This is a genomic window from Allobosea sp. 05T438 (assembly GCF_056396025.1).
The window spans coordinates 1-114,274 of the sequence record NZ_JBFTKQ010000015.1; the positions used below are offsets into that span (position 1 = coordinate 1).

Consider the following 114,274-nt stretch of genomic DNA (forward strand, 5'->3'; position numbering starts at 1 on the left):
GTGCGGAGTGCGGAAGGTGGCTCAATCCTTCCGCGCCGCATCCTGGCTCAATGGAAGCGGCCCGATACCCCGCGCCTCGCGGCGCTCCGCTGCCCCTCCTTGCGAACGCCCGCGTGAAAACGCGGGCGGGCGAAGGCATGCGCGTCAATGCGGGCCCCACGCCCGTCATTCTCGGGCGACCCGAAGGGGGCGAGAATCGCGGGCCGGACAAGGCTCCGGAGGCTCCTGTTCGAAGATGCCCGGGCCAAGCCCGGGCATGACGCGGGAGGCAAGCGTCATGGCGCGACATTGGGAAAAAGCCCCGGCGCGTTTGCCTCAGGGCGAGATCGCCTGCACCGCCCAGGCGCGCGCTTCCATCGGGATGGTGCCGTCGGCCGCGAACGACAGGCTTTCGCGCAGTCGCTGCCGCAGCCGCTCGCGCGCCGCCAAGGGCAGGCTCGCGCAATAGCCCGGTGCCGGGCCGGTGCCGAGGGTGAAGGGCTGCCAGAAATCGTCGAAGCTGCGGAACAGCGTCGGCACGGTGATCGGCTCGCAGGCGATATCGATGAGCCCGGCCGAGGCGGCGAGCTCCGTCAGGCCCTCGGCCGTGCAGAAGGGAAAGCGCCTGTCCGCGTTCAGCTCCGCCGCATTCGGGTCGAGCGCCGTCGCCGCGGTCCAGAAGGTGCGCACGAACTGGACGCCGCCGCCCGGATAGTCCCAGACATAGAAGCTGATGAGCCCGCCCGGCCGCACCGCGCGGCGCATCTCGGCCAGCGCCTTGTCCCGGTCCGGCACGAAGTTGAGCATCAGCGCCGAGCCGACGGCGTCGCAGCTCGCGGTCTCGACCGGCAGCGCCTCGGCGCTGCCCTGCCGGAAGCTGGCGCGCCAGTTGGTCACGCGCTCGCGCGCCACGGCCAGGAGGCCCTCCGAGGGGTCGATTCCGATGACGCTGACCGGCACCGCGCCGCCCAGCAACGCTTCGGTCAGCGCGCCGGTTCCGCAGCCGACATCGAGCCATTCGAAGCCGGGCAGGGGGTTCAGCCAATCGACGAAAAGGGGCGCGAGCTCGCGGCTCCAGCGCCCCATATAGCGATCGTAATTCTCGCCGGCCTGCCATGCATCATGGCGAGTCTGGTCGGGCATTCTCTGGCCCTTTGGTCCGGAAAGGATGACTTTACGTCATTTGGGCAGATTCTGCCAGTTGAAGATGTTTTGCAGTGCGCAAACTGCGGTGTCCGGGTGGAATCTACACCAATTCGTTATCGCTTTTTATTGGGTTCAACTTATCCGCGAACCTTGGCGTCAGGACGATATGCCATATGCGAGGCGGAAGCGGCTGCATTCATGCATCGACAGGCAGCCTCACGCCGCCAGGGCGGGCATGCGTTCCAGCTTGCGGATGGCCGTGCTGAGCTCGGGCTCGTCGACGATGTCGGCGGCGTCGGCCAGCTTGAACCAGTGCAGGTCGCGCTGATGCTGCTCGGAGAAGCTGTCGAGCTGCTGCTCGACCTCGAGCAGATAGAGATTGACCTCGCAGAGCACGAAATGGTCGCTCATGCGCTTCCAGTAATTGTAGCGCCCCGCCGGCTCGCGGCTGATGCGGCCGATGACGCCGGCCTCCTCGAAGGCCTCGCGGGCCGCGGCGTCATAGTCCTTGAGGCCCTTCATAGGCCAGCCCTTGGGCACGATCCACCGCCGCGTCGTGCGCGATGTGACGAGCAGAATCTCCGTCGAGCCRTCGGCAGCGTGGCGGATCGGCATGGCCGCGATCTGCGACCGCTTCTCCCCCGTTTTCCGCTTGGCCTTCTTCATCGGCTCTGGACGCTCCTGGCTGGTTGCAGACTCCCTCGCGGCTGCGAATCGGGAATGGCCGCTGAAGCGAATGAATATTGCATCGCTTCGCGAAAATGGAAGAGGCATTCTGCCGAAAAAGTGAACAGGTCAGCCTTGCTTCTTGCGCATAACCTCGCCCGGACAGAGCCTTAGCAGCAGCCAGCCGCCGATGCCGGAGAGCAGCGAGCCGGCAAGGACGCCGATCTTGGTCTGGTTCTGCAGCGCCTCGGAATCCGGGAAAGCGAGCAGGCCGATGAACAGGCTCATGGTGAAGCCGATGCCGCAGAGCAGGGCGATGCCGTAGAACTGCGGCCAGGAGGCGCGTGCCGGCAGATCGGCGAGGCCGGCGCGGATCGCCGCCCAGCCGAAGCCGAAGACGCCGATCTGCTTGCCGAGGAACAGGCCGAGCATGATGCCGAGCGGCACCGGCGCGGCGAGCGTCGAGGGGCCGAGGCCGCTGAAGGAGACGCCCGCATTGGCGAAGCCGAAGACCGGAATGACCAGGAAGGCGACATAAGGGTGCAGCCCGTGTTCGAGCTTGTGCAGCGGCGACTTGGCGTCGTCGGGCCGGGCCGGGGACGGCTTGAGCGGAACGGTCAGGGCCAGCGCGACGCCGGCGAGCGTCGCATGCACGCCGGACTTCAGGGTGAAGTACCAGAGCGCTGCGCCGAGCAGGAGGTAGGGCGCGAGCCGCATCACGCCGAGGCGGTTGAGCGCTGTCAGGATGACGAGCATCGCCGCGGCGAGGCCGAGATACAGGCCCGACAGCTCGGCGGTGTAGAACACCGCGATGATGATCACCGCGCCGAGGTCGTCGAGGATGGCGAGCGCAGTCAGGAAGACCTTGAGAGAAGCCGGCACGCGCGGCCCGAGCAGCGAGAGCACGCCGAGCGCGAAGGCGATGTCCGTGGCGGTCGGGATCGCCCAGCCGGGCAGGCTCTCGCCGGAGCCCAGGTTGAAGGCGACATAGATCAGCGCCGGCGCGATCATGCCGCCGAGCGCGGCGAAGCCGGGCAGCACCCGCCGCCCCCAGGTCGAGAGCTGGCCGTCCAGCATCTCGCGCTTGATCTCGAGCCCGACGAGGAGGAAGAACACCGCCATCAGCGCGTCGTTGATCCAGTGCAGGACGGAGAGGCCCAGCACGTAGCTCTTCAGCGCGCCGAAATAGAGCGGCGCCGCCGGCGAATTGGCGATGACGAGGGCGAGCGCCGCGACCACCATCAGGATGATGCCGCCGGCGGCCTCGCTGTGCAGGAAGTCCCGCAGCGCGGAAAGGGGTCTCACCCGGGTTACGGGGGCGGCCATCAGGCTCTCCTTTGTCGATCAGGCAGAAGGAGATACGACAGGCTGGCGCCGAGGACCAAATCCGGGGAGGCCGGGACGGGCGTCAGAGCTTCTTGCCGTCCTTGTCGAACTGCTTCAGGAAGGCGATCAGGTCCTTGATCTCCTTCTCGCTCTTGATGCCCGCAAAGATCATCTTGGTGCCGGGAATCTTGGCCTTCGGGTCCTTGATGTAGTCGGTGAAGGTCGTCTCGTCCCAGGTCAGGCCGGAACTCTTGTTGGCGGTCGAATAGCTGTAGGCCTCGACCGCGCCCGAATGCCGGCCGATCAGGCCGTTGAGCTCGGGGCCGACGAGATTGCGCGCGCCTTCGCCGATCTGATGGCAGGCGCGGCACTTGTTGAAGGATCGTTCGCCGGCGGCGGCGTCCTGCGCGGCGGCGGGTTGGGCAAGGAAGGGCAGGAGAAGGAGAAGGCTCGGGAGAATCGCGCGCATAGGCAGGTCTTTCGACTTGGAGGCGTTCTCATTTAACCCGAAGCCGCGCGGCGTCGCATGGGCCATTTCGCCGCGCCGCGCCTTGCTTCAGATCTCGGCCTCAGAGCTCGCCGATCCACTCCGCCACGGTCGCCGTGAAGGCGTCCGGCCGCGACACCGGGAAAAGATGCCCGCCCGTTTCCATGATCGCCCGCCGGCAGCCGGGCAGCGCTGCGGCCAGCGCTTCCTGATAGTGGACCGGGACGACCATGTCGTCGCGCGTGCCGAGAATCAGGATCGGCATCGGCAGCGAGCCGATATCGGCGGAGCCGTCGAAGGCGAGGAGCGCATTGAGCCGCTCGCGGGTCACGATCTTCGCGTGCTCGCTGACCGGGGCCGCTTCCATCGCATCGTCATAGATGTGCCAGTTCTGCTCGATCCAGCGGGGCTGATAGCCGCTGAGCACCGAAATGGCGGCATAGGCGTAGGGGTCGGCCTCGAGGATCGCGAGGCGCGCCCCGAACAGGGCGTTGAGGAAGCGGCTTGGCGCAAGCCAGCTCGCGCTGAGGATCAGCCCGTCCACGCGCTCCGGCGCGAGTTTGGCGATCGTCTGGGCGATGCAGCCGCCGGTCGAATGGCCGAGGACCACGGCGCGCCCGACGCCGGCTGCGTCGAGCACGGCGAGGCTGTCGCGGGCCAGGTGTTCCATGTCGCAGGGAGCCTCGCCGCGCGTGCTGGCACCGATGCCTCGCTGATCGAAGCGGATGACCTGAAACGAGCGCGACAGCGTCGCTGCGATGTTCTTCCAGAATGCGGCAGTGCCGCTCAGGCCGCTGACCAGAAGCAGCGGTTGGCCATGCCCTTCCTTGAAGGCGTGCAGCGTGGCGCCGTCGGACGTTTCGACCTTGAAGTCGGAGATCTCGGTCATGGCTGTCATGCGTCACCTCTCGGAAGGCGACATGCGTTGCTGCGCCTGGTGCGCATGATCCCGGACATGGCCCCATCCTCCCTGAAAGCTTAGGTCGCCCACCCGCCGATCGTTCGGCCTTGATCTGGCCGATGGGACCGGTTTGTGCGAGGATGGCGCATCAGGGCCGCACCTGCCATGGCTTGATCGCAGGGGGCGGAATGTTCCTGGCGCAGGTCGAGTAGACCAAAGACTAATTGGCCTGCGTCCGGTGCATGGCTTTGTGCCTGATCGTGGGAAGCCATTCTGCCAGGCGCAGAAAGGGATTGGCGCAGGTGTCAGCTGCGCCGGTTCGCCGCCGCCGGATCCGCGCGCCAGGTCGTGACCGACATGGTCGGGAGATCGAAATAATCGCGGGTCGTCGCATAGCCGTGCCCGCCCATGCGCCCGACGGCGTCGAGTGCGGCCGGGTCGACATAGAGCTTCTGCGGATCGACCGTGTCGGCGCGGAAATGGGCGTAGACGACCTCGCCGAGGATGATCTCGCGCGAATTGCCGATGCCGAGCGTCGTGTGGTGCCGGCATTCGAAGGCTGCCGGCGCCTGTCCGATCCAGGGGCAGGGCACCTTGACGCCGGGCATGGCGGTCAATCCGGCTTCGGCCAGTTCGTCGGCGCCGGGCTCGAAGGGCACAGCGCAGACATTCATGCCTTCCAGGAGCGCGTCCGAGACGATGTTGACGGTGAAGGCCAGGGTCTGCCTGACGTTGCGGCCCGTGTCCTTCTGCGCTCCGGTCGGCCGGTACTCGACGCCGAGCGCGAGGATGGCCGGATCGGCGGACAGGCAGTTGAAGAAGGAGAAGGGGGCGGCATTGACCGTGCCATTCTCGTCGATCGTTGTGACCAGCGCGATCGGGCGCGGCACGACGGCGCCGATCAGCAGCTTGTAGCGCTCGCGCGGGGTGAGCGACGCGAAGTCGAAGGTGACGATGCCGGAGGCGGTCTCGGCGCTCGGCTGTCCGGACGGGTGTGCGGTCACGATGGGGTCAATCCTTCGCTACGGGCATAGGGGGCGAGCACGTCGCGGATGTCCCGCTCGACGCGCGGCGTCAGCAAGGCGCGGGTCACGACCGCGCGCAGATGATGGTCCATGAGATCGGCGGCGCGGGCCGCATCGCCGGAGCGCAATGCCTCGATGAGCTGGCGGTGCTCGGAGACTGCGCATTCGCTCGAATGCGGGCGGCCGTAGATGGCCAGGATCAGCGAGCAGCGCGACGACGCTTCCTGGACATAGCGCAGCAGCAGCGCGTTGCCGGTCATCGTCGCGAGCTTGATGTGAAACTCGCCGGAGAGGCGGATCGATTCCGGCCCGTCCTGCTCGTGTGCTTTCTCTTCCTGCTCGACATGGGCTTCGAGCTCGGCCGCCTGGGAGGCCGTCAGGCGCCCGGCGAGGTTCTCAGCGACCAGTCGCTCCAGCCCGCGCCGGACCTCGAACACGTCGCGCGCCTCTTCCAGCGTCGGATAGGCGACGGAGGCGCCGCGATTGGGCTTGAGTTCCACCAGTCCTTCAACGGCGAGGCGCCCGAAGGCCTCACGCACCAAGGTGCGGCTGACGCCGAGCTGCTCCCCGATCGAATCCTCCGGCAGTTTCACGCCGGGCTTCAGTGCCTGCTCGATGATCGCGCGCCGGAGCGCTCTGTATACGGATTCTGCCCGCAGAACCGGCGTACGACGCTCGCCCATGTCGGCTTTCCCTCGTCCTGATCTGACCATTTGCGGGGGCGTCAATGTCACGATCGCAGGCTCCGATCCAGTTTCTGCTTGTGTTCAATAATCGCATACAATACGATCTTTTCATCGTATGCAAGTTTGTTCAATAATCGCACACGAGATGGCGATCAAAACGCCACGGTGCCTAAACAGGCGGCAACGACGATCCGGGCCCGCTGCGGCGGGGCCGAAACACAAAAGGGGAGAGTTGGATGAAAAAGGCCTGGTTGCTGGCGGCCGTTGCCGCCTTCGCCCTGGTGGGCACCGCCGAGGCGAAGACGCTGAAATGGGGGTCGGCGCGCGAAATCGCCTCGCTCGATCCCTACTCCTTCGGTGAGACCTTCACCCTGTCGGTGCTGAACCATGTTTATGAGGGGTTGGTGCGCTACACCGGCGACCTCAAAATCGAGCCGGCTCTGGCGGAGTCATGGGAGACCGTGTCGCCGACTGTCTGGCGCTTCAAGCTGCGCCAGGGCGTCAAGTTCCACAACGGCAATCCCTTCACGGCCGATGACGTCATCGCCTCGCTGGCGCGCGTCACCCATCCCGACTCTCCCCTCAAGGGCAACTTGCCGGCCTACAAATCCTCGAAGAAGATCGACGACTACACCGTCGAGATCGAGGTCAACGGACCCTATCCGCTGCTGCTCAACGACCTCACCAACATCTTCATCTTCGACAAGGAGTGGATGGAGGCCAACAACTCGCTGCTGCCGACCGATTCCGGCAAGGGCGTGAAGGGCTATGCCACCGACAACGCCAACGGCACCGGCCCGTTCTTCGTCGAAAGCCGCCGCGCCGACTCCAAGACCGTCTTCGCGAAGAACCCGAACTGGTGGGACAAGCCGAAGCACAACATCGACAAGATCGAGTTCACGCCGATCACCTCGTCCTCGACGCGCGTCGCGGCGCTGCTCTCCGGCGAGATCGACTTCACCAATGTCGCCCCGCTGCAGGACCTGCCGCGCCTGTCCGCCTCGCCGGACGTCAAGGTGCTGCAGACCAACGAGCTGCGCTCGGTCTTCTTCGCCTTCAACCTGACCGACAAGCTCTTCGAGAGCGACGTGAAGGACAAGAACCCCTTCAAGGACATCAAGGTGCGCGAGGCGCTCTATCGCGCCATCGACATCGACGCCGTCCAGAAGCGGGCGATGCGCGGCCTCTCGCGCAACACCGGCGCGCTCGTCGCCCCCGCGATCCCCGGCTACGAGCCGTCGCAGGACGAGCGGCTGCCCTTCGACCTGAACGGCGCCAAGAAGCTGCTCGGCGAGGCCGGCTATCCCAATGGCTTCTCCTTCCAGATGAACTGCCAGAGCGACTCCCTCGTCAACGAGGAGGAGTTCTGCCAGGCGGTCGCCTCGATGTGGTCGCGCGCGGGCCTCAAGCCCAATCTCAGCATGGCGCCGCGCAGCCAGCAGGCGCCGAAGCGCGTCAAGGGCGACTTCGACGTGATCTCCTTCGGCTGGGCGAACGAGCCGATGATCGACGCCTATTCGCTGCTGGTGCAGGTGATGCGCTCGAGGAGCGGCACGGGCGGCGTCTTCAACTGGGGCAACTGGGGTGATCCGCGCATCGACGTCCTGGTCGACAAGGCCGGCGTCGAGCTCGATACGCCCAAGCGCATCGAGCTGATGAAGGAAGCGCTCAAGATCGCCAAGGCCGAGCACCTCTTCATCCCGCTGCATCAGCAGCCGATGGCCTGGGCGATGCGTTCGACCGTGGCCTCGACCGTACAGGCCTCGGACAACAAGCCGCGCCTCTGGCTGACCATGATGAAGTGAGACAGGCGCGACGTCATGGCCGGGCTTGACCCGGCCATCTCGGAAACCAGCGCCCTCTCGTCCTGAGATTCCCGGGTCTTCGTTCTGCGAAGCCCGGGAATGACGCCGGAACGCAGGAGCTTTCCATGCCGGCTTTTCTCTTCAAGCGACTGCTCAACGCCGCCGGCGTCATGGTGGCGGTGGCCTTCCTCGCCTTCCTGATCTTCCGCTTCGTCGGCGACCCCGTCGAGCTGATGCTGAACGAGCAGGCGAGCCAGCAGCAGCGCGACGAGCTGCGCGTCCGGCTCGGCCTCGACAAGGGCTTCGCGATGCAGTTCGCGACCTTTGTCGGCAATGCCGCGCGCGGCGATTTCGGCATCTCCTACCGCAACCAGCAGGACGTCTTCACGCTGATCTCGGAGCGCTTCCCGGCGACCTTCGAGCTCGTTCTGGTCGCGACCTTCCTGTCGCTCGCCGTCGGCATTCCGCTCGGCGTCTATACCGCCATCCGACGAGAGAGTTTCCTGGCCAAGGCACTGGAGTTCGTCTCGGTGCTCGGCGTCTCGCTGCCGAGCTTCGCGCTCGGCATCCTCTTCATCCTGGTCTTCTCGGTCTCGCTGCAATGGCTCCCGGCCTTCGGCCGCGGCGAGGTCGTCCAGATCGGCTGGTGGAGCACCGGCTTCCTGACCTCTTCCGGGCGCAAGGCGCTGATCCTGCCCGGCATCACGCTCTCGCTCTTCCAGATCACGCTGGTGATGCGCCTTGTGCGCGCCGAGATGCTCGAGACCATGCGCACCGACTTCATCCGCTTCGCCCGGGCGCGCGGCCTGCCGTCCCGCGCCATCCATTTCGGCCATGCGCTACGCAACTGCCTGATGCCGGTCATCACCGTCACCGGCCTGCAGATCGGCAACCTCATCGCCTTCGCGCTGGTCACCGAGACGGTGTTCCAGTGGCCGGGCATGGGCATGCTCTTCGTCCAGGCCGTGACCTTCGTCGATATCCCCGTGATGGCGGCCTATCTGATCGTCGTCTCCTTCATCTTCGTCACGCTCAACACGCTGGTCGACCTGACCTATGCCTGGGTCGATCCGCGCCTGCGCGAGGACGCCCTCACGGGAGGCGCCAATGCTCGCTGAGAAGACCCGGCCCGCTGACACCATCAAGAAACCCGGCCGCCTGCGCCGCTTCCTCGACAGCGACATCGGCTGGAGCTTCTGCCACACCCCGGTCGCCTGGCTCTCGGCGCTGGTGCTGGCGCTGCTGGTGCTGAGCGCGCTCTTCGCCCCGCTGATCGCGCCGCAGAACCCTTATGACCTGACGCAGATCTTCATCGACAAGGCCGAGATCCCGCCGATCTGGCAGGAGGGCGGCGAATGGCCCTTCCTGCTCGGTACCGATCCGCAGGGCCGCGATGTGTTCTCCGCCATCCTCTACGGCTCGCGCATCTCGCTGATCATCGGCTTCTCCGCCGTCGTCGTCTCGATGCTGGTCGGCGTCTCGATCGGGCTTTGCGCCGGCTTCTATGGCGGGCGCGTCGACAACCTGCTGATGCGCCTCGGCGATACCGTGCTCTCGATCCCGACGCTGCTGATGGCGATCCTGGTCTCGGCGATCTTCCGAGAGATGCTGCCGCCGGGGCTGCGCGAGCCTTTCGCCGCGGTGGTGCTGGTGCTCTCGATCGCGCTGACGAGCTGGGTGCAATACGCCCGCACCGTGCGCGCGCTGACCATGGTCGAGCGCCGCAAGGAATATGTCCTCGCCGCCCGGATCATCCGCGTGCCGGCGACGCGGATCATGCGCCGCCACATCCTGCCCAACACGATGACGCCGGTGCTGGTCTCGGCCACGCTCAATCTCGGCCTCGCCATCCTTTCGGAGGCGACGCTGTCCTTCCTGGGGGTGGGCATGCCGATCACCCAGCCCTCGCTGGGCACGCTGATCCGCATCGGCAACCAGTACCTGTTCTCCGGTTCCTGGTGGCTCGTCGTCTTCCCCTCGCTGCAGCTCGGCCTGATCGTGCTCTCGGTCAACCTGCTCGGCGACTGGCTGCGCGATGCGCTCAACCCGAAGCTTCGCTGACAAGAAACCACGAGGATACGCCTGCGATGACTGCTTCCCTCCTGATCCGCAACGTCCGCCCGAACGCCGGGGCAGCCCTCGACATCCTGGTCGAGAACGGCCGCATCAGCCGCATGGCGAAGGACATCGCCGCGCCCGCCGGTGTGGCGGTCGAGGACGGCCGCGGCGAGATCGTGATTCCCGGCCTGGTCGAGGCGCATACCCATCTCGACAAGAGCCTCTGGGGCCTGCCCTGGTACGTCAACGAGGTCGGTCCGAAGCTCCTCGACAAGATCGACAACGAGCGGGAGAACAAGAAGCGGCTCGATATCGACCCCGCCCGCCAGTCGGCCCGGCAGTCGATCCAGTCCTCGCTGATGGGCACGACCCATATCCGCAGCCATGTCGACATCGATACCGAGCACGGGCTCTGGGGCGTCGAGGGCGTCATGAAGACCCGCGACGAATACCGCGACATCGTCGACATCGAGCTCGTCGCCTTCCCGCAATCGGGCCTGCTGCGCCGTCCCGGCACGCTGGAGCTGATGGATCGGGCGATGAAGGCCGGCTGCGAGGTCGTAGGCGGCCTCGATCCCTGCGGCATCGACCGCGACCCGAAGGGCCATCTCGATGCGGTCTTCGGCCTGTGCCAGACCTATAGCAAGCCGCTCGACATCCACCTGCACGAGCCCGGCGAGATGGGCGCCTTCTCGATGGACCTGATCATCGAGCGCACCCGCGCGCTCGGCATGAAGGGCAAGGTCACGGTCAGCCACGCCTTCTGCCTGGGATCGCCCGACATGGCGCTGGTCGATCCGCTGATCGAGCAGCTTGCCGAACTCGACATCGCGATCATGACGACGGCTCCGTCCCGCAGCGCTGCGCCGCCGGTCAGGAAGCTGCTCGAGGCCGGCGTGCGCGTCTGCTCCGGCTCCGACGGCATCCGCGACACCTGGGGCCCGTACGGCAACGCCGACATGGTGGAGCGCGCCATGTTCGTCGGCCTGCGCAACAACTTCCGCCGCGACGACGAGCTCAAGCTCGCCTTCGACGTCTGCACGACCGAAGGCGCCAAGGTGATGGAGATCGCCGACTACGGTCTGGTCGAGGGCAAGGCCGCCGATTTCGTCATCATGCCCGGCCAGACGCTGGCGGAGCTGATCGTCACCCGTTCTCCGAAGCGTCGCGTCGTCAAGCGCGGCCGCGTCGTTGCCCGCGACGGCGTCTCGGTGAGGGCCGCCCCGTGAGCCTGCAGGCAGCCAGGCGGCCGCAGGGCCGCATCCTGATGACCGCGCGCTGGGTCGTCGGCCACAAGGACGGGCGCCATCGCCTCTACGAGAACGGCGAAGTCGTGTTCGAGGACGGCGCGATCGTCTTCGTCGGCCACGGCTTCCCCGGCGAAGTCGCGCGTCGGGTCGACTACGGCAACGCCCTGATCGGGCCGGGCTTCGTCGATTGCGACGCCCTTTCCGACCTCGACACGACCATCCTCGCCTATGACAACCAGCCGGCCTGGAAGAAGGGCAGGGTCTGGCCGCGCAGCTATCTCGAGGCCGGTCCCTACGAGATGTATTCCCGCGAGGAACTGGCCTTCCAGAAGCGCTATGCATTCGCCTCGCTGATCCGCAACGGCATCACCACGGCGCTGCCGATCGCCTCGCTGTTCTACCGCGCCTGGGGCGAGACGGTGCAGGAGTTCGAGGATGCGGCGCAGGCCGCCGCCGATCTCGGCCTGCGCGTCTATCTCGGCCCGGCCTATCGCACCGGCAACCAGCTGGCCGAGACGGACGGGCGCATCGTCACCTACTACGACGAGGCGCGCGGCCTCACCGAGCTGGACGCGGCCATCGACTTCGCCGGGCGTCATGAAGGCGAGGCGGGGGGGCTGATCCGGGCGATGTTCGCGCCGGACCGCATCGAGACCTCCACGGCCGAGCTGCTGCGCCGCACGGCGGCAGCTTCGCGCGAGCTCGATGTGCCGGTGCGGCTGCATTGCTGCCAGTCTAAGATCGAGTACGACCTCGTCCTCGCCCAGCACGGCATGAGCCCGCCGGAATGGCTGGAGAGCCTCGGCTTCCTCAACGAGCGCTGCCTGCTGCCGCATGGCACGGTGGTTTCCGGCAGCCGGCTGATCGATAGGCCCGGCCGCGATCTCGAGATCATCCGCGATTCCGGTGCGAGCATCGTGCATTGCCCGCTGGTATCGGGCCGGCACGGCAATGCCATCGATCATTTCGGCCGCTACCGCGCCATGGGGCTCAACATCGCCATGGGCACGGATACCAGCCCGCCGGACATGGTGATGAACCTGCAGACCGGCATGATCCTCGCCCGCACCATGGCCGGCAATGTCGGCGCCGTGCGCTCGGAGGACTATTACGACGCCGCGACCATCGGTGGGGCCGATGCCCTGCAGCGGCCCGATCTCGGCAGGCTCCAGCCGGGCGCGCGCGCCGACATCACCGTCTTCGAACTCGACCGGCCGCATAGTGGCCAGGTCATCGACCCCATCCAGACGATGATGCTGACCGGCCATGGCCGGGATTTCTCGGCGGTGGTGATCGATGGGCGCTTCGTCATGGAGAACCGGGTCGTTCCGGGCCAGGACGAGGCCGCCGACAACGCCCGCGCCCAGAAGCAGTTCGAGGGCGTGATGGCGCGCTATCCCGAGCGCACCCTGGGCCATCCGCCGATGAGCGAGATCTTCTCGTCGAGCTATCCGGTCGAACGCAGCGAGGCCATCGCATGACCGCTTCCGCCGCCGCGCCTCTCCTGTCCGTACGTGACCTGCGCATCGTCTTCGACGGCCGCCACGGCCCGTTGACGGCACTCGACGGCGTCACCTTCGACATCGCGCCGGGGGAGATTCTGGGCATGGTCGGCGAGTCCGGGGCGGGCAAGTCGCTGACCGGCACGGCGGTGATCGGCCTGCTCGACCCGCCGGGGCGCATCGCCGGCGGCGAGATCCATCTGTCGGGCCAACGCATCGACAACCTGCCGGCCGAGGCGATGCGCAAGCTGCGCGGCCGGCGCATCGGCGCGATCTTCCAGGACCCGCTGACCTCGCTGCACCCGCTGCTCAAGGTCGGCGACCAGATCGTCGAGACGATCATGACCCATCTGCCGGTGAGCCGGGCGCAGGCGCGCAAGCGTGCGCTCGATTTGCTCAAGGAGGTCGGCATCCCCGCCGCCGAGACGCGCATCGACCATTTCCCGCACCAGTTCTCCGGCGGCATGCGCCAGCGTGTCGTCATCGCGCTCGCGCTTTGCGCCGAGCCCTCGCTGATCATCGCCGACGAGCCGACGACCGCGCTCGACGTCTCGATCCAGGCACAGATCACCACGCTGCTGAAGCGGCTCTGCCGGGAGCACGGAACGTCGATCATGCTGGTCACGCACGACATGGGCGTGATCGCCGAGACGGCCGACCGGGTCGCCGTGATGTATGCCGGCCGCATCGTCGAGATGGGGCCGGTCGAGGAGGTCGTGCGCCGTCCGCGCCACCCGTACACCGCCGGGCTGATGGCCTCGATCCCCAGCGTCCACGTCCGCCACGAGCATCTCAACCAGATCGACGGCGCGATGCCGCGCCTCAACGCCATCCCGCCCGGTTGCGCCTTCAACCCGCGCTGCGGCCGGGCCGAGGCCTTCTGCCGGGACCACAAGCCGGGCCTGCCGGTGATGGCCCATGCCGCAGCCTGCCATTTCCCGCTGAAGGAGGCGGCGCATGCGTGAGCATATGGAAGCTCCTACCGCGAGCCCTCATCCTGAGGAGCCGCGCAGCGGCGTCTCGAAGGATGTTTCAGCGCGCCCTGAAAAACCCTTCGAGACGCAAGGCTCACGCCTTGCTCCTCAGGATGAGCGCTCGCGCGGTGCAATCGGTGTAGGAGGGGAGGACATCATTCTCGAAGTCGCCTCTGCATCCTGCCGCTTCGACGTCTCGGCGCCGGCCCTGTCCCGGCTGTTCTCGAAGGAGCCGCGCCGCATCCTGCGCGCGGTCGAGAACATCTCCTTCACGGTGAGGCGCGGCACCACCTTCAGCATCGTCGGCGAGTCCGGTTGCGGAAAATCGACGCTGGCGCGCATGGTCGTCGGATTGCAGCGGCCGACCGAGGGCAAGCTCAACTTCCGCGATATCCGCCGCGGCGATGGCTCGTTCGGCCCGCCGCGCGTGCAGATGATCTTCCAGGACCCCTATGCCTCGCTCAATCCGCGCTGGCGGGTCGGTGACATCATCGCCGAGCCGATCCGCGAGCTGAAGCTCAGGCCCGACGACGCGGCGGTCCAGCAGCGCGTCGGCGATCTGCTCGAGGTGGTCGGGCTCTCGCGCACCGATGCGAGCCGCTATCCGCATGCCTTCTCCGGCGGCCAGCGCCAGCGTATCTCGATCGCACGCGCCCTCGCCACGGAGGCCGACTTCCTCGTCTGCGACGAACCGACTTCGGCGCTCGACGTCTCCGTGCAGGCCCAGATCCTCAATTTGATGGTCAGGCTGCAGAAGGAGTTCGGGCTGACCTATCTCTTCATCAGCCACAATCTTTCGGTCGTCCGGCACATGTCGGACGATCTCGCCATCATGTATCTCGGCCGCTTCGTCGAGGCGGGGCCGGCCGAGGAGGTCTTCACCCGGCCGCGCCATCCCTATACGCGGCTATTGCTCGACACGATCCCCGATGTCGAGAAACCGAACCGGGCGCGCAAGCCGATGTCCGGCGAGGTGCCGAGCCCGATCGCGCCGCCGGCGGGCTGCAGCTTCAATCCGCGCTGCGCGCAGGCCGCGGATCGCTGCCGTGCCGAGCGGCCGGAGCTGCGGCCGATCGGCGGTGTCGAGGTATCCTGCCACTTCGCCTGATGCCCGGCGTTTTCGTCATGGTCGGGCTTGTCCCGACCATCCACGTCTTCGTTTCGGGCCGCGCGGTGTTCAAGACGTGGATGCTCGCCACAAGGGCGAGCATGACGTTGCGAGATACACCAGTTAGCCGACCAGCGTCGCTTCCAGCGTGATCGGAGCCTTGAACAGCTTCGAGACCGGGCAGCCCGCCTTGGCCTTGTCGGCCAGCGACTGGAAGGTCGCCTGGTCGGCGCCGGGCACCTTGCCTTTCAGCGTCAGGTGGATCGCGGTGATGGCGTAGCCGTCGTCGAGCTTGTCGAGCGTCACGCGCGCGGTGGTGTCGAGCGCATCGGCCTTGAGATTGGCCTCGCCCAGGATCAGCGAGAGCGCCATGGTGAAGCAGGCAGCATGGGCCGCGCCGATGATCTCCTCGGGATTGCTGCCTGGCTTGCCTTCGAAGCGGCTGGAGAAGCCATAAGGATAAGAGCTGAGCGCTCCGCTCTCGGTCGAGATCGCGCCCTTGCCGTCCTTGATGCCGCCCTCCCAATGGGCCGAACCGGTCCTGTTGATCGCCATGATGCTGACTCCCGTTCTGGTTGGATGGATATGCGGCGGCTGGAAAGCTACCCTTCGATAACGGCTTCAGGGCGCCTCGGGTTCACTTGCTGGTGATCGGCGCTCGGAGGGAAGGGAAATTGTGCTCGAATGGACTGATCATAGAGAAATAGGCAGAATAGATAAGTAGCTCCCGACCCCACCCCGGCCACCGGTATGGGTCAAGTTCGCAAAGGGTGACTTCGCAGCGAGGCGTCTGAGCAGAGTCCGCAATGGGAGACGGGAAGATGAGAACGATCCAACGCGCGTGCCTGTTCGTCGCCATCGGAGTTTTGTCGTCGGGCTGTGCCGTGACGGAATACAGGAGCCCGGATCTCGCCTCCGTCTGCGCTGTGCCGGTCAATCGGACAATCCAATCGGCATACTGGCTGGACTGCCGGTCGTTCGATCCGTACTCCGACCCGTATTCACAGCACTATCGTTATTCGAAGCACTATTAGGAGCCGTTCGGGCGTTTGAGCTCGGGGAGCTTCGCGGGTGGGTCGTGTCGCGGCGGATGAGCCGGACCGGCGTGGCAGACGACCGCCGAAGGCCTGCTTCCCACCCGCTCGAGGCATTCCACTGAGCGCCTGACGCCTGCCGCCGAACAGAGAAGCCCGCACCGATCGCTCGATGCGGGCCTTCGCAAATGGCAGGCGGCTCAGCGGAACAGCGCCAGCGATTTCGACAGGGTGATCCAGACGCCCCATGCGATCGGCAGGCCGACCACGGCCCAGGCGAGCAGGGCGCCGCCGTCGACGCCACCCTTGCCGATGCCGTGGGAGCCGTAATGGACCGCCGCGTCAACGCTCGTCGACCGTTTCTGCAGGGCCGCGACCTCGGCATCCTTCATGAACCACTTCGCCGCGACCGGGCGGACCAGCAGGTTGCAGAGGAAGCCCAGCACCAGCATGCCGGCGAGGATGTACATGGTGCGGTCATAGACCTGCGCACGCGGCACGCCGGCATTGATCTGCGCCTCGCGGATGTAGTTCACCACCACCGGGCCGATGATGCCGGCGGTCGACCACGCCGTCAGCAGCCGGCCATGGATGGCGCCGACGAACTGCGTGCCGAACATGTCGGCGAGATAGGCCGGCACGGTCGCGAAGCCGCCGCCATACATCGACAGGATGATGCAGAAGAAGCCGACGAAGAGCGCCAGCGACCCGGCATGCGCCGCCCACGGCGACAGGCCGTAGAGCAGGATGCCCAGCCCGAAGAAGGTGGCATAGGTCAGCTTGCGGCCGAGCTTGTCAGAGAGCGAGGCCCAGAAGAAGCGCCCGGCGATGTTGAACAGCGAGAGCAGGCCGACGAAGGCCGCCGCGATGGTGGCGATCTGCGTCTTCTGCCCGGCGTCGAGCGCGGCGAAGCCGATCTCCGGCTTGCCGATCAGGGATCCCGCGAAGATCTCCTGCAACATGGGTGAGGCCATGCCGAGCACGCCGATGCCGGCGGAGACATTGAGGCAGAGCACGGCCCAGATCAGCCAGAACTGCGGCGTCTTGTGCGCGTCCTTCAGATGGACGTGGCCGGAGGTGATCATGGCGTTCTGCGTCACCGGCGGCGTCCAGCCCTCCGGGCGCCAGTTCGCCGGCGGCACGCGATAGCCGAAGGTGCCGGCCATCATGAAGACGAAATAGATCGCGGCCATCGCGACGAAGGTCTGCCAGACGCCGACCGAGGCCGGTGTCTTGAAATAGTTCATCAGCATGTCCGCCAGCGGGGAGCCGATCATCGCGCCGCCGCCGAAGCCCATGATCGCCATGCCCGTGGCCATGCCGCGCCGGTCCGGGAACCACTTCACCAGCGTCGAGACCGGCGAGATGTAGCCGAGGCCGAGCCCGATGCCGCCGATGACGCCGGAGCCCAGCCACATCAGCCAGAGCTGGTGCCAGTAGACGCCCAGCGCCGAGATCAGCAGGCCGCCGCACCAGCACAGCGTCGAGACGAAGGCCGCCTTGCGCGGTCCGACGCGCTCGAGCCAGCCGGCCCCAGATCGCCGCGGAGGAGCCGAGCAGCACGAAGAACAGCGTGTACATCCAGCCGAGATCGGCGACCTTCCAGTCGCACGCCGTGGTGAACAGCGAGGCGGCGAGGCCGACATCGGCGGCGCAGGCCACCGGCTTGGTGATGCCGATCGCCTGGCTCAGCGGCAGCCAGAACACCGAGAAGCCATAGGCCATGCCGATGCAAAGATGGATGCACAGGGCGGCCGGAGGCACGAGCCAGCGGTTGAAGCCCGGTTTGGCGATGGTTCGTTCGCGGTCGAGCAGGCCGATGCCGCCCCCGATCTGTCCGATATCTTGTGCGACGCTCATTCCCCGTTTCCTTTCCCCATGGCTTCGCCGTTCGGGCCGGGTAGTGTCCCGGCTCGTTGAACTTCTCGATGCACCGCGCTGGCGGCGCCTTGCTTGCTAACCTCCGCGCCCCGGCCTGATCCGCGGCAGGGCGTGCCGCAGCAGGGGCGGGAGGTCCTCCGGACGGGCGGCGAAGGCGGCGAGGAAGTCCCCGCGCATGCGCCCGGTCCAGAACTGGTTGATGTGATCGGCCACGGAGGCGGCGGCCTCCTCCTCCGGATAGGCCTTGAAGAAATCGGCGATCTGCCCCGCCATGCGCCGGAGCTTCGCGATGTTCTCGTCGTGGGGCTCGCCGGGGGTGTCTTCTGTGCTCAGGCCGGCCTCCATCATCGGGCGACAGCCTCGCGCTCGGGCGCGAGGGCGCCGGTGAAAACGATGCAGCCGTCGCGGCGTGCCACCGCTGCCAGCGTCAGGCCGAGATGCCGGGCACGCTCGATCGCGAGCGAGGTCGGCGCGGAGATCGCGACCAGCGTGCCGGCGCCGAAGATCGCGGCCTTCTCGACCATCTCGAAGGAGGCGCGGCTGGTGACGAGCAGGAAGCCGTCGCTGGCATCGGCCCCGGCGCGCAGGCGAGCGCCGATCAGCTTGTCGAGCGCGTTGTGGCGGCCGACATCCTCGCGCACCGCGATGACGGTGCCGGAGGCATCGCACCAGGCGGCGGCATGGACGGCGCGGGTGAGTTGATTGAGCGGCTGGTGCTGGTCGAGCGCAGCGAGCGCGGCCTCGATCGCCGAGCCGGGCACGGCGCGCGCCGCCCGCCTCGCCGCATCGGCCATCGGGATCTCCTCGATGGTCTCGACGCCGCAGAGCCCGCAGGACGTCCGCCCCGAAAGGTTGCGTCGCCGCGCCAGATGCTCGCGGAAGCGGCCGGGCGCCAGCTCGACGGTGACGATCACGCCCTCGTCCTTCGGCTCGACGGCGATGCCGCGGATCTCGTCCGCGCCGCGCACGATGCCCTCGGTCAGGCTGAAGCCGGTGACGAAATCCTCGAGGTCCGACGGGCTCGCCATCATCACCGCATAGGGCATGTTGCCGTAGACGATGTTGATGGGCGTCTCGACCGCGACCTCGATCTCGCGCGCGCCTTCGCGCGCCGCGCCGAAGCGCAGCGGCTCGGCCTTGACGGCGGCCGAGGCCGGCGGCTGGGCGGGCGGGTTATTCCGCGGCATCGGGCAGGCGCTCCGCGATCCGGCGCAGGGTCACGTCTTCCTCGAAATTCTTCTCCTGCCAGGCCGACCAGGCATTGGTGCGTCGCACCTCGACGGCGGTGACCTTGTATTCCGGGCAGTTCGTCGCCCAGTCCGAGAAGTCGGTGGTGATGACGTTGGCGCCGGTCTTGGCGTGGTGGAAGGTGGTGTAGACCACGCCGGGCTGCATGCGCTCCGAGATTTCCGCCCTGAGCGCGATGTCGCCCGAGCGGCTGGCGAGCGCGACGAGATCGCCGTCGCGGATGCCGCGGCTCTCGGCGTCGAAGGGGTGGATCTCCAGCACGTCCTCGTCGTGCCAGGCGCCGTTCTCGGTGCGCCGCGTCTGCGCGCCGACATTGTATTGCGAGAGGATGCGCCCGGTGGTGAGCAGCAGCGGGAAGCGTGGGCCGGTCCGCTCCTCGGTCGGCACGAACTCGGTGATCATGAACTTGCCCTTGCCGCGCACGAAGCGGTCGACATGCATCAAGGGCGTGCCGGTCGGCGCCTTGTCGTTGCAGGGCCACTGCACGGAGCCGAGCTTCTCCAGCTTGTCGTAGGAGACGCCCGCGAAGCTCGGGGTCAGCCGCGCGATCTCATCCATGATCTCGCCGGGATGGCCATAGGACATCTCGTAGCCGAGCGCCCGGGCCAGCTCGATCGTGACCTGCCATTCGTCCTTGCCGGCGAGGGGTGCCATCACCTGCCGCACGCGGTTGATGCGCCGCTCGGCATTGGTGAAGGTGCCGTCCTTCTCGAGGAAGGAGGCGCCCGGCAGGAAGACATGGGCGTATTTCGCCGTCTCGTTCAGGAAGATGTCCTGGATGACGACGCATTCCATCGCGGCCAGGCCTGCCGTGACATGCTTGGTGTTCGGGTCGGACTGGGCGATGTCCTCGCCCTGCACATAGAGGCCCTTGAAGGTGCCCTCGACCGCTTCGTCGAGCATGTTGGGGATGCGCAGGCCCTGCTCGGCGTCGAGCGGCACGCCCCACATCATTTCGAAGACCTGCCGGGTGGCGTCGTCCGAGACGTGGCGATAGCCGGAGAACTCATGCGGGAACGAGCCCATGTCGCAGGATCCCTGCACATTGTTCTGCCCGCGCAGCGGATTGATGCCGACGCCGTCGCGGCCGATATTGCCGGTCGCCATGGCCAAGTTCGCCATCGCCATCACCGTGGTCGAGCCCTGGCTGTGTTCGGTGACGCCGAGGCCGTAATAGATCGCGCCGTTGCCGCCCGTCGCATAGAGCCGCGCCGCGGCGCGGACGTCGGCCGCCGGCACGCCAGTATACTGCTCGCTGGCTTCCGGCGAATTCTCCTCGCGGGCGACGAAGCGGGCCCAGTGCTCGAAATCGCCGAGATCGCAGCGCTCGCGCACATAATCCTCGTCGATTAGCCCTTCGGTGACGACGACATGGCCGAGCGCATTGAGCAGCGCGACGTTCGTGCCGGGCTTGAGCGGCAGGTGGTAGTCCGCCTTGATATGCGGCGACTGCACCATGTCGATCCGGCGCGGATCGGCCACGATCAGCCGCGCACCCTGGCGAATGCGCTTCTTCATCCGCGAGGCGAAGACCGGATGGCCGTCGGTCGGGTTGGCGCCGATGACGAGGATGACGTCGGACTTGGCGACCGACTTGAAGTCCTGCGTGCCGGCCGAGGTGCCGAGCGTCGTCCGCAGGCCATAGCCGGTCGGCGAATGGCAGACGCGGGCGCAGGTATCGACATTGTTGTTTCGGAAGGCGGCGCGCACCAGCTTCTGGACGAGGAAGACCTCCTCGTTGGTGCAGCGCGACGAGGTGATGGCACCGACCGACTCGCGGCCGAACTTCGCCTGGATCCGCTTGAATTCGGAGGCCGCGTAGTTGATCGCCTCTTCCCACGACACTTCGCGCCAGGGATCCGTGATCTTCGTCCGGATCATCGGCTTGGTCATGCGGTCGGTATGGGTGGCATAGCCCCAGGCGAAACGGCCCTTGACGCAGCTATGGCCCTCGTTGGCCTTGCCGTCCTTGTACGGCACCATGCGGATGACGCGGTCACCCTGCATCTCGGCCTTGAACGAGCAGCCGACGCCGCAATAGGCGCAGGTCGTGACCACGGAATGCTCGGGCTGGCCGTGCTCGATGACCTTGTTCTCGATCAGCGTCGCCGTCGGGCAGGCCTGCACGCAGGCGCCGCAGGAGACGCATTCCGAGCCGAGGAAGTCGGTCGGTCCCGCCGCAACGCGGGACTCGAAGCCCCGGCCCGTGATCGTCAGCGCGAAGGTGCCCTGCACCTCCTCGCAGGCGCGCACGCAGCGATTACAGACGATGCATTTCGACGGATCGTAGGTGAAGTAGGGGTTCGAGGTGTCCTTCGCGAGCCAGTTCTCGTTGACCGCGCCGTCCTTACCCTCTGCGAAGACGTGGTTCTCGCCCTCATAGCCGTAGCGCACCTCGCGCAGGCCCACGGCGCCCGCCATGTCCTGCAATTCGCAGTCGCCATTGGCGGAGCAGGTCAGGCAGTCCAGCGGATGGTCGGAGATGTAGAGCTCCATCACCCCCTTGCGCAGGCCGGACAGGTTCTCCGACTGGGTGCGCACGACCATACCGTCTTCTGCCGGAGTCGTGCACGACGCGGGCGTGCCGCGCCGTCCCTCGATCTCGACGAGGCAGAGCCGGCAGGAGCCGAAGGGTTCGAGCGAGTCGGTTGCGCAGAGCTTCGGGATTGCGGTGCCCATGCTCATCGCCGCCGCCATCACGGAGGTCCCGGCCGGGACAGTGACGCTCTGGCCGTCGATAGTCAGCGTCACCGTTTGCTCGGAGAGCCGGATCGGCGTGCCGTAGTCGATTTCCTTGATCAGGCTCATCGCTGCCTCCTCACTCGGCCGCCAGCGCAAGTTTTTGCAACGGACTGGGAGGACGGTCGAAATCCTCGGGGAAATGGTTGAGCGCGCTCAGGACCGGCATGGGGGTGAGCCCGCCCATGGCGCAGAGCGAGGCGTCGGTCATCAGCTTCGAGAGGTCGCGCAGCACGGCGATGTTCTTCGGAACCTCCGCGCCGGCGATGATGCGGTCCATCACCTCGACGCCGCGTGTCGCCCCGATCCGGCAGGGCGTGCACTTGCCGCAGCTTTCCTTGGCGCAGAAGGCGAAGGCGAAGCGCGCCTGCCGGGCCATGTCGACGCTGTCGTCGAACACCACGATGCCGCCATGGCCGAGCATGGCGCGCATGCTCGCCAGCGCCTCGTAATCCATCTGCACGTCGAGCTGTTCGGCCGTGAGATAGGCGCCGAGCGGGCCGCCGACCTGCACGGCGCGGATCGGCCGCCGCGAGAGCGTGCCGCCGCCCATCTCCTCGATGATCTCGCGCAGGCTGATGCCGAAGGCGAGCTCGATCAGCCCGCCGCGTTTGACGTTGCCGCCAAGCTGCACCGGCAGCGTCCCGCGCGAGCGGCCCATGCCGTAATCGGCATAGGCCTGCGCGCCATGCGCCAGAATCCAGGGCACCGCGGCGAAGGAGAGCACGTTGTTGACGACGGTCGGCTTGCCGAAGAGACCTTGCAAAGCCGGTAGCGGCGGCTTGGCGCGGACGATGGCGCGCTTGCCTTCCAGGCTTTCCAGCAGCGAGGTCTCTTCGCCGCAGATATAGGCGCCGGCACCGAGCCGGACCTCGAGATGGAAAGCGCGGCCCGAGCCCATCACCGAGGCGCCGATCAGTCCGGCCGCCTCCGCCTTGAGGATCGCGCGCTGCAGCGTGCGATGGGCATGCGGGTATTCCGAGCGCAGATAGAGGTAGCCGCGCGTCGCACCGACCGCGACCGCCGCGATCGCCATGCCCTCGATGGTGAGATAGGGATCGCCCTCGAACAGCATGCGGTCGGCGAAGGTGCCGCTGTCGCCCTCGTCGGCGTTGCAGACGATGTATTTCTGCTCCGCCTTGGCATCGTGGACGGTCTTCCACTTGATCCCGGTCGGAAAGCCTGCGCCGCCGCGGCCGCGCAGGCCGGAAGCCTTCACCGCCTCGACGATCTCGCCGCCGGTCAGGCCGAGCGCCTTCTCCAGCCCCTTGAACCCGCCATGGGCGCGGTACTCGGCGATCGACAGCGGGTCGATGACGCCGACGCGCTCGAAGGTGAGGCGCTGCTGGCGCTTCATCCAGTCCAGTTCCTCGGTCTTGCCGAGGCTCAAGCGGTGCGCGCCACCCGAGATGAAGCCGGCATCGAAGAGCGAAGGCACATCCTGAGCCGCGACCGGCCCATAGGAGACGCGTCCGTCTGGCGTCTCGACCTCGACCAGCGGCTCCAGCCAGAGCATGCCGCGCGAGCCGTTGCGGATGATCTCGACGGCGAGGCCGCGTGCTGCCGCTTCGCCCGCGACAGCCTGTGCGACGGCCTCCGCGCCGACCGACAGGGCGGCCGCGTCGACGGGGATGAAGATGCGAACCGGGGCGGCGCTCATGACCGCGCCTTTCCGTGCTGGCAGAGCCCGGCCACGCGGGCTGCGTCGACGCGCCCGATCAGTTCGCCATCGACCAGGGCGGAGGGGCCGAGCGCGCAATTGCCCAGACAGTACACCGTTTCGACCAGCGCGTCGCCGGAAGGTCCACTGTCGACGACGATGCCGTGCTCGGCGGCAAGCTCGGCGACGACCTTTTCGCAGCCGAGCGACTGGCAGGCTTCCGCCCGGCAGAGCTTGATCACGCGGGCAGGCTGCGGCGCGGTCTTGAAGTCGTGATAGAAGGAGATCGCGCCATGGACCTCGGCGCGCGACAGGTTCAGCGCCTCCGCGATCAGCGGCACGGCCTGCGGGTCGACATAGCCGAACTCGTCCTGCAGGGCATGCAGCATCGGAAGCGTGGCGCCTTCCAGATGCGCCAGGCTGGCAATGAGCGTGCGCGCGTTGTCCTGATCCCAGGCCGGATAACCCGCCATCTTTCCTCCATCGGCCCGGTTCGCCGGGCGCCTCTTGTCGGAAAAGGTGGGGTATCCTGGAATGATTTCAAATCGTTTGTTTCAACTGCATGATAGTTTGTGACTATCAAACTCGCGCGGTTACCGGGCTCGGCGGCCAGGTGAGCCAAGTCGGCGGTCCGAAAATTTCGCAATCAGGCCATTTTGCGCCGCACAATGCTGCGCCGCTTCTACGACGATAGGCGAAGGCTATCGCACAATGGGTCGGCGCGGCAGCCGCGCATCGGTCACCGGTTTCGTCATCATCAGCAGGTTGCGCGCGAGCGGGGCGACGGGCTGCCGGTCGGCGACGATCAGGCCGATGGTGCGTTGCGCCTCGGGCTCGACCAGCGACAGCGCCCTGGTGCCGAGCGGGATGCCGAAGAACTCGAGAAGCTGCAGCGAGACGATGCTGGCGACGCCCTGGATGCCGGCATGGGAGCACAGGTTGAAGATCGAGTTGGTCTCGATCATCGGCCGCGGCGCGGTGCCGACCGAACGGAAGATGCCGTCGATGATGCGCCGGTTCTGCATGTCGCCGGTGAGCAGGCAGAGCTTGTGCTCGGCGGCTTCCGCCCAGCTGATGGTGTTGCGCGCGCCCAGGGGGCCGTCCTCGCGCGTCAGCAGCACATAGGATTCCTGATAGATCGGCTTCGAGATCACCCGGTCGAGCGGCTCGTTGTCGAGATAGGTCAGCCCGACATCGAGCTCGAAATTGTCGATGCCCTCCTGGATCTCCTGCGAGGTCAGCGACAGCACGGTAAGAGACACCGCCGGATAGCGGTCCGAGAACGGCGCGGTGATATGGGCGATCATCGGCAATGCGGTCGGGATCGCGCCGAGTCTGATCCTGCCGGAGACACCTTCGCGCAGCTCCGCGATCGAATCCTTCATGACCTCGGCTTCGGCCAGGATGCGCCGGGCGTGGGCGAGCACGACCTCGCCCTCCTTGGTGAAGCCCTGGAAGCGCCGCCCGCGCTCGACGATCATCACGCCGAGTTCCTCTTCCAGCTGCACGATCGCGGCGGAGAGCGTCGGCTGCGAGACATGGCAGGCCTCGGCCGCACGGCGGAAATGCTTCTCGCGGGCGAGCGCATCGAGATAGACCAGCTGGCGAATGATCATGGCGTCGCTTCAGGAACGGCTGATGTCGCCGCGGCCGCCGAGCATCGGCATAGCGCGCAGCCGTTGCAAGCGCTGCGGTTGCAACTGGGCAAACAGGTTGTTGCTGCCGGGGCAACGCTGGGAGAATTGCGTCGAGGCAATCTCGATCCTAACTCCCTCAGGCCGGGATGGCCGGCAAGCAAAGGGTCGCGTCGCGGCCTCGGGATGATCATGGCACAGGAACTGGAATTCGGGCTCGACACCTTCGGCGACGTCACCAACGGGGCGGACGGCAAGCCGCTGCCGCATGCTCAGGTGATCCGCAATCTCGTCGAGGAAGCCGTCCTGGCTGATAGCGTCGGCATTGATTTCATCGGCGTCGGCGAGCATCACCGTGCCGATTTCGCCGTGTCGTCGCCGGAAACGGTGCTGGCCGGCATGGCCACGCGCACCAGCCGGATCAAGCTGGGTTCGGCGGTTACCGTGCTGAGCTCGGACGACCCGATCCGCGTCTTCCAGCGCTTTTCGACGGTGGATGCGCTCTCGAACGGGCGCGCCGAGGTCATTCTGGGTCGCGGCTCCTTCACCGAATCCTTCCCGCTCTTCGGCTTCGACCTGCGCGACTATGAAAAGCTCTTCGAGGAGAAGCTCGATCTCTTCGCCGCGCTGCTGCCGCAGGAGCCGGTGAGCTGGCAGGGCTCGATCCGCCCGCCGCTCAAGGACCAGCTCGTCTACCCGCCGGTCGAGAATGGACCGCTCAAGACCTGGATCGGCGTCGGCGGCAGCCCCGAATCGGTGGTGCGCGCGGCGCGCTACGATCTGCCGATGATGCTCGCCATCATCGGCGGCGATCCGCTGCGCTTCAAACCCTATGTCGATCTCTACCACCGCGCCTATGCCCAGATCGGCAAGCCGGTGAAGCCGATCGGCGTGCATTCTCCGGGTTATGTCGCGGCGACCGACGAGCAGGCCAAGGAGGAGTTCTTCCCGGCGTTCAAGGCGAACCGTGACCGCATCGGCGCCGAGCGCGGCTGGCCGCCGATGACCCGCGAGGACTTCGAGCAGGAGGTTGCGCACGGCTCGCTCTATCTCGGCTCGCCCGAGACGGTGGCGCGCAAGATCGCCGCGACCGCCAAGGGGCTGGGCATCGCCCGGTTCCAGCTGAAGTACAGCGCCGGCCCGCTGGCGCATGAGAAGGCGATGGAGTGCATCCGGCTCTACGGCGAGAAGGTCGTGCCGCTGGTCCGGGAGATGCTGGGATAGGGTCAACCTCGACCGCGTCGTCATGGTCGGGCTTGTCCCGACCATCCACGTCTTCGCTGGTCGAAGGATGTGTTCGAGACGCGGATGCTCGCCACAAGGGCGAGCATGACGGGGAAGGCCGTCATTCTCGGGCGAAGCGAAGCGCAGACCCGAGAATCGCAGGCAGGATGAGGCTGAAAGAGCTCGTTCCGGCAAGAGATGCTCGGGTCAGGCCCGAGCATGACGGCGCATCACCCCGCCACCTTCAGCGGATCGACCGACAGCGTCCGCTTCAGCGCCCTCAAGCCGAAGGTCGTCCGCGTCTGGCGCACGCCCGGAATGCGATAGATCGTTCCGCGCAGGAAGCGCTCGTAATGGTCGGTACCGCTGACCACGACCTTGGCGAGGTAGTCGTACTCGCCCGTCACGAGATGCGCCTCGACCACCTCCGGCGCCCGGCTCAGCGCCTCGCCGCACTGGTCGAGCACCTGATCGTCATGCTTGTCGAGCGTGATCTCGACGAAGACGATGTTGTTGTAGCCGAGCGCCTTGTGGTCGAGCAGGGCGACATATCTCTCGATCGCGCCCGACTCCTCCAGCCGCTTCACCCGCGTCCAGCAGGGGGAGGGTGACAGTCCCACCTTTTCGGCGAGCGCCTGCGTGGTCAGCCGCCCGTCATCCCGCAGTGCAGCGAGAATCTTGCGATCGATGAGATCGAGAGCAGGACCGTTCTGGCTCTTTTTGTTCATCGGGAGATCATTCCGAGGTTTATCGATTAGGCAGAAGTATCTTCTGTCTGATTTCGCGCGCGCCGGCAAATTCGGAATGAACCTCCGCGGCTGCAACGCTAGCGTTGGTTGCAAGGGGAACGATCGCCGGCCGGCTGTGCGTCCCGCCGCATCTCCGACGAGCGCCACAGGCGCTTGCGGGATGCGCGCGAAGGCGGAATGCTGGCGACGTCAGGGATGGAGGCGCTCATGAGCAGCGACAAGGCAGGCCAGGCGCCGGCAGCAACCCAGCCACTGCAGTTCCATGTCCCCAAACCGGCAAGCCGTCCGGGCGAGAAGCCGGACTTCTCCCATGTCGTGATCCCGAAGGCGGGCTCCGTGGCGCGCCCGCCGGTCGATGTCGATCCCAAGGACATCCGCGACCTCGCCTATTCGATCATCCGCGTGCTCGATCGCAAGGGCGAGGCGGTCGGCCCCTGGGTGCCCGATCTCTCGCATGAGGACCTGATCCGCGGCCTGCGCCACATGATGACGCTGCGCACCTTCGACGGCCGCATGCAGATGGCGCAGCGCCAGGGCAAGACCTCCTTCTACATGCAGCACACCGGCGAGGAGGCGGTGAGCTGCGCCTTCCGCATCGCCCTCCAGCCCGGCGACATGAACTTCCCGACCTATCGCCAGGCCGGCCTGCTGATCGCGAACGATTATCCGCTCGTCGACATGATGAACCAGATCTACTCGAACGAGCGCGATCCGATGAAGGGCCGGCAATTGCCGGTGATGTACTCCTCCAAGGAGCACGGCTTCTTCTCGATCTCGGGCAATCTCGCGACGCAATACGTCCAGGCCGTCGGCTGGGCGATGGCCTCGGCGATCAAGAACGACACCCGCATCGCCGCCGCCTGGATCGGCGACGGTTCGACGGCGGAATCGGATTTCCACGCTGCTCTCGTCTTCGCCTCGACCTACAAGGCCCCGGTCGTCCTCAACGTCGTCAACAACCAGTGGGCGATCTCGACCTTTCAGGGCATCGCCCGTGGCGGCTCCGGGACCTTCGCGGCGAGGGGCCTCGGCTTCGGCATTCCGGCGCTGCGCGTCGACGGCAACGATTACCTCGCAGTCTACGCCGTCGCGCAATGGGCGGTCGAGCGTGCCCGTCGCAATCTGGGTCCGACGCTGATCGAATACGTCACCTACCGCGCCGGCGCCCATTCCACCTCGGACGACCCCTCCGCCTATCGCCCCAAGCACGAATCCGACGACTGGCCCTTGGGCGACCCGCTGATCCGCTTGAAGCAGCATCTGATCGCGGTCGGCGCCTGGTCGGAGGAGCGCCACAAGCAGGCGGAGGCGGAAATCCTCGCCACCGTCATCGCGGCGCAGAAGGAGGCCGAGAGCTTCGGCACGCTGCATTCCGGCGGCAAGCCCTCGGCGCGCGACATCTTCGAGGATGTCTATGCGGAGCTGCCGCCGCATCTGCGCCGCCAGCGCCAGCAGATCGGGGTGTGACGAGCATGGTTTCGCGCATGAACCTCTGCCGTCATGCTCGCCCTTGTGGCGAGCATCCACGTCTTGAACACGGCCTTCGCCCAGCGAAGACGTGGATGGTCGGGACGAGCCCGACCATGACGAAGTGGTCCTTACGCCTCTTCATCGGAGCCCGCTGACCATGCCCCGCATGACGATGATCGAGGCGATCCGCTCCGCCATGGACGTCTCCATGGGCCGCGACGACAATGTCGTGGTCTTCGGCGAGGATGTCGGCTTCTTCGGCGGCGTCTTCCGCTGCACCCACGGGCTGCAGCAGAAATACGGCGTCTCGCGCTGCTTCGACGCGCCGATCAGCGAGGCCGGCATCGTCGGCACCGCGATCGGCATGGCGGCCTATGGCCTTCGCCCTTGCGTCGAAATCCAGTTCGCCGACTACATGTATCCGGCCTACGATCAGATCGTCTCGGAAGCCGCGCGCCTGCGCTACCGTTCCGCCGGCGATTTCACCTGCCCGATGGTGATCCGCATGCCGACCGGCGGAGGCATCTTCGGCGGCCAGACCCATAGCCAGAGCCCGGAAGCGCTCTTCACCCATGTCTCCGGCCTGAAGACGATCGTCCCGTCCAACCCCTATGACGCCAAGGGCCTGCTGATCGCGGCGATCGAGGACCCGGACCCGGTGATCTTCCTGGAGCCGAAGCGGCTCTATAACGGCCCCTTCGACGGCCACCACGACCGCCCGGTCACGGCCTGGTCGAAGCATGAGCTCTCCGAGGTGCCGGAAGGCCATTACACCGTGCCGCTCGGCAAGGCGGTGACACGGCGCGAGGGCAGCGCCGTCACGATTATCGCCTACGGGACGATGGTGCATGTTGCGCTGGCGGCAGCCGAGGAGACCGGCATCGATGCGGAGGTCATCGACCTGCGCACGCTGGTCCCGCTCGATCTGGAGGCGATCGTTGCCTCGGTCGGGAAGACCGGCCGCTGCATCGTGCTGCACGAGGCGACGCTGACCTCGGGCTTCGGCGGCGAACTCGTCGCGCTGGTGCAGGAGCATTGCTTCTACCATCTGGAGGCGCCGGTGATGCGCGTTACCGGCTGGGACACGCCCTATCCGCATGCGCAGGAATGGGACTACTTCCCCGGCCCCGCCCGCCTCGGACAGGCGCTGCGCGACATCATGGAGGCACGCTGATGGGCGAGCGCATCATCAAGCTGCCGGATGTCGGCGAAGGCATCGCCGAGGCGGAACTCGTCGAGTGGCACGTCAAGGTCGGCGACATCGTTCGCGAGGACGACCTGCTCGCCGCCGTGATGACCGACAAGGCGACGGTCGAGATTCCCTCGCCGGTCGAGGGCGAGGTGACCTGGGTCGGCGCCGAGGTCGGCGACACCGTCGCGATCGGCTCCGCCATCGTGAAGCTGAAGGTTGCGGGCGAAGGTGCGGTGGCTGAAGAGCCTGCCGAAAACGCGCCTGCCGAGAAGCCGGCCGCCGCGCCGCCGCCCAAGGCCGAAAAGCCTGCGGCGCCTGCCGCTCCCGCCAAGCTGGCTGTGCCGCCCCCGCCGCCACCGAAGCTCGCACATGCCAGCGCCGTCCCCGCCCAGCGCCGCGCGCCGGGTGAGAAGCCGCTGGCTTCGCCGGCGGTGCGCCTCAAGGCGCGCGAGGCCGGGGTTGATCTGCGCCAGGTCCAGGGCACCGGCCCGGCCGGCCGCGTCACCCATGAGGACATCGACGCCTTCCTGCTGCGTGGGCCGGAACCGGTCCGTGGCGGCGGGCTCGTCGAGCAGAGCGCCGTCACCGAGGTGAAGGTCGTCGGTCTGCGCCGCCGCATCGCCGAGAAGATGGCGCTGTCGAAGTCGCGCATCCCGCACATCACCATCGTCGAGGAGGTCAACGTCTCGCCGCTGGAGGACCTGCGCGCGACGCTGAACAGGAAGCCGACGCCGGAGCGGCCGAAGCTGACGATGCTGCCCTTCCTGATGCGCGCCATGGTCAAGGCGCTGGCCGAGCAGCCCGCGCTGAACGCACTCTATGACGACGATGCCGGGATCGTGCGCCAGCATGCCGCGATCAATATCGGCATCGCGACGCAGACGCCTTCGGGGCTGACCGTGCCTGTGGTGAAACATGCCGAGGCGCGCGATCTCTGGGGCTGCGGCATCGAGCTTTCCCGCCTCGCCGAGCGCGCCCGCGACGGCACCGCGACGCGCGACGAGCTGACCGGCTCGACCATCACCATCACCTCGCTCGGCGCGCTCGGCGGCATCGCCACGACGCCGGTGATCAATTACCCGGAGGTCGCCATCGTCGGCGTCAACAAGATGGTCGTGCGCCCGGTCTGGGACGGCACCACCTTCGTGCCGCGCAAGATGATGAACCTCTCCTCCAGCTTCGACCACCGCGTGATCGACGGCTGGGACGCCGCCGTTTTCGTGCAGCGGCTGAAGGAGCTGCTGGAGAACCCGGCCACGCTCTTCGTGGATCTGTGACGTGATGAGGATCGCCATCGAGCGCGACGCGGTTACCCGTCATTGCGAGGAGCGAAGCGACGAAGCAATCCAGGGGGGCTTGGCGGAACGCTTCAGCCCAATCCCCCTGGATTGCTTCGCTTCGCTCGCAATGACGGGCGCTAGCTGGGACGACCGTGAAAGCCTGGGCCACGGAGGCCGCGCATGACCGAGATCACCTGCAAGCTCCTCGTCATCGGCGCCGGCCCCGGCGGCTATGTCTGCGCCATCCGCGCCGGCCAGCTCGGCATCGACACCGTCATCGTCGAGAGCACCAAGCTCGGCGGCAGCTGCCTCAATGTCGGCTGCATCCCCTCCAAGGCGATGATCCATGTCGCCGAGGAGTTCGAGAAGCTGGCGGAGGCCGCTGCCGGCAAGACGCCTTTCGGCCTGACCGCCGCGGAGCCGAGGCTCGACCTGAAGCAGGCGGTGGCCTGGAAGGACGGCATCGTCCAGCGCCTCAACAACGGCGTCGCCGCCCTGTTGCGCAAGGCGAAGGTCAAGATCGTCCATGGCAAGGCCCGCTTCCGCGACGGCAAGACGGTCGTGGTCGAGACCGAGACCGGCCCGAAGACGATCCAGGCCGAGGCGATCGTCATTGCCACGGGTTCCGCCCCGGTCGAACTGCCGTTTCTGTCCTTCGGCGGCAACGTCATCTCCTCGACCGGCGCGCTGGCGCTGACGGAGGTTCCCAAGCGCCTCGTCGTGGTCGGCGGCGGCTATATCGGGCTGGAGCTCGGCACCGCCTTCGCCCGGATGGGCAGCAGGGTCACTGTGGTGGAGGCTCAGGAGCGCATCCTGCCGCTCTACGACACCGACCTCACCGGCCCGGTCTCGAAGCGCCTGACCGCGCTCGGCGTCGAGGTGCTGACGGGTGCCAAGGCGCTCGGGCTCACGGCGCAAGGCGACGGCCTGCGTATCGAGACCGCCGATGGCACCGAGCGCAGCCTGCCGGCCGACAAGATCCTGGTCACGGTCGGCCGCAAGCCGGTCACCGACGATCTCGGCCTCGAAAACCTCGTCCTCGACATGGACGGCCGCTTCATCCGCATCGGCGAGCGCTGCGAGACGGCGATGCGAGGCATCTACGCCATCGGCGATGTCACCGGCGAACCGATGCTGGCGCATCGCGCGATGGCGCAGGGCGAGATGGTGGCGGAGATCGTCGCCGGCCTGCCGCGCGCCTGGGACAAGCGCTGCATCCCGGCGATCTGCTTCACCGACCCCGAAATCGTCTCGGTAGGCCTTTCGCCCGAGGAGGCGAAGCGCGCCGGCCATGAGCTGAAGATTGGGCAGTTTCCGTTCCAGGCGAACGGCCGGGCCATGACCCGCCATGGCGAGGCCGGCTTCGTGCGCGTCGTCGCACAGGCCGGCAGCGATCTCGTGCTCGGCATCCAGGCGGTGGGGCAGGGCGTCTCGGAGCTTTCGGCCGCCTTCGGGCTCGCCATAGAGATGGGCGCCACGCTGCAGGACATCGCCGGCACGATCCACGCCCATCCGACGCTTGGCGAGGCCTTCCCGGAGGCCGCGATGAAGGCGCTGGGCCACGCGCTGCATATTTGAGACTGGTTGGCGCAGCGCTCTCCCAATAGGCGCAAGTCATCACCGCCGGAGCGCCTCCGCCGTCATGCTCGGGCTTGACCCGAGCATCTCCTGCCGGAGGAGGCTCCTGTGTCTCATTTGCCAGAGATTCTCGGGTCAAGCCCGAGAATGACGCTCTTTATTGGCCTCGGCCTCCGGAACTCTTCATTGACGCGAAGAGCCGGGATGACCCGCATTTGGTTGGACAGGAGGCCCCACTGCTCCCGCGACTGATCCGCGCAGGCAGTCAGCTAAGACGCATACAATCTTGACATTGTCTTTGTCTGGAATGATCTGAGGGGCGATGCCGATCGAACGGCGCCGCCCCGAGGAGAACTTTCATGTCCGGCGAGCACTGGCCGCCACTCTCTCCGCTCCAGACCGGCCTGCGCGGCCGCTGCCCGCGCTGCGGGCAGGGCAAGATGTTCGAAAGCTTTCTGAAGCTGAAGCCGAAATGCGAGGTCTGCGGGCTGGATTACTCCTTCGCCGACCCGGCCGACGGCCCGGCCTTCTTCGTGATGATGTTCGTCTGCATCCCGGCCGCGGCTTTTCCGCTCTGGCTGGAGCTGACCTACAACCCGCCGACCTGGGTGCATCTCGTCACGACGCTGCCATTGATCCTGCTGACCTGCATTCCACCGCTTCAGCCATTGAAAGGCTGGCTCGTCGCCTCGCAGTTCTTCCACAAGGCCGAGGAAGGCCGGCTCGCCCGCCCGACGCCGCAGGACAAGCCCGCAGCTTCCAGCTGACAAGGCAGGCGTGTTCAGCGCCCCGCTTACGCGTCGCCGCGGATCAGCCCGGCGAGGAGATTGAGCGCCTCGGCCAGTCGCGCCCGCTCGGGGATCGCGCCGAGTGCGATCCGGATCGCATCCGGCGCCGTGCCGCCCGTGCTGAACGCATCGGCAGCCATCACGCCGAGCCCGGCGAGGCGGGCGCGCTCGATCAGGCTGTTGCGTTCCCAATGCGCGGGCAGGGGTTGCCAGACATGCAGCGCATGCGGATGGCCCTGCATCGTCTCCGGCAGGATCTCTCTCGCCAGCAGCTGCCGCTCGGCCGCCTCGCGCCGCACGCCATCCAGCAGATCCCTTGCCGCGCCGATCCTGATCCAATGGGCGGCGAGCGCCGTCATCAATGGCGCGGGCATCAGTGCCGTCGCGCGCAGGGCGGCGAGGAACGGCGCGCCGTCAGCTCCCTCCGGCATGATGATGAAGGCCGTGCGCAGGCCGGGCGTCAGCACCTTCGACAAGGTCGCGACATGCCAGGTCCGCTCCGGCGCCAGAGCCGCCAGCGGCGGCGGGGCATCTCCGGCGAGCGGGCTGTAGGGGTCGTCCTCGATCAGGATGAGGTCGCGCCGACGGGCGACGGCGACGAGATCAAGCCGGCGTTGCGCGGACAGGGTGATGCAGGTCGGATTCTGCAGCGTCGGCGTGAGGGCGAACAGCCGGGCCCCATGGCGGACAGCAGCCTCGTCGAGCGCGTCCGGCAGCGGGCCATCCGCGTCGCCAGCCACAGGCACCATGGAGAGAGCACGCTGCCGCGCCGCGCCAATCAGGCCGGGATAGGCGAGAGGTTCCGTCAGGATCGTGTCGCCGGGCCGGGCCAGCAGTGAGAGCAGCGCGTTGAGCCCGGTCTGGGCGCCCGGCACCACCGCGATGCGCTGCGGCGGAATTGCACCCATCAGCGGCGAGAGCCAGGCCGCTCCGGCAGCGCGCTCGGCCAGCGAGCCGGCCCCGCCATGATAGTTCATCAGCTGGTCGGCATCGCTGCGCGCCAGGATCTCGGCGATGCCGCGCTGCATCAACTCGCCCAGCCGCAAGCCTTTAGGCGCCGGCGGAATGGTCATGCTGAGGTCGAGCGCCGGCCCTTCCTTTTCCCGCCGCGCCGAGATGAAGGAGCCGCGCCCCGTCACGGCGTCGATCAGGCCGCGCTCGCGAGCCTCGCCGAAGGCGCGCGTCACCGTAGTGAGATCGACCGCGAGATGTTCTGCGAGGCGGCGCTGCGGCGGCAACCGGTCGCCCGGCCTGAGCAGCCCGTCGGCAACCGCCCGTTCGAGCTGCGCGACGATCTGGAGGTAGCGCGGCCCCGCCGCCGGGTCGAGCCGGCCGACCCAGTGGAGCGCTTCGTCGCTATCGGCCATCGCCAAGTTGGTTTCCATACATTCGGTGGATTGTAGGTATCGCATAGCGCGGTCGGGTCCTTCGCGCCAGTGGTATGCCGCTGGCGCCATCCGTCCTCGCCGAGATGCCAGTGGTGGCGGGTGGGCTCTCCTGTAAAAGGGCGATCTCAGCCGGGACCGGAGACAGGGAATGGCACGCCTGCGCCTCGATGCGCTCGACCGCAAGATCATTGCGGAACTGCAGATCAATTCGCGCCTTTCGGTGCAGGACCTCGCCCAGCGCATCGGGCTGTCGGCCTCGCCGTGCGCGCGCCGCATCCGCATGTTGGAGGAAGCCGGCGTTATCCAGGGCTACGCGGCGATCATCGACCAGACCAAGGTCGGGCTGCCGATCAGTGTCTTCGTCTCGATCAGGCTGGAGCGTCAGCGCGAGGATGAACTCGACCGCTTCTCGCAGGCCGTGGCGCGCTGGCCCGAGGTCGTCGACTGCTACCTGATGACCGGCCAGCGCGACTATCTCCTGCGCATCGTGGTGCGCGACCTGCCGGCCTATGAGCGCTTCCTCAAGGACAAGCTCACCCGCCTCGACGGCGTCGCCTCGATCGAGTCGAGCTTCGCGCTCGGGCAGGTGAAGCGCTCCAGCGCGCTGCCGATCGCGGCGGTGGCGGAGGAGGATTGAACCGTGCCGTCATTCTCGGGCGCCGCGCAGCGGCGACCCGAGAAGCTCAGGACGGGAGGGCTCTGGTTGCTGCGAGTGCCGTCTTCCCCGTCATTGCGAGCGCAGCGAAGCAATCCAGGGGACGGGGTGAGGCGTTCGGCCCTGCCGCCCCTGGATTGCTTCGTCGCTTTGCTTCTCGTAATGACGATGGAGGGCGATCTACCGCTCCGCCGAAGCCGCCCAGATGTTGATGCCGCCATCGACGGCGTGGCTGTCGATGGCCGCCAGTTCCTCGGGCGTGAATTCCGGGTTCTTCAGCGCTGCGACGCAGTCCGTCACCTGCTCGGGCCGGCTTGCGCCGATCAGCGCCGAGGTGACGCGCCCGCCGCGCAGCACCCAGGCGATCGCCATCTGCGCGAGGCTCTGGCCGCGCGCTTTGGCGATCTCGTTCAGCGCCGCGATATGCCTGATGTTGTCGTCGCTGAGGAAGCCGTCGCGGAAGGAGGGCGCCTTCTTGTCGGCGCGGCTGCCGGCCGGCACCCCCTTGAGGTACTTGTCGGTCAGCATGCCCTGTGCCAGCGGCGAGAACACGATCGAGCCGATGCCCTCCGCATCGAGCGTGTCGAGCAGCCCGTCCTGCTCGATCCAGCGGTTGAGCATCGAATAGCTGGGCTGATGGATCAGGCAGGGTGTGCCGAGCCGGCGCAGGATCGCGACCGCTTCCTGCGTGCGCTTCGAATTATAGGAGGAGAGGCCGACATAGAGCGCCTTGCCCTGGCGGACGATGGCGTCGAGCGCGCCCATCGTCTCCTCCAGCGGCGTGTTCGGGTCGAAGCGGTGCGAATAGAAGATATCGACATAGTCGAGCTTCATCCGCTTCAGGCTCTGGTCGAGGCTGGAGATCAGGTATTTGCGGCTGCCCCATTCGCCATAGGGACCGGGCCACATCCGGTAGCCGGCCTTGGTCGAGATCACCAACTCGTCGCGATAGCCCGCGAAGTCCTGGGCGAGGATCTCGCCGAAGGCGGTCTCGGCCGAGCCGGGCGGGGGGCCGTAATTATTGGCGAGGTCGAAATGGGTGATGCCGAGATCGAAGGCGGTGCGGCAGATCTCGCGCATGTTCGCGTGGCTGCCGGTCTCGCCGAAATTCTGCCAGAGACCGAGCGAGAGCGCCGGCAGCTGCAATCCACTGCGGCCGCAGCGGTTGTAGCGCATCGCGTCATAGCGGTTCGAATTGACCATGGCTGAGGCCTCTCAATCGATTGAAATGGAGCATAAAATGAAGGCCCGGTGGCTTTGCGTCCACCGGGCCTCGTTGATGAAAGACCCGCGCCGTCATGCTCGCCCTTGTGGCGAGCATCCACGTCTCGAACTCCGCATGCACGGAACGAAGACGTGGATGGTCGGGACAAGCCCGACCATGACGGGAATGGCGTACCGTCGCGATCAGGCCGCGGCGTAGCCGACCGTGCCCTTGATCTCGAGGAACTCCTCGAGGCCGAAATCAGCGTATTCGCGGCCGTTGCCGGACTGCTTGTAGCCGCCGAACGGAGCGCCTGCGTCCCAGGCCGGATAGTTGATGTAGACATTGCCCGCGCGCATCTGCGAGGCGACCTTGCGGGCGCGATCCTGCGAGCCCGACTGGACATAGGCCGCAAGGCCATAAGGCGTGTCGTTGGCGCGCTCGACCACCTCGTCGTCGCTCTTGTAGGGCAGGATCGAGAGCACGGGGCCGAAGATCTCCTCGCGGGCGATCGTCATCTCGTCGGTGACGCCGCCGAAGATCGTCGGGCGGACATAGTAGCCGCGGTTCAGCCCCTCGGGCCGGCCAGGGCCACCGGCGACGAGCGTCGCGCCTTCCTTGATGCCGGCCTCGATCAGGCGCTGCACCTTCTCGTACTGGACCTCGCTGACGACGGGGCCGAGGAAGACGCCGTCCGCCGAGGGAGCACCGACCTTGAGCGGCTCGGCGACCTGCTTGGCGATGGCGAGCGCCTCCTCATGCAGCTTCTCCGGCACGAACATCCGGGTCGGCGCATTGCAGGACTGGCCGGAGTTGCGCATCACGCTCTCGACGCCGAGCTTCACCGACTTCTTCAAATCGGCATCGTCGAGGATGATGTTGGCCGACTTGCCGCCGAGCTCCTGATGCACGCGCTTCACCGTATCCGCCGCCGCCTTGGCGACGAGGATGCCGGCGCGGGTCGAGCCGGTGAAGGAGACCATGTCGACGCCCGGATGGCGCGAGATGGCTTCGCCGACCGTCGGTCCGTCGCCGTTGACGAGGTTGAACACGCCCTTCGGCACGCCGGCCTCGTCCATGGCTTCCGCGAAGATCAGCGCGTTGAGCGGTGCGATCTCGGAAGGCTTCAGCACCATGGTGCAGCCGGCCGCGAGCGCAGGCGCGACCTTGCACATGATCTGGTTGAGCGGCCAGTTCCACGGCGTGATCATGCCGACGACGCCGATCGGCTCCTTGGCGATCAGGGTCGAGCCGCGCAGCTCCTCGAACTCGAAGTTCTCGAGCGTCTCGATCATCTTGGCGAGATGCGCGGTGCCCATCGCGGCCTGTGCCCGGTGCGCCAGCTCCTTCGGCGCGCCCATCTCGCGCGACAGGATGTCGGCGATGGCGTCATAGCGCTTCTTGTAGGCCTCGGCGAGGCGGCGCATCAGCGCGAGGCGCTCGGCCTTGGAGGTCTTCGCGAAGGCGGGGAAGGCGGCGCGGGCGGCGGCGACGGCCTTGTCGACATCGGCCTGCTCGCCGAGCGCGATAGTGGCGAAGACTTCCTCGTTCGACGGGTCGACCACGCCCAGCGTGCGGCTGCCGGACGGCTTCACCCACTGGCCGTCGATGTAGAATTCGAGCTCATGCGCCATGTCTGGTCTCCTGCCTCGTCTGGCTCAAAGCAAGGACAACCGGCCGAAAAGCGGCCGGCGGTCCATGCCCCGAGCGGGAACTGTCGATGTCCGACGCGAACGGGCGGCCTTGCGCGATCATGCATCGCCGGCCGCCCTCGACGCTGTATCTGACGGGGGATAACGTTAGGGGCGCGGCGCGCGCCTGTCACGGGGCTCCGTGTCGCGTTTGCGGATGGCCGCCATGCGGCGGTGATCCTTGTCGAGCGGAGTTTGGTCTAGCGCGCGCCAACGTCGTCATTGCGAGGAGCGAAGCGACGAAGCAATCCAGGGGGACTGGGCTGAACGTTTCACCCAGTCTCCTGGATTGCTTCGCTGCGCTCGCAATGACGGGTGAGGTGTATTGCTACAGCCGCGCCTTGACGCTGCGCGGCGTCGCCAGCAGCAGGCTGGTCTCGCTGTTGGTGACGCCGGGGATCAGGCGGATGCGTCTGAGAACTTGATCGAAAGCGATCAGGTCGGAGGTGCCGAGCTCGACCACGAGGTCCCAGTTGCCGTTGGTGGTGTGGATGCTGGAGACCTCGCTGAAGCCGCTCAGCGCGGCGATGACCGAATCCGCAGCCTGCCCGGCGATCTCGATCATCGTGATGCCGCGCACCGGCAGATCGATCGCATCCGAGCGCAGGATCACCGTGAAGCCGATGATCTCGCCCGACTGTTCCAGCTTCTCCAGCCGCGAGCGCACCGTCGCCCGCGTCAGCCCGAGATCGGCCGCGAGGTCCGAGATGCTGCGGCGCCCATCGTGGCGCAGCAGGGTGATGAGCTTGTGATCGATATTGTCCATCGTCCGAAGTGGATAATGGATCTATTCATTTCGATCAATCTTGGCGTCGATCGGGTCAATCTGGCTTCTATCGCCTGCCGGTGAAGCCGGGCACTATAGGGCTCTCGCGAGAGCAACAGGGGATCCTATGGTTCAGCAACTGAATGTCGTGCCTTTCGTCAGCGTCGACCACATGATGAAACTGGTCCATGCGATCGGCATCGAGCGGATGCTGTCCGACATCGCCGGCTATATCGAGGATGATTTCCGGCGCTGGGAGATCTTCGACAAGACGCCGCGCATCGCCTCGCACAGCCTCGAAGGCGTGATCGAGCTGATGCCGACCAGCGACGGCAAGCTCTACGGCTTCAAATACGTCAACGGCCACCCCAAGAACATGAAGGCCGGCCTGCAGACGGTCACCGCGTTCGGCCTGCTTTCCGATGTCGCGACCGGCTATCCCGTCCTGCTCTCGGAGATGACTTTCCTGACGGCGCTGCGCACGGCGGCGATGTCGGCGGTGGCGGCGAAGCACCTCGCGCCGAAGCATGCCGCGACCATGGCGCTGATCGGCAACGGCGCCCAGTCCGAGTTCCAGGCATTCGCCTTCCGCGCGCTGCTCGGCATCGAGAACCTGCGGCTTTACGACGTCGATCCGGCCGCAACCGAGAAATGCGCCCGCAATCTCGCGCGCCACGGCTTCAGGATCACGCGCTGCGCCACCGCGATGGAAGCGGTCGAGGGCGCCGAGATCGTCACCACCGTCACCGCCGACAAGCAGTACGCGACGATCCTGACCGACAACATGGTCGGCGCCGGCGTCCACATCAACGCGGTCGGTGGCGACTGCCCCGGCAAGACCGAGATCCACCGCGACGTGCTGTTGCGCTCCTCGATCTTCGTCGAGTATCCGCCGCAGACCCGCATCGAAGGAGATATCCAGCAGCTCGACCCCGACCACCCGGTCGAGGAACTCTGGAAGGTCATCGCCGGCACGGCGACGGGCCGCACCGATTCCAGTCAGATCACGCTGTTCGACTCGGTCGGCTTCGCGATCGAGGACTTCTCGGCGCTGCGCTATGTCCATGAGCGCATCCGCGAGGCCGGCACCTATGTCGATCTCGACCTGATCGCGGATCCCGACGATCCGCGCGATCTCTTCGGCATGCTGATGCGAGCAGCGCCGAGCGCCGTCGCGGCGGCCTGAGACGCGGGTCTCGGCTCTCGCCGGAAACACGACGTCATCCCGGGCTTGACCCGGGATTCATGCCAGAGCGCTTGCGGTAAAGGTTCAGGCATGGATCCCGGATCTCCGCTTCGCTCCGTCCGGGATGACGCGCGTTTCCCGGCCTGCGGCATTTGGCGATCAGGCCGCGTCGCGGTCCCAGCGCGGGAAGGGGTCTTCCAATCCCAGCAGCGCCTGCGTCAGCCCGGTGGTCACGCTGCCGGTGAGGCAGGCGTCGAGTTCCGCGCGGATCGCAGCTTCGTCCATCTCCGGCCCGCCGATGAACACCATCTCCTGACGTCGGTCGCCCCATGTCGGTGACCAGTGCTTGCGCATCAGCGACTGGAACTCCTCCGAGCCCGGCCAGCGCTCCTTGGGCACGGCCGCCCACCAGCGCCCCATGCCTTCGGTGCGGGTGACGCGTCCGGCCAGCGAATATTCGCCGACCCAGTGCGGCCGGGTCGCCAACCAGAAATGGCCCTTGGCCCGGACGACCCCGGGCAGGCGCTTGCCCATGAAGCCGTGCAGCTTCAGCGGATGGAAAGGGCGCCGCGCCCGATAGACGAAGGAGCGGATGCCGTATTCCTCGGTCTCCGGCACATGGTCGCGGAAGCCATAGAGCTCCTTGTGCCAGAGCGGATGTTCTTGCGCCTTCTCCTCGCTGTAGAGCTTGGTATCGAGCACCTCATCGAGCGGCACGCGGCCGAAATCGGCCTCGACGATGCGCGCATCGGCATTGAGCCCCCGCACCACCTGCCTGACCTTCTCCAGTTCCTGCGGCGCGACTTCGCCCGCCTTGTTGATTACCACGACGTCGGCGAACTCGATCTGCTCGACGAGCAGGTCGACCAGTCTGCGCTCGTCGCCTTCGCCCGCCGTCTCGCCGCGATCGCCGAGGAAGTCGCGGCTGCCGTAATCCCTCAGCAGGTTGAGCGCGTCGACCACCGTCGCCATCGTGTCGAGCCGGACGACATCGTCGAGCGAGCGGCCCTCCTCGTCGCGGAAGGAGAAGGTCGCGGCGATCGGCAGGGGCTCGGCGATGCCGGTGCCCTCGATCAGCAGGTAGTCGAACTTCCGCTCCTCGGCGAGGCGACGCACCTCGCTGAGCAGATCGTCGCGCAGCGTGCAGCATATGCAGCCATTGCTCATCTCGACCAGGCTCTCCTCGGTCTTGGAGAGATTGGCGCCGCCCTCGCGCACGAGATCGGCGTCGATGTTCACCTCGCTCATGTCGTTGACGATGACGGCGACGCGCCGGCCTTCGCGGTTGTTCAGGATGTGGTTGAGCAGCGTGGTCTTGCCGGCGCCGAGGAAGCCGGAGAGGACCGTGACCGGCAGGCGCCGGTCGACGAGAAGCGGTGATGGAGGCATCGGGAAAGGTCCGGTTCGTCGAAAGATGATTTGTTACATTATAACATACCATCAATGTCAACCGCCTGATGGGGCGGAGAACTAACCGTCATCAGCAGGGTTCAGGGCGTGCGGGTCTCTGCCAGCGCCAGAAACGCCGCTGCCGCCTTGGCGAGGTAGCGTTCCTTGTGGCGCAGTGCGAGGAAACGGCGCTTGGGCAGCGCTAGCGCGACCGTGACGAGGCGTCCGGCCGCGATAGCATTGGCGGCGACGAGCCGCGAGATCGCGGTCGTGCCGGCGCCGGCGGCGACTGCGGCGCAGATCGCTTCGTTCGACGGCAGTTCGAGCGCGACGGCCAGATCGGAGGGCGCAAGCCCGAGCCCCGGCAGCGCCGCCTCGAACATGGCCCGCGTCCCCGAGCCCGGCTCGCGCAGCACCCAGGCGCCCTGCTTCAACTCGGCGGAGGACGGAGGCCTCTGCGCCCAGGGATGGCCGGCTGGCGCGACGATGACGAGTTCGTCTTCTGCGACGGCGGTCATGGCGAGGGCGGGGTCGTCGATCTCACCCTCGATGAAGCCGAGATCGGCGTCGCCATTCTGGATGGCAGCGCTTACCGTCTCGGTGTTGCCGATGGCGAGCGTGACGGCGATGCCGGGGTGGTCGCGGCGAAAGCGCTGGATCAGCGGCGGCAGCCAGTAATTCGCCACCGTCTGGCTCGCCATCAGCACGAGCGAGCCGCGGGCAAGCCCCGAGAGATCGGAGAGCACGGCTTCCGCCGCCGCGGCGCGCGCCAGCACGGCGCGGGCCTCGGTCAGGAAGAGCCGGCCGGCCTCGGTCAGCGCGATGCGCCGGCCGATCCTGTCGAACAGTTTGGTGGCGTAGCGCGCCTCCAGCGTCGCGATCGCCGAACTCACCGCCGATTGGGTGAGATTGAGGGCACGTGCGCCCTGCGTCAGATGTTCCCGCTCCGCGACGGCGACGAAGATGCGGAGTTGTTCGAGCGTCATGCCCTGAGCTTACAGCCCGATCGTAAAAACTCAGCCCTCGGCATGCGCTTCCGCCAGGAAGGAGAGATAGGCCGGATTGTCGCTCTCGCTCCAATAGGGATAGCCGAGCGCATCGAGCCTCTTGGTCAGCTGGCTGCGCTGGGCCTGCGGAATCTGGATGCCGGCGAGGATGCGGCCGTAATCGGCACCGTGGTTGCGGTAGTGGAACAGCGAGATGTTCCAGTCCGCCGAGAGGCTGTTCAGGAACTTCAGCAGCGCGCCCGGCCGCTCCGGGAACTGGAAGCGGAAGATCAGCTCGTCGCCGAGGCCCGGCGCCTTGCCGCCGACCATGTAGCGGATATGCAGCTTCGCGAGTTCGTTGTCGCTCATGTCCAGCACGGGATAGCCGTGCTCTGACAGCATCGCGATGATCTGGCGCTTCTCGGCATCGCCCTCCGAGAGCTGCACGCCGACGAAGATGCGCGCAGCCTTGGGGTCGGAATAGCGATAATTGAACTCGGTGATCGCGCGCCGGCCGAGCAGCTCGATGAAGGCGCGGTAGGCGCCGGGTTTTTCGGGGATCGTCACCGCCAGCAGGGCCTCGCGGTGCTCGCCGATCTCGGCTCGCTCGGCGATATGGCGCAAACGGTCGAAATTCATGTTGGCGCCGGAGTTGATCGCGATCAGCGCGCCGGTGCGCTTGGCCTCGCGCGCCGCATAGGCCTTGAGGCCCGCGAGGCTGACGGCGCCGGAGGGCTCGGCGATGGCGCGGGTATCCTCGAAGATGTCCTTTACCGCCGCGCAGATCTCGTCGGTCGAGACGGTGATGACCTCGTCGAGCAACTCGCGGCAGAGCCGGAACGTCTCCTCGCCCGCCTGCCGCACCGCGACACCGTCGGCGAAGAGACCGACCTGGTCGAGCACTATCCGCTCGCCCACCGCGATGGCGCCGGCCATGGAGGCGGCATCCTCGGGCTCGACGCCGATCACCTTGATCTCCGGCCGCAGGAATTTCGCGTAGACCGCGACGCCGGCCGCGAGCCCGCCGCCGCCGATCGGCACGAAGATCGCCTCGATCGGATCGGAATGCTGGCGCAGGATCTCCATGCCGACGGTCCCTTGGCCGGCGATGACGTCCGGATCGTCATAGGGGTGGACGAAGGTCAGCCCCCTCTCGGCTTCGAGCTTGCGGGCATGGCCATAGGCTTCGTCGAAATTCTCGCCATGGAGCACGACGCGCCCGCCGAGGCTGCGCACCGCCTGCACCTTGATGTCCGGCGTGGTGCGCGGCATAACGATGGTCGCCTTGATGCCGAGCTTCTTCGCCGCCAGCGCCACGCCCTGCGCGTGATTGCCGGCCGAGGCGCAGATCACGCCGCGCTCGGCCTCCTCCGCGGAGAGCCCGGCGATCTTGTTGTAGGCGCCGCGCAGCTTGAACGAGAAGACCGGCTGCAGATCCTCGCGCTTGAGCAGGGCATTGCCGCCGAGGCGCGCCGAAAGCCGTGGCAGCGGGTCGAGCGGGCTTTCGATCGCGACGTCGTAGACGCGCGCCCCGATGATCTTGCGGATGTAGTCTTGCATGGCCGGCCCGTCCTTCGGACGCGGCGATAGTCCTCCATGCCGGGATGTCAACCGCCACAGTTGCGTGCGGCGAGGGACGGGCGATGTCGGCCATGCGCCGGGCGGGATTGCCAAGCCCCCGGCCGCCGCGCCAAAGCGGTGAGTGAAACAAGGTGCCGCGCAGCGATGGCGCCGCAGAGGTGGAGACGACGCATGAGCTGGGGCAATCGCGATTTCATGGTGCCGGGCCGTCCGGTTGCGGTCGGCGATCGCGGCATGGCGGCGACCTCGCATCCGGCCTCGACGCTGGCCGCGGTCGAGATCCTGCGGGCCGGCGGCAACGCCATCGATGCCGCCATCGCTGCCGTCGCCGTCCAGGCCGTGGTCGATCCGCACATGACCGGCATCGGCGGCGACTGCTTCGCGATCTATGCGCCGGCCGGCGGCAAGATGGTGGCGCTCAACGGTTCCGGCCGCGCGGCGGCCAAGGCCGAGCTTGGCTGGTTCCTCGGCCAGGGCATGACGGCGATCGCGGCGGATTCAGCCCATGCCGTCACCGTGCCCGGCGCCATCGACGCCTGGTGCCGCCTCGTCGCCGACTACGGCAGCAAGAGCCTGGATGAGATCTTCGCCCCGGCGATCCGCGCCGCCGAGGAAGGCTTCGTGGTGACGCCGCGCGTCGCGCTCGACTGGGCCAAGGCCCGCGGCCGCATCGAGAAGCACGGCCTCGGCAACGCCGTCTATCTGCCGGGCGGCAATCCCCCGGCGGTCGGCGACAAGATGGTCCATCCCGCGCTCGGCAAGACGCTGCGCCGCATCGCGCGCGAGGGCCGCTCGGCCTTCTACGAGGGCGAGGCCGCCGAGGACATGGTCGCGGTGCTCAAGGCCGCCGGCAGCCTGATCGAGCTTGAAGACTTCGCCGCCTCGAAGCCGGATTATATCGATCCGATCGGCGCCGATTACCGCGGCCATCGCCTCTGGGAATGCCCGCCGAACGGCCAGGGCATCGCCGCGCTGCTGATCGCGCGCATCCTCGAAGGCTTCGACCTCAGGGACGAAAAGCTCAGCGAGGCCGATCGCATTCATCTCCTCGCCGAAGCCAGCAAGGCCGCCTATCGCCAGCGCGACGCGCTGGTGGCCGATCCCACTGTGAGCCCCTTCGATACGGAAGCCTTCCTCTCCGACCAGTTCGTGGGCCGGATCCGCAAGGAGATCAGCCTGGAGAAGGCTGCGGCGCCCGAAGCCTTCGACATGCCCTTGCACAAGGACACGATCTATCTCTGCGTCGTCGACGGCGACGGCAACATGGTGTCCTTCATCAACTCGCTGTTCTCGGCCTTCGGCAGCGGCATCTACGCGCCGAAGGCCGGCGTGATGCTGCAGAACCGCGGTTCCGGCTTCCGGCTGATCGAGGGACATCCGAACGCCATCGCGCCGCGCAAGCGCCCGTTCCACACGATCATTCCGGGCATGCTGGCCAAGGACGGCAAGCCGATCATGCCGTTCGGCGTGATGGGCGGCCAGTATCAGTCGACCGGCCATGTCCATTTCCTCTCCGGCATCCTCGACCGCGGCCTCGATCCGCAGCAGGCCTCGGACGCGCCGCGGAGCTTCGCCTATGACGGCAAGCTCTCGCTGGAGACGACGATCCCGGCCGCTGTCGCCGCCGATCTGAAGGCGCGCGGCCATGATGTGGTCTGGGCCGAGGAGCCGCTCGGCGGCTGCCAGGCGATCTGGGTCGACCATGCGCGCGGCGTCATGTTCGGCGCCTCCGACCACCGCAAGGACGGCTTCGCGCTGGCCGTGTGAAGCCGGTTCCCCGACCGGCTCGTCATTGCGAGCGTAGCGAAGCAATCCAGCATCGTAGAGCTCTACGTCTCCTGGATTGCTTCGTCGCTGTCGCTCCTCGCAATGACGCGAGGGCGGCTGGCGGATCTTGAAGGATGCTCAGGCCGCGCCGATGGCGTTCGACGGGGTCTGCCGGTCGGTGATCTGCTGGCCGAACAGGCTGCCGGCGAGCTCGACGGCGAGGCGGGCCGTCTGGCCGCGATCGTCGAGGAAGGGGTTGAGCTCGACGATGTCCATCGAGCGCACCAGCCCGGAATCGTGCAGCAGCTCCATCACCAGATGCGCCTCGCGATAGGTCGCGCCGCCCGGCACGGTGGTGCCGACGCCCGGCGCCAGCGGCGGGTCGAGGAAATCGACGTCGAAGCTGACATGCAGCACGCCGTTGGCGGCGCGCACCTTCTCGATGACCTGGCGGATCAGCACGCCGACGCCGTGCTCGTCGATGGCGCGCATGTCGGCGATGTCGATGCCGCGCGCCTTCACTGCAGCCTTCTCGAGCGGGTCGATCGAGCGAATGCCAAACAGGCTGAGCTGCTCCGGGGAGATCGAGGCACGCGGCTCCGAGCCGAGCAGGTCGTCGAGGCCGCCCTCGCCGCAGAGGAAGGCCGAGGACATGCCGTGCATGTTCCCGGAGGGCGAGATCGCCGGCATGTTGAAATCGGCATGGGCGTCGAGCCAGAGCACGAAGAGCTTGCGGCCCTGCTCCTGCCAGTGGCGGGCGACGCCGTTGACCGAGCCCATCGACAGGCTGTGGTCGCCGCCGAGGAAGATCGGCGTGTCGCCGGTGCGGGCGAGCTCGTAGGCGCGGGCGCTCAGCGCGCGCATCCAGGCGGCGATCTCGCTGTAGAAGCGGGCATTGTCGGGCGCCGGGCCGTCGACCGGCTTCAGGTCACGCGCGAGGATGTCGCCATGGTCCGCAACGGCGTAGCCGAGATCTTCGAGCACCCGCACCAGGCCGGCGGTGCGCAGGCCGGCCGGCCCCATGAGCGCGCCGCGGCGCGAGGCGCCGACCTCGATCGGGCAGCCCAGCAGGGCGATGCGACCCTGTACGGCCGGGTTCTTGGCGGAAATGTCGGTCATGAGAGCAGGCTGTCCGTGTCTGCGAAGGGGCGTTCGTCGCCGATGCGCCGTCCATGGCGCATCGGCTTCCGCCTGTCGAGTGCCGCGCTCGCGTGACCGTTCTGTGTCAGGTCGGCTTCCCGAACTGCGGAAGCCGCTTCCCTTGAAGGCCCGATGCCGACTTAGCCGAGCCCGAGCACGCCGCGCAGCTTGGAAAGGTCTTCCGCCAGCGTGGTGATCATCGCGGCGAGCGCCTTGCGGTCGGCCTCGCTCAGCTTGTCATAGGTCTCGAAGCCGCCATCCCCGAGCTTGTACTTCGCCAGCGTCTTGTCGACGGTCTCGAAGTTCGCGTCGATCTTGGCCGCGAGCGCCTTGTCCTCCTTCGCGACCAGCGGCCGCAGCAGGTCGACGATCTTCTTGGCGCCGTCGACATTGGCCTGGAAATCCCAGAGGTCGGTGTGGCTGTAGCGGTCTTCCTCGCCGGAGATCTTGGTGGCCGCAACCTCCTCGATCAGCACCGCAGCACCGCCGACCATCTTGTCCGGCGGAACCGTCAGACCCTTGATACGGCCCTGCAACTCGGTGACGTCGGCAAGCAGCTTGTCGGCGAAGGGTGCGAGCCCTTCCGTGCTGTTCTTGGCGAAGAGCCCGTATTCGATGCGGTGGAAGCCGGTGAACTCCGGGTCCTCCTCCTTCTTCTCATGGTCGTCGGCGCGCGAGTCGATCTTGCCGTCGAGGTCGCTGAACAGCTCCGCGACCGGCTCGATCCTCTCGTAGGAAACGCGGGTCGGCGCATAGAGCGCCCTGGCCTTGGCGAGATCGCCGGCCTTGACCGCATCGGTGAAGGCCCTGGTGTCCTTCACCAGCTGGTCGACGCCCTGCGAGACGTAGAGCTTGTATTCGGAGACCGGCGCCACGAGGTCGAGCGGTGAGACGGCGAAGGCCGGCCCGGCCGTCACGGTGGCGAACAGGCCGGCCCCGGCCAGCCATGCGAAGCGCAAGCTCATATCAGTCTCCTGTCTTGCGGGGTGAAGTGTTGCTTAATGGGCTATTGGCCGCGGCGGGTGCGATGCCGCGCGCCGCCTTGATCAGCCCGGCGCCGAGATAGCTCCCGGCATCGGGCACGCCGGGCAGGGCGAAGAAATAGCCGCCGCCGACGGGCTTGATGTATTCCTCCAGCGGCTCGCCATCGAGGCGCTTCTGCACGGCGATGAAGCTGCGCTCGAGGTCCTGCTGGAAGCAGATGAAGAGCAGCCCCATGTCGAGCTGTCCGGCGCGGGTGACGCCGTTGGAATAGTTGAACGGCCGGCGCAGCATGCGGCTGCCTTCCGTCTCCGGCCGGCGCGGATTGGCGAGCCGGATATGGGCGTCGAGCCTGGTGCGCTTGCCCTCGGGATCGTCGGCATAGACCGGCTCGTCATATTCGCGCCGGCCGCCGATCGGCGCGCCGCTCGCCTTCTCGCGGCCCATGATCGCCTCCTGCTCGCCGAGCGGCGTGCGGTCCCAGCGTTCCACGAAGTTCCGGATGATCCGGATCACCTGATAGCTGCCATTGGCGGCCCATTCCGGCTCGTCCGAACCGGTCTGGACCCAGACGAGGTTGTCCATCAGCGTCTTGTCCGCGGCGTCGGGGTTGGCGGTGCCGTCGCGGAAGCCGAGCAGATTGCGGGCGCTTTCCGCTGGCTCGCTCGGCTTGGGCTTGAGCACCGGGACCGTGCCCTCCTGCTTCCAGCGCAGCAGGATGAGGTCCGGCGCGTTCTTCAGGATGTCGCGCAGTGCGTGGATGCTGGTGTCGGCCGTGTTGGCGCAGAACTGCAGCAGCAGGTCGCCGTGGCAGAGCGCGCCGTCGAGCGCGTCGTTGCGGAAGCGCTTCATCCGCTGCAGGCGCTTCGGCTTGAGCGGGCCGAGGCCGAAGCGCTCGTCGAAGAGCGAGGCGCCGAGCGCGACGGTGATAGTCAGGTTGTCGGGCGCGATGACGGGGCCGAGGATGCCGCTGTCCGGCGGCGGGAAGCCTGGATCGGCCGTTGGAGCCGGCCCGCCCTGCATCAGGAAGGTGATGCGCTCGCTGAGCAGCCGGAAGAGCCGTTCGAGCTCGTCGAGCGAAGTGGCGGTGACGTCGAAGGCCGCAACGAGGCCGGTCGCCGGGCGCGGCGTGACGATGCCGGACTGGTGAATGCCGTGGAAGGGCTGGCGTTGGGTGGTCGCGTCGCTCTCAGGTGCGGCTGCGGGGTTCCGTGCCGGCTCGCCTGCCGCCTGTGCCAGCGAGGCGCTGCCGAGAGCCGCTGCGCCGCCGATCAGGAGCGATCGCCGCGAGGCTGTGAAGGTCTTGCCCGGTCGGGTCATGATCTGCGCTCCGCTTCAGGCAGGGCGAGCGCCTTGCGCATGGCCGAGAGGTCTTCGGCCAGTGAGCGGAGCGTGCCGCCTGGCTTGGCGTCGTTCGGCAGGGCTACGAGAACGGCCTTGGTCCGCGCGGCCAGATCGGGGTCGATGCGCGCCGTCAGCGGCAGGAGGAGTTGCGCGATATGGCTCGCTGCCGCGACAGCCTCGGGTGAGACCGTCTCTCCGTCCGGGGAGGAGAGAAGCGCGATGGCGCCCGCCAGCATCGTGTCCGGGAGGACGGTGCGCTGGCCGAGCGCCGCACGGAGCTGATCGGCGGTCGGCCTGAGCTCGGCGCGGGGAGCGCTTTCGCTGCCGCCCAGGGCGGCCTCGATCTTGCCGAACAGGCCTTCGAGCTCGGCATCGCCCGTTACCGCTGGGCGCAGTGCCGGCAGGAGGGTAGCGGCGTCACGGCGGGCCTTGCCCGCGGCCTCAGGATCATGCGCCGCTTGCGCCTGCGCCAAAGTGTCGAGCGCGGCTCCGAACGCAGTCGAGCGCTCGCTGAGGAGGGCGCGGTATTCGGCGGCCGGGCCGACCATATCCATCAGCGTCAAGGCGAGGCGCGGCTGGGTTGTCGAGGCCTGCACGATCAGCCGGCCGCGCGGCGCGCTCAGCAATCCGCAGGTGATGGTGTATTCGCCGGGATGGAGCTGCGTCGCCAGCCGCCGCGACTGGCCCGGCGCGATGTTCTCGCGCTCCTCCAGCACCATCACGCCGTCGAGGATTTCCCATTCCAGCACGCGCTCGCCGCGATTGGTCACGACGAAGCTCGCCTTGCCGGCGGGAATCGTCAGCGTCGCGGGCTCGCATGTCCGGTCGGTGATCGCGATGGCGATGTCGGTCGCGCTCGCCTCCGCGACGCGCCGGCCGCCGCTGCCCGCCGCATAGATGAAGGCGCCGACCCCGCCGCAAATGAGGAGCAGCGTGCCGGCGCCGGCCAGCCTCAGGCGCGGCGAGTGTCGTGCTTCGGAGCGGGGTGCGGCTGCCGCCGTCTGTTCCTGCCGGCCACCAGCCAGGAACAGGGCGAGCATCGGGATCAGGAAGGCGAGATACGCGATGACCTCGCCAAGCGCCGCCCGCTCCTGATAGCCGAAGAAGCCTGAAAGGATCGCGCCGAGAGCGCCATCGGCCGGAAGGGTCGTGCCGAGGTCGTAGACGGTCTGCTGGAGGTGGTTCCAGAGCCCGGCTTCGTGCAGGGACCGCACGGCATTCGCCACGAGTCCGGCCGCGACGAACAGGATCAGGATGCCGGTCCAGCGGAAGAAGACGCGCAGGTTGAGCTTTACGCCGAGCGCATAGATGGCGTAGCCGGCGGCTGCCGCGAGCAGGATGCCGAGCCCCGCGCCGAGCGCGGGAGCCCAACCGCCATTCTGCTGGAAGATGGCGAGCAGGAAGAAGACCGACTCCAGCCCCTCGCGCACGACGGCAAGGAAGGCGAGGCCGACCAGCGCAAGCCCCTGATGCCCGCCGGCCAGCGCCGCGTCGACGCCGGCCTGCAACTCGCCCTTGATCGAGCGTGCCGCCCTGCGCATCCAGAACACCATCGAGGTCAGCATCGCGGCGGCGATGAGGCCAATGACAGCCTCGAACAGCTCCTGCCCGCGCTGGGGCAGCTCTCCGGCAATGATGTCGAGCGCTGCACCTGCGGCGAGGCTCACGGCGCAGGCGAGTCCGACACCGACCCAGAGCGCCGGAAGCCATTCGCGCCGCCCCGTCCTGACCAGATAGCTCGCGACGATGCCGACGATCAGCGCGGCCTCGATCCCTTCGCGGAGCATGATGAGAAACGGTACGATCACGGCGAATCTGACTCGATTGCGCGTCGCGATCAGATAATTGCGGCGCAGTCAGCTCGTGACTAGGCAGCCGCCGCAGAAGGGTCAACCAAATCCTGATAGTTTAGAATTGTCGTAAACTGACGATATCGCGTCGGATACTTGCCGAAAGTATAGCCGTGTTTGGTCTTTTTCTTTCGGATCGCTCCGGATGCTGTCGGATCGGCCGGGCGCGGCGAAGCGTCACGCTCCGCCGCGCCCCGCACTCAACGCCGCTTCAGCAGGATCATCTTCTCCTGCGTCATGTCGCGCATGGTGTAGGGGATGCCGCCGGTGCCGTAGCCCGAGACGCGCCGGCCGGCGAAGGGCATCCAGTCGGTGCGGAAGGTCGTGGGGTCGTTGACCATCACGGCCGAGGCATCGAGCCGGTTCGCGGCGCGCAGCGCGACGTCGATGTCCTGCGCGAAGATGCTGGCCTGGAAGGCGACGGGCAGTGAGTTCGCCCGCGCGATGGCCTCGTCGAGCTTGCTGTAGCGATAGATCGCGACGGCCGGGCCGAACACCTCCTCGCTGGAGATGCGGGCTTCCGGCGCCGGGTCGATCAGCACGGCCGGTTCGAGCGTCGTCTCCGACAGGCGCTTGCCGCCGGTCGCGAGCCTGGCGCCGCCCTTCACCGCCTCGTCGATCCAGGCTGCGACGCGATCGGCCTCCTTGGGGATGATCAGCGGGCCGACTTCGGTGTCCTTCAGCGTCGGGTCGCCGGTGCGCAGCTTCTTGACGCGGGCGACAACCCGCTCGGTGAAGTCGTTGACGATGGCTTCATGGACATAGATGCGCTGCGTCGAGACGCAGACCTGACCGGCATGGTAGTAGCCGCCCTTCACGATCGGCTCGATGATCGCATCGAGATCGGCGCTCTTGTCGACGATCGCGGGTGCGACGCCGCCATGCTCCAGCGCCGAGCGGGCGCCATGGGCGAGCTTGGAGTGCAGGTACCAGCCGACCTTGGCCGAGCCGATGAAGCTGAGGAAGGCGACGCGCGGATCGGTCGCGAGCTTCTCCGCCAGCGCGGTCTCGGTGGGAACGAAGGTCTGGCACCAGGCCTCCGGCAGCCCGGCCTCATGCACCAGCTTGACGAAGTCGATACAGGAGAGCGGCGTCGTGCCAGCCGGCTTGACGATGACCGGGCAGCCCACGGCGATGGCCGGCGCGACCTGGTGGACGATCAGGTTGAGCGGGTGGTTGAAGGCCGAGATCGCCGCGACGATGCCGATCGGTTCCTTGGTGGTGAAGGCCCAGCGGTCGGCGGCGGCGGCCGACAACCCCATCGGGATCTCGCGCCCGGCGAAATTGCGCAGTTCGTCGGCGGCGTTGTGGACGCCGTCGACGGCCCGGTTGGCCTCGACGATCGCATCCGGCAGCGGCTTGCCGCCCTCGCGGGCGATCTGCATGGCGAAATGGTCGCGCTTCGCTTCGAGCAGGCTTGCGAGCTTGCGCAGGATCGCGATGCGCTGATGCGGCTTCAGCCAGTTGTCGCGGTCCTTGAACACATCCTGCGCCGCCTTGAGCTTGCGCTCGAGCGCGGCTTCGTTGTCGGTTTCGATCTCGGTGATCGGGGCGCGGTCATAGGCTTGAACAACCTGAAGCATGGCTCTCTCTTCCGAAAAAGGCGCGGGTCATCCCGGACGCAGCGGAGCGGAGATCCGGGATCCATGCCGGAACATATATCGGAATAGCTCCGGCATGGATCCCGGGTCTCCCTTCGGTCGCCCCGGATGACCCGGCGATGGGCGACGAAGCGGAATTTCTCGAAGATCGGAGCATTGCTCAGGCCAGATCGACGTCCGGCACCTTGTTGCGCAACTCCTCGACGAGGACGCGGGTGTTCTCGGAATAGTCGATCGGGCAGTCGACGAGATGGACGCCGCCGCCCTTGAAGGCGGCTTCCAGCGTGGGCACCAGCGCCTCGGCCGAGGTCACGCGGGAGCCCTTGGCGCCATAGGACTCGGCATAACGCACGAAGTCGGGGTTGCCGAAGGTCATGCCGTAATCGGGGAATTTGTCGACGGCCTGCTTCCAGCGGATCATACCGTAGGCGCCGTCGTTCAGCACGAGCACGACAAGGTTGAGGCCGAGCCGAACCGCCGTCTCCATCTCCTGCGAGTTCATCATGAAGCCGCCGTCGCCGCAGACGGCCATGACGCGCCGCCGGGGATGCAGCATTGCCGCCATCATCGCCGAGGGCAGGCCGGCGCCCATCGTCGCCAGCGCATTGTCGAGCAGCAGCGTATTGGCGACATGGGTGCGGTAATTCCGCGCGAACCAGATCTTGTACATGCCGTTGTCGAGGCAGACGATGCCGTCCTCCGGCATCACCGCCCGCACGTCATGGACGAGCCGCTGCGGCGTCACCGGGAAGCGGTCCTCCTCGGCGCGGGCATTGATCTTGGTCAGGATCTTCTGGCGCAGCTCCAGCATCTGCTTCTGCTCGGGCAGCTTGCCCTCGAGCCTGTCGGCCAGCCCGGTGACCGTGGCGCCGATATCGCCGATCACCTCCGCGTCGGGGTGATAGACCTGCTCCACATTGGCCGACTGGTAGCCGATGTGGATCACCTTCGGCCCGCCGGCATTGCGCATCAGGAAGGGCGGCTTCTCCACCGTGTCGTGGCCGACGGCGACGATCAGGTCTGCGAGCGCCACCGCCTCGTGGACATAGTCGCCCTCGGAGAGCGCGGCCGTGCCGATATAGAGGTTCGAGCCGCCGGTGACGGCGCCCTTGCCCATCTGCGTGTTGAAGAAGGGCAGGCCAGTGCGGCGCACGAAGGCCGACAGCGGCTCGACCAGGCGCGGCCGGTTGCCCGCGGCGCCGATCATCACCAGCGGCCGCCTGGCGGCGAGGATCATCTCGGCCGCGCGGTCGAGCGGCGCGTCCGGTGCGATCGGCCGGTCGAGCGGGTGGACCGGGATCAGCGGGACATCCTCGATCTCCTCGGCCGCGACGTCCTCGGGCAGCTCGAGATGGACCGGGCCCGGCCTCTCCTCCATCGCGACGCGGAAGGCATCGCGCACCACCGAGGGGATGCTGCCGGGGCTGACGATCTGGCGCGTCATCTTGGTGAGCGGGCGCATCGAGGCGACGACGTCGACGATCTGGAAGCGCGCCTGCTTGGCGGTCATGATCGCCTTCTGCCCGGTGATCAGGATCATCGGCATGGCGCCGAGATGGGCATAGGCCGCGCCGGTCGAGAAATTGAGCGCGCCGGGGCCGAGTGTCGCGATGCAGACGCCGGGCTTGCCGGTGAGCCGGCCATGGGTCGCGGCCATGAAGGCGGCGGCCTGCTCGTGCCGCGTCAGAACCAGCTCGATCTTGGATTTGCGCAGGGACTCGACGACGTCGAGATTTTCCTCGCCCGGAACACCGAAGACGCGGTCGACACCTTCGTTCTCAAGCGCTTCGACCAGAAGATCGGAACCCTTCTTCATCGCCCGTCGCCTTTCAGTGGAAGCGGCCTCGCCAGACCGGCAAGGCTAGGCCTTCGACGTAGGAAGGCAACAGGGTATGCGTCAGGGCGCGTGGCGCATGGCCGCCGCGCCTTTGAGGATATTGCTGCTCCTTGCACGGCGGCGATTACTGAAGGGCGCATGTATCGGCCGCCTTCCCGAAATTCACGCGAAAGTGAGGCCAAGCAGGCAGGCAAGAAGATTGGCAATCGGTGCTCGATGATTAGTTAGACGGGGCGGGCGACACAGTTCAGGAGGTTGCCATGCTTTCACGCAAGATCGTTGCCGTCGCTGCTGCGCTGCTTCTCCTGGGAGCCGGATCGATGGCCTACGCCGCCGAGCTCGGCGCCGCGAGCATCGTGCGCGAACAGAGCCAGAGCCAGCGGGCTGCTGCGGAGCAGGCCCAGTACATGGCCTATCACAACCACTTCAGGGCCCCGTCCGACCAATACAACCAGTCGGGCTACAACACCGGCGTGCTGCCGCATCACAACTGAGATCTGGCGGTACGCCCGGAGAGGGGCCGCACACTACGGCCCCTTTTTCCCCCGCCTTGCCGGCGCCGCGCGCTGGGGGTCAGGCTGCCTGCCGCAACCCGACCAGGAAGGGCGAAAAGGTGACGTTGCCGGCCTGCACCGTGGCCAGCGTGTTGCAGGGCAGGGCCTGCCAGCATTCGCGGGCGGCGTCGACGGGTTCCGAGGCGACGACGACGCTGTCGGGCCGCGGACAGACATAGAGGCTCGGCGGCCTGGCGTCTGAAGACCAGCGGATCGCATGGATCGTTTCGCCGTCGGCGAGCGCGGCGGCGCAGCGTAGCGGCTCGCGGACACCTGTCCGTTCCATCAGGGAGAGCGCGTCGGAGAGGGCGGCGGCAAGCGCTTCGCCCGGTGCCATCCCTTCGGCCATATGGGCAAGGGCGAGCAGGAAGAGGGCTTCGGAATCGGTGGTGCCGGCGCGGGCGCCGTAGAGCGAATCCGGGATCAACGCCTCGAGCTGCCTGCGGATCAGTCCGTAGCCGCCGATCTGGCCGTTATGCATGAAGAGATAGCGGCCGTGGACGAAGGGGTGACAGTTGGCCCGCGTCGTCGCGGTGCCTGTCGCGGCCCGGACATGGGCGAAGAACAGATGCGAGCGCACCTGCCGGGCGATCGAGAGCAGGTTCTCGTCGGACCAGGCCGGGCGCACCTCGCGATAATGTCCCGGCTCGGCCCGCTCGCCATACCAGCCGACGCCGAAGCCGTCGCCGTTCGTGCCAGTCTTGGCCTCCTCGGCGTGAAGCGACTGGTGGATCAGCGAATGGCAGGGCGAGGCGACGAAATCCTCGAGAAAGACGGGGACGCCTGAATAGGCGAGGAAGCGACACATCTCGGCCTCGAATCAGCCGGTGGGGAATGATCACGGGGAATATTGTTCCCCGAAGATGAACGTGGACATAACGAATTTTCTCTGCGGGCGCATCCGGGCGGATGCTGCTCGCAATCTGCTGGCGCGAAATGCGAGGGCCGTGCACATCCATCTTTCGTCTAAGGGATGAGAACGGCATAGTCTTGCGTGTGGCGCAACGCTCCTATACCGATCCAGCGCGTAAACGGCGCACAATCAATGCCCGGACATGCGTATCCGGCGCGTAGCGCCTCGACGGGAGCGGGAATGTGAAGGGCCTCCTCGCCATCAGCCGGGTCATCGACGCGGTCAACGGCTTCATCGGCAGGAAAATCGCCTGGCTTATCCTCGCGGCCGTCATCGTCGCGACAGTCAATGCGATCGTCCGCAAGATCTTCAACGTCTCGTCGAATGCCTGGCTCGAGCTGCAATGGATGCTGTTCGGTGCGGTCTTCCTGATGTGCGCGTCATGGACGATGCAGGTGAAGGAGCACATCCGCATCGACATCGTGAACAGCATGCTGCCGAAGCGCGTCCGCCAGTGGATCGAGCTGCTCGGCCACGTGCTGTTCCTGATGCCGTTCTGCCTGCTGATCGTCTACCACTCCTGGCCGTTCTTCCTGCGTTCCTATGCCATCAACGAGCAGTCGCTCTCGGCCGGCGGCCTGCCGCAATGGCCCGCCAAGGGCCTCGTGGTGGTCGGCTTCGTGATGCTGAGTTTCCAGGGCGTCTCCGAGATAATCAAGCAGATCGCGATCATACGCGGAGACCTTGAGGATCAGGAGGCCGCCGCCGGCCATGCGGCCGCGGCCGAGGCGGAAGCCCAGCGCCTGCTCGACCAAGCCAAGGAACAGGGCCTCGCTTCGTGAGCGGCCCGCAAGAAGTCCGGAACGATCCCATGCACGCTCATCGCCTTCCGCGCGTCGCCGGCCTGCTGCTCGCGCTCACCGTCCTCGCCTTCTTCGGCCTCCACACCGGCGACGCCTTCGCGGCGGGCGGCGGCATCGGCGACTTCCTGCGCGTCAACATGGCGCCGGTGATGTTCGCGACGCTCGTGGTCTTCCTGCTGCTCGGCTATCCCGTCGCCTTCGCGCTCGCCGCCAACGGCCTGCTCTTCGCGCTGATCGGTATCGACCTCGGCATGTTCCAGGAGAACTTCCTGCAGGCCCTGCCGGAACGCATCTACGGCACGATGAACAACGACGTGCTGCTGGCGATCCCCTTCTTCACCTTCATGGGCCTGATTCTCGAGCGCTCCGGCATGGCGGAGGATCTGCTCGATACCATCGGCCAGCTCTTCGGCCCCGTCCGCGGCGGCCTCGCCTATGCGGTGATCTTCGTCGGCGCGCTGCTGGCGGCGACCACCGGTGTCGTCGCGGCGTCCGTGATCTCGATGGGCCTGATCTCGCTGCCGATCATGCTGCGCTATGGCTATGACCGGCGCCTCGCCTCGGGCGTCATCGCGGCATCGGGCACGCTGGCGCAGATCATCCCGCCCTCGCTCGTCCTGATCGTGCTCGCCGACCAGCTCGGCCGCTCGGTCGGCGATATGTATGAGGGCGCCTTCATCCCCGGCCTCGTCCTGGCGAGCCTCTATGCGGGTTACGTCTTCCTCGTCACCATCGTCTACCCGCAGCGCGCGCCGGGGCTGCCGCCGGAGGCACAGACGCTGCGCGATGCCGACGGCAAGACGCGGCGCTTCTCGCTGCTCGTCGTGACGATCATCGCCTTCGCCCTGTCCTATGCCTACATGAAGCTGTTCACGAAGGTGACGGCGGGTTCGGACTTCGTCGTGCTCACCATGTCGCTGATGGTGGGGGTCTCCTTCGTCATCGCGCTGATCAACAAGTTCCTGAAGCTCAACCTGCTGTCGCGGATGACCGAGCAGGTCATCTTCGTGATGGTGCCGCCGCTGGCGCTGATCTTCCTGGTGCTTGGCACGATCTTCATCGGCGTCGCCACGCCGACGGAAGGCGGCGCGATGGGTGCTGCCGGCGCGATCCTGCTCGCCTGGGGCAAGAAGCGGATGACCTTCGAGCTGCTCCGGCAGGCGACGGAATCGACCGCCAAGCTCTCGGCCTTCGTGCTCTTCATCCTGGTCGGCGCGCGGGTGTTCTCGCTGACCTTCTATGGCGTCAACGGCCATCTCTGGGTCGAGCACCTGCTGGTCGGCCTGCCCGGTGGCGCGACGGGCTTCCTGATCGTCGTCAACGTGATGGTCTTCCTGCTCGCCTTCTTCCTCGACTTCTTCGAGCTCGCCTTCATCATCGTGCCGTTGCTCGGACCGGCGGCGGACAAGCTCGGGATCGACCTGATCTGGTTCGGCGTCATCCTCGGCGTGAACATGCAGACCTCGTTCATGCACCCGCCCTTCGGCTTCGCGCTGTTCTTCCTGCGCTCGGTCGCGCCGAAGAACCCCTACAAGGATCGCGTCACCGGCAAGATGATGGCGCCCGTCACCACCGGCCAGATCTATTGGGGCGCGGTGCCCTTCGTGGTGATCCAGTGCATCATGGTCGCGCTCGTCGTGCTCTTCCCGCAGATGGTGATGCACTACAAGGCATCGGCCGTGCAGCTCGACCAGAAGGCGATCGACAAGCAGTTCGACTCGATCCAGATCCCGGGCCTGGGCGGGCCGGGCCTGCCCGGCGGATTCGACCTGAATGCGCCGCCGGTCATCGAGGCGCCGAAGCCCTGACGGCCGGTCTCTGAGATGATGCGGCGCGGGGGAGCATTGATCGCGGCGGTGCCGGCCATTCTGGCCGCTGGCCCGGCGCTGGCCGCCGGCGATATCGGCGGGGCAACGATGGGTGCCGGCTGGGCTTTGCCCTTCGCCGGCATGCTGCTCTCGATCGCGCTGGGTCCGGTGGTGTTCCCGCATCTCTGGGAGCGCCACTACGGCAAGTTCGCCGCCTTCTGGGCCGTGCTCACCTTGGCTCCGCTGGTGCTTCTCCGAGGGCTCGACCCGGCGCTCGCTGCGCTGCTTCACACGGCGCTGCTCGACTACATCCCTTTCATCATCCTGCTTTTCGCGCTCTTTACCATCGCCGGCGGCATCCTGATCAGCGGCAACCTGCGCGGTACGCCTCTGACCAACACCACCCTGCTGGCGATCGGCACGGTGCTCGCAAGCTTCGTCGGCACGACCGGCGCCTCGATCATCATGATCCGCCCGGTCCTGCGGGCGAATGACGACCGGCGCTTCAACGTCCATGTCGTCGTCTTCTTCATCTTCCTGGTCTCGAATATCGGCGGCTCGCTGACGCCGCTCGGCGACCCGCCGCTCTTCCTCGGCTTCCTGCGGGGTGTCGACTTCTTCTGGACCACGACGCATCTGCTGCCGGAGACAGGCTTTGCCGTCATCGCCCTGCTGGCGCTGTTCTATGCATTCGACAGCCTCCTCTTCCGCAAGGAGAAGGGCTACCCCACACTCAAGGACCCGACGCCGGACCGCGCCATCAAGCTCTGGGGCAAGGTCAACATCCTGCTGCTGGCGGGCGTGATCGGCGCGATCCTGATGTCGGCGAACTGGAAGCCGGGCACCGCCTTCACCGTGCACGGCGTCGCCGTCGAAGGGCAGAACCTGCTGCGCGACCTCATTCTGCTCGCCCTCGCCGGTCTCTCGCTCAAGCTCACGCCTGGCCCCGTCCGTGCCGGCAACGAATTCTCCTGGGGGCCGATCATGGAGGTCGCCAAACTCTTCGCCGGTATCTTCATCTGCATCATCCCGGTTCTGGCGATGCTGCAGGCGGGGCGGGAGGGCGCCTTCGCGCCGCTGGTCGCGCTGGTCTCCAACACCGACGGCAGCGCCAACACGACCGCCTATTTCTGGCTGACCGGCGCGCTCTCCTCCTTCCTCGACAACGCGCCGACCTATCTCGTCTTCTTCGAGCTCGCGGGCGGTGACCCCAAGGCACTGATGACGAACGGCGCGTCGGCGCTGGCCGCGATCTCGGCGGGCGCGGTCTTCATGGGGGCGAACAGCTATATCGGCAACGCACCGAACTTCATGGTCTATGCCATCGCCAAGGACCGGAAGGTCGCGATGCCCAGCTTCTTCGGCTACATGCTCTGGTCGGGCGCGATCCTGATCCCGCTCTTCGTGGTGCTGACCTTCCTGTTCTTCAGGTAGGGGCGCCGAGCCGATCCGTCATGGTCGGCCTGTGCCGACCGTCCACGTCTTCGTCGATACAGAGCGGTGATCAAGACGTGGATGCTCGCCACAAGAGCGAGCATGACGCTGAGAGCTTCAGGGCAGGGGGTAGGCCGGCCCGCGGGCTCGGGCCCGGTCATGACGCGCGGCCTCACGGCCGTCCGGTCGGAACGCCTTCCCTGATCTTTGCGGAGAAATCCGGGTCGTCGAGCGAGAGCGTGCGAGCGCGGTCGCCGATGCGGGCGAGCCGCACCAGTTCGTCCAGCGGGATGTCCTGCCGGATCGCGCCGATCTGCTGCAGATAGCCCGGCAGATAGCCGGAGAGCAGCACGCGCGGATCGAGCGGCAGTGAGAACTTCCAGCCGGGCGCGACGCTGCCGACGAGGTGGTAGACCACGGTCGTGCAGTTGGTCGTCAGGGTGTTGTACCAGCGCGGCCTGGCGGCGAGATCGTTGACGTCGGCGATGTAGGCGAGCAGCAGGTCGCGGGCCTGGCTGGCGGAGGCGCTGAGGCGGAAGAGCCTGGCATCCTCGCGCCGCGCATGGGTGCGCAGTCCGACGATGTCGCGCTCGTCGGCGGCGACATAGGCCATCTCGTAGCTGCGGAAGAAGCCGGCCAGGGCCGACCATTCCTCGCCCTTCTCGCGCCGAACCTCGATCGAGAAGGTCAGCGGCACGGAATCCGAGAAGGTGAAGCTGACCAGGAGATGCGCGATCGCCTCCCCCGACCAATAGGTCAGGAAGACGTCGGCGCCGCTGATCGCCGCGAGGTTGTATCGGCGCGTTTCCCAGCGCTGGTCGTAATCCTCCTCCGTGCGCCAACGGAAATGGCGCAGGTTGGAGACGGTGAGCACGTCGCCCTCGCGTGCGATCGTCGGCAGCCTCGCGAGCTCGGGAATCCAGTCGCGATCATGCGAGGGCTGGAAGCTGCTCCACCAGGAGAGCAGGCCGACGAAGACCATGGCAAAGCCGAGCGGCAGGCGCGCATCGCTCGTCCAGACGCCGATGAGGCCGGCCAATGCAGCGATGCCGAAGCCGATCGCGCCGACGATCGCGATCGCGCCCGTGAGCCGGAACAGCAGGAAGCCCGTGCCCCAGGTTGCGGCGCCGAGAATGACGAGGGTCAGGAGAAGCTTCAGCACAATCGAAAAGAGGCGGCCCATGGCCGCCTCTCGTAACCGATTTCTCGATCCGTCCCAAACGCAGTCATCCCGCATCGGCGCGACCGAAGCCGCTTGTCGGGGATGACAGGCGATGCAACGCCGGAAATTCTCAGGCCGCGAGCGAGTTCGTCGGGGCCGCCGCCTTCACGGCGTCGTCGACATGGGCCTCGAACTTGGCGAAGTTCTTGGCGAACATGCCGACGAGATCATTCGCGGTCTCGGCGAAGGCGGCTTTGTCGGCCCAGGTCTTCACCGGATAGAGGATGTGCGGCTCGACGCCGGGCACCGAGCTCGGCACCGCGAAGCCGAAATAGGGATCGCGGCGGAAATCGGCGCGGTTGAGCGAACCATCAAGCGCCGCCGAGAGCAGGCGGCGAGTGACGCGGATCGGCATGCGCCGGCCGGTGCCGTATTTGCCGCCGGTCCAGCCGGTGTTTACCAGCCAGCAGTCGACATGGTGCTTGGCGATGAAGTCGCGCAGCAGGTTGGCGTATTCCGAAGGGTGGCGCGGCAGGAAGGGCGAGCCGAAGCAGGTGGAGAACTCGGGCTCGACGCCGGTCAGGCCGCGCTCCGTGCCGGCGACCTTGGCGGTGTAGCCGGAGAGGAAGTGGTACATCGCCTCGGCCGGGGTCAGCTTGGCGATCGGCGGCATCACGCCGAAGGCGTCCGCTGTCAGCATGACGATGTTCTTCGGGATGCCGGCGCGGCCGGTGCGCGAGGCGTTGGGGATGAAATCGAGCGGGTAGGCCGAGCGGGTGTTCTCGGTCTTCGACTGGTCGTCGAAATCGACCTCCCGCGTCAGCGGGTCCATGACGATGTTCTCGAGCACCGTGCCGAAGCGTAGCGATGCCGCGTGGATCATCGGCTCGGCCTCGGCCGAGAGGCGGATCGTCTTGGCGTAGCAGCCGCCCTCGAAGTTGAAGATGCCTTCCTTCGACCAGCCATGCTCGTCGTCGCCGATCAGCGTGCGCTCGGGATCGGCCGAGAGGGTGGTTTTGCCGGTGCCGGAGAGGCCGAAGAAGATCGCGGAATCGTCCTTGGGGCCGACATTGGCCGAGCAGTGCATCGGCACGACGCCCTTGGTCGGCAGAACGTAGTTCAGATAGGTGAAGACCGACTTCTTCATCTCGCCGGCATAGGCCGAGCCGCCGATCAGCACGATCTTGCGGGTGAAGTCGATGGCGACGACGGTCTCGCTGCGGCAGCCATGGCGCGCCGGGTCGGCGCGGAAGCTCGGCAGGTCAACGATCGTCATCTCGGGTGCATAGCCGTCGATCTCGTCGCGCGGCGGGCGGATCAGCAGGTTGCGGATGAACAGCGAGTGCCAAGCCATCTCGGTGTAGACGCGGGCACGGACGCGGTGAACCGGGTCGGCGCCGCCATAGAGATCCTGCGCGAAGAGCTCCTTGCCTTCGGCATGGGCCAGGAAGTCGCCGAGCAGCGTCTCGAAATGCTCAGGCGACATCGCCTGGTTGTTGTCCCACCAGACCGTATTCTCGGTCAGCGCGTCGCGCACCGTGAACTTGTCCTTGGGCGAGCGGCCGGTGTGGGTGCCGGTATCGGCGCAGAGCGCGCCACCGCGCGCCAGCTGGGATTCGCCGCGGCGCAGCGACTCTTCGTAAAGCTGCGGCGCTTCCAGGTTCCAGCGCACGGCCTTGAGCTTGCGGAAGCCGAAGGCCTCGGCACCATGGGCGGCGTTGAACTGACCGATATTGTCCACTGAATTCCTCCGGAGGCTGGTCCCTGTCAGGGCAGCCTGTTGTCGAAACACATACGCACGGGCCGGTCGAAAGGTCCGGGCGTCGAGGCAAGGCACTTGGGCCACGCCCGGTCTTTACGGCCATGATCGCTCGGGCTCAAGTCATTGGAAATGCCCGGTCTCTTCGCGGCTTTCGCTAAATCGATTGAAATACGGTTGTGGTGAATCGGAGGACGGTGCCTTCGGAGCCTTGCCGGCCGCGGCTGCTGTCCAACGGGTCAGGCGGACTGCGCGCGCGCCTTTCCGGCGAGCTCGGCGAGGGTTCGGCGCAAGGCCGCAGGGCCGTCCACGGAGGCAGGGAAGGGCAGACGCAGCGCGGCGCTGCCGAGCGTCATGTCGAGCCCGTCGGGGTCGAGGCCGATCGCTCTCCAGTCACCCGCCTTGGCGCCGAGAAGCCGTGTCGCATAAAGGCCGAGCGCATCGGCATGGTCGGTGTTCATGTGTTCCACCGCCCCATCCTCGACATCGGCGAGGGCGGCGGCATGGGCCGGGTCGCTCATCAGATCGGCCGGCGTCGGTGCGAAGGCGCGCGCGAAGCCGCCATTGAGGCTGGCCCCCTCGATCGTCAGCGCGAAGAAGCCGAAATCGGGGAAGTCGGCATAGAGCGCGGATTTCGGCTGGCGTGCCAGATAGCGGCGGCGGATGCGCAGGCCCTCCTCCGTCTCGCGCTCGATCTTGCGGGCGCGGACCTTGAGCGTGATGCGCGCATGAGCGAGCGGATCGCCCTTGCCGCCGGGCGAGATCAGGAGCGAAGCGCGAGGATCGGCGATAAGGTTCGCCGTATGAGCGGCCAGGCCCGAGATCAGGATGATCGGCGTGCCGTTGATGTCGGTGGCGAGCCCGACCAGGCTGGCCGAGGGATGGCCATCGGGTCCAAGCGTGGCAAAAGCCGCCGAGCGGGCGCCGCGCAGCAATCCCTTGGCCTCGGTGCGTACGGCATCGTCCATCGGCTGGATCACGTCTTTGGGGTCCTTGGCCATGGAACCTCTCTCCGATTTCAGGCTTGTGATACGGGGACATAGGCAAATCGCCACGGCCCGGCTAGATTGCCGCCACGCTTTGGCCTCTCTCCCGCGAGAGGGGAACCCGTTTATTGCAACGAGACCAAGAGACGAAAGCCTTATGCCAACGATTGCGCTGGTCGATGACGACCGCAACATCCTGACGTCGGTTTCGATTGCTCTCGAAGCAGAGGGCTATCGCATCATGACCTATACGGACGGTGCCTCGGCCCTCGACGGGTTGAAGCAGAACCCGCCCGATCTCGCGATCTTCGATATCAAGATGCCGCGCATGGACGGCATGGAGCTGCTGCGCCGCCTGCGCCAGAAATCCGATCTGCCGGTCATCTTCCTGACCTCGAAGGACGAGGAGATCGACGAGCTCTTCGGCCTCAAGATGGGCGCGGACGACTTCATCCGGAAGCCGTTCTCGCAGCGGCTGCTGGTCGAGCGCGTCAAGGCGATCCTGCGCCGCGCCGGAACCAAGGACGTCACGGCCACCGCCCGTGCCGAGGACGCCAAGGCCCTGGAGCGGGGCCTGCTGCGCATGGATCCCGAGCGCCATACCTGCACCTGGAAGGGCGAGCCGGTGACGCTCACCGTCACCGAGTTCCTGATCCTGCAGTCGCTGGCCCAGCGCCCGGGTGTGGTGAAAAGCCGCAATGCGCTGATGGACGCCGCCTATGACGACGAGGTCTATGTCGATGACCGCACCATCGACAGCCACATCAAGCGCCTGCGCAAGAAGTTCAATCAGGTCGATCCCGAGTTCGACATGATCGAGACGCTCTACGGCGTGGGCTATCGTTTCAAGGAAGTCTGAGGCAGGAAGGCGGGACGCGCCGCCTCCGGCGCCCCCATCGTCTCCTGAGCGGAAAGTCAGCCGCAAGCCATGGCAACCGTCGACAACCAGGCCCGGCCGTCAAAGCCTGCCGCCGGCTGGCGCGGGGCATTGCGCCGCCGTGTCGGCCTCGTCTGGCGGCGTATGGGCCGCGCGATCTCGGCACGCGCTGCCTCGAGCCTGACGCGGCGCATCCTCGTCCTCAACCTCGGCGGCCTCGTGGCGCTGCTGCTCGGCTTCCTCTACCTCAACCAGTTCCGCGAGGGCCTGATCGAGGCCCGCGTGCAGAGCCTGCTCACTCAAGGCGAGATCATCGCCGGCGCGATCGCCTCTTCCGCCACGGTCGAGATCGATACGATCACCATCGATCCCGACAAGCTGCTGCAGCTCCAGGCCGGAGAGAGCGCCGGCATCGCCGAGGATCCGCTCGACTTCTCGATCAACCCCGAAAAGGTCGCGCCGCTGCTTCGCCGGCTGGTGACGCCGACCAAGACCCGCGCGCGGGTCTACGACAAGGACGGCCTGCTCACCCTCGACTCGCGCAGCCTCTATTCGCGCGGCGACGTGTTGCGCCTGGACCTGCCGCGCGTCGGTGAGCCCGACGAGCCGCCGCTCCTGGAGCGCACCTGGAACATGCTGCGCAATCGGCTCGGCAAGGCCGACGTGCCGACCTATGATGATTTCGAGAACGCCAACGGCAAGTCCTATCCCGAAGTCGCCCGCGCCCTCAGCGGCTCGCCGGCGAGCGTGGTGCGTGTCAACACGCGGGGACAGACCATCGTCTCCGTCGCGGTGCCGGTGCAGCGTTTCCGCACCGTGAAGGGCGCGCTGCTGCTCTCGACGCAGGGCGGCGACATCGATGCCGTCATCGCCGCCGAGCGTTTCGCCATCTTCCAGGTTTTCGCCGTCGCGGCCGGCGTGATGATCGTGCTGTCGGTCCTGCTCGCCGGCACCATCGCCGAGCCGATCCGCAAGCTCGCCGATGCCGCGCAGCGCGTGCGCAAGGGCGTGAAGTCGCGCGAGCAGATCCCGGATTTCAGCAGCCGGCACGACGAGATCGGCCATCTCTCCGGCACGCTGCGCGACATGACCAAGGCTCTCTACAGCCGCATCGAGGCGATCGAGAGCTTCGCGGCCGATGTCGCGCATGAGCTGAAGAACCCGCTGACGTCGCTGCGCAGCGCCGTCGAGACCTTGCCTCGCGCCAAGACCGAGGATTCGCGCTCGCGTCTGCTCGCGGTGATCCAGCACGACGTGCGTCGTCTCGACCGTCTGATTTCGGACATCTCGGACGCCTCGCGCCTCGATGCCGAACTCGCGCGCAACGATTCTGCGCCGGTCGATATCGGGCGGGTTCTGGAAGCTGTCGTGACGATCCAGAACGAGACCCGCCGGGAGGGCCAGGCCATGATCGAACTGGTGGCCGACCGCCGCAGCCAGCGCGCCGGCAACGATGCTTTCCTCGTGCTCGGCCACGACTCCCGGCTCGGCCAGGTCATGGTCAACCTCATCGACAACGCCCGCTCCTTCTCGCCGCCGGACAAGCCGGTGCGCGTCATGCTCTCGCGCGTCGCCAACGACGTGCTGGTCACCGTCGAGGACGAGGGGCCGGGCATCGAACCGCATGCGCTGGAGCGGATCTTCGAGCGCTTCTACACCGACCGTCCCAATGAGGGCTTCGGCCAGAATTCGGGCCTCGGCCTCTCGATCTCGCGCCAGATCGTCGAGGCGCATCGCGGCTCGATCCGGGCCGAGAACCGGCTGGGGCCTGTCGGACCGGACGGCGAAGCCTGCCGGATCGGCGCTCGCTTCATCGTCTGTCTGCCGGCGGCTTATTCGCATGCCGCCTGAGCCGAACGCAAAAGCGAGCGAGCGCATCCACGCCACCGCGATAGCGATCGGCGAGGCAGGCATCCTGCTGCGCGGCGCCTCCGGCAGCGGCAAGTCATCCCTCGCGCTGGCCCTTGTCGGCCTCGCCGAGCGCTCGGGTCGCTTTGCTCGACTGGTCGCCGACGATCGCGTCGCCTTGACGGCTGCTGGCGGTCGTCTGCTGGCCCGGCCCGTCGCACCGCTGGAAGGGGTTGTCGAGCGACGTGGCCTGGGCCTCACGCCCCAACCCTTCACCGGGGCCGCCGTCGTCCGTCTGCTCGTCGATCTGATCGGCGAAGAGCCGGCCCGGATGCCGGAGCCCGAGGAATTGGTCGATAATCTCGCGGGGTTGGACCTGCCGCGCCTGCGGATATTCGGCCGCGTCGGCGACGAACGGCTCGTCCTGACCGCCCTCGACTTATTCACAGAGCCCGAGTTGTAACCACGATTTTGACAAGTTTAACGGCTGACACCTTGCGATTGTCTCGCACCTGCCGCATAAACCGCGACCTTGTCCGGGCGCCGATGGGCGCTCTCCGGTGCTGGATTGAATGATCGGACTGGTCCTTGTGACTCATGGGCATCTGGCGACGGAATTCCGCGCCGCCCTCGAACACGTCGTCGGCCCCCAGGCGTATCTGGCGACGATCGCCATCGCTCCCGATGACGACATGGAAAGTCGCCGCCGCGACATCATCGCTGCTGTGGAGCAGGTCGAGAACGGCGATGGCGTCATCATCCTGACCGACATGTTCGGCGGGACCCCCTCCAACCTGGCGATTTCGGTGATGGAGCCCGGCCGCGTCGACGTGGTCGCCGGCATCAACCTGCCGATGCTGATCAAGCTCGCCAGCGTTCGCGAGGAGAAGACCCTCGACGAGGCCGTGACCAGCGCGCAGGATGCGGGCCGCAAGTACATCACCGTCGCCAGCCGCGTGTTGGCCGGCAAGTAAGCGCACGCGACCGGGGAGGGCGGCTTGGACGAGAATTGTGACTGCCCCGAGATCCAGGTTCCCGACGGCGCTCTCTACGGCGAGTTCGAGATCGTCAACAAAAAGGGTCTGCACGCCCGCGCCACGGCGAAATTCGTGCAATGCGCGGCCCGCTATGATGCCGACATCACGGTGAGCCGCTGTGGCGAAACCGTCGGCGCCACCTCGATCATGGGTGTGCTTACGCTCGGCGCCGGCATCGGCTCGACGATCACCATCGTCGCCAAGGGCGCCGAGGCCCAGCCCGCCCTCGATGCGCTGGCGGCCCTGATCGCCGACAGGTTCGGCGAAGGCGAGTAACCGGCTAGCGGGGCGGGGTCGGCATTCCCGTCATTGTGAGCGAAAGCGAAGGTGGCCGCCAAGGCCGCCCGTCATGGTCGTGCTTGTCCCGATCATCCACGTCAGTACCGGCCGAATGCGGTGTTCAGGACGTGGATGCCCCCCAAAGGGCAAGCATGACGACAACACATAAAGACATCTTTATATCTTTGATTGCCTTCCGTCCCGGTCGCTGCTAGAGAGCCGGCACGTTTCAGGTGCCAGGATTGGAGCTCCCCCGTGTCGGATTACATCGTCAAGGACATCAGCCTCGCGGATTACGGCCGCAAGGAAATCAACATGGCCCAGGACGAGATGCCGGGCCTCATGGCCATCCGCGCCGAGCACAAGGGCAAGGCCCCGCTCAAGGACGCGCGCATTGCCGGCTGCCTGCACATGACCATCCAGACGGCGGTGCTGATCGAGACACTGAAGGAACTCGGCGCCGATGTCCGCTGGTCCTCCTGCAACATCTTCTCGACCCAGGACCATGCCGCCGCCGCGATCGCCGCGACCGGCACCCCGGTCTTCGCCATCAAGGGCGAGACGCTGGAGGAGTACTGGGAGTACGTGCTGAAGACCGCCACCTGGGGCGACGGCGGCACGCCCAACATGATCCTCGACGATGGCGGCGACCTGACCATGCTGATCATCCTCGGCGCCGAGGCCGAGGCCGGCAATGCCGCCTTCCTCGACAAGCCGGGCAATGAGGAAGAGACGATCTTCTTCGCGCTGATCAAGCGCCAGCTCAAGGCCAACCCGGGCTGGTTCACCAAGACCCGCGCCGCGATCAAGGGCGTCTCCGAGGAGACCACCACCGGCGTCCACCGCCTCTATGAACTGGCCAAGGCGAGCCGCCTGCCGTTCCCGGCGATCAACGTCAACGACAGCGTCACCAAGTCGAAGTTCGACAACCTCTATGGCTGCCGCGAGTCGCTGGTCGATGCCATCCGCCGCGGCACCGACGTGATGATGTCGGGCAAGGTCGCGGTCGTCGCCGGCTATGGCGACGTCGGCAAGGGCTCGGCCGCCTCGCTGCGCCAGGCCGGCTGCCGCGTGCTCGTCACCGAGGTCGACCCGATCTGCGCCCTGCAGGCGGCGATGGAAGGTTACGAGGTCGTGACCATGGAAGATGCGGCGCCGCGCGGCGACATCTTCTGCACCGCCACCGGCAATCTCGACGTCATCACGGTCGACCATATGCGCGCGATGAAGCACCGCGCCATCGTCTGCAACATCGGCCACTTCGACTCGGAGATCCAGGTCGCGGGCCTGAAGAACTTCAAGTGGGACAACGTCAAGCCGCAGGTCGACGAGGTCGAGTTCCCCGACGGCAAGCGCATCATCCTGCTGTCGGAAGGCCGCCTCGTGAACCTCGGCAACGCCACGGGCCATCCGTCCTTCGTGATGTCCTGCTCGTTCTCGAACCAGACGCTCGCCCAGATCGAGCTCTGGAACCACCACGCGAAGTACGAGAACAAGGTCTACACCCTGCCGAAGCATCTCGACGAGAAGGTCGCCGCGCTGCATCTCGCCAAGGTCGGCGCCAAGCTGACCAAGCTCAACGACGCTCAGGCGAAATACATCGGCGTGTCGCAGGCCGGCCCGTTCAAGCCGGAGCACTACCGCTACTGACACGCGCCAACGCGCAATCTCTCGAAGGCCCGGCACCTGCCGGGCCTTTTTTTATCCCTGTGCCATTATGGAATCAGGCGGGGAGATACTACCAATTGTAGGTCGAGCTGATTTCGAATCTACTTCTTGATGTTTGGCTCTCGGTGAATCGGGCCGCCTGAAAATCTCACCATTTACCGGCGATTAAGCACTTCCTGACGGACTCCACGGATGATTACAGTGGGGGTGATTCGGGCTCCCCGCTATGGCGCGGAACGGATCAAAGCTCTGATGTGATTGGCGTGGTGGTGCGCGTGCATCGGCCTTCGAGACGGCGGTTTTCGCCGGCTCTCCAAGCCGATTCCGACGAGTGTGGCGGATATGGCGGCCGCGGCCGCCGCGAGAAGATGGGCGCAGAATGAGACGGTTGAGGCGACAGAGGCGAGCTGGGGACTGGGCTCCGCGCGCATTGCTGCCTGCTTTGACCGCTTCGATTGCTTCGGCCCCCGCCATCGCGCAGGATCAATGGCTGGTGCCGATGCGGCTCGATATCATGAGCACGGGCGCGCTTTCGCTCACTCTTACCGGGCTGACGGTCTTCGCCACGACGACCTCGCTCCTCTATGTGCGCGAACGCGCCCGCTGGCAGAAGCGCGAAGCCAAGCTGGCAGCCGATCTCGAAGCCGCGCGTAGCCATCAGGAGCGCCTTTCGATCCTCCTGGGAGCAGATCCGCAGGTCGTGGTCAGCTGGAACGGCCGCGACGCGCAGCCGGTCTTCGAGGGCGACAGCGGGTTTCTCGGCGCCCCCGGAGCTGCGCTCGCACTGGCCTATGGCAGCTGGGCCGCCCCCGCCGACGCCAAGCGGCTGGAGCTCGCGACCGATGCACTGAAGGAGCGCGGCGAGGCTTTCAATGTCACGCTGCGCAGCAAGGCCGGACCTTTCATCGACATCGAGGGCCGGCCCGTCGCCGGCCGGGCTGTGATCCGCTTCCGCGAGGTCACCGGCGAGCGGGCGCAGGTCATGACGCTGCGTGGAGAGCTGGAGCGTGTCACCGCGGATCATGCGGCGCTCGCCCATCTGCTCGCGGGCCTGCCGCACCCGGCCTGGATGCGCGATGCCGATGGGCGCCTGACATGGGTCAACGCCGCCTATGCGCGCGCCGTGGAGGCCAGCGATACGACGACCGCGGTGAAAGGCGGTCTCGAACTGCTCGACCGGGCCGAGCGCGAGGCGGCGACGCGGGCGCGGCGCGAAGGTCGCTCCTTTGCGGCGCGGGCGCCAGCGGTGGTCGCGGGCCAGCGCCGGACCTTGGACATCGTCGAGGTGCCGGCTGCGACGGGCTTTGCCGGGTTCGCCACGGATATGAGCGAGCTGGAAGCGGTGCGGGCCGATCTTCAGCGCCAGATGGATGCCCATGTCCGCACGCTCGACCGGCTGAAGACGGCGGTCGCGGTCTTCGACGGCTCGCAGCGCCTCGTCTATCGCAATTCCGGCTTCGACACGCTCTGGTCGCTGGACGCCGGCTTCCTCGACGGGCTGCCGACCGATGGCGAAATCCTCGACCGGCTCCGGGCCGAACGGCGCCTGCCTGAGCTCGGCGACTACCGCAGCTGGAAGGCGGCGGCCCAGGCTGCCTACACCGCAACGCGCGCGAGCGAAGACTGGTGGTATCTGCCGGACGGGCGCACCATCCATGTCGTCGCCAGCCCCAATCCGCAGGGCGGTGTCACCTATCTCTACGATGACGTGACCGAGCGCTTCACCCTCGAATCGCGCTTCAACGCGCTCTCCCGCACCCAGCGCGAGACGCTGGATTCGTTGCGCGAGGGCGTTGCCGTGTTCGGCTCCGACGGGCGGCTCAAGCTCTCCAACCCCGCCTTCGCCCAATCCTGGCGCATTCAGGGCGGCGACCTCGCCGCCAGCGCCCCGCATATCGACGAGGTCATCCGGCTGTGCCGGCCGCTCTTCCCGCAGGACGAGGTCTGGAGCGAGCTTCACAGCGTCGTCACCGGCGTGCGCGATGCGCGCGAGGATTACCGCAGCCGGATGGAGCGGCGCGACGGCACCGTGCTCGACATGGCGGCCGCGCCGCTGCCGGACGGCGCGACGCTGATCTCCTTCGCCGACGTCACCGCCAGCGTGAATGTCGAGCGAGCCCTGACCGAGAAGAACGAGGCGCTGGAGAAGGTCTCGCGGCTGCGCGAGGATTTCGTCCACCATGTCTCCTACGAGCTTCGTTCGCCGCTCACCAACATCATCGGCTTCGCTCAGCTGCTCGGCACCGAGACGGTCGGCCCGCTCAATGAGAAGCAGCGCGACTATGCCTCGCATATCGTGCGCTCCTCCGGCGCCCTGCTCGCGATCATCAACGACATTCTCGACCTCGCCACCATCGACAACGGCGCGCTGACGCTCGACATCCAGGATGTCGATGTCGCCGACACCATCGCCCAGGCCGCGGCGGGGCTGCATGACCGGCTGACCGACAGCAGGCTCGAGCTCAAGGTCGATATCGATCCGCGCACCGGGCCGCTGCGGGCGGACGGCAAGCGCCTGCGGCAGGTGCTGTTCAACCTGCTCTCCAACGCGATCGGCTTCTCCTCGCCCGGCCAGACCGTGACCGTGAGCGCGACGCGGCAGGGCAGCGACCTCCGCATCACCGTGGCCGATCACGGCCGCGGCATTCCTGCGGAGGTCATGGAAAAGGTTTTCGAGCGCTTCGAGAGCCATTCCCTCGGCTCAAGCCATCGCGGCGTCGGCCTTGGATTGTCGATCGTCCGCTCTATCGTCGAATTGCACGGCGGCCATGTCGAGCTCGATTCCGCGCCGGGCCGCGGCACGAAGGTCTCCGCCGTGTTCCCCGCGCAGGGCATGCCGCTCTCGGACGCCGCTGAATGACGGAAGAAGCCCGCAAGGCCGGCCTGCACCGGCTCATGCTGGTGGACGAGGCGGCGACGCTGCGCCTCGCCGCCGACATCGCCGCCATCCTGAAGCCGGGCGACATCGTCGCGCTTTCCGGCCATCTCGGCTCCGGCAAGTCGCTGCTGGCGCGCGCTATCCTGCGCGAGCTTGCGGACGACCCCGCGCTGGAGGCGCCGAGCCCGACCTTCACCCTGGTCCAGAGCTACGACACCCGGCGCGGCACTGTGCTGCACGCCGATCTCTACCGCGTGCGCTCGCCGGACGAGCTCGACGATATCGGCCTGATCGAGGATGTCGAACGGCTGATCACGCTGGTCGAGTGGCCGGACCGCGCCGGGACGCGCCTGCCGGCGGGGCGCAGGCTCGATATCGTGCTCGATGTCGACCCCGACAGTCCCGAGACCGGCCGCATTGCCGATCTCTCCGGCGGCGTGCTCTGGAAGCAGCGGCTCGCCATCGCCGTTGCCTCGCGCCGCCTGCTCGACGCCTCCGGCTGGGGCGGAGCGCGCCGCGACTTCATGCTCGGCGACGCATCGACGCGCGCCTATGAACGGCTGACGCAGCCGACCGGCGAGACGGCGGTCCTGATGATCTCGCCGCCGCGGCCGGACGGCCCGCCGATCCGCCTCGGCAAGCCCTACAGCACGCTGGCTCACCTTGCCGAGAACGTCGAGGCCTTCGTCGCGATGGATCGCGGCCTGCGCTCGCTGGGCTATTCGGCGCCGGAAATCCTCGCCGAGGATCTGACCACCGGCCTGCTCGTCATCGAGGATCTCGGCAACGAGGGCGTGATCGACGCCGAGCGTCGGCCGATCGCCGAACGCTATGAGTCGGCGGCCAGGCTGCTCGCCGACCTCCACCGTCACACCCTGCCGTCGATTCTGCCGGTGGGCGAGGGGCGCGACCATGCGATTCCCGAATACGACCGGCAGGCGCTGGCGATCGAGACAGAGCTGATCCTGGAATGGTATGCGCCGCATATCGCGGGCGTGACCCTGCCGGCGGTGACGCAGGCGGAATTCGCCCGCATCTGGAACAGGCTCCTCGACGAGATCCTCGCCCAGCCCGGCACCTGGACGCTGCGCGATTTCCATTCGCCGAACCTGATCTGGCTGGAGAAGCGGGAGGGCCATGCCAAGCTCGGCCTGATCGACTTCCAGGATGCGGTGCTCGGCCACCCGGCCTATGACCTGGCGTCGCTCGGCCAGGATGCGCGCATCGATGTGCCGGCCTCGCTGGAGCTGAGGCTGCTCGCCGCCTATGGTGCGGCGAGGCGCGCTGATGCGCCCGATTTCGATCTTGCCGATTTCGCCCGCGCCTATGCGATCCTCGGCGCCCAGCGCAATACCAAGATCGCCGGCATCTTCGCCCGGCTCGACAAGCGCGACGGCAAGCCCGACTACCTCAAGCACCTGCCGCGCATCGAGGCCTATCTGCGCCGCAACCTCGAACACCCCGCCCTCGAAGAGCTGAAGGGCTGGTACCAGGCCCATATGCCCAAGCTGTTCGAGACGGACGCCGCGGGCTAGTCTGATCCGATCGATACGGAGATTCGCGTGACCTCAACCGCTTCGCCGCCGATCCGCCGGGCGATGGTGCTGGCGGCCGGGCTCGGGCAGCGCATGCGCCCCATCACCGACACGCTGCCGAAGCCGCTGGTGAAGATCGGGGGCAAGGCGATGCTGGACCATATGCTCGACCGGCTGGCCGATGCCGGCGTCGAGGACGCTGTCGTCAACGTCCACCATCTCGCCGGGCAGGTCGAGGCGCATGTCGCCGGGCGCGCCCGGCCGCGCATCGCCATCTCTGATGAGCGCGCCGAATTGCTGGAAACCGGCGGCGGCGTGAAGAAGGCCCTGCCGCTGCTTGGAGCTGCGCCGTTCTACCACGTCAATTCCGACGCGCTCTGGCGCGAGACGGGCCGGCCCGCCATGCAGGCGATGTCCGAAGCCTGGGATCCGGCGCGGATGGACATGCTGCTCCTGCTCGCCGAGCGCAAGACCAGCCTCGGCTTCGACGGCGCCGGTGACTTCTTCCTCGGAGAGGATGGCCGCCTGACCCGGCGCGGCGCGGCTGAGAGCGCGCATTGGGTCTATGCCGGCGTCGCCATCCTGAAACCGGAGCTCTTCGCCGACACGCCGGAAGGGCCATTCTCGCTCAATCTGCTCTTCGACCGCGCCATCGCTCGCGGTCGCCTGTTCGGCGAAGTGCTGGAGGGGCGCTGGCTGCATGTCGGCACGCCCGAGGCGATCGCGCCGGCGGAAGCCGCCTTCGCCGCGCAGCCGGTCGATGCCTGAACTCAATCTGTTCAGCACACCGGCCGGCGCGCCCTTTCTGGATGTTCTGGCCGAAGCGATGCTGGACGGGCGCCTGGGGGCGATCCACGACCCCGGCGATCCGGCGGCGATGGCGCGCGCCACGCTCTACCTGCCGACGCGCCGCGCCGCGCGCGCCTTCACCGCGATCCTGGCCGAGAAGCTCGGCGGCAAGCCGCTCCTGCTGCCGCGTATCGTCCCGCTTGGCGATGTCGACGAGGCCGAGACGGCGCTGATCGGCTCCGGCGCCTGGACGGGCGAGCGCCTTGTTCCGATCGAGCCATTGCCCCGCCGCATGCTGCTGACCCGGCTCGTCGACGCCTGGGGCCGCACCGCCAACCGCAGCCATCTCAGGCTCGATCCGTCGGAGCCGTCCCTGGTGCCGGCGACGCTGGCGGAGGCCTATGGGCTGGCTGGCGACCTCGCCGACCTGCTCGATCAGATGCAGACCGAAGGTGTGCCGGTCGAGAAGCTGGCCGGCCTCGACGCCGCGCGCTTCGACAGGGTCTGGCAGCTCAATGCGAGCTTCCTCGCCATTCTCGGCGAAGCCTGGCCGCAGATTCTCGCTGATCGGGGCGCCACCGACCCGGCCGAGTTTCGCAATCGGATGCTGGCGGCCGAGCGCGAGCGGCTGCTTGCGGGCGGGGCGAGGGGGCCGATCATCGCTGCAGGCTCGACCGGCACCGTCCCGGCCACGGCGCGGCTGCTCTCCGCCATCGCGCGGCTTCCAAACGGGGCGGTCGTCCTGCCCGGCGTCGATCTCGGGCTGGACGAGCGCGCCTGGAACGCCATCGCTAAGGAACCCGCGCCTTCGCATCCGCAGGCGGCGCTGCGTCACCTGATGGAGACGCTCGGCGCGGAGCGCGCCGATGTCCGCGAACTCGCCGCGCCCGATGCCGCACGCCATGCGCGGGGAGAGCTGCTGCGCGAGGCGATGCTGCCGGCCTCGGTGACGGAGCTCTGGGCGAGCCTCGGCCAACGTTTCGCGCCCGGCGAGGCGGAGGCAGGCTTCGCCGGCCTGCGTATCGTCGAGACGGCCGACGAGCGCGAGGAGGCGCTCACTGTCGCGATCGCGCTGCGCGAGACGCTGGAGCGACCGCAGGCGCGGGCGGCGCTGGTGACGCCCGATCGGGGCCTTGCCGAGCGCGTCGCCGTCGAGCTCGCGCGTTGGGGCGTCGAGGTCGATGATTCCGCCGGGCAGCCGCTCGGGCGCTGGCCGGCAGGCTCGCTGCTGCGGCTGATCCTGGAGGCGGCGCTGGCGCAGATGACGCCGGCCTCGCTCGTCCCGCTCTTCGCCCACCCGCTCTGCCGGCTTGGCTTGAGCCGGGAAGCGCTGGCGCGGGGAGCCGCGGCACTGGAAATCGGCTGCTGGCGCGGCAATGCCGTCGGCAGGGGGCTGGCGGGCCTGCATCTGGCGCTCGGCGAATGGAGCGAGCTGCGCGAGGCTGGTCACGTTCCCGGCCCGCGCAGGCGCTTGACGGCGGAGGATGCTGCCGCGGCAGCGGCCGTGCTCCACGCGCTGGAAGCAGCCTGCGCGTCGCTGCTCGAAGCGCTCTTCCTCGGCGAGCCGTCGCTTGGAGCCGTCGCTGCAGCTGCGCAGGCGGCCGTTACCGCCGTCAGCGCGACAGAGGCCGGGACGCCGCTCGCTTTCATCGGCCCAGATGGCGAGGCGCTGGCCGGGCTGTTCGACGATCTCGTCGCGGCGAAGGACGTCATGCCGCCCGGCGGCCGGCCGCAGGATTTCGTCGCGATTCTCGACGGCCTGCTCGCCGAGCGCGCGGTCAAGCGGGCGACGCCGGGCCATCCGCGCGTCGCCATATGGGGCCTGCTTGAGGCGCGCCTGCTCGAAGCCGACCATATCGTGCTCGGCGGCCTGAACGAGACGGTCTGGCCGCCGCAGACCACGACCGACTCCTTCATCAACCGGCCGATGCGTGCCGAGCTCGGCCTCTCGCCACCGGAGCGCCGGATCGGCCAGACCGCGCATGATTTCGCCCAGGCGCTGATGGCGGCGCGCGAGGTCACGCTGACGCGGCCGCGCAAGGTCGGCGAGGCCGAGACCATCGCCTCGCGCTTTTGGCAGCGGCTGCACGCGGTGACGCCGAAGCAGGCATGGAGCAAGGCGCTCGACGAAGGCCGTCGCCTGCGCGGGCTCGCCGCCCTGCTGAGCGCGCCCGCCGATGCGAGGCCGGTTGGGCGGCCGAAACCGCGCCCGCCGCGCGAAATCCAGCCGCTATCCCTCAGCGTCACCGAAGTCGAGACGCTTTATCGCGATCCCTATCAGATCCACGCGCGCAAGATCCTGAAGCTCGACGCCCTCGACGGGCTGATCGAGGATCCGACGGCTCAGGATCGTGGCCGGCTGCTGCACAACATCGTAGAGAGCTTCACCACAACCTATCCCGAGCAATTGCCGGCCGACGCGCTGGGGCAGTTGATCGCCATCGGCGACAGACTCTTTCGCGACTTCGATGACGTGCCTGAGGTCCGCGCTTTCTGGTGGCCGCGCTTCCTGCTGACGGCCGGGCATTTCATCCGCTGGGAGGAGCGCAGGCGGCCCGGCATCGCCCGCATCGGCGTCGAGCTCTTCACCGGCGCGAGCTTCAGGCTGGCCGACGGCAGCGAATTCCGCCTGAGCGGGCGGGCCGACCGCATCGAGCTGACGCGCGAGCCGGCGCTGCGGATCGTCGACTTCAAGACCGGGGCTCCGCCCAGCAAGGCACAGGTCGAGAAGGGTTTCGCGCCGCAATTGACGCTGGAAGCCGAGCTGGCGGCGCGTTCCGGCTTCAAGGGGCTCGCAGGGCCGACGCCGGTCGAGGCTGTCATTTACATGAAGCTCCACCATGACCCGAAGGGCTGGGCCAAGGACAAGCCGCTCGACTTCGATGGCGAGCCGCTGGCCGATGTCGCAGCCCGCCACCTGGACAATCTGCTGAAACATCTCGATGCGCTACGCACCGGTCGCGAGGCCTATGTCTCGCGGCGGGCACCTGACTACATCCGTTACGCCAGCCCTTACGACCATCTCGCCCGGGTCAAGGAATGGTCGGCGGCGCCCGGTGGTGACGAAGGAGGCGAGGCGTGAAGCCGGGCTGGATCGTCCCGTCGCTGACCAATCAGCGCCAGGCGCTGGCTGCCGATCCCGGCCTCTCCGCCTGGGTCTCGGCCAATGCCGGCTCTGGCAAGACCCATGTGCTGGTCAACCGCGTGCTGAGGTTGCTGCTGGACGGCGTCCAGCCGAGCAGGATGCTCTGCATCACCTATACCAAGGCGGCCGCCGCCAACATGGCGAACCGCATCTTCAAGGCGCTCGGCGCCTGGGCGACGTTGGATGAGGCCGTCCTTGCCAAGGAGCTGACCAATCTGACCGGCAGCGCGCCCAGCGCCGCCGAGCGGGCCAAGGCGCGCCGCCTCTTCGCCGAGGCGCTGGAGACGCCGGGCGGGCTGCGCATCGAGACGATCCACGCCTTCTGCACCCGCGTGCTGCAGGCCGCGCCCTTCGAGGCCAACGTGCCGCCGCGCTTCGAGGTGGCCGATGATCTCGCCCAGGCCGAGATGCTGCGCGAGGCGCGGCGCGAATTGCTGGCCCTGGTCGCCGCGAACCCGGATGGGGCGGAGGCCCGCGCGCTCGACCTGCTGGCGCAGCTCGCGGCGCAGGATTCCTTTGAGACCATGGTGCAGGAGGCGCTGCGCCAGCGGGCCCTGTTCAGCGACGAGAACGGCCGCGCCCGCGACCCGCAGGAGATGCTGGCCGGCATCGCCGCCTTCCTCGGCATCGACCCCGATCTCGATGCCGACACGGTGAAGCGGGCCTTTCGCGCCGAATTGGCCGCGCTGCCTGGCCGTCAGGCCCTGATCGAGGCACTCCACTCCGGCAGCGCGACGCGCCAGAACCTCGCCGGGACCCTGCGCACGCTGCTCGCCGGGCAGGATGATGGCGATCCGATCGCCTTCTGCCGGCGCGGCTTCATCACCGAAGCCGGAACGATCAACGCCAATATCCGCGGCAAGGGCAAATCCGAGTTCGAGGGTGCCACGCTGGCGACGCTGGAGGCGCTCGCCGCCTGCCTGCTGACGGCGGCCGATGCGATCAACGCCGTCGCCATCCGCGACCGCAGCGCAGCGCTCGCTTTGCTGGTCACGCGCATGCTCGCTTCCTATCAGCGCCAGAAGAGCCTGCGCTCGCTGCTCGACTATGACGACCTGATCGCGCGGACGCGTTCGCTCTTGGAGCGGGTCGAGGCGGCCTGGGTGCTCTACAAGCTCGATGCCGGCATCGACCACATCCTGCTCGACGAGGCGCAGGACACCGGCGAGGCGCAATGGGCGATCCTGCGCAAGCTCGCGGAGGAATTCACCGGCGGTGGCGATCTCAGGCCGAAGCCACGCACCATCTTTGTCGTCGGCGACGAGAAGCAGTCGATCTACGGCTTCCAGGGGGCAGCGCCGGCCGCCTTCGGCGAGGAGCGCCGTGCGCTCGGCCGGCGCATCGCGGAGGCCGAACTCGCCTTCGAGGCGATCAGCCTCAACACCTCCTTCCGCTCGGCGCCGGACATCATGCAGGCAGTCGATGCCGTCTTCGCCTTGCCCGAGCATGCGCGCGGTCTCGTCTTCGACGGCGCGGCGCGTCCCGAGATGCACGACACGGTTCGACGCAGCGCGCCCGGCACGGTCGATCTCTGGCCGCTCGCCGCCAACGATACCGGCGAGCCGCCGGACGCCTGGACCACGCCGGTCGACGCGCCCGAGCGTCGGAGCGGCACGGTGAAGCTCGCCGAGCGCATCGCGCGGACCTTGCAGCGCTGGCACCGCGACCGCCGTGACGATCGCGGCAACCCCTTCGCCGCCGGCGACGTGATGATCCTGCTGCGCCAGCGCGGCGCGCTCTTCGAGGCGATCGTCAAGGCGCTGAAGGATGCCGGCGTGCCCGTCACCGGCCGCGACCGGCTGACGCTCGCCGAGCATCCGGCGGTGGAGGATCTCGTCGTGCTCGGCCGCGCGCTGCTGCTGCCGGACGACGACCTGACGCTCGCCACCGCCTTGAAGACGCCGTTGATCGACCTGAACGACGACGATCTCCTGCGCCTCGCGCCCGGCCGCAAGGGCTCGCTCCGAGCTGCCCTGCAGGAAGCTGCGGCGAGCGAGCCGCGCTATGCCGCCGCCGAAGCGAGGCTCGTTAACTGGGCGCGCGAGGCTGGCCGTTCCGGCCCGTTCCGCTTCTTTGCCGGGCTGCTCGGCCCCGGCGGCGGGCGCAACCTCGCCATCGCCCGGCTCGGCGCCGAGGCGGGCGACGCGCTCGATGCCTTCCTCAATGCCGCGCTCGATCATGAACGGCGTTACGGCCCCTCGCTCGCCGGCTTCCTCCAGCATGTCACCGGCAGCGCCGCCGACGTGAAGCGCGATCTCTCGGCCAGCGCCGGCGAGGTTCGCGTCATGACCGTCCACGGCTCGAAAGGTCTGGAGGCGAAGATCGTCATCCTCGCCGATCTCGGCGTCGAGCCCGGCGCCAAGCGTCTGCCGAAGATACTCGCCGTATCGACGCCGCGTGCTGGCCTCGTGCCGATCTGGCCACCGGCGAGCGCCGAGGACACGCAGGCGACGGCCGCAGCCAAGGCGACCGTCGTCGCGCAGATGGTCGAGGAGCATCATCGCCTGCTCTATGTCGCCATGACCCGCGCCGAGGATCGGCTGATCGTCTGCGGCGCGCAGGCCAAGGGCGACCCGCCGGCCGGAAGCTGGTACGCGATGATTGCGCAAGGGCTTGCGCAGTCGGAGGCGGGCCTCGCCACCCTTGGGGAGGGCGAGGATGCGATCCTGCGCTTCTCCGTGACGCCTCCGAGGCCGGCGGAAGAAGAGGCGCAGGTGCAGCCGGCCGAGCCGGTTCTGCAGCCCCCCGCCTGGCTGACGAAACCGGCCTCGCGCGAGGCCGAACCCGCACCGCCGCTGAAGCCGTCGAACGCCCTCTCGGCAGCCGATGGCGAGGAGCGGCCGGGCGACGGACCCTTCCTCGCGGAGGCGGCTGCCGCCGGCCGGCTGGCGCATCTGCTGCTCCAGCTCCTGCCCGATCTTCCGGCCGAGCGCCGCACCGGGGCGGCAGACGCCTTGGCGCAGGCACGCGGCGGCGCGTTGCCGCCGCAGCGGCGTGCCCGCATCGTCGCGCAGGCGCTCGCTCTCCTGGCCGAGCCGGGCCTTACCGCGCTCTTTGCCGAAGGGGCGCTGGCGGAGGTGCCCGTCGCAGGCGCCATCCGCCTGCCGGACGGTGCGGTGCGCGCGGTCTCCGGCCGGATCGACCGGCTGGCCGTCACCGCCGAAAGCGTCGTCATTGCCGATTTCAAGACCACAGCCCGGCCGCCGGAGCGGGCCGATGCGATTCCGGTCGGGACTCTGGCGCAGCTCGCGGCCTACGCCGCGCTGATGCAGGAGATCTATCCAGACCGGGCGATCCGGGCGCTGGTCGTCTACACCGCGAACCTCGCCCATTTCGAACTTGCTGCCGCGCAGCTCGACGCGGCGCTCCTCGCCTTGGCAGGCGCCGCGGCGGGCGCTAGCGTCGGCCGCTCCGACGGATCGTCCCGGCCATGAAGCTCCTGCCATCCCTGCTGCTGCGCCCGCGCCTTCTGGCGGCTCTCGGTGCTGGCGTGGGGTTGGCGGCGCTGCTGCCCGGCGACTGGCGGTGGGCGACGCGCTTCCTGGTTGCCTGGGATGCTGGCGCGATCTTCTATCTGGGCCTGCTTGGCGCGACCATGTTCACCGAGTCGGTCGACGAGATCAGGGCGCGGGCCGAGCGGCAGGACGAGGGCGCCTTCGCCATTCTTATCATCGCCTGCCTGGCGGCGAGCGCCAGCCTGGTCGCCATCGTGGTTCAGCTCAGCGGCATTGGGGCGGTTCCGGCCAGCGGACGCGGGATTCACCTCGCGCTGGGTGGCGTCACGATCCTGTGTTCATGGACGCTGCTGCACGCCTTCTTCACGCTGCACTATGCCGGCATCTACTATCGCGGCGGCAAGTCCAAGCCCTGTCTAGATTTCCCGGGCAAGACCGATCCGAACTATGTCGATTTCCTGTATTTCTCCTACACGATCGGCTGCACCTCGCAGACCTCCGATATCGGCGTGACGACGCGGCAGGCGCGCGGCGTCGTGCTGCTGCATTCCATCCTTGCCTTCGTCTTCAACACCTCGATCCTGGCGATGGCGATCAATGTCGGGGCAAGTCTGGTCTCAGCCGGCTCGTGACGCGCCGGCCTCGGCTCTGCCCTGCGATGCACGCGCCTTGACCGGAGGGGCGGGCGTTCATAGCTTCGCTGGCGAAGGGCGGCATTGCCGCCCGTTGAAAACCGAAAGGCGGCCAGTCATGGCAACGAGCAAGGTAACCGATCAGAGCTTCGAGGCCGACGTCCTGAAGTCGTCCGAGCCGGTCGTCGTCGATTTTTGGGCGGAATGGTGCGGCCCCTGCCGCATGATCGGCCCGGCGCTCGAGGAAATCGCGACCGAGCTCAACGGCAAGGTCAAGATCGTCAAGATGAACGTCGACGAGAATCAGCAGATCCCGGCGCAGTTCGGCATCCGCTCGATCCCGACGCTGATGTTGTTCAAGGACGGCAAGCTCGCCTCGCAGAAGGTCGGCGCTGCGCCGAAGAGCGATCTGTCGCGCTGGATCTCGGCGGCAGTCTGAGCCGTTTCGCGTCCCCTATGAAGAAGGCCCGCTTTCGGTGGAAAGCGGGCCTTTTCGATTCGTCGATTTGGACCGGTGGTTTGGCCGGGGCCAAGCCCTCGTCCTGAGGGGATCAAAGGCCGTGTCGGAGGGCGCTCCTGATGCCTCGATCGCTTCCTGGAGCATCCTTCGAGACGCCGTTCCTGCCGGGATGGCTCCGCGGGAAGGGGCTCGACGGCTTTTGAATTCAGGTTCTCAGGCGCGGCTTTCCTTGTCGATCGCGAAGGCGCCCGCCCCGGCGAAAACGAAGTAGAGGAAGACGAAGCAGTAGAGGATCGCCGCGTCGCCGCCGTTGAGTGCCGGGTAGAGGCTCTTCGGCGCATGCGCCATCCAGTAGGCGAAGGCCATCTGGCCGGAGAGGACGAAGGCGACAATCCGGGTCTGGAAGCCGACGAGCATCAGAAGGCCGCCGGCGAGTTCGAGGGCACCCGCGAACCACATGAGCGTAAAGGCCGGGGGCAGCACGCCGCCGGCCGGCGGGGCCGGGAAGCCGAGGAGCTTCTGCGTGCCGTGCAGGATGAAGATCAGTGCGGTGACGATACGCAGCAGGCCGAGCACATGCGGCGCATAGCGATTGAGCGAGTTCATCTGGGTCCTCTGTCGACGAAAACGAATAAGTGGCGATGTGTTCCTGCGCGTTTCCCGTCCGGGTTTTAGGCAGGGCTTCCGATTTTGCGCAATATCCCGCTCGATGACGATTTCGTTTGCGCATTTGCAAGTTTGATCACGTTCTCGCGACGACTGTGCCTTCGCCGCCGCATCGCACCCTTAACCGTCCCTTAAAAGCGCCATGTTTGAATCCTGTGTGACCTGACCGCATTGCGAAGGCGGTGTGTCGGCCGAAACGGGACAGGATGAACGACCGGATCAAACGGGGCGAGCGGCGCGAGCCGTCCTTCGACGACGAGAGCGGCGCAAGCCGCGATGATTTCGACATGCGCGTTTCTGACGACGATCGCCCGCTTCACCGTCACCGCGCTGCGCCGCGTCCGCAGCCGCGCAGCCAGCCGGTGCGCAACAAGCGCAGCGGCGGAGGAGGTGGCGGCAAGCGCCGCGGCCGCCGTCGGCGCTCGCTGCTCGGCGGGCTGTTCTATTGGACGATGGTGCTCGGCCTGTGGTGCGCCATCGGCCTTGGCGGCTTCATCGCCTATCACGCTTCGCAGCTGCCGCCGATCGATCAGCTCACCGTGCCGAAGCGGCCGCCGAACATCGCGATCCTCGCCGCCGACGGCTCGCTGCTCGCAAATCGCGGCGAGACCGGCGGGCGCACCATCACCATCGGCGAGATCCCGCCCTATCTGCCCAGGGCCTTCGTCGCGATCGAGGACCGGCGCTTCTACGAGCATTTCGGCATCGATCCGATCGGCATCAGCCGCGCGCTCGTCACCAATCTGCGCGGCCGCGGCGGCGTGCAGGGCGGCTCGACGCTGACCCAGCAGCTCGCCAAGAACCTGTTCCTGACGCAGGAGCGCACCGCCGCCCGCAAGATCCAGGAAGCGATCCTGGCGCTCTGGCTGGAGCGCACCTACACCAAGGACCAGATCCTCGAGCTCTATCTCAATCGCGTCTATTTCGGCTCCGGCGCCTATGGCGTCGAGGCCGCGGCGCAGCGCTATTTCAACAAGTCGGCGCGCTCGGTGACGATCGCGGAGGCGGCGATGCTCGCCGGCCTCGTCCAGGCGCCGTCGCGGCTCGCGCCCAACCGCAATCCCGATCTTGCCGAGAAGCGCGCCCAGCTCGTCATTGCCGCGATGGCCGATCAGGGGTTCATCACGCAGGCTGCGGCCAAGACCGCGCTGACCGCGCCGGCCGAGGTGCCCGAGCGTGTCGGCGCTGGCTCGGTCAATTACGCCGCCGACTACGTCATGGACGTGCTCGACGACTTCATCGGCGCGGTCGAGGGCGACGTCACCGTGCTCACCACGCTCGACACCAAGCTGCAGAGCTCGGCAGAGACGATCTTGGTCGATGCGCTCTCGGCACAAGGCGCCAAGCTCAACGCCTCGCAGGGCGCGGTTGTCTCGCTCGCGCCGGACGGCGCGATCCGCGCGCTGATCGGCGGGCGCGACTATACCAAGAGCCAGTTCAACCGCGCCACGGCGGCGCGGCGCCAGCCGGGCTCTTCCTTCAAGCCCTTCGTCTATCTGACGGCGATGGAGAAGGGCATGACGCCCGACACGATCCGCGACGACTCGCCCGTCTCGATCAAGGGTTGGGAGCCGGAGAACTATTCGCGCACCTTCCGCGGACCGGTGACGCTCGCGACGGCGATGCAGCATTCGCTCAACACGGTGTCCGCCCGGCTGATCCAGGAGGTGACGCCCAAGGAGGTCGTCCGCACCGCCCAGCGCCTCGGTATCAGCTCGGCTCTGCAGCCGAACCTGTCGCTGGCGCTCGGCACGTCGGAGGTGACCCCGCTGGAGATGACAGCTGCCTACGCGACCTTCGCCAATGGCGGCCAGTCGGTGCTGCCCTATGTCATCCGCGAAGTGCGACAGACCAGCGGCAAGGTCGTCTATGCCCGCAAGGCCGCGGGCCTCGGTCAGGTCATCCAGCCGCAATATCTCGCGATGATGGATACGATGTTCAACGGCGTGATGAACGGCGGCACCGGCAGCAAGTTCAACATCCCGGGCTGGCAGGTCGGCGGCAAGTCGGGCACGACGCAGGATTACGGCGACGCATGGTTCGTCGGCTTCACCGCCAAACTCGTCACGGCCGTCTGGGTCGGCAATGACGACAATTCGAAGATGAAGCGCGTCACCGGTGCCGGGCTGCCTGGCGAGATATGGGGCAAGTACATGAAGGCCGCCCATGCCGGCGCCCAGCCCATTCCGCTGCCCGGCGGCTTCTGGCAGGGCGCGCCGAAGACGATCTTCGGCGACGGTGCGCCGGTGGCCGATGCCGGCACCCCCGCGCCGACTCAGCCCGCCAGTTCGGATCGCGCCTGGGTGAAGCCGGCGCCGCAGGAGCGCAACTTCTTCGAGCGGCTCTTCGGCGGTTGAAGAACTGCACCGTCATTCCGGCGCGGCCCGCAGGGCCGAGCCCCGAACCCATAATCCGCAGGCGGTTCAGGAAAAGCCTGCGAACGAGCCGCGTCGTCCTGCTCGAACCGTGGTTATGGTTCCGGGCTCCTCGCTGATGCGAAGCGCCGGAAAGACGGCGTGGTGCTGTTGGAACGCAGGGCGGTCTAAGCTTTCGCCGCACGGATGGCCCGCGTCGCCCGGAACAGCACGAGGGCGGCGACGCCGAGCGTCGACATTACCAGGGGCAGCGGCAGCGCCGCGTTCTTGAGCAGATGGCCGACGAGCAGCCCCACGCAGGCCGAGAGCAGCATCTGGCACAGGCCGTTGAAGGACGAAGCCGCACCGGCCCGGTCCGGGAAGGGCATCATTGCCGAGGCCTGAGCCTGCGGCATGGTGAGCCCCACGCCGCAGGCATAGAGCGCCATCGGCACCACGACGCCTGCCGCTCCGCCGAAGCCGGTGAGGACGCCGACCAGCATGGCAAGCCCGCCCCCGGCGAGGCAGGCGACCCCGAGCGAGATCACCTCGTCCATGCTGCGCCGACCGACGAGCCGCTGGGCGATGATCGTGCCGGTGATGTAGCCGAGCACGCCGAAACCGAAGGAGAAGCCGTACTCGACCGGGGTGAGCCCGTAGACGCCGATCAGCACGAAGGATGAGCCGGAGATGAAGGCGAAGAGCCCGGCATAAGCGAGCGCGGTGAGCGCGACATAGACGCGGAAGGCGCGGTTGTGCAGCAGCACGCCGAAACCGCGGAAGATCGCGATCGGCGAAAGCGGCTGCGGCGAGCGCACGCGCAGCGTCTCCGGCATGACCGTTACGATGACGATGGCCAGCGCCAGCCCGAAGGCGAGGGAGGCGACAAAGGTCGAGCGCCAGCCGAAGGCGACCTGCAGCACGCCGCCGATCACCGGTGCCACGGCGGGGACGAGGCCCATGATCATGCCCATCCGCGCGAGCTCGCGTCCGGCGCGCGCGCCGTCATAGAGGTCTCGCACCATGGCGCGGCCGAGCACGATCGGACCCGATGCCCCGAGCGCCTGCAGCGCCCGCGCGAATGTCAGCGCTCCGATCGAGGGAGCGAGCGCGCAGGCCAACGTCGCCAGCGTGAAAAGGCCCAGGCCAGCGAGCAGGACGGGCTTGCGGCCGAGCCGGTCCGAAAGCGGCCCCCAGAAGATCTGCCCCGCGGCGAAGCCGAACAGGAAGGATGAGAGCGTCGCCTGGGCGCCGGCCACATCCGTCTCCATCACCCGCGCGATCTCGGGCAGGGACGGCAGGTAGAAATCGGTGGAGAGTGGGCCGAGCGCCGTCAGCATGGCGAGGACGGCGGTCATCGCCAGCGTATCGGGACGAAGCTTCATGGGCGGCCTCCGGCGCGGCCGGAACCGGCCGCGCGCCCCTGCTACGACGTCAGCCGGTCATCCGGCAATGGCGACGGGCGCCGGGCCGTCCTGAGTCTCGCCATGATAGGCGGTCGCCCGCATCGAGGAGCGGTGCGAGAATTCCTCGTACCAGCGCGTCAGACGGGGGCGTTTGGCCCGGAAATCCGGCAGCGCGCGGAACTCCAGCCAGGCCAGCGCCGTGGCCAATCCGATCTGCCCGATATCGACGGGGCCGTCGAACGGCCCCTGCCGCTCCAGCAGGTCATAGGATTCGACGAGCTTCGCTGTCTGGCCCTCCTGGAGCGGCGGGTAGCGCAGAGCCTCCGGCCGGCGCAGCGTCTCCCAGCGCAGTGCGATGCCGGCATCGCAGAGCCCTTGCGCGACGGCGTGAAGGCGCAGCCCCTGCCAGCGCTCGGCCCCGGCCGCGGGGATCAGCTTCCGCCCGGCATGAAGCCCGTCGAGATAGTCGCAGATCACCAGCGAATCGAAGACCGCGCCTGCCTCCGGCGTGATCAAAACCGGCACCTTGCCGAGCGGATTGACCGCGAAGACCGCGGCGTTGCGGTTCGTCGGGCTGGTCTCGTGGTCGATGATGTCGAGACGATCGGCGATGCCGGCCTCATATGCGAAGACGATGGTCTTGCGCGCATACGGCGAATGGCTCTGCGAATAGAGCGTCAGCCGCTCGGACGGGGCGTGCGCCGATGCGGTCATGCTGCAATCTCGGCCGGTTCGAGGCCCACGAGCTCGGCATAGCGCGCCGGGTCGGTCGCGCCTTCCGTGTTGACGAGGAAGACGCGCGAGGAGGCATCGAGCTTCAGCGCGGCGCGTGTCTCCGGGTTGCGCAGGGCCGCAAGCAGGCCGGCGAGCCCAGCCGCCCCGCTTTCGCCGGCGACGATGGCTGGATCGCCCGCGGCCGGGCGGGCGAGGCGGTTCATCGCCTCGACGGCATCGGAATCCTCTGCCGTCAGGAAGGCGTCGGCGGCGCGGTAGAGCACGCGCAGGGCCAGCGGCGAGGGGTCGTAGCATTCGAGCATCGCCATGACGGTCGGCGCGCCATGGGCGATCTTGACCGGCCGCCCCTGCCGCGCCGCCTCGAAGACGCAGGCGGCCCGCGACGGTTCGACCACGGTGAAGAACGGTCGCTCATCGCCGAAACGGGTCTGCATCTGCGCAGCGAGCGCGGCGGCGATGCCGCCGACGCCGGCCTGCACGAAGACATGGCTCGGCTGCGCCGGCATCTGCGCCAGCGCCTCGCGTGCAATGGCGGTGTAGCCTTGCATGACCAGGCCAGGGATGCGCTCGTAGCCTTCCCACGACGTATCGGAAACGATGGTCCAGCCGCGCTCGGTCGCGACGCGGGCGGCCTCGACGACGGAATCGTCATAGGTGCCGGCGACGCGCACCATTTCGGCGCCGAAGCGGGCGATCGCGGCGACGCGCTCGTCGCTGACGCCGCCATGGACGAAGATCACCGCCTTCGCTCCGAGCAGTTGCGCGCCCTGCGCCACCGAGCGGCCGTGATTGCCGTCGGTGGCGCAGGCGAAGGTCATCCCGGCGGCCACGGCGCGGACCGCAGGGTCGTTCATGTCGGCATCGCCAAGGCGGCGGCCGAGCTTCTCGGAGGCCGCCTCCAAGGCGAGCCGGATCACCGCATAGGCGCCGCCGAGCGCCTTGAAGCTGCCGAGGCCGAGGCGCTGGCCCTCGTCCTTGATGAAGAGCGCTCCGATGCCGAGCGCGGCGGCGAGGCCGGGCAGGCTGCGCAGCGGCGTCGGGACATGGTTCTGGCGCTGGGCGAGATGCGCCTCGATCGCATCGGCCCCGGCTGGGCCGAGCGTCTCGACATCGTCGGGATGGAGGGCAGAGCGATAGTCGGGGTGGTGGTTGAGCAGGAACATGGCGACCTCGGTGCTTGCTCACGAATGGATATTGCAAGCGAGGCGAAAAAGGCGCTGGATTTCGGGCAGGCCTATGCAAGTTTGTTTCTCAGGATGCGCCATGCCCGAGGCAGCCGTCTACGATCTCGACGCCTTCGACCGCGCGATCCTCGCTGTCCTGCAGCAGGACAACACCACGCCGCAGCGCGTGATCGGCGAGCGCGTCAACCTTTCCGCGCCGGCCGTGCAGCGCCGTATCCGCCGGATGGAGGCGAGCGGCGTCATCCGCGCCAATGTCGCCGTGGTCGATCCGGCGGCGCTCGGCCATCCGATCACGCTCTTCGTCGAAGTGGAACTGGTCAGCGAGACGGCTGTCGACATCGACGCCGCCAAGACCGCCTTCCTCGCCGCGCCCGAGGTGCAGCAGTGCTACTACGTCACCGGCGAGGTCGATTTCATGCTGGTCGTGCTGGTGCCGAGCATGGCGGCCTATGAGGCGCTGACACGGCGCCTCTTCTTCGCCAACCCCAATATCCGCAAGTTCCGCAGCTTCGTCGCCATGGACCGGGTGAAGACGGGGCTCGCGGTGCCCGTTTCGTAGCGGTCCCGCAGCAGGCGCAGGCGCGGCATCGCCGGCGCGTCTTGTTCTGGCCGCGACGATATGCGACCGCGGACGGATGTGACGAACGAGCCTGACGGGCCTTGCCTTGATCACTGTGAAAGCCACCCCAGCATCTGCCGGAGCGGGCGATGCCCCGCAGGGCTTGCGCGCGCTCATCCGCTCGAGCGATATCGGCGTCGTCGTGCTGGCCTCCGTGGTCGGCGTCTTCGCCGGGCTGATCGTGCTGGCGATGTCGTTCGCGACGCAGCTCCTGCATGAGCTCATCTTCGGATTGGCGCATGGCCAGCGTCTGTCGATCGCCACGACGATCCCGGCTTGGCGGGCGCTCGTCGGTCCTGTCCTCGGCGGTCTTGGAATCGGCGTGGCGTCCTGGCTGTTCTTCCGCCGACGCAAGCAGCCGGTCGACCCGATCGAGGCCAATGCGCTGCATGGCGGGCGGATGTCGCTGCGCGACAGCGTCTTCGTCGCGCTCCAGACGATAGGCTCCAGCGGTGCGGGCGCCTCCGTCGGCCTCGAAGCCGGCTATACCCAAGCCGCGAGCGGGCTTGCCTCCCATATCGGCCGCCGCCTGCGCCTGCGCCGGGCCGATATGCGCCTGATGGTCGGCTGTGCCGCCGGCGGCGCCATCGGTGCAGCCTTCGATGCGCCGCTGACCGGCGCCTTCTATGCCTTCGAGCTGATCCTCGGCAGCTACTCGATCGCCGCCTTTGCGCCGGTGATGGCCGCGACCTTCATGGCGACCGTGACCCACAGTCTGCTCGCGCCTTCGCTGCTCGCGGTCGAGGTGCCGCCGATCGGGCCGATCATCGTCTCCGACCTGCCCCTCGTCGTGATGTTGGGGGCGGCCTGCGGGCTCGCCGGCATCGTCGTCATGCGCGCCGCCGCCTTTGTCGAAGCCGTCTTCCGGCGTTCGCGCATCCCGACCTGGCTGAGGCCGGCCTTCGGCGGCCTCCTCGTCGGTGCGCTGGCGATCTGGAGCCCGTCGGTGTTCTCGGCCGGTCACGGCGCGATCAACCTCTATCTCGGGGTTGACACGAATCTTGCGTTCCTAGCCCTGGTCCTCCTCGCCAAGGCATTGGCATCCTCGATCTCGATCGGCTCAGGCTTCCGTGGCGGCCTGTTCTTCGCCTCACTGCTGCTCGGCGTGCTGACCGGGCGCCTCTTCATCGGCGTTTTGTCGCTGGCCTTCCCCAACCTCGCCGGTCACGAGACGCTGTTTGCACTGGTCGGCATGAGCTCGCTCGCCGTGTCGGTCGTCGGCGGGCCGATGACCATGGCCCTGCTGGCCCTCGAGATGACCGGCGATCTCAAGCTGACGCTCGCCGTCGTCGGCGCGGCCGGCGCGGCCTCGCTGGTGACACGCCGGCTCTTCGGCTTCTCCTTCGCGACATGGCGCTTCCACCTGCGCGGCGAAAGCATCCGCGGCGCCCATGATATCGGCTGGATGCGCGACCTCACCGCCGGCAGCATGATGCGCATCGAGGTGCCGAAAATCGCGGCCGACGCCACCATCGCCGAGGCGCGGCTGAAATACCCGCCGGGTTCCACCAACTACCTCGTCGCGATCGGACCCGGCGATGCCTATGCCGGCATGGTGCCGCCCGGCGCGCTCTACGAGCCCGATCCGGGGCTCGACGAAGAGGCGGCAGCCGAGCCGGCCCCGCGCACCGTCCGCCATCTGCTGCGCAATCGCGATCGCATGCTGCTGACCGACATGTCGGTGCGCGACACGCTGAAGCTCTTCGACGAGTCGGAGAGCGAGGCGCTGCCGGTGGTCGCCGACCGCGACAGCCGCCGTCTCGTCGGCATCCTCAGCGAGGCGCATGCGATCAAGCGCTACAGCGACGAGGTCAGCCGCCGCAATCGCGAGCTGACCGGCGAGTAGCGCCGCGCACCGTCATTGCGAGCGAAGCGAAGCAATCCAGGGGACTAGGCAGAACGGTTCAGCCCAGTCCTTCCTGGATTGCTTCGTCGCTTCGCTCCTCGCAATGACGGCGGGCGGCGGTCATCCGCCACTCAGCTCGAACGCAGCCTTGTCTGCGAGACGACCCGCCATTCAGCGATCGGGATATCCTGCCCCGAGGTCACGATGCCGATCCGGTCGAAATGGATCGCGCGGCCGGCGAGTCGCGCGTGCACCTCCGCGATCGCAGCTGCTTTGGCCGCAGCCTCGACAGGTCCATAGAGCAGCGAGACATGCGGCATGAAGCTGTCGAAGCCTTCGGGATCGAGGGCGCGCTTGAGGTTCGCCAGCGGCTGCGAGACCGCGAAGCGGGCATAGAAGGAGCGGAAGAAGGCCTCGCTCCCCTCGACGCACGCCACGGGTTCCGAGAAGGCTGAGACCGTTTCCGCCGCAGCTGCAATGGCTTGCGCCAGCGCGGCTGGCGGCATCCCCGTGTCACCTTGCAATGTCAGATGTGGCGCGAAGAGCGGGGTGCCGAAACGCCCCGACAAATCGCCGACGAGACCGCTCAGCATCGCCTCGTCGGAGGGAGACGCCATGAGCCAGAGAGAATGTATCTGCGCTGTCATCCAAGTTTCACAAAGCTCTTGCACATAGTGCGCCCCATACGTAATGTTTATTTCAATCGCTCCAGTGAATGGAAGAAAAATTCCATTCACTGGACACAAAAACGAAGGTGGGGAGTGGGCGCCTTGCAGCCAGAAACGCAAGCCAGAGCGGGTAGTGGCGCGGCCATTGGCGTGCGCGCGCTCAAGGTCTCCTATAGCGGCACGCGCGTGCTGCACGGCATCGACCTGGACTTCGCGCCCGGGAGCTTCACGGCGCTGCTCGGCTCCTCCGGCTGCGGCAAGACGACCCTTCTGCGCTCGCTCTCGGGTTTCGTGCCGGTCGACTCCGGCTCGATCGTCGTCGGCGGCAAGGATGTCGCGGGATTGCCGCCGGAGAAGCGCGGCATGGCGATGGTCTTCCAGTCCTATGCGCTCTGGCCGCATATGACCGTGCTGCAGAACATCGGCTACGGCCTCAAGCTGCGCGGCAAGTCGAAGGCCGAGATCGCCGCCAAGGTCGGCGAGATGCTGAACTTCCTCGGGCTTGCCGGCTACGAGAACCGCAAGGTCACGGCCTTGTCCGGTGGCCAGCGCCAGCGCGTTGCGCTCGGCCGTGCGCTCGCGATCGACCCCGGCATTCTGCTGCTCGACGAGCCTCTCTCGAACCTCGATGCGAAGATCCGCATGACCATGCGACATGAGATCCGCGCTATCCAGCAGCGGCTCGGTCTCACCGCCGTCCACGTCACCCATGATCGCGAGGAGGCCATGACCATGGCCGACCGGCTCGTCATTATGCAGGCCGGGTGCGTCGCGCAGGTCGGGACGCCGGAAGAGGTGTATGATCGCCCGGCCACCGCCTTCGTCGCCAATTTCATGGGGGCGGAGAACGTGCTGCCGCTGCGCATCGAACGCGGCGAGGGACGAGCTTCCGTCGCTGCCGGCGAAGCCCGCGCGACCCTTGCGGGCGAAGGAGCCGCCGCGCTGCCGGCCGGCGAGACGCTCGCCTATTTCCGCGACGATGTCGCGAGCCTCGATGCGCTCGATGCGCCGGCTGCGGGCGGCGAGCTCGTCGTTCCCGGCACCATCGCCGCGCGCGCCTATCCCGGTGGCGTCTATCGCTACAAGGTCGAAGCCGCCGGCCGCCAGATCACGGTCGACGACGCCGACCGTCACGAACTCGGAACGAAGGTTGGGCTGCGCATTCCGCTGCAGCGCCTTCACATCTTCCCGGCGACCGAGGCCGGGATCGCCGCCTGACAGGGAGTCAGACACATGCGCATTATCACGCTTGCCTGCTCGCTCGCTGCGCTGATCGTGGCTTCGCCGCTATCCGCGCAGACCCTCAACGTCGCCTCCGCCGGCGACCAGAACATGGTCGACTACGTCAAGGACTATCTCGGGCCGATGTTCGAGAAGGCCCATCCGGGCGTGAAGGTCGTCTCGGTCGGCACCGGCCCGGGCGATTCCGGCTCGCAGAAGATCTACGAGAAGCTCGACGCCCAGAAGGGCGCTGCCGCGACCGATTTCGACGTGCTCGTCATTCACCAGAAGGCCGCCGGCCAGATGGTCAAGGAAGGGCTGCTGAACAAGTACACGGCCAATGTCGATACGGCCAAGCTCGCCACCGGCGACGCCGCCAAGAACGCTCTCGGCACCGACGTGACCGGCTACGTCATCCCGATGTTCCAGTCGCAGACCGCGCTCGCCTACAATGCCGACATGGTCAAGACGCCGCCGGCGACCTTCGCCGAGCTCGCCGACTGGGCCAAGAAGAACCCGAAGCAGTTCGGCTATAACGGCATCAAGGGCGGCATGTCCGGCGTCTCCTTCGTCGCCGGCTGGGTCTATGCCTTCGGCGGCGACGCCGACAAGCTGATCCAGGGCCCCTATGACGCCAACACCAAGGCGAGCTGGGACAAGGCCTTCGGGGAGCTGAAGGAGTTCAACAAGAACGCCGTCATCACCCCCGGCAACGCCGGCACGCTCGACATGCTCAACCGTGGCGAGATCGCGATCGGCCCGGTCTGGGTCGACATGTTCTATTCCTGGCAGGCCGACGGCAAGCTGCCGCCGAACATGAAGCTGAAGCTCGTCTCGCCCGGCATGCCCGGCCAGCCGATGTACTACGCCGTTCCCGAGAAGTCGGCCCAGAAGAAGCTGGCCGAGGCGTTCATCGCGCTCGCCACCAGCCCGCAGGTCCAGGCCGACGGCATCGTCAAGAAGTTCAACTGGTATCCGGGCATCGACGCCAAGAACCTCGAAGGCAAGCTCGACAAGGCCGCCTGGGACAAGCTCTTCACCGACGTCACGCCGGCCGAGCTCGCCAAGAACGGCAAGCCCTTCCCGATCGCGCCCTACTTCAACGACATCCTCGAGGGCTACGAGAAGAAGGTCGCGAACTGAGGTTCGTTCTCTCGAAGGGCCGTCATTCGCGGAGTGCCTCCGCCGTCATCCTCGGGCTTGACCCGAGGATCCCACGACCAGCTCGCTCTGGTTGCTGAGATGGTCGGGTCAAGCCCGGCCATGACGGCCTCTCTCGCCCGGCCATGACCGCCTTTCTCCTTTTCGCGTATAGCCGGCAGGTTCGATGTCTCTTTCCCAACGCCAGCTCGCTCTGCTGCTGATCGCGCCCGGGCTCGCCCTCGTCGCAGCGCTGTTCCTCTATCCGCTCTGCTTTTCGCTGATCTCGGCCTTCACCGGGCCGGATGGCGGCTTCTCGCTCCAGGCCTTCGCCAAGGCCTATGAGCTCTATTCCGGTGACATCCTCTTCACCGTCGTCATCGTGCTCGCCTCCTGCCTGCTGACGGGGCTCACCGCCATCGTCATCGCCGGCACGCTGACGCTGGGCGAGAACCGCTTCATCGTCGGCACGCTCAAGGCGCTCTATCGCTGGCCTCTCTTCATCCCGTTCATCGTCGCGGCGCAGTGCATGCGCACCTTCCTCGCCAAGAACGGGCTGATGAACAATTCCTTCGTCGCCATGGGACTGATGGAACCGCTGCAGGCGGTGAGCTTCCTCGACTGGCGCGGCATCATCGCCACCTTCGTCTGGAAGCAGACGCCCTTCGTCGCGCTGCTGCTCGCCGGCGCGCTCGCCGCGCTCGACCGCGCCACGCTGGAGGCGGGCCGTAATCTCGGGGCTTCGCGGATGCGCGTCCTCGTCGAGCTCGCGCTGCCGCAGGTGATGCCGCAGCTTCTCGTCGCGCTCGTCCTCTCCTTCGTGACGATGCTCTCGGTGCTGTCGGTGCCGATGATGGTGGCGGGCTCGCAGCCGACCATGCTGACCGTCGACATGGCCTTCCGCATCAATGCCTATGGCGACTACGCCACGGCCAATGCGCTCGGCGTCATCACCTACCTGATCTCGGCCGGCGCGGCGATCATCTACCTCAAGCGCGGCATGGCGCAGGAAGGCGCACGATGACCGGGCACGCCATGACCCGCGCCGGCTCCGGCCTGCGCATGCTGTTCGCGGCCTTCGCGCTCGCGGCCTTCGCCTTCTTCCTGATCGGGCCGCTGGTCAATCTGGCGCTATGGTCCGTCGCCGAGCGCTGGTACACGCCCTACAAGCTGCCGGTCGTCTACGGCACGCGCTACTGGGAACAGGTCTTCCGCCCGACCGGCGACGCCATGGCCTCGCTCGCCACCTCGGTCTGGATCGCGGTGCTGACGGTCATCGTCGCGCTCGTGCTCTCGATCCCGGCCGGCTACGCTCTGGCGCGGCTGAAGCTGCCGGCGCGCGCTCTCTTCATGGTCGTGTTCCTGCTGCCGCAGGCCTTTCCCTCGGTCGCGATCTACATCAACGTCGCGCGCATCTTCTATCAGCTCGGCATCAACGGCACGGTCTTCGCGGTCGTGCTCGTCCACGCCGCGCACGGCCTGGTCTATTCGGTCTGGATCGCGGCCGCGGCCTTCGCGGCGGTCGATCGCGATCTCGAGCTGGCGGCCCGCAATATCGGCGCCCCGCCGCTCAAGACCTTCTTCTCCGTGACGCTGCCGCTCGCTGCCCCCGGCATCATCGCCAGCGGCATCTTCGTGTTCCTGGAATCGCTCGACGAGTTCACCGGCACCTTCTTCGTCGGCGTGCCGCAGGTTACCACGCTGCCGCTGCTGCTCTACAATGCGGCGATGGGCGGCAACTATCAGGTCGCCTCGATCACGGCGCTGATCCTGCTGGTGCCCTCGGTGTTGTTCATGCTGTTCATCGAGCGCTTCCTGCGGGCCGATGTGCTCGCCAAGGTCGGAGCCTGAGGCGAGGGCGGGCTTGCGCGCCTGAGGGCGATCCGCAAATCTGCCGCTCCTCGCCATGCCGTCATTGCGAGAAGCGAAGCGACGAAGCGATCCAGGGAGACCGGGTGAGACCTTTGACCCAGTCCACCTGGATTGCTTCGCTTCGCTCGCAATGACGGTTCGGCTTGACGGAAACTGGCTACAACCTCTGGCGGATGACTGATGTCGAACGGCGCTGTTTCCACCCCCGGGACCTTGCCGAAAGGCCGCTCCTTCGCAGGTCTCTCACCCAGCCTGATCGGCTTCGGCGGCGCGCCGCTCGGCGATCTCTACGGTCATCTCGATGAGGTGACGGCGCAGGATACGGTTCGCGCCGCCTTGGCCGTCGGCATCAACCTCGTCGACACCTCGCCGCTCTATGGCCATGGCCTCTCCGAACATCGCATCGGCGCGGCGCTGCGCGGCGTGCCGCGCGAGAGCGTCATCGTCTCCACCAAGGTGGGGCGCTGGATGCAGGCCGGCCAGCCGAAAGGCGACGGCTCGGGCTATGCCGGCGGCCTGCCGCACCCCGCGGTGATCGACTATTCCTATGACGGCGCGATGCGCTCCTTCGAGCAGTCCCTGCTCCGGCTCGGTACCGACCATATCGACATCCTGCTGATCCACGATGTCGATGTCTGGACCCATGGCGACAGGATGGAACAGCGCTTCACGGAGGCCATGGACGGCGCCTATCGCGCGCTGGAGAAGCTCCGCGCGTCCGGGGCGGTCAAGGCGATCGGTGTCGGCGTCAACGAGGCCGAGATGTGCGCGCGCTTCGCGCGATCAGGCGATTTCGACGTGATGATGCTGGCCGGCCGCTATTCGTTGCTGGAGCAGGGCGCGCTGACGGAATTCCTGCCGCTAGCCATTGAGAAGAAGATCGCGGTGATGCTCGCCGGCGTCTTTAACTCCGGCATCCTCGCCACCGGCGCCAAGACCGGTGCCCATTACAACTACAAGCCCGCGCCGCCGGAGATCCTGGCCCGCGTCGCCAGGATCGAGGCGGTCTGCGCCGCCCATGGCGTTGCGCTGCCGCAGGCGGCGCTCGCCTTCTGCGCCGCCCATCCGGCGGTGGCGACGATCGTGCTCGGCGCCGTCACGCCGCAGGAGGTCGCTGGTAATCTCGACCTCGTTGCGCGGCCGGTGCCGGCCGCGCTCTGGCGTGATCTCAAGGCGCAGGGCCTGCTCGCCGCCGAGGCGCCGGTCCCCGAGGCCTGAGCCTTACGCGGCCGGCGCGCCGGTTGAACCGAGATAGTCGACCGCGCAGGCGACGTGCAGCTTCATCACCGCGATGGCTTCGTCGATGGTGACGTGCTCCTCGTCTGTGCCCATGCTGATCGGGGAGGGGCCGCAGATCAGCGCCGGGACGCCCCGCCAACGCCAGTAGCGGGTGTCAGTGCCCCCCAGGCTCGACACCGGCGGCGCGTCATGGCCGAGCAGCTCGCGGATGTTGCCGCGCAGGATATTGGCCATCTCGCTGAAGGGATCGGTGAGGCTCGCCGGGTAGCTGTGGTCCTCATTGACGACCATCTCGCAATCGGCCTCGCGGGCGAGCGCTTCGAGATCGGCGCGGATCGCATCGCGGTCGGAGCCGATCGGGATGCGCATGTCCAAATGGGCGATGCAATGCGTCGGGATCTGCGTCGCCTTCTGCCCGCCTTGCAGGATGCCGACATTGACGGTGATGCGCCGGGCGACATCGCCCGCGCCCTTGCCGAGATTGAGGTCGGCCGCCGCGATCGTCTCCGCTGAGGTCAGCACCGCGTCGATCTCCGGCGGCAGCGCCGCGAGCTTGAGATGGTAGCGATCATAGATCGCGGTCACGAGCCGGCTCACATCCGCGATCGGGTTGCGTGCGCGATGGGCGTAGCCGCCATGGCCGCCGATGCTCTTGGCCGAGAGCGAGAAGCGCAGCGTGCCTTTCTCGGTGAAGCGCAGATTGGCGAGGCCGCTCGGCTCGCCGTTGAGGCAGCAATCGGCCTCCATCTCGTCGCCGAATTCGTCGAACAGATATTTGGTGCCGTAGCGCCCGCCCGACTGCTCGTCCGAGACCACGGTCAGGGACAGCGCGCCGCTCAGCTTCTCGCGATGGGGATAGAGCTGGCAATAGGCGAGGATCGAGGCGAGCGTCCCGGTCTTCATGTCGGAGGCGCCGCGGCCCATGATCTTGCCGTCGACGATCTCGGCTTCCCAGAGCTTCTCGTTGGTGACCGGGAAGATGTCCATATGGCCGTTGAGGATGAGATGGCGGCCGGGATTGCCGGCCTCCCAGCGGCCGATGATGTTCGGCATCTCCGGCACGAAGGCCTCCGTGCGATGCGGCACGCCGGCCGCGTCGAGAAGTTCGCGGACGAAGGCGGCGGCCTCGCGCGTGTCGCCCGGCGGGTTGACGCTCTTGATGCGCAGGAAGCGGCGCAGCAGTTCGACGATCTCGTCGCGACGCGCATCGATCGCCTGAAGCAGCTCGGCCTTCAGGGCGGCGGTATCCTTGGACATGACTCGATCTTCTTGGTCGGCGTTTCGAAAGGGGCTGAGAGGTGCTCAGGCGCGGGCGAGCAGCGACATCGGGCGAGTGAGCTCGGTCTTCTCCAGCCGGGCTGCGACGCAATAGGCGGGGTTGAAGACGTTCGCGATGTCGTAGCGCACCGCCTGCCCGAGCAGATGGCTCGCCTCTACCGGATCGACACCGAGATCCTCGCCGACCCAGCGAAGCAGTTCCGTCGTGGCGAATTGCAGGGGCTGGTCGAGCGGGCGCCCGGCGGCAATCACCAGCAGGTCGGTTTCAGTCTCGCAGCGCGGCCAGCGCAGGCCGAGCTTCTTCACGAGCTTCACCGAGAATTCGACCTCAAACGAGGTCTCGACGCCGGTGCCGGCGATCTCGCCATCGCCCTGGCAGGCATGGCCGTCGCCGAGGAAGAACAGTGCGCCGGCCTCGAAGACCGGGAAGGCGATGGTCGCGCCCGGCCCGAACAGCCGGTAGTCCATGTTGCCGCCATAGGCGCCGCTGGTAGCGGTCGAGATCGCCTGGCCGCGCTCCGGCGCCACGCCGAAGCAGCCGAGCATCGGGGCGAGCGGGAAGCTCCAGTCCTTGATGCGGGCGGAGGGCTCTAGCAGCTTCACCGTGCCGGCCTCGGCATCAACAGCCCACTCGTAGCGCTCGCGCTTCGGCAATTCGTGCAGCATCCCGGGGTCGAGCACGCCCGGCGCCAGCGGCGAATAGGTCCAGCCGGTCTTCCGGTTCGGTGTCATCCGCTCGATGGTGACGAGGAGAGCATCGCCCGGCTCGGCGCCGGTGACGAAGAAGGGGCCGGTCATCGGGTTGCCGCGCGGCGCGTGCTGCTCGCCATCGCCGCCGAAGCCGGCGGCGTCGAGCGTGGTGGTGACGACGCTGTCGCCGCTGGCGATCTCCAGAACCGGCGGCAGGGTGCCGATCACGTTCGAATAGCGGGTGGGGACGAAGTGATGGCGCGCCATGAAAGCCTTCCGGAGCAGGTTCGCGTCGATATCGTGGCCGGGGGCGTCGACCGCCTGGCGCACCGGACCGTAGGGGCTCGCCCGTCGCATGAGAAGCGCTCGCCGGCGAAGGGGCGCCCTGCGTCAGGCTCGCGCCCTTGCTGGCCGGCGGGAGCGCTGGGCTCCGCCTGCGAAGGTCTCAGTCTCTCAAGCCCTGGATGATCGGGCTTCGATAGGAAATCGCCGCCGGCAGCAGCGCGAGCAGGCTTCCCACGACGCAGAGCAGGCCCGCCTGCGTGAGCTCGCCCGCGCCGATCGCAGGCGAGAGCGAAAGCCCGGTGCGGGCCGCGACGAGGCCCGAGATCGCATGGGTCGCGATCACGCCGAGCAGCAGCCCGGCGAGGCAGCCCGCGGCGATCAGGACGATCGTGCCGATCCAGGTCACCAGCAGCACGTAGGAACGCGGGGCGCCGAGCGCCCTCAGCGTGGCATAGCGCCGACGGCGCAACCCGTTCACGGCGATCAGGAGAAGCACGACGCTGGCGAGGATCAACACCGCGTTGGAAGCGGAGGCGACGACGAGGATGTCCCGCATGTCGCCGAGCGCGCCGTAGAGCGAGACGAGCACCTCGGCAGGGAAGAAGGCCATGGTTCCGCCCTGCCGGTATTGCGCGCGCAGGGCATAGGCGCCGGCTACGCTTTTGGGCTTCACCACGATCGCCGGAACGCCGGGCACGCGCTTGGCGTCGAAGGGCGGGCCGATCCGCGCTTCCTCTGGACGGCGACCGTCGTTGATGTTCGAGCCGGCTTGCCAGAACGGGGAATCGCTCCGGGCTTCCTCAGTGGCATGGCCGTTCCCGAGGCCGTGGATTTCCCAGACGCTCTCGATCGGCACGAGGATGGCGCGGTCCCAGGGAGAGCCGAGCCGCGGCAGCCGGCCGACGGCCGTGTAGCCATGGCCTTCATGCTTATGGCCTAGTTCCTCCTCGTCGACCTGGCCGGGTTTGGGCGCGTGGCCGGCGACGCCGTGGGAGGGCTCGATCGTGTCACCCAGCCGGTAGACGACATCGGCGCCCAGCACGGCCTCGCCCTCCGCAGAGAAGAGCCGGCCTTCACTCGTCTTGATCCGGCCCCAGCGACCCGCGAAATCGGCCGTCGTGCCGATGACGGGATAGCCGCGGCTGACGTCGCCGAAGGCGACCGGGGCGAAGTTCCCGACGCGCTCGTCCTGCGCGAGCGCCTTGAGAACCTGCCCGTCGACCAGCGGCAGCGCTTCGAGCTGCAGGTAGACGGCCGACATCAGCAACTGCGTCTGGCTGCCGGGCGCGCCGATGATCAGGTCGAAATCGTCGGCAGCCCTGGCCGAACCCTGGCGCAGCGCCCGCTCCTGTGCGCCGATCGCGATCCCGGTGGCGACCGCGAGCGCGACCAGCAGCATGATGGCTGGCGCAGTCCAGCGCAGAGCCCGCAGGTCAGCGAGCACCATCGGCCAGGGGTTCATGCCGCGTATCCCGTCCTGAGATCGAGCCGCTGCGCCAGCCGGGCGAGCAGGCGCGGGTCATGCGAAGCGCAGATCAGGGTGGCGCCGCTCTCCTGCGCAGTCTCGGCGAGCAGTTCCGAGACGCCGTCGGCGTGATCGGCGTCGAGGCTGGCGGTCGGTTCGTCGGCCAGGATCAGGCGCGGAGCGTTGAAAAGCGCGCGGGCGATCGCGACGCGCTGCTGCTCGCCGCGCGAGAGAACCGCTGCCCTCCGGTGTGGGTCCTTCAGCCCGACGCGGGATGCCAGCGCGAGCGCGCGTTCGCGGCCGGACGTGCCCAGGCGCCAGGAGGAGAAGCTCGCAGGCAAGGCGATGTTGCCGGCGACATCGAGCTCCGGCACCAGATGGAAATCCTGGAAGACGAAGCCGAGGGTTTGCCTGCGCCAGCGGTCGCGCTGCGCTTCCGGCAACCCGGAGACCTCGGTGCCGCCCCAGCGTACCGAGCCGGTGCCCGGACGCAGGAGGCCGGCGATCAGGTGAAGCAGCGTGGACTTGCCGCAGCCGGACGGGCCGCTGATGCCGAGCGCGGCGCCGGGCGCGATCACCAGCGCGGGAATATCGAGAACGCGGAAGGGCTGCCCGTCGCCGTCGCGATGATCCAGTGCGATATCCGCGAGGACGAGCCGCTGCGCGCTCTCCTCAGGCGAGGGAGAAGCCGGCATCGGCAATCCTGATCTGGCTGACGAAGCCGGTCTCCGCATCGGTCGCCGAGCCGATCTCCAGCCGCCCGCTCACCACGACCTTGCGGCCGGCGCTGACCATCGCCGTCTCGCTCTTCATGAACACGACGACGATATCGACGGGCCAGTCGGCATCGGACTGGCAGAACGGGCAGATGGCGAGCGGCTCGCGCGTCAGCACGAAGAAGTGGCTTTCCGGCTTCAGCGGCGGCGCCATGTAGCCGATCATGCGCACGCCCTTGCCGCGCAGGGCCGTGACCCGGTCGGAGAACTGGAAGCCCAGAACCCCGAAAGACTTGTAGAGCCCGTCGAAGGAGATCGGCTCGATCTCGGCGGCGGCGCGGGCCCGGCCGCCAAGGCTCGCCGCCGCGAGGCCGAACACGGCCCCGCGGCGGGTGATGGTCGCAATGGGGTTTCGCCGGCGCATGGATGTCTCCGTAGCCCCGATCATCGGTTCACTTGCCGCCGAGCGCCAGCGCTTCGGACATGACGCGGAAGACGAAGGTGTTGGGCTTGTGGCCGCGGAAGCGCTCCGCGCCGGGGCCCATCGCCGTCAGGATGACGTCGTCGGCCGAGTGGACGCCGCTATTGGCGTCGAGGGGGAGATTGCCGACCTTGCGCGTGGCGAGCGGGCCCGTGCAGTCCTTCTCGTTGGCGATATTGGCCTTGCCATCAGGGCCCTTCACGGCCGGAACGCGCTCGCCATCCATGGTGGGGCGGCCGGTGTCGCAGGTGTCGGGATAGGAGCCGTAGACCACAGCGAGCCGGCGCGAGGTGTCGACATTGGTGGGATAGCCATCGGCATCGAGCGGGCCGTAGTTCGGCGGCACGGAGTCGGCGTAGACACCGAGCTTGTCGCGCAGCTGCTGGCCGGGGCGCTCGTCGTCATAGGTGCCGATGATCGAGATCGGATGGGCGTGGTCGGGTACGACGATGATCAGCGTGTCGTTGCGGTCCCCGGCGAAGTCCTTGGCGACCTTGACCGCGTTGTCGAGCATGATCGTGTCGAAGACCGAGCGCTCCCAGTCGAGCGAGTGGCTGTACTTGTCGATACGGGCGGATTCGACCATCAGCAGGAAGCCGTCGGGATTGCCCTTCAGCATGTCGATGGCGGCCTTGGTCTGCTCGACGACATCAGGCTGGTCCGGGAATTTCGAGACCGTGCCCTTCTTCGTGAGGCGCAAGTCGAAGGCGCCGTCGATATTGCCGGTGTTGTAGAGGCCGAGCAGCTTCTTCTGGCCCGCGGCGACGGCCGCGTTCATCTCGGTCTTGGTGGTGGCGAGGGTGTAGCCGGCGTCCTTGAACTTCGCGATGAAGTCCTGCTCGTCGGTGCGCTTGGAGCCCGGCGTCGCCTTCGACAGGAAGTTGGGCGAACCGCCGCCCATGATCACGTCGGGCTTCACATCGAAGAACATCTTGACGATGTCGTTGAAGTCCGAGCGGCGGCGGGTGTGGGCGACCATGGAGGCCGGGGTCGCGTCCTCGATCTCGGAATTGGTGACGACGCCGACGGCCATGCCGGTGCGGCGCTTGGCGAGCTCGGCAATGGTCTCGACCTTCGGATGGTCGAGGGTCAGGGCGTTCTTGGMGCAGTAGACGCCGAGCGCGTTGACGCAGGATTTGTGGCCGGTGGTGTAGGCATGGGCGGCATTGGCGCTGTCGGTGACGATCGAGTCGGTGCCGGAGGTCGAGATCAGCGCCATGTTGGACATGTCGTCCATGGCGAGCTCGCCGTCATATTTGCCTTCCTTCCAGCCCTTGGAGAGGATGCGGGCGGCGGTACGGTTGGCGACCGACATGCCGTCGCCGATGAACAGGATGACGTTCCTGGCGCGGCGCGGCTGGGCGGTGGCGAAGACATCCCAGTTCACGGTCGCCTTGTTGCCGCCCTGCGTGGCTTCCACCACATAGCGGCCGGCCGGCAGCGAAGCGCCGCGCAGCCACAGCGCCGAGTGCTTCTGGCCTTCCTCGCTCTGGATGAAGTTGGTCGGACGGCCGAAGATTTCGGCGGCAGGCTTGCCGTTGACGGTGACGTTCACGTCGGCGGAGGTCGGCGCGTTCGGGAATTCGACCTTGAAGTCGAACCGCGAGCCCTCGAGGATCTCGGCACGGTCGATCGGATAGACGGTCTGCGCAGCGGCGGACCCTCCCGCTACGCCCGCGGCGATGACCGCCGCCAGCCAGTGATATGCGCGCATTGTGGTTCTCCGCCAAGGCTCGTGCCTGCGGCCCCCCGCCTAAGTCCGGAATGTGACAGTTTAATCAAACTGGCGAACTGGCCGGCGCGATTTGAGGAGCCGTCGATCGCCCGGCCTCAAGGCCCGGCAGCGCCAGGGCGGGGCCTGTTTTCCATTGGCGTTGCAGACAATTTTAAGGAAAAAACGGCCCCGTTCTTAGGGGAAGCGAGTCATGCTGCCGGTTGTTCACCGAGGAGAAGGCATGGATATCTTCAGCATGTTGGGCCTGATCAGCTTCGCCGCGCTGGCTTACGCATTCAAGCTGGCGACGGAGAGCGTGACCTAAGTATCGGGCAGCCGGGTCTGGCGCGGTCGAGCGGATGCAGGTAAGGAATCATTTACCTTACGTTGCGCCAGGCCGCCAAAATGATCGACATTGCTCTCAACCTCCTCGGCATTGTTGCGTTCAGCCTGCTCGGCTACGCGATGCTCATGGCGGTCAGAGGCCCGAAGGCCGAAGCTTGAAGCGGAATGGCGCGCCAGCCGTTCGCTTTTCTTTTTCTTTTCTTGAATGGCCGGGCGACAGCCTTTGCGCCGGGAGCGCACGATCGCGATCAGTGCGGGTCGTGATTTGATCGGCCTTTGCCGTCGTCCGCGAGCGCGACGGGGATCGTGACGCCGAGGCGGCGAGCGCGGCTTTTGAGTGCCTCGAGCGTTTCCGCTCCCAGAGCGCAGAAACCGTCGAAACGGCTCCGCGCTTGCGCCGCGCGATCGCCCGGAAGCCGTACGGGGCGTCCCCCGGGAGCTGTCCGCGAGCTCCGGATCCGATCGGAAAATCCGGAAGCCGCCGCCTCGAATTCCGCAATCGGCCGCATTCCTTCGATCTGGATCGCCATGAACAGGTTCGCGCTTGCATAGGGGCGGGCGGCATCGCCGTAGAGCGGCTGCACGGCCTCGCCGATGGCGCCGGCCGACAAGCCGCCAGCCAGAAGATCGATCATGACGGCGAGCCCAAAGCCCTTGGCCCCCGCGGCAGGCAGGAGCGTACCCCGCAGCGCCTCGAATGCGTCCCGTGTCGGCTCGCCTTGTGCCGTTTGCGCCCAGCCTTCCGGAATCGGCTCGCCCTTGCTTGCGGCCAGCCTGATCTTGCCCATCGCGCCGGCGCTCATCGCGAAATCCAGCGCGATGGGCTCGCCGCCGGTCGGGACCGCGATCGCCAGCGGGTTGTTGCCGACGACGGCTTCGACACCGCCGGGCGCGGGCAGCATCGGCCGCGTATTGGCCATGACGATGCCGATCTGTCCGGTCAGCGCGATCTTCCGCGCGAAGCGGCCGGCGGCGCCGAAATGGAAGGCGTTGCGGACTGCCACCATCGCAAGGCCATGCGCGGCGGCTCGCGCCGTCGCGATCTCGCAGGCCCGCTCGGCCGTGACCTGCCCCAGCCCGTTCCCGGCATCGATCGTCAGGCGCGAGCCCAGATCCGCGACGATCTCGCCCCTCGCGCACGGATCGACGGAGCCTCCTGCGATCCGGTCCAGATACATCGGCAGATGCAGCAAGCCGTGCGAGGCCAGTCCCTCGATATCCGCGTCGACGAGAGCTTCGGCCACCAGGGCCGCATTGTCGGGCGGCGCCCCGGCCGCTTCGAGCAGCGCGACGGCGAAGCCCTTCAGGATTTCCGCAGGGTAGACATCCGAAACCGACATCGGCTCCCCTCGATGCAGCACGCCCGGCGCGATGACCGGGCGTACGAGCCAGTTTTCAAACCCCGGCGGAGCCGGGTCGGGACGATCTCGCTCAGCGCGCCGGCGGAGCGTATTGCAGGCCGCCGGCGGTCCAGAGCTTGTTGAGGCCGCGCCCGATGCCGAGCTTCGAGCCGGCGCCGACATTGCGCTCGTAGACCTCGCCGTAATTGCCGACCTGCTTGACGATCTGCAGGGCCCAATCGGGCTTCAGCCCCATCGATTCACCGAAATTGCCGTTGCCGCCGAGCAGGCGCTGCACCTCGGGAGAGCCGGTGCGCTTCTGCTCCTCCGCATTGGCGGCGGTGATGCCGAGTTCCTCGGCATTGATCATGGCGTAAAGCGACCAGCGGACGATGCTGGTCCAGGTCTCGTCGCCCTGGCGTACGACCGGACCGAGCGGCTCCTTCGAGATCAGCTCCGGCAGGATGACGTATTCGGCCGGGTTGACCAGCTTGAGCCGGTAGGCGGAGAGCGCGGAGACGTCGTTGCTGAACACGTCGCAGCGGCCGGATTCGAAGGCCTTGGCGACCTGGTCGCCGGCCTCGAAGGCGACGCCCTCGTATTTCATGCCGTTCGCCCGGAAATAATCGGCGATGTTGAGCTCCGTCGTGGTGCCCGTCGGCACGCAGACCGAGGCGCCGTTCAGGTCCTTGGCCGAGGCGATGTTCTGCGATTTGCGGACCATGAAGCCCTGCCCGTCGTAATAGGCGACGCCGACATAGCGCAGGCCCATCTGGGTATCGCGCGACAGGGTCCAGGTGGCCTGGCGGGACAGCATGTCGATCTCGCCGGTCTGCAGCGCGACAAAGCGGTCCTTCGGGCTGAGCGGGGTGTAGCGCACCTTCCCGGCGTCGCCGAGGACAGCGGCCGCGACCGCGCGGCAGATGTCGACATCGAAGCCGCCCCAGCGCCCCTTCTCGTCGGGGACGGAGAAGCCGGCCACCCCCGGGCTGACGCCGCAGACCAGTTCGCCGCGGTTCCTGACGTTTTCGAGCGAACCGGCAGCGGCAGGCAGGGCGGAGGCGGCCAGGAGGCCGGCGATCAGCAGGAGGCGCTTCTTCATTTGGGATGGCCTTTCAGACGGTGGGATCCGCCGCTTCATTGAACCCGGCCCGATCCTGCCGCCTTTCTGACCAAAGGGCAGGCACGCATCAACGCATTTCGAAGCGTGAAACGCGGCAACTTCCGGCCGCGCTCGGCCGAGCCGGTGCCATCATCGCCGCCACCGAAACCGGCACGTTGCAGCATGCAAGCTCCCGCACCCAACAGCTTCCGCCAGCGCCTTCTCAGCGGCGCCTTCCTGGCCGGCAGCTTCATCAAGACACCCACCGCCCACGCCACCGAGATCCTCGGCCACAGCGGCTTCGATTTTGTCGTGGTCGACCAGGAGCACGCGCCCTTCGATCGCAACGCGACGGACATCGCGCTGCTGGCGGCGCGCGCGGCCGGCATCGCCGGCGTCGTCCGCGTTCCCACGCTGGCGGCGGACGCCATCCTGTCGGTGCTCGACTGCGGCGCCGTCGGCGTCCTCGCCCCTCATATCGCTGATGTGGCCGATGCCGAGGCGCTCGTTGCCGCCTGCCGCTATCGCGGCGGCCGGCGCGGTTTCTCCGGTGTCACCCGCGCCGGCCGCTATGGCGGGTCGAAGATGTGGGACCTCGTCGATGCGTCCGACGCGGCCGTCGCTACCATCGCCATGATCGAGGACCCGTCGGCGCTGGAGCGGATCGACGCGATCCTCGCCGTCGAGGGGCTCGACGCCGTCTTCATCGGCCGCGGCGATCTCACCGTCGCCTTCGGCGCGCCCAGCCGCGACGCTCCGATCGTCCGCGACGCGGTGGACGCGATCTTCCGGGCGGCGAAGGCCGCCGGCAAGCCGGTCTGCGTGATGACCGACAATGGCGAGGAATCCGCCGCCTTCGCCGACCGTGGCGCCAGCGCCTTCATCCTCTCCTCGGACCAGGGCTTCCTGCGCAAGGCCGCGAGCGACGCGCTCTCGCAAATGCAGGCAGCCCGGAGCCGCGTCGAGGCATCCGGCGCGCGATAGGAGAACCATTCGTGTCTAACTACCCTTCCAGTGATCCCCGTTCGCAATTGGCGGCGCAGCCCACGGCCAAGGCTGCTCCGGTCAAGGCCTATGCCGGCGCCGACTACGCCCGCTTCTATGCGGAGGCACCGCAGCAGGCCGGCGATGGGTTCAGGACCTGGCTCGCGCGCGGCCAGAACTTCATCGTCGCCTATTCAGACGTCGAAACCGGAGCCGTGCTGGAACGGGCATCGCAGCCCGACGAATACTGCCTGATCCTGCCCGAGAAGACGCTCAGTGCGACGGTCTCGGCCGGAGGCGAGACGGTCGAGGTGCTGGGCGGCTCGATCGCCTTCATCCCGCCGGGCGCATCGCGCATCACGACGACGGGCACAGGCCGCCTCATCCGCATCTTCTCCAGCGCCGCGCCCGATCTCGCCGCGGCCTGCTCCAACGCGGCCTCCTACGCGCAGCCCCACGCCAACGTCGCATTGCTGACGCCTTGGCCGGAACCATCAGGTGGCTGGAAGATCCGCGCCTACAGCCTGGATGCAGGGGGCGGTGAGGGGCGTTTCGGCCGCATCTTCCGGTGCACGACGCTGATGGTGAACATCCTCGACCCGCGGAGCGGCCTGCGCGACATCACGGCGCTCTCGCCGCATCACCACGATGATTTCGAGCAGGGCTCGCTCGTCATCGACGGCGGTTACATCCACGACATCCGCTGGCCCTGGACGCCCGACATGCGGATCTGGCGCGAGGACGAGCACGAGCTGATGGCGGCGCCCTCGCTCACCGTGATCCCGCCGCCGTCGATCCACACCTCGCGCTCGGTGCTGCCCGGGCTGAACCAGATGATCGACATCTTCTCCCCACCCCGCCTGGATTTCTCGCAGAAGCCCGGCTGGGTCATCAACGCCGCGGATTATCCGATGCCCGGCGAAACCGCGTGAGGGCCACGGACATGAACTCCTCTCCTGCGAATGCCGACGCGCGCAGCCGCCAGATCGCCGATCTCCTGGTCGGCGCCGTCGACCTTCACTGCCATAGCGGCCCGGCCGCCATGCCGCGTATCCTCGACCATCACGAGGCCATGCTGGACGCCGCCGAAGCCGGGTTTCGCGCCGTCGTCTACAAGGACCATTTCTACCTCGGCACGGCCCATGCGATCCTGCTTGAGAAGCTCGTGCCGGATACCGGCGTCAGGCTGTTTTCCGGCATCGCCCTCAACAATGCGTCGGGCGGCTTCAACCCGCATGCGGTCGACCATGCCATCAAGCTCGGCGGCAAGATCGTCTGGATGCCGACGCTCTCGGCCAAGAACCATATCGACGTGCTGGCTTCGGGGGCGGTGAAGACCTTTCCCAAGACCGCGCAGAAGATGCTCGATCCCGTCCCGCTCACGGCCTTCGGCACCGACGGCAAGCTTCTGGACGAGGTCAAGCAGATCCTCGACCTGATCGCGGCCGGCGACATCATTCTCGCCGGCGGGCACCTTTCGACTGCCGAGCTCTTCGCGGTGTTCGAGGAGGCTAAGGCCCGCGGCGTGAAAAAGCTCCTGGTCAATCACCCGACCTACATGGTCAACAATTGCAGCGACGCGGAAATCCGCCATCTCGTTTCGCTCGGCGCGGTGATGGAGCATTCGATCTGCATGTTCGTCGAAGGCAAGTCGAAGAAGTTCGAGCCGCCGGAGCTGCGCCGCGTGATCGAGGTCGCCGGCGTCGAGAAGACGGTTCTCTGCTCCGATCTCGGGCTCGTCGGCTCGCCGCGTCCTGTCGATGGCTACCGCGAGGTCGTCGGCCATCTGCTTGACCTGCAATTCACGGAAGCCGAGATCAAGCGGATGACCGGTGGGCATGCCGCTGAGCTGCTCGCGCTCGACGCTGCGGCATAAGGCACGCTCGCTCGAGCTCGGCATCCCGGGCTTGACCCGGGATCCATGCCGGAACGCTTCCGATCACGGTTGCAGGCATGGATTCCGGACCTCCGCTTCGCTGCGTCCGGGATGCCCCGCGTTTCGATAGGACGAAAAAAGGCCCGGGTTTCCCCGGGCCTTTTTGTTTCTTGAGGCAGGCTTACGACACGCCGTTCAGTCGAGCGAGATCGCCGCGGCCTTGATCACATCGGCCCATCTGGCGATCTCCCGGGTCTGGGCGGTCCGCAGCGCCGCTGCATCGCCGCTGCGCGCACGCACGCCGATCACGCTTAGCTTCTCGCGCCCCTCCGCGCTTTCGACATAGGCCCGGGCGATCGCGGCGATCCGCGCCACCACCGGTTCGGGCAAACCCTTCGGGCCGACGAGCCCGAACCAGCTTGTCGCATTGACGCCCGGCAGCCCGGCCTCCGACAGCGTCGGCACCTCCGGCAGTTGCGGCGCCCGCTGGTCGCTGGTGACCGCGAGCCCGCGGATCGCGCCGCTTTTGACAAGCGGGATATAGGCCGGGATGAAGTCGATCGCGACATTCACGGTTCCGGCCAGCAGGTCGGTCGCGAGCGGCGCCGAGCCGCGATATGGCACATGAGTCATCTGGAAACCGGCCTTGCGCTGGATCAGCTCGCCGGTGATGTGCCCCATCAGGCCGAAGCCGGGGCTGCCGAAAGTCAGCTTGCCCGGATTGGCCTTCCCATAGGCGACGAGCTCCGCGAAGGACGAAACCGGCAGCGAGGGATGGACCGCGACGATACCCTGGACATCGCCCAGCAGCGCGATCGGCGTGAAATCGGCGAGCGGATCGAAGGGCATGGTCTTGTAGAGCAGCTTGTTGGTCGCGAGCGGCCCCGAGGACGAGAACAGCAGCGTGTAGCCGTCGGCGGCGGCCCGGACCACGCTGGTCGCGGCGATGTTGCCGCCGGCGCCGGTCTTGTTCTCGACGACGAAGCCTTGCCCCAATTCGCCGCGCAGCCGCTCCGCCAGAAGCCGGGCGACAACGTCGGTCGAGGCGCCGGCCGGGAAGGGGACGACGATATTGGTCGGGCGGCTCGGCCAGGTGTCGGCGAAGGCCTGTCGCGGGCCGGCCAGAAGGCCCGCTCCGGCGACCGAGGCCATGAAATTGCGGCGTGAGAGCTGTCGCACCATCGAGATTTCCTCCGGAAAACGCCTCTTCGGACGTGTTGGCCGGAGACTAGGGGCGAGCGGCAGGCGGCCTGCGGAAAAGGCCGGCTATTTCTCCCCTTGAAACGCAACGCCCATGGATTGCGACAGGGCCTCCAACTGCGCCTCGATGCTGGCCGCCGCCTTCTTCAACGGGTGGATGATCCGCGCCTTGTCCTCGGGAGTGGCCACGGCCGAGCGGAAGAACGTGACGCCGAAGGTCGCGAGCAAGCGCTCGCCGAGCCTGATCGGCACCGCGATCGTCGTCGAATTGCGGGGCTCGGTCGAAGCGTCCCTCTCGGTATAGCCGCGCCAGCGGGCCTGGGCGATCAGCCGCTCGATATCCTCGTCCGTGAGGCTGCTGTTCTCGGGATCGGAGGAGGCGCGCATCGCCGCGAGCAGAACGGCGCGCTCCTCGTCCGGGCAGAAGGCGAGATAGGCGCGCCCGAGCGCGCGGCCTCCCAGGCTCAGGCGGTAGCCGAGCGTGGCGTGGAAGGGCGAGATCGGGCTGTCCGGAATCGTGCTGAAGCGCACGATGACCGCGTCATAGTCGAGCAGGCACACGGCACAGGGCCATTTGATCTGCCGTGTCAGCGCCGTAGCCCACGGGCGTGCCGCCTCGATCACCATCGGCGCGCCATGGAAGCCCGAGCTCAGATCCGCCACCTTCGAGGTGACGAGATAGCCGCGCACGCGCTCATCGCGCGTCACATAGCCGGCGTCGATCAGGGTTTCGAGCAGGCGCACGATGGTCGGCTTCGGCAGGCCGGTGCGGCGGTGCAACTCGCCGACGGTGGCCGCACTGCAGCGATTGACCTCGGTCAGCAGCCTGAGTGCCTTGAGGACGGATTGAACGGGCGCGAACGAGAACACTCTGCGGGTCCGGCGTGACGAAGACGAACGCCGACTCTAGAGTGGTTTTCGACCCGACAGAACCGTCATTGCGAGCGTAGCGAAGCAATCCAGTGGACTGGGCTGAAGCCTCCCAGCCAGTCCCCCTGGATTGCTTCGTCGCTTCGCTCCTCGCAATGAAGGGTAGGGTTTCAACCCGATCAAAAGCCGCCATGGAGCCGAATGGGCTGCGCAGGACAGCGTTGTTCACGCACCCTCACGGTTCAGGCCGGCATGGTCAGAACCACCTTGCCGATCTGCTCGCCCGCATCCATCAGCGCGTGCGCATCGCGGACATCGCCCCAGTCGAAGGTCGCGCAGATATGGCTGCGGACCCTGCCGCTGGCGAGCAGCGGCCAGACCTGTTTGACCAGTTCGGCCGCGATCCGGCCCTTGTAGGCGGCGTCGCGCGGCCTGAGCGTCGAGCCGGTCAGGGTTAGCCGGCGGCGGACGATGTTACGGACGTTCACCTCCGCCGTCTGGCCGAGATGGCTGGCGATCAGAACGACCCGCCCATCCGGCGCGAGCAGCCCGAGCTGCTTTTCCGTATAGGGGCCGGCCTGCGAATCGAGCACCACATCGACCTTCTCCTTGCCGATCGCAGCCTCGATCTCCCCGACCCAGTCTGCCCGGTAGTCGATGGCGAAATCGGCGCCGATCTCCAGGCTGACCGCGCGCTTCTCGGCCGAGCCGGCGGTCGCGATCACGCGTGCCCCGCGCAACTGCTTCGCAATCTGGATCGCGGCCATACCGACGCCGCTCGTTCCGCCCTGAACCAGCAGGGTCTCGCCCTCAGCCAGCCGGCCGAGCCAGATGACATTGTTCCAGGCGGTGAAGAACACCTCCGGCAGCGCGGCCGCCTCGGCGAAGGAGAATCCATCAGGCAAGGGCAGGCACTGCAAGGCCGGAACTGCACAGATCTCGGCATAGCCGCCGCCATTGGCGAGCGCACAGACGGCATCGCCGACCTTGGGCCACGCAACCTCGGCACCAACCGCCTCGACCACGCCGGAAACGTCCAGCCCCGGAAGATCGGTCGCGCCGGGCGGCGGCGGATAGAGGCCGCGCCGCTGCTGGATGTCGGGACGGTTCACCCCGGCCGCGCGCACGCGGATCAGCACATCGGCCGGGCCGAGCTGCGGCAGCGGACGCTCGCCGAAGGCCAGGACCTCAGGGCCGCCCGGCTGGGTGATTTCGATCACTTTCATTGGGGTCTCTCTGTGTCGTCTGGAGAGGGGCGCAGCGACTGCAGGATCTCGGGCATCCGCTCGCGGGCCGAATTCATCAGGCGCTCATAGATCGAGTTGCCGTGAGCATCGATGGCGACGATGACCGGGCCGAAGCCGTCGAGCCGGATGCGGTTCAGCCGGAATTGCATGATGAGGTCGGTCCAGGCGCAATCCGTCACGGCCTGAACGCCCTGGCTCAGCAAAGCGGAAGCGCCGCCGACGAAGGAGAAATAGACGCAGCCCACCTCGCGCATCGCCGCAACACTTTCCGCTCCGAGCCCACCCTTGCCGCCGGTTGCGCTGAGTCCGAGCGTCCGGATCAGGGAGGGCATCAGGTGGTCGAAGCGGCTCGACGTGGTCGGGTTGACGTAGTGGAGCGGGCCGGGGCCGGTCGCGGCCTCCTCATAGCTGACGCCCATGTGGAAGAAGGAGCCGCCACGCAGCGGCAGCGGCAGTTCGCGGCCGGCTTCGAGCTCCGACACCATCCGCTTCTGTGTGGGCATGCCGACGGTCGCGACGGCGTCGCCGTCAAGCAGCACGACGTCGCCGAGCTTCAGCGCCCGCGCGGCCTCGGGCGTCAACGGCAAGGTGATGCGAGGCAGGGACGGGCTCACTCGATCCGCTCCACCGTGCCGGAGTTGTAGATCCGGGCGCGCGTCCGCCGATTGATCCAGCAGTTGAACGAAACCGCGACCGGTGTGAAGCCGTGGCCCGAGGCGTATTCGACATGGACGCCGAAGGTGGTCGTCGAACCGCCGACACCCATCGGGCCGAAGCCCATCTGGTTGACGGCGCGGGTCAGGCGCTCCTCCATATCCGCGACCATCGGCTCGGGATTGCGCTCGCCGAAGGGGCGCAAAGTCGCGTCCTTGGAGAGCTTGGCGGCGTGGTCGAAGGTTCCGCCGATGCCGACGCCGACGACGACCGGCGGGCAATGCTGTCCGCCCGGGCGC

At 67.4% G+C, this 114,274-nt stretch carries 95 protein-coding genes and 2 pseudogenes (1 of these 97 cut by a window edge); 44 read left to right on the forward strand and 53 right to left on the reverse strand.

Translation table 11 applies throughout. The annotated features are described in order from the left end of the window. Nucleotides 1–315: 315 nt before the first annotated feature. From AC1DIN_RS23115 to AC1DIN_RS23145, 7 genes are all read right to left on the reverse strand, one after another. Nucleotides 316–1,122, reverse strand: coding sequence for a class I SAM-dependent methyltransferase (locus AC1DIN_RS23115; RefSeq protein ID WP_476811456.1), 807 nt, complete (start codon nt 1,120–1,122; stop codon nt 316–318). A gap of 219 nt (nt 1,123–1,341) precedes the next feature. After that, nucleotides 1,342–1,791: an NUDIX hydrolase gene (locus AC1DIN_RS23120; protein WP_476811457.1), complete on the reverse strand. Its 450-nt coding sequence runs from the start codon at nt 1,789–1,791 to the stop codon at nt 1,342–1,344. 129 nt (nt 1,792–1,920) lie between these two features. Further along, on the reverse strand, nt 1,921–3,117 hold the full coding sequence (gene nhaA, locus AC1DIN_RS23125; RefSeq protein ID WP_476811458.1) for a Na+/H+ antiporter NhaA: 1,197 nt from the start codon (nt 3,115–3,117) through the stop codon (nt 1,921–1,923). Nucleotides 3,118–3,199: 82 nt separating this feature from the next. Then, nucleotides 3,200–3,586, reverse strand: coding sequence for a c-type cytochrome (locus AC1DIN_RS23130; RefSeq protein ID WP_441473120.1), 387 nt, complete (start codon nt 3,584–3,586; stop codon nt 3,200–3,202). Between the two features lie 100 nt (nt 3,587–3,686). Continuing rightward, nucleotides 3,687–4,502 carry an alpha/beta fold hydrolase gene (locus AC1DIN_RS23135; protein ID WP_476811459.1) on the reverse strand — a complete coding sequence of 272 codons (816 nt, stop codon included), beginning with the start codon at nt 4,500–4,502 and terminating at the stop codon, nt 3,687–3,689. Between the two features lie 308 nt (nt 4,503–4,810). Continuing rightward, the gene (locus AC1DIN_RS23140; protein WP_476811460.1) at nt 4,811–5,509 is read right to left on the reverse strand and encodes a flavin reductase family protein; all 699 of its coding nucleotides are present in this window, start codon (nt 5,507–5,509) and stop codon (nt 4,811–4,813) included. Further along, nucleotides 5,506–6,213, reverse strand: a complete 708-nt coding sequence (locus tag AC1DIN_RS23145) for a GntR family transcriptional regulator (protein WP_441509372.1) — start codon at nt 6,211–6,213, stop codon at nt 5,506–5,508. The genes AC1DIN_RS23140 and AC1DIN_RS23145 overlap by 4 nt, the downstream gene beginning before the upstream one ends. A gap of 239 nt (nt 6,214–6,452) precedes the next feature. Between AC1DIN_RS23145 and AC1DIN_RS23150 the strand changes: the two genes are divergently transcribed. From AC1DIN_RS23150 to AC1DIN_RS23180, 7 genes are all read left to right on the forward strand, one after another. Next, complete coding sequence (locus tag AC1DIN_RS23150; RefSeq protein WP_476811461.1) at nt 6,453–8,021, forward strand: ABC transporter substrate-binding protein; 1,569 nt, start codon at nt 6,453–6,455, stop codon at nt 8,019–8,021. Between the two features lie 125 nt (nt 8,022–8,146). Next, entirely contained in the window at nt 8,147–9,139 is a 993-nt protein-coding gene (locus AC1DIN_RS23155; RefSeq protein WP_441473115.1) for an ABC transporter permease, read from the forward strand. Further along, on the forward strand, nt 9,129–10,082 hold the full coding sequence (locus AC1DIN_RS23160; RefSeq protein ID WP_441473114.1) for an ABC transporter permease: 954 nt from the start codon (nt 9,129–9,131) through the stop codon (nt 10,080–10,082). Before AC1DIN_RS23155 ends, AC1DIN_RS23160 begins: the two co-directional genes overlap by 11 nt. A 26-nt stretch (nt 10,083–10,108) precedes the next feature. Beyond that, nucleotides 10,109–11,308, forward strand: a complete 1,200-nt coding sequence (locus tag AC1DIN_RS23165) for an amidohydrolase family protein (protein ID WP_476811462.1) — start codon at nt 10,109–10,111, stop codon at nt 11,306–11,308. 38 nt (nt 11,309–11,346) lie between these two features. Continuing rightward, nucleotides 11,347–12,810, forward strand: a complete 1,464-nt coding sequence (locus AC1DIN_RS23170) for an amidohydrolase family protein (protein ID WP_476811529.1) — start codon at nt 11,347–11,349, stop codon at nt 12,808–12,810. Continuing rightward, nucleotides 12,807–13,796, forward strand: a complete 990-nt coding sequence (locus AC1DIN_RS23175) for an ABC transporter ATP-binding protein (RefSeq protein WP_476811463.1) — start codon at nt 12,807–12,809, stop codon at nt 13,794–13,796. The genes AC1DIN_RS23170 and AC1DIN_RS23175 overlap by 4 nt, the downstream gene beginning before the upstream one ends. Then, a complete protein-coding gene (locus AC1DIN_RS23180) occupies nt 13,789–14,913 on the forward strand; it encodes an ABC transporter ATP-binding protein (RefSeq protein WP_476811464.1) in 1,125 nt (374 codons plus the stop codon). The genes AC1DIN_RS23175 and AC1DIN_RS23180 overlap by 8 nt, the downstream gene beginning before the upstream one ends. 123 nt (nt 14,914–15,036) lie before the next feature. Here the strand turns inward: AC1DIN_RS23180 and AC1DIN_RS23185 are convergent, their stop codons facing one another. The 8 genes and pseudogenes from AC1DIN_RS23185 to AC1DIN_RS23220 form a co-directional block, all read right to left on the reverse strand. Continuing rightward, nucleotides 15,037–15,468, reverse strand: coding sequence for an OsmC family protein (locus AC1DIN_RS23185; protein ID WP_441473110.1), 432 nt, complete (start codon nt 15,466–15,468; stop codon nt 15,037–15,039). Nucleotides 15,469–16,147: 679 nt separating this feature from the next. After that, nucleotides 16,148–17,807, reverse strand: a pseudogene (locus tag AC1DIN_RS23190) (OFA family MFS transporter). A 96-nt stretch (nt 17,808–17,903) separates the two neighbouring features. Continuing rightward, entirely contained in the window at nt 17,904–18,176 is a 273-nt protein-coding gene (locus AC1DIN_RS23195; protein ID WP_441473109.1) for a formate dehydrogenase subunit delta, read from the reverse strand. Further along, the gene (gene fdhD, locus AC1DIN_RS23200; protein WP_476811465.1) at nt 18,173–19,015 is read right to left on the reverse strand and encodes a formate dehydrogenase accessory sulfurtransferase FdhD; all 843 of its coding nucleotides are present in this window, start codon (nt 19,013–19,015) and stop codon (nt 18,173–18,175) included. Before fdhD ends, AC1DIN_RS23195 begins: the two co-directional genes overlap by 4 nt. Beyond that, entirely contained in the window at nt 19,002–21,884 is a 2,883-nt protein-coding gene (gene fdhF, locus AC1DIN_RS23205; protein WP_476811466.1) for a formate dehydrogenase subunit alpha, read from the reverse strand. The genes fdhD and fdhF overlap by 14 nt, the downstream gene beginning before the upstream one ends. 10 nt (nt 21,885–21,894) lie before the next feature. After that, complete coding sequence (locus AC1DIN_RS23210) at nt 21,895–23,475, reverse strand: formate dehydrogenase beta subunit (RefSeq protein ID WP_476811467.1); 1,581 nt, start codon at nt 23,473–23,475, stop codon at nt 21,895–21,897. Further along, nucleotides 23,472–23,948: an NAD(P)H-dependent oxidoreductase subunit E gene (locus tag AC1DIN_RS23215; protein ID WP_476811468.1), complete on the reverse strand. Its 477-nt coding sequence runs from the start codon at nt 23,946–23,948 to the stop codon at nt 23,472–23,474. The genes AC1DIN_RS23210 and AC1DIN_RS23215 overlap by 4 nt, the downstream gene beginning before the upstream one ends. A gap of 228 nt (nt 23,949–24,176) precedes the next feature. Further along, entirely contained in the window at nt 24,177–25,091 is a 915-nt protein-coding gene (locus AC1DIN_RS23220; RefSeq protein WP_476811469.1) for a LysR family transcriptional regulator, read from the reverse strand. A 210-nt stretch (nt 25,092–25,301) separates the two neighbouring features. Here AC1DIN_RS23220 and AC1DIN_RS23225 point away from each other — a divergent pair, with 210 nt between their 5' ends. Beyond that, on the forward strand, nt 25,302–26,333 hold the full coding sequence (locus AC1DIN_RS23225; protein ID WP_476811470.1) for an LLM class flavin-dependent oxidoreductase: 1,032 nt from the start codon (nt 25,302–25,304) through the stop codon (nt 26,331–26,333). A gap of 230 nt (nt 26,334–26,563) precedes the next feature. On the opposite strand, the gene AC1DIN_RS23230 is transcribed toward AC1DIN_RS23225, so the two are convergent. Beyond that, entirely contained in the window at nt 26,564–27,061 is a 498-nt protein-coding gene (locus tag AC1DIN_RS23230) for an Lrp/AsnC family transcriptional regulator (protein ID WP_441473102.1), read from the reverse strand. 228 nt (nt 27,062–27,289) lie between these two features. Between AC1DIN_RS23230 and AC1DIN_RS23235 the strand changes: the two genes are divergently transcribed. From AC1DIN_RS23235 to AC1DIN_RS23255, 5 genes are all read left to right on the forward strand, one after another. Continuing rightward, nucleotides 27,290–28,549 (forward strand): thiamine pyrophosphate-dependent enzyme, encoded by a 1,260-nt coding sequence (locus AC1DIN_RS23235; RefSeq protein ID WP_476811471.1) that lies wholly within the window; start codon nt 27,290–27,292, stop codon nt 28,547–28,549. A gap of 160 nt (nt 28,550–28,709) precedes the next feature. After that, nucleotides 28,710–29,726: an alpha-ketoacid dehydrogenase subunit beta gene (locus tag AC1DIN_RS23240; protein WP_476811472.1), complete on the forward strand. Its 1,017-nt coding sequence runs from the start codon at nt 28,710–28,712 to the stop codon at nt 29,724–29,726. Beyond that, complete coding sequence (locus AC1DIN_RS23245) at nt 29,726–31,021, forward strand: dihydrolipoamide acetyltransferase family protein (RefSeq protein WP_476811473.1); 1,296 nt, start codon at nt 29,726–29,728, stop codon at nt 31,019–31,021. Before AC1DIN_RS23240 ends, AC1DIN_RS23245 begins: the two co-directional genes overlap by 1 nt. Before the next feature lie 183 nt (nt 31,022–31,204). Next, a complete protein-coding gene (lpdA, locus tag AC1DIN_RS23250; protein ID WP_476811474.1) occupies nt 31,205–32,602 on the forward strand; it encodes a dihydrolipoyl dehydrogenase in 1,398 nt (465 codons plus the stop codon). A 359-nt stretch (nt 32,603–32,961) separates the two neighbouring features. Continuing rightward, on the forward strand, nt 32,962–33,369 hold the full coding sequence (locus tag AC1DIN_RS23255; RefSeq protein ID WP_441473097.1) for a DUF983 domain-containing protein: 408 nt from the start codon (nt 32,962–32,964) through the stop codon (nt 33,367–33,369). A 26-nt stretch (nt 33,370–33,395) separates the two neighbouring features. On the opposite strand, the gene AC1DIN_RS23260 is transcribed toward AC1DIN_RS23255, so the two are convergent. After that, nucleotides 33,396–34,757 carry an aminotransferase-like domain-containing protein gene (locus AC1DIN_RS23260; protein ID WP_476811475.1) on the reverse strand — a complete coding sequence of 454 codons (1,362 nt, stop codon included), beginning with the start codon at nt 34,755–34,757 and terminating at the stop codon, nt 33,396–33,398. A 169-nt stretch (nt 34,758–34,926) separates the two neighbouring features. Between AC1DIN_RS23260 and AC1DIN_RS23265 the strand changes: the two genes are divergently transcribed. Then, nucleotides 34,927–35,415, forward strand: a complete 489-nt coding sequence (locus AC1DIN_RS23265) for an Lrp/AsnC family transcriptional regulator (protein ID WP_441473095.1) — start codon at nt 34,927–34,929, stop codon at nt 35,413–35,415. A 198-nt stretch (nt 35,416–35,613) separates the two neighbouring features. On the opposite strand, the gene mgrA is transcribed toward AC1DIN_RS23265, so the two are convergent. The 3 genes from mgrA to AC1DIN_RS23280 form a co-directional block, all read right to left on the reverse strand. Then, nucleotides 35,614–36,636, reverse strand: coding sequence for an L-glyceraldehyde 3-phosphate reductase (gene mgrA / locus AC1DIN_RS23270; protein ID WP_476811476.1), 1,023 nt, complete (start codon nt 36,634–36,636; stop codon nt 35,614–35,616). Nucleotides 36,637–36,840: 204 nt separating this feature from the next. Beyond that, the gene (locus AC1DIN_RS23275) at nt 36,841–38,271 is read right to left on the reverse strand and encodes an aldehyde dehydrogenase family protein (protein ID WP_476811477.1); all 1,431 of its coding nucleotides are present in this window, start codon (nt 38,269–38,271) and stop codon (nt 36,841–36,843) included. A 385-nt stretch (nt 38,272–38,656) separates the two neighbouring features. Next, a complete protein-coding gene (locus AC1DIN_RS23280) occupies nt 38,657–39,094 on the reverse strand; it encodes an Lrp/AsnC family transcriptional regulator (protein WP_476811478.1) in 438 nt (145 codons plus the stop codon). Between the two features lie 127 nt (nt 39,095–39,221). Here AC1DIN_RS23280 and AC1DIN_RS23285 point away from each other — a divergent pair, with 127 nt between their 5' ends. Further along, nucleotides 39,222–40,280: an ornithine cyclodeaminase gene (locus tag AC1DIN_RS23285; protein ID WP_441473092.1), complete on the forward strand. Its 1,059-nt coding sequence runs from the start codon at nt 39,222–39,224 to the stop codon at nt 40,278–40,280. A 159-nt stretch (nt 40,281–40,439) separates the two neighbouring features. Here the strand turns inward: AC1DIN_RS23285 and AC1DIN_RS23290 are convergent, their stop codons facing one another. The 3 genes from AC1DIN_RS23290 to ilvA form a co-directional block, all read right to left on the reverse strand. Then, nucleotides 40,440–41,669: a GTP-binding protein gene (locus tag AC1DIN_RS23290; RefSeq protein WP_476811479.1), complete on the reverse strand. Its 1,230-nt coding sequence runs from the start codon at nt 41,667–41,669 to the stop codon at nt 40,440–40,442. A 101-nt stretch (nt 41,670–41,770) separates the two neighbouring features. Continuing rightward, on the reverse strand, nt 41,771–42,655 hold the full coding sequence (locus tag AC1DIN_RS23295; RefSeq protein WP_476811480.1) for a LysR family transcriptional regulator: 885 nt from the start codon (nt 42,653–42,655) through the stop codon (nt 41,771–41,773). A 30-nt stretch (nt 42,656–42,685) separates the two neighbouring features. Continuing rightward, nucleotides 42,686–44,215, reverse strand: coding sequence for a threonine ammonia-lyase, biosynthetic (gene ilvA, locus AC1DIN_RS23300; protein ID WP_476811481.1), 1,530 nt, complete (start codon nt 44,213–44,215; stop codon nt 42,686–42,688). 192 nt (nt 44,216–44,407) lie between these two features. Here ilvA and ggt point away from each other — a divergent pair, with 192 nt between their 5' ends. After that, nucleotides 44,408–46,003 (forward strand): gamma-glutamyltransferase, encoded by a 1,596-nt coding sequence (gene ggt / locus AC1DIN_RS23305; protein ID WP_476811482.1) that lies wholly within the window; start codon nt 44,408–44,410, stop codon nt 46,001–46,003. 138 nt (nt 46,004–46,141) lie between these two features. Here the strand turns inward: ggt and rocF are convergent, their stop codons facing one another. The 7 genes and pseudogenes from rocF to AC1DIN_RS23340 all read right to left on the reverse strand — a co-directional run bounded on the left by rocF (nt 46,142) and on the right by AC1DIN_RS23340 (nt 54,735). After that, the gene (gene rocF, locus AC1DIN_RS23310; RefSeq protein ID WP_441473088.1) at nt 46,142–47,122 is read right to left on the reverse strand and encodes an arginase; all 981 of its coding nucleotides are present in this window, start codon (nt 47,120–47,122) and stop codon (nt 46,142–46,144) included. A 161-nt stretch (nt 47,123–47,283) separates the two neighbouring features. After that, nucleotides 47,284–48,108, reverse strand: coding sequence for an iron uptake system protein EfeO (efeO, locus tag AC1DIN_RS23315; protein WP_476811483.1), 825 nt, complete (start codon nt 48,106–48,108; stop codon nt 47,284–47,286). A gap of 1 nt (nt 48,109) precedes the next feature. Continuing rightward, nucleotides 48,110–49,444: an iron uptake transporter deferrochelatase/peroxidase subunit gene (gene efeB / locus AC1DIN_RS23320; protein ID WP_476811484.1), complete on the reverse strand. Its 1,335-nt coding sequence runs from the start codon at nt 49,442–49,444 to the stop codon at nt 48,110–48,112. Then, nucleotides 49,441–50,508: a cupredoxin domain-containing protein gene (locus AC1DIN_RS23325; RefSeq protein ID WP_476811530.1), complete on the reverse strand. Its 1,068-nt coding sequence runs from the start codon at nt 50,506–50,508 to the stop codon at nt 49,441–49,443. The genes efeB and AC1DIN_RS23325 overlap by 4 nt, the downstream gene beginning before the upstream one ends. Continuing rightward, nucleotides 50,491–51,276, reverse strand: a pseudogene (efeU, locus tag AC1DIN_RS23330) (iron uptake transporter permease EfeU); the annotation flags it as partial. The gene AC1DIN_RS23325 and the pseudogene efeU, both read right to left, overlap by 18 nt. Nucleotides 51,277–51,518: 242 nt before the next feature. Continuing rightward, the gene (locus AC1DIN_RS23335) at nt 51,519–52,901 is read right to left on the reverse strand and encodes an aldehyde dehydrogenase family protein (RefSeq protein WP_476811485.1); all 1,383 of its coding nucleotides are present in this window, start codon (nt 52,899–52,901) and stop codon (nt 51,519–51,521) included. A 178-nt stretch (nt 52,902–53,079) separates the two neighbouring features. Beyond that, nucleotides 53,080–54,735 carry an acetolactate synthase large subunit gene (locus tag AC1DIN_RS23340; protein WP_476811486.1) on the reverse strand — a complete coding sequence of 552 codons (1,656 nt, stop codon included), beginning with the start codon at nt 54,733–54,735 and terminating at the stop codon, nt 53,080–53,082. A gap of 281 nt (nt 54,736–55,016) precedes the next feature. Between AC1DIN_RS23340 and AC1DIN_RS23345 the strand changes: the two genes are divergently transcribed. Beyond that, a complete protein-coding gene (locus tag AC1DIN_RS23345) occupies nt 55,017–55,250 on the forward strand; it encodes a hypothetical protein (RefSeq protein WP_476811487.1) in 234 nt (77 codons plus the stop codon). A gap of 79 nt (nt 55,251–55,329) precedes the next feature. Here the strand turns inward: AC1DIN_RS23345 and AC1DIN_RS23350 are convergent, their stop codons facing one another. After that, nucleotides 55,330–56,118, reverse strand: coding sequence for a class II glutamine amidotransferase (locus tag AC1DIN_RS23350; protein WP_476765634.1), 789 nt, complete (start codon nt 56,116–56,118; stop codon nt 55,330–55,332). Between the two features lie 287 nt (nt 56,119–56,405). Here AC1DIN_RS23350 and AC1DIN_RS23355 point away from each other — a divergent pair, with 287 nt between their 5' ends. The 3 genes from AC1DIN_RS23355 to AC1DIN_RS23365 all read left to right on the forward strand — a co-directional run bounded on the left by AC1DIN_RS23355 (nt 56,406) and on the right by AC1DIN_RS23365 (nt 60,268). Then, nucleotides 56,406–57,005: a TRAP transporter small permease subunit gene (locus tag AC1DIN_RS23355; protein ID WP_476765633.1), complete on the forward strand. Its 600-nt coding sequence runs from the start codon at nt 56,406–56,408 to the stop codon at nt 57,003–57,005. Nucleotides 57,006–57,163: 158 nt separating this feature from the next. After that, the gene (locus tag AC1DIN_RS23360; protein WP_476765653.1) at nt 57,164–58,834 is read left to right on the forward strand and encodes a TRAP transporter large permease; all 1,671 of its coding nucleotides are present in this window, start codon (nt 57,164–57,166) and stop codon (nt 58,832–58,834) included. Between the two features lie 15 nt (nt 58,835–58,849). Continuing rightward, on the forward strand, nt 58,850–60,268 hold the full coding sequence (locus tag AC1DIN_RS23365; protein ID WP_476811488.1) for a sodium:proton antiporter: 1,419 nt from the start codon (nt 58,850–58,852) through the stop codon (nt 60,266–60,268). A gap of 172 nt (nt 60,269–60,440) precedes the next feature. On the opposite strand, the gene AC1DIN_RS23370 is transcribed toward AC1DIN_RS23365, so the two are convergent. The 3 genes from AC1DIN_RS23370 to AC1DIN_RS23380 form a co-directional block, all read right to left on the reverse strand. Next, entirely contained in the window at nt 60,441–61,451 is a 1,011-nt protein-coding gene (locus AC1DIN_RS23370) for an Lnb N-terminal periplasmic domain-containing protein (RefSeq protein ID WP_441473079.1), read from the reverse strand. A 109-nt stretch (nt 61,452–61,560) separates the two neighbouring features. Then, nucleotides 61,561–63,171, reverse strand: a complete 1,611-nt coding sequence (locus AC1DIN_RS23375) for a phosphoenolpyruvate carboxykinase (RefSeq protein ID WP_476765630.1) — start codon at nt 63,169–63,171, stop codon at nt 61,561–61,563. A gap of 257 nt (nt 63,172–63,428) precedes the next feature. Beyond that, the gene (locus AC1DIN_RS23380) at nt 63,429–64,190 is read right to left on the reverse strand and encodes a HugZ family pyridoxamine 5'-phosphate oxidase (RefSeq protein WP_441473077.1); all 762 of its coding nucleotides are present in this window, start codon (nt 64,188–64,190) and stop codon (nt 63,429–63,431) included. A gap of 142 nt (nt 64,191–64,332) precedes the next feature. Between AC1DIN_RS23380 and AC1DIN_RS23385 the strand changes: the two genes are divergently transcribed. From AC1DIN_RS23385 to trxA, 13 genes are all read left to right on the forward strand, one after another. Beyond that, nucleotides 64,333–65,034 (forward strand): response regulator transcription factor, encoded by a 702-nt coding sequence (locus AC1DIN_RS23385; RefSeq protein ID WP_441473076.1) that lies wholly within the window; start codon nt 64,333–64,335, stop codon nt 65,032–65,034. Between the two features lie 69 nt (nt 65,035–65,103). Next, entirely contained in the window at nt 65,104–66,903 is a 1,800-nt protein-coding gene (locus tag AC1DIN_RS23390; protein ID WP_441473075.1) for a stimulus-sensing domain-containing protein, read from the forward strand. Continuing rightward, the gene (locus tag AC1DIN_RS23395; RefSeq protein ID WP_476811489.1) at nt 66,893–67,363 is read left to right on the forward strand and encodes an HPr kinase/phosphorylase; all 471 of its coding nucleotides are present in this window, start codon (nt 66,893–66,895) and stop codon (nt 67,361–67,363) included. The genes AC1DIN_RS23390 and AC1DIN_RS23395 overlap by 11 nt, the downstream gene beginning before the upstream one ends. Nucleotides 67,364–67,472: 109 nt before the next feature. Next, complete coding sequence (locus AC1DIN_RS23400) at nt 67,473–67,874, forward strand: PTS sugar transporter subunit IIA (protein ID WP_149131162.1); 402 nt, start codon at nt 67,473–67,475, stop codon at nt 67,872–67,874. Between the two features lie 24 nt (nt 67,875–67,898). Next, the gene (locus AC1DIN_RS23405) at nt 67,899–68,213 is read left to right on the forward strand and encodes an HPr family phosphocarrier protein (RefSeq protein ID WP_441473073.1); all 315 of its coding nucleotides are present in this window, start codon (nt 67,899–67,901) and stop codon (nt 68,211–68,213) included. 258 nt (nt 68,214–68,471) lie between these two features. Continuing rightward, nucleotides 68,472–69,866, forward strand: coding sequence for an adenosylhomocysteinase (ahcY, locus tag AC1DIN_RS23410; RefSeq protein ID WP_441473072.1), 1,395 nt, complete (start codon nt 68,472–68,474; stop codon nt 69,864–69,866). Between the two features lie 460 nt (nt 69,867–70,326). After that, complete coding sequence (locus AC1DIN_RS23415; RefSeq protein ID WP_476811490.1) at nt 70,327–72,744, forward strand: sensor histidine kinase; 2,418 nt, start codon at nt 70,327–70,329, stop codon at nt 72,742–72,744. Then, nucleotides 72,741–74,297, forward strand: a complete 1,557-nt coding sequence (tsaE, locus tag AC1DIN_RS23420) for a tRNA (adenosine(37)-N6)-threonylcarbamoyltransferase complex ATPase subunit type 1 TsaE (RefSeq protein ID WP_476811491.1) — start codon at nt 72,741–72,743, stop codon at nt 74,295–74,297. The genes AC1DIN_RS23415 and tsaE overlap by 4 nt, the downstream gene beginning before the upstream one ends. Before the next feature lie 63 nt (nt 74,298–74,360). Beyond that, a complete protein-coding gene (locus tag AC1DIN_RS23425; RefSeq protein ID WP_476811531.1) occupies nt 74,361–75,065 on the forward strand; it encodes a nucleotidyltransferase family protein in 705 nt (234 codons plus the stop codon). Beyond that, a complete protein-coding gene (addB, locus tag AC1DIN_RS23430) occupies nt 75,058–78,168 on the forward strand; it encodes a double-strand break repair protein AddB (protein ID WP_476811492.1) in 3,111 nt (1,036 codons plus the stop codon). The genes AC1DIN_RS23425 and addB overlap by 8 nt, the downstream gene beginning before the upstream one ends. Beyond that, a complete protein-coding gene (gene addA / locus AC1DIN_RS23435) occupies nt 78,165–81,665 on the forward strand; it encodes a double-strand break repair helicase AddA (protein WP_476811493.1) in 3,501 nt (1,166 codons plus the stop codon). The genes addB and addA overlap by 4 nt, the downstream gene beginning before the upstream one ends. After that, nucleotides 81,662–82,318, forward strand: a complete 657-nt coding sequence (locus AC1DIN_RS23440) for a DUF1345 domain-containing protein (protein WP_441473067.1) — start codon at nt 81,662–81,664, stop codon at nt 82,316–82,318. Before addA ends, AC1DIN_RS23440 begins: the two co-directional genes overlap by 4 nt. A 118-nt stretch (nt 82,319–82,436) precedes the next feature. Beyond that, on the forward strand, nt 82,437–82,757 hold the full coding sequence (trxA, locus tag AC1DIN_RS23445) for a thioredoxin (RefSeq protein ID WP_038366779.1): 321 nt from the start codon (nt 82,437–82,439) through the stop codon (nt 82,755–82,757). 234 nt (nt 82,758–82,991) lie between these two features. Here the strand turns inward: trxA and AC1DIN_RS23450 are convergent, their stop codons facing one another. After that, a complete protein-coding gene (locus tag AC1DIN_RS23450; protein ID WP_441473066.1) occupies nt 82,992–83,384 on the reverse strand; it encodes a DoxX family protein in 393 nt (130 codons plus the stop codon). A 266-nt stretch (nt 83,385–83,650) separates the two neighbouring features. On the opposite strand from AC1DIN_RS23450, the gene AC1DIN_RS23455 reads away from it, so the two are divergent. Beyond that, a complete protein-coding gene (locus AC1DIN_RS23455; protein WP_476811494.1) occupies nt 83,651–85,801 on the forward strand; it encodes a transglycosylase domain-containing protein in 2,151 nt (716 codons plus the stop codon). 185 nt (nt 85,802–85,986) lie between these two features. On the opposite strand, the gene AC1DIN_RS23460 is transcribed toward AC1DIN_RS23455, so the two are convergent. The 3 genes from AC1DIN_RS23460 to AC1DIN_RS23470 are packed head-to-tail and all read right to left on the reverse strand — an operon-like array spanning nt 85,987 to nt 89,102. Beyond that, nucleotides 85,987–87,183, reverse strand: coding sequence for a multidrug effflux MFS transporter (locus AC1DIN_RS23460; protein WP_441473064.1), 1,197 nt, complete (start codon nt 87,181–87,183; stop codon nt 85,987–85,989). A gap of 57 nt (nt 87,184–87,240) precedes the next feature. Continuing rightward, nucleotides 87,241–87,885 (reverse strand): glutathione S-transferase family protein, encoded by a 645-nt coding sequence (locus AC1DIN_RS23465; RefSeq protein WP_476811532.1) that lies wholly within the window; start codon nt 87,883–87,885, stop codon nt 87,241–87,243. Between the two features lie 29 nt (nt 87,886–87,914). Further along, nucleotides 87,915–89,102 (reverse strand): diaminopropionate ammonia-lyase, encoded by a 1,188-nt coding sequence (locus AC1DIN_RS23470; protein ID WP_476811495.1) that lies wholly within the window; start codon nt 89,100–89,102, stop codon nt 87,915–87,917. A gap of 100 nt (nt 89,103–89,202) precedes the next feature. Between AC1DIN_RS23470 and AC1DIN_RS23475 the strand changes: the two genes are divergently transcribed. Continuing rightward, on the forward strand, nt 89,203–89,682 hold the full coding sequence (locus AC1DIN_RS23475; protein ID WP_441473061.1) for an Lrp/AsnC family transcriptional regulator: 480 nt from the start codon (nt 89,203–89,205) through the stop codon (nt 89,680–89,682). A gap of 115 nt (nt 89,683–89,797) precedes the next feature. Further along, nucleotides 89,798–91,588 (forward strand): chloride channel protein, encoded by a 1,791-nt coding sequence (locus AC1DIN_RS23480; protein ID WP_476811533.1) that lies wholly within the window; start codon nt 89,798–89,800, stop codon nt 91,586–91,588. A gap of 131 nt (nt 91,589–91,719) precedes the next feature. Here the strand turns inward: AC1DIN_RS23480 and AC1DIN_RS23485 are convergent, their stop codons facing one another. Continuing rightward, nucleotides 91,720–92,235 (reverse strand): hypothetical protein, encoded by a 516-nt coding sequence (locus tag AC1DIN_RS23485; protein WP_476811496.1) that lies wholly within the window; start codon nt 92,233–92,235, stop codon nt 91,720–91,722. 171 nt (nt 92,236–92,406) lie between these two features. Here AC1DIN_RS23485 and AC1DIN_RS23490 point away from each other — a divergent pair, with 171 nt between their 5' ends. From AC1DIN_RS23490 to AC1DIN_RS23510, 5 genes are all read left to right on the forward strand, one after another. After that, nucleotides 92,407–93,474 (forward strand): ABC transporter ATP-binding protein, encoded by a 1,068-nt coding sequence (locus AC1DIN_RS23490; RefSeq protein ID WP_476811497.1) that lies wholly within the window; start codon nt 92,407–92,409, stop codon nt 93,472–93,474. A gap of 15 nt (nt 93,475–93,489) precedes the next feature. After that, nucleotides 93,490–94,620 (forward strand): ABC transporter substrate-binding protein, encoded by a 1,131-nt coding sequence (locus AC1DIN_RS23495; protein ID WP_441473058.1) that lies wholly within the window; start codon nt 93,490–93,492, stop codon nt 94,618–94,620. Nucleotides 94,621–94,804: 184 nt separating this feature from the next. Next, entirely contained in the window at nt 94,805–95,641 is an 837-nt protein-coding gene (locus AC1DIN_RS23500) for an ABC transporter permease (RefSeq protein ID WP_476811498.1), read from the forward strand. Continuing rightward, nucleotides 95,638–96,468, forward strand: a complete 831-nt coding sequence (locus AC1DIN_RS23505; RefSeq protein WP_476811499.1) for an ABC transporter permease — start codon at nt 95,638–95,640, stop codon at nt 96,466–96,468. The genes AC1DIN_RS23500 and AC1DIN_RS23505 overlap by 4 nt, the downstream gene beginning before the upstream one ends. 201 nt (nt 96,469–96,669) lie before the next feature. Beyond that, the gene (locus AC1DIN_RS23510; protein WP_476811500.1) at nt 96,670–97,707 is read left to right on the forward strand and encodes an aldo/keto reductase; all 1,038 of its coding nucleotides are present in this window, start codon (nt 96,670–96,672) and stop codon (nt 97,705–97,707) included. Nucleotides 97,708–97,710: 3 nt separating this feature from the next. Here the strand turns inward: AC1DIN_RS23510 and AC1DIN_RS23515 are convergent, their stop codons facing one another. From AC1DIN_RS23515 to AC1DIN_RS23555, 9 genes are all read right to left on the reverse strand, one after another. Continuing rightward, nucleotides 97,711–98,985 (reverse strand): M20/M25/M40 family metallo-hydrolase, encoded by a 1,275-nt coding sequence (locus tag AC1DIN_RS23515; RefSeq protein WP_441473054.1) that lies wholly within the window; start codon nt 98,983–98,985, stop codon nt 97,711–97,713. 45 nt (nt 98,986–99,030) lie between these two features. Then, complete coding sequence (locus tag AC1DIN_RS23520) at nt 99,031–99,963, reverse strand: acetamidase/formamidase family protein (protein WP_476811534.1); 933 nt, start codon at nt 99,961–99,963, stop codon at nt 99,031–99,033. A 178-nt stretch (nt 99,964–100,141) separates the two neighbouring features. After that, nucleotides 100,142–101,443, reverse strand: coding sequence for an FtsX-like permease family protein (locus AC1DIN_RS23525; RefSeq protein WP_476811501.1), 1,302 nt, complete (start codon nt 101,441–101,443; stop codon nt 100,142–100,144). Then, the gene (locus AC1DIN_RS23530; RefSeq protein ID WP_476811502.1) at nt 101,440–102,141 is read right to left on the reverse strand and encodes an ABC transporter ATP-binding protein; all 702 of its coding nucleotides are present in this window, start codon (nt 102,139–102,141) and stop codon (nt 101,440–101,442) included. The genes AC1DIN_RS23525 and AC1DIN_RS23530 overlap by 4 nt, the downstream gene beginning before the upstream one ends. Then, nucleotides 102,119–102,586: a hypothetical protein gene (locus AC1DIN_RS23535; RefSeq protein ID WP_476811503.1), complete on the reverse strand. Its 468-nt coding sequence runs from the start codon at nt 102,584–102,586 to the stop codon at nt 102,119–102,121. Before AC1DIN_RS23535 ends, AC1DIN_RS23530 begins: the two co-directional genes overlap by 23 nt. Before the next feature lie 28 nt (nt 102,587–102,614). Continuing rightward, nucleotides 102,615–104,357 (reverse strand): alkaline phosphatase, encoded by a 1,743-nt coding sequence (locus AC1DIN_RS23540; protein ID WP_476811504.1) that lies wholly within the window; start codon nt 104,355–104,357, stop codon nt 102,615–102,617. 593 nt (nt 104,358–104,950) lie between these two features. Next, complete coding sequence (locus tag AC1DIN_RS23545; RefSeq protein WP_476811505.1) at nt 104,951–106,042, reverse strand: Ldh family oxidoreductase; 1,092 nt, start codon at nt 106,040–106,042, stop codon at nt 104,951–104,953. 91 nt (nt 106,043–106,133) lie between these two features. Further along, nucleotides 106,134–107,144 (reverse strand): amino acid ABC transporter substrate-binding protein, encoded by a 1,011-nt coding sequence (locus tag AC1DIN_RS23550; RefSeq protein WP_476811506.1) that lies wholly within the window; start codon nt 107,142–107,144, stop codon nt 106,134–106,136. Nucleotides 107,145–107,179: 35 nt separating this feature from the next. After that, a complete protein-coding gene (locus AC1DIN_RS23555) occupies nt 107,180–107,329 on the reverse strand; it encodes a hypothetical protein (RefSeq protein ID WP_476811507.1) in 150 nt (49 codons plus the stop codon). Here AC1DIN_RS23555 and AC1DIN_RS23560 point away from each other — a divergent pair. From AC1DIN_RS23560 to AC1DIN_RS23570, 3 genes are read left to right on the forward strand one after another with little or no spacing between them, the layout of a single operon-like run. After that, the gene (locus AC1DIN_RS23560) at nt 107,328–108,128 is read left to right on the forward strand and encodes an HpcH/HpaI aldolase family protein (RefSeq protein ID WP_476811508.1); all 801 of its coding nucleotides are present in this window, start codon (nt 107,328–107,330) and stop codon (nt 108,126–108,128) included. The two genes, AC1DIN_RS23555 and AC1DIN_RS23560, sit on opposite strands and share 2 nt — an antisense overlap. A gap of 11 nt (nt 108,129–108,139) precedes the next feature. Further along, the gene (locus AC1DIN_RS23565) at nt 108,140–109,060 is read left to right on the forward strand and encodes a cupin domain-containing protein (RefSeq protein WP_476811509.1); all 921 of its coding nucleotides are present in this window, start codon (nt 108,140–108,142) and stop codon (nt 109,058–109,060) included. A gap of 11 nt (nt 109,061–109,071) precedes the next feature. Beyond that, the gene (locus AC1DIN_RS23570; RefSeq protein WP_476811510.1) at nt 109,072–110,004 is read left to right on the forward strand and encodes a DUF6282 family protein; all 933 of its coding nucleotides are present in this window, start codon (nt 109,072–109,074) and stop codon (nt 110,002–110,004) included. A gap of 195 nt (nt 110,005–110,199) precedes the next feature. Here the strand turns inward: AC1DIN_RS23570 and AC1DIN_RS23575 are convergent, their stop codons facing one another. The 5 genes from AC1DIN_RS23575 to AC1DIN_RS23595 all read right to left on the reverse strand — a co-directional run. Further along, entirely contained in the window at nt 110,200–111,186 is a 987-nt protein-coding gene (locus AC1DIN_RS23575) for a Bug family tripartite tricarboxylate transporter substrate binding protein (protein WP_476811511.1), read from the reverse strand. 84 nt (nt 111,187–111,270) lie between these two features. Beyond that, complete coding sequence (locus tag AC1DIN_RS23580; protein ID WP_476811512.1) at nt 111,271–112,074, reverse strand: DNA-binding transcriptional regulator; 804 nt, start codon at nt 112,072–112,074, stop codon at nt 111,271–111,273. Between the two features lie 242 nt (nt 112,075–112,316). Continuing rightward, nucleotides 112,317–113,300 (reverse strand): NAD(P)H-quinone oxidoreductase, encoded by a 984-nt coding sequence (locus tag AC1DIN_RS23585; protein ID WP_476811513.1) that lies wholly within the window; start codon nt 113,298–113,300, stop codon nt 112,317–112,319. After that, nucleotides 113,297–113,935, reverse strand: a complete 639-nt coding sequence (locus AC1DIN_RS23590; RefSeq protein WP_476765612.1) for a fumarate hydratase C-terminal domain-containing protein — start codon at nt 113,933–113,935, stop codon at nt 113,297–113,299. Before AC1DIN_RS23590 ends, AC1DIN_RS23585 begins: the two co-directional genes overlap by 4 nt. Further along, nucleotides 113,932–114,274: the 3' end of a fumarate hydratase gene (locus tag AC1DIN_RS23595; RefSeq protein WP_476811514.1), read on the reverse strand. It continues 527 nt past the right edge of the window; 343 of the gene's 870 nt are visible here — the last part of the coding sequence; the start codon falls outside the window, past its right edge — the gene reads right to left on this strand; it ends in the stop codon at nt 113,932–113,934. Before AC1DIN_RS23595 ends, AC1DIN_RS23590 begins: the two co-directional genes overlap by 4 nt.

Bases quoted from the DNA above. Each gene is read 5' to 3' on its own strand.
- AC1DIN_RS23115 (WP_476811456.1), bottom strand. From the start codon at position 1,122: ATGCCCGACCAGACTCGCCATGATGCATGGCAGGCCGGCGAGAATTAC.
- nhaA (WP_476811458.1), bottom strand. From the start codon at position 3,117: ATGGCCGCCCCCGTAACCCGGGTGAGACCCCTTTCCGCGCTGCGGGAC.
- AC1DIN_RS23130 (WP_441473120.1), bottom strand. From the start codon at position 3,586: ATGCGCGCGATTCTCCCGAGCCTTCTCCTTCTCCTGCCCTTCCTTGCC.
- AC1DIN_RS23135 (WP_476811459.1), bottom strand. From the start codon at position 4,502: ATGACAGCCATGACCGAGATCTCCGACTTCAAGGTCGAAACGTCCGAC.
- AC1DIN_RS23145 (WP_441509372.1), bottom strand. From the start codon at position 6,213: ATGGGCGAGCGTCGTACGCCGGTTCTGCGGGCAGAATCCGTATACAGA.
- AC1DIN_RS23150 (WP_476811461.1), top strand. From the start codon at position 6,453: ATGAAAAAGGCCTGGTTGCTGGCGGCCGTTGCCGCCTTCGCCCTGGTG.
- AC1DIN_RS23155 (WP_441473115.1), top strand. From the start codon at position 8,147: ATGCCGGCTTTTCTCTTCAAGCGACTGCTCAACGCCGCCGGCGTCATG.
- AC1DIN_RS23160 (WP_441473114.1), top strand. From the start codon at position 9,129: ATGCTCGCTGAGAAGACCCGGCCCGCTGACACCATCAAGAAACCCGGC.
- AC1DIN_RS23165 (WP_476811462.1), top strand. From the start codon at position 10,109: ATGACTGCTTCCCTCCTGATCCGCAACGTCCGCCCGAACGCCGGGGCA.
- AC1DIN_RS23170 (WP_476811529.1), top strand. From the start codon at position 11,347: ATGACCGCGCGCTGGGTCGTCGGCCACAAGGACGGGCGCCATCGCCTC.
- AC1DIN_RS23175 (WP_476811463.1), top strand. From the start codon at position 12,807: ATGACCGCTTCCGCCGCCGCGCCTCTCCTGTCCGTACGTGACCTGCGC.
- AC1DIN_RS23180 (WP_476811464.1), top strand. From the start codon at position 13,789: ATGCGTGAGCATATGGAAGCTCCTACCGCGAGCCCTCATCCTGAGGAG.
- AC1DIN_RS23185 (WP_441473110.1), bottom strand. From the start codon at position 15,468: ATGGCGATCAACAGGACCGGTTCGGCCCATTGGGAGGGCGGCATCAAG.
- AC1DIN_RS23195 (WP_441473109.1), bottom strand. From the start codon at position 18,176: ATGATGGAGGCCGGCCTGAGCACAGAAGACACCCCCGGCGAGCCCCAC.
- fdhD (WP_476811465.1), bottom strand. From the start codon at position 19,015: ATGCCGCGGAATAACCCGCCCGCCCAGCCGCCGGCCTCGGCCGCCGTC.
- fdhF (WP_476811466.1), bottom strand. From the start codon at position 21,884: ATGAGCCTGATCAAGGAAATCGACTACGGCACGCCGATCCGGCTCTCC.
- AC1DIN_RS23210 (WP_476811467.1), bottom strand. From the start codon at position 23,475: ATGAGCGCCGCCCCGGTTCGCATCTTCATCCCCGTCGACGCGGCCGCC.
- AC1DIN_RS23215 (WP_476811468.1), bottom strand. From the start codon at position 23,948: ATGGCGGGTTATCCGGCCTGGGATCAGGACAACGCGCGCACGCTCATT.
- AC1DIN_RS23220 (WP_476811469.1), bottom strand. From the start codon at position 25,091: ATGATCATTCGCCAGCTGGTCTATCTCGATGCGCTCGCCCGCGAGAAG.
- AC1DIN_RS23225 (WP_476811470.1), top strand. From the start codon at position 25,302: ATGGCACAGGAACTGGAATTCGGGCTCGACACCTTCGGCGACGTCACC.
- AC1DIN_RS23230 (WP_441473102.1), bottom strand. From the start codon at position 27,061: ATGAACAAAAAGAGCCAGAACGGTCCTGCTCTCGATCTCATCGATCGC.
- AC1DIN_RS23235 (WP_476811471.1), top strand. From the start codon at position 27,290: ATGAGCAGCGACAAGGCAGGCCAGGCGCCGGCAGCAACCCAGCCACTG.
- AC1DIN_RS23240 (WP_476811472.1), top strand. From the start codon at position 28,710: ATGCCCCGCATGACGATGATCGAGGCGATCCGCTCCGCCATGGACGTC.
- AC1DIN_RS23245 (WP_476811473.1), top strand. From the start codon at position 29,726: ATGGGCGAGCGCATCATCAAGCTGCCGGATGTCGGCGAAGGCATCGCC.
- lpdA (WP_476811474.1), top strand. From the start codon at position 31,205: ATGACCGAGATCACCTGCAAGCTCCTCGTCATCGGCGCCGGCCCCGGC.
- AC1DIN_RS23255 (WP_441473097.1), top strand. From the start codon at position 32,962: ATGTCCGGCGAGCACTGGCCGCCACTCTCTCCGCTCCAGACCGGCCTG.
- AC1DIN_RS23260 (WP_476811475.1), bottom strand. From the start codon at position 34,757: ATGGCCGATAGCGACGAAGCGCTCCACTGGGTCGGCCGGCTCGACCCG.
- AC1DIN_RS23265 (WP_441473095.1), top strand. From the start codon at position 34,927: ATGGCACGCCTGCGCCTCGATGCGCTCGACCGCAAGATCATTGCGGAA.
- mgrA (WP_476811476.1), bottom strand. From the start codon at position 36,636: ATGGTCAATTCGAACCGCTATGACGCGATGCGCTACAACCGCTGCGGC.
- AC1DIN_RS23275 (WP_476811477.1), bottom strand. From the start codon at position 38,271: ATGGCGCATGAGCTCGAATTCTACATCGACGGCCAGTGGGTGAAGCCG.
- AC1DIN_RS23280 (WP_476811478.1), bottom strand. From the start codon at position 39,094: ATGGACAATATCGATCACAAGCTCATCACCCTGCTGCGCCACGATGGG.
- AC1DIN_RS23285 (WP_441473092.1), top strand. From the start codon at position 39,222: ATGGTTCAGCAACTGAATGTCGTGCCTTTCGTCAGCGTCGACCACATG.
- AC1DIN_RS23290 (WP_476811479.1), bottom strand. From the start codon at position 41,669: ATGCCTCCATCACCGCTTCTCGTCGACCGGCGCCTGCCGGTCACGGTC.
- AC1DIN_RS23295 (WP_476811480.1), bottom strand. From the start codon at position 42,655: ATGACGCTCGAACAACTCCGCATCTTCGTCGCCGTCGCGGAGCGGGAA.
- ilvA (WP_476811481.1), bottom strand. From the start codon at position 44,215: ATGCAAGACTACATCCGCAAGATCATCGGGGCGCGCGTCTACGACGTC.
- ggt (WP_476811482.1), top strand. From the start codon at position 44,408: ATGAGCTGGGGCAATCGCGATTTCATGGTGCCGGGCCGTCCGGTTGCG.
- rocF (WP_441473088.1), bottom strand. From the start codon at position 47,122: ATGACCGACATTTCCGCCAAGAACCCGGCCGTACAGGGTCGCATCGCC.
- efeO (WP_476811483.1), bottom strand. From the start codon at position 48,108: ATGAGCTTGCGCTTCGCATGGCTGGCCGGGGCCGGCCTGTTCGCCACC.
- efeB (WP_476811484.1), bottom strand. From the start codon at position 49,444: ATGACCCGACCGGGCAAGACCTTCACAGCCTCGCGGCGATCGCTCCTG.
- AC1DIN_RS23325 (WP_476811530.1), bottom strand. From the start codon at position 50,508: ATGCTCGCCCTGTTCCTGGCTGGTGGCCGGCAGGAACAGACGGCGGCA.
- AC1DIN_RS23335 (WP_476811485.1), bottom strand. From the start codon at position 52,901: ATGCTTCAGGTTGTTCAAGCCTATGACCGCGCCCCGATCACCGAGATC.
- AC1DIN_RS23340 (WP_476811486.1), bottom strand. From the start codon at position 54,735: ATGAAGAAGGGTTCCGATCTTCTGGTCGAAGCGCTTGAGAACGAAGGT.
- AC1DIN_RS23345 (WP_476811487.1), top strand. From the start codon at position 55,017: ATGCTTTCACGCAAGATCGTTGCCGTCGCTGCTGCGCTGCTTCTCCTG.
- AC1DIN_RS23350 (WP_476765634.1), bottom strand. From the start codon at position 56,118: ATGTGTCGCTTCCTCGCCTATTCAGGCGTCCCCGTCTTTCTCGAGGAT.
- AC1DIN_RS23360 (WP_476765653.1), top strand. From the start codon at position 57,164: ATGGCGCCGGTGATGTTCGCGACGCTCGTGGTCTTCCTGCTGCTCGGC.
- AC1DIN_RS23365 (WP_476811488.1), top strand. From the start codon at position 58,850: ATGATGCGGCGCGGGGGAGCATTGATCGCGGCGGTGCCGGCCATTCTG.
- AC1DIN_RS23370 (WP_441473079.1), bottom strand. From the start codon at position 61,451: ATGGGCCGCCTCTTTTCGATTGTGCTGAAGCTTCTCCTGACCCTCGTC.
- AC1DIN_RS23380 (WP_441473077.1), bottom strand. From the start codon at position 64,190: ATGGCCAAGGACCCCAAAGACGTGATCCAGCCGATGGACGATGCCGTA.
- AC1DIN_RS23385 (WP_441473076.1), top strand. From the start codon at position 64,333: ATGCCAACGATTGCGCTGGTCGATGACGACCGCAACATCCTGACGTCG.
- AC1DIN_RS23390 (WP_441473075.1), top strand. From the start codon at position 65,104: ATGGCAACCGTCGACAACCAGGCCCGGCCGTCAAAGCCTGCCGCCGGC.
- AC1DIN_RS23395 (WP_476811489.1), top strand. From the start codon at position 66,893: ATGCCGCCTGAGCCGAACGCAAAAGCGAGCGAGCGCATCCACGCCACC.
- AC1DIN_RS23400 (WP_149131162.1), top strand. From the start codon at position 67,473: ATGATCGGACTGGTCCTTGTGACTCATGGGCATCTGGCGACGGAATTC.
- tsaE (WP_476811491.1), top strand. From the start codon at position 72,741: ATGACGGAAGAAGCCCGCAAGGCCGGCCTGCACCGGCTCATGCTGGTG.
- AC1DIN_RS23425 (WP_476811531.1), top strand. From the start codon at position 74,361: ATGGTGCTGGCGGCCGGGCTCGGGCAGCGCATGCGCCCCATCACCGAC.
- addB (WP_476811492.1), top strand. From the start codon at position 75,058: ATGCCTGAACTCAATCTGTTCAGCACACCGGCCGGCGCGCCCTTTCTG.
- AC1DIN_RS23440 (WP_441473067.1), top strand. From the start codon at position 81,662: ATGAAGCTCCTGCCATCCCTGCTGCTGCGCCCGCGCCTTCTGGCGGCT.
- trxA (WP_038366779.1), top strand. From the start codon at position 82,437: ATGGCAACGAGCAAGGTAACCGATCAGAGCTTCGAGGCCGACGTCCTG.
- AC1DIN_RS23450 (WP_441473066.1), bottom strand. From the start codon at position 83,384: ATGAACTCGCTCAATCGCTATGCGCCGCATGTGCTCGGCCTGCTGCGT.
- AC1DIN_RS23455 (WP_476811494.1), top strand. From the start codon at position 83,651: ATGAACGACCGGATCAAACGGGGCGAGCGGCGCGAGCCGTCCTTCGAC.
- AC1DIN_RS23460 (WP_441473064.1), bottom strand. From the start codon at position 87,183: ATGAAGCTTCGTCCCGATACGCTGGCGATGACCGCCGTCCTCGCCATG.
- AC1DIN_RS23470 (WP_476811495.1), bottom strand. From the start codon at position 89,102: ATGTTCCTGCTCAACCACCACCCCGACTATCGCTCTGCCCTCCATCCC.
- AC1DIN_RS23475 (WP_441473061.1), top strand. From the start codon at position 89,203: ATGCCCGAGGCAGCCGTCTACGATCTCGACGCCTTCGACCGCGCGATC.
- AC1DIN_RS23485 (WP_476811496.1), bottom strand. From the start codon at position 92,235: ATGACAGCGCAGATACATTCTCTCTGGCTCATGGCGTCTCCCTCCGAC.
- AC1DIN_RS23495 (WP_441473058.1), top strand. From the start codon at position 93,490: ATGCGCATTATCACGCTTGCCTGCTCGCTCGCTGCGCTGATCGTGGCT.
- AC1DIN_RS23500 (WP_476811498.1), top strand. From the start codon at position 94,805: ATGTCTCTTTCCCAACGCCAGCTCGCTCTGCTGCTGATCGCGCCCGGG.
- AC1DIN_RS23505 (WP_476811499.1), top strand. From the start codon at position 95,638: ATGACCGGGCACGCCATGACCCGCGCCGGCTCCGGCCTGCGCATGCTG.
- AC1DIN_RS23510 (WP_476811500.1), top strand. From the start codon at position 96,670: ATGTCGAACGGCGCTGTTTCCACCCCCGGGACCTTGCCGAAAGGCCGC.
- AC1DIN_RS23515 (WP_441473054.1), bottom strand. From the start codon at position 98,985: ATGTCCAAGGATACCGCCGCCCTGAAGGCCGAGCTGCTTCAGGCGATC.
- AC1DIN_RS23520 (WP_476811534.1), bottom strand. From the start codon at position 99,963: ATGGCGCGCCATCACTTCGTCCCCACCCGCTATTCGAACGTGATCGGC.
- AC1DIN_RS23525 (WP_476811501.1), bottom strand. From the start codon at position 101,443: ATGAACCCCTGGCCGATGGTGCTCGCTGACCTGCGGGCTCTGCGCTGG.
- AC1DIN_RS23530 (WP_476811502.1), bottom strand. From the start codon at position 102,141: ATGCCGGCTTCTCCCTCGCCTGAGGAGAGCGCGCAGCGGCTCGTCCTC.
- AC1DIN_RS23535 (WP_476811503.1), bottom strand. From the start codon at position 102,586: ATGCGCCGGCGAAACCCCATTGCGACCATCACCCGCCGCGGGGCCGTG.
- AC1DIN_RS23545 (WP_476811505.1), bottom strand. From the start codon at position 106,042: ATGTCGGTTTCGGATGTCTACCCTGCGGAAATCCTGAAGGGCTTCGCC.
- AC1DIN_RS23550 (WP_476811506.1), bottom strand. From the start codon at position 107,144: ATGAAGAAGCGCCTCCTGCTGATCGCCGGCCTCCTGGCCGCCTCCGCC.
- AC1DIN_RS23560 (WP_476811508.1), top strand. From the start codon at position 107,328: ATGCAAGCTCCCGCACCCAACAGCTTCCGCCAGCGCCTTCTCAGCGGC.
- AC1DIN_RS23555 (WP_476811507.1), bottom strand. From the start codon at position 107,329: ATGCTGCAACGTGCCGGTTTCGGTGGCGGCGATGATGGCACCGGCTCG.
- AC1DIN_RS23570 (WP_476811510.1), top strand. From the start codon at position 109,072: ATGAACTCCTCTCCTGCGAATGCCGACGCGCGCAGCCGCCAGATCGCC.
- AC1DIN_RS23575 (WP_476811511.1), bottom strand. From the start codon at position 111,186: ATGGTGCGACAGCTCTCACGCCGCAATTTCATGGCCTCGGTCGCCGGA.
- AC1DIN_RS23585 (WP_476811513.1), bottom strand. From the start codon at position 113,300: ATGAAAGTGATCGAAATCACCCAGCCGGGCGGCCCTGAGGTCCTGGCC.